The 114,567-nt window shown below is 63.5% G+C and carries 106 protein-coding genes and 1 tRNA gene (2 of these 107 only partly in view); 69 read left to right on the top strand and 38 right to left on the bottom strand.

The features are described 5' to 3' along the window. The 3 genes in view from dpdJ to U741_RS0116800 are tightly spaced (at most 3 nt apart) and all read left to right on the top strand, a layout consistent with a single transcriptional unit that may run on beyond the window. Positions 1-4,114, top strand: the 3' portion of a protein-coding gene (dpdJ, locus tag U741_RS0116810; protein WP_029891610.1) for a protein DpdJ. It extends 368 nt beyond the left edge of the window; only the last 4,114 of its 4,482 coding nucleotides appear in the window; its start codon lies beyond the left edge, outside the window; the stop codon is at positions 4,112-4,114. A gap of 3 nt (positions 4,115-4,117) precedes the next feature. Further along, a complete protein-coding gene (gene dpdK / locus U741_RS0116805) occupies positions 4,118-4,654 on the top strand; it encodes a phospholipase D-like domain-containing protein DpdK (protein WP_029891609.1) in 537 nt (178 codons plus the stop codon). Then, positions 4,651-6,654, top strand: coding sequence for a hypothetical protein (locus U741_RS0116800; protein ID WP_029891608.1), 2,004 nt, complete (start codon positions 4,651-4,653; stop codon positions 6,652-6,654). Before dpdK ends, U741_RS0116800 begins: the two co-directional genes overlap by 4 nt. Before the next feature lie 125 nt (positions 6,655-6,779). Here U741_RS0116800 and queE read toward each other — a convergent pair whose 3' ends face one another. The 11 genes from queE to U741_RS0116750 form a co-directional block, all read right to left on the bottom strand. Beyond that, on the bottom strand, positions 6,780-7,421 hold the full coding sequence (gene queE / locus U741_RS0116795) for a 7-carboxy-7-deazaguanine synthase (protein WP_029891607.1): 642 nt from the start codon (positions 7,419-7,421) through the stop codon (positions 6,780-6,782). A 3-nt stretch (positions 7,422-7,424) separates the two neighbouring features. After that, positions 7,425-8,534, bottom strand: coding sequence for a 6-carboxytetrahydropterin synthase (locus U741_RS0116790; RefSeq protein ID WP_029891606.1), 1,110 nt, complete (start codon positions 8,532-8,534; stop codon positions 7,425-7,427). Continuing rightward, complete coding sequence (gene queC, locus U741_RS0116785) at positions 8,531-9,235, bottom strand: 7-cyano-7-deazaguanine synthase QueC (protein WP_029891605.1); 705 nt, start codon at positions 9,233-9,235, stop codon at positions 8,531-8,533. The genes U741_RS0116790 and queC overlap by 4 nt, the downstream gene beginning before the upstream one ends. A 4-nt stretch (positions 9,236-9,239) precedes the next feature. Then, positions 9,240-10,319, bottom strand: coding sequence for a DGQHR domain-containing protein DpdB (gene dbpB, locus U741_RS0116780; RefSeq protein WP_029891604.1), 1,080 nt, complete (start codon positions 10,317-10,319; stop codon positions 9,240-9,242). Continuing rightward, positions 10,316-11,611 (bottom strand): tRNA-guanine transglycosylase DpdA, encoded by a 1,296-nt coding sequence (gene dpdA / locus U741_RS0116775; protein WP_043110322.1) that lies wholly within the window; start codon positions 11,609-11,611, stop codon positions 10,316-10,318. The genes dbpB (U741_RS0116780) and dpdA overlap by 4 nt, the downstream gene beginning before the upstream one ends. 1 nt (position 11,612) lies before the next feature. Continuing rightward, positions 11,613-12,770 (bottom strand): DGQHR domain-containing protein DpdB, encoded by a 1,158-nt coding sequence (gene dbpB / locus U741_RS0116770; protein WP_200872751.1) that lies wholly within the window; start codon positions 12,768-12,770, stop codon positions 11,613-11,615. Continuing rightward, positions 12,767-13,717: a hypothetical protein gene (locus U741_RS19350; RefSeq protein WP_152551653.1), complete on the bottom strand. Its 951-nt coding sequence runs from the start codon at positions 13,715-13,717 to the stop codon at positions 12,767-12,769. Before U741_RS19350 ends, dbpB (U741_RS0116770) begins: the two co-directional genes overlap by 4 nt. Positions 13,718-13,982: 265 nt before the next feature. Continuing rightward, positions 13,983-14,951, bottom strand: a complete 969-nt coding sequence (locus U741_RS0116765; protein ID WP_152551652.1) for a hypothetical protein — start codon at positions 14,949-14,951, stop codon at positions 13,983-13,985. Further along, positions 14,932-15,162, bottom strand: a complete 231-nt coding sequence (locus tag U741_RS19345; protein WP_152551651.1) for a hypothetical protein — start codon at positions 15,160-15,162, stop codon at positions 14,932-14,934. The genes U741_RS0116765 and U741_RS19345 overlap by 20 nt, the downstream gene beginning before the upstream one ends. Positions 15,163-15,319: 157 nt before the next feature. Further along, positions 15,320-16,627 (bottom strand): Arm DNA-binding domain-containing protein, encoded by a 1,308-nt coding sequence (locus U741_RS0116755; RefSeq protein WP_029891599.1) that lies wholly within the window; start codon positions 16,625-16,627, stop codon positions 15,320-15,322. Then, positions 16,620-16,859 (bottom strand): hypothetical protein, encoded by a 240-nt coding sequence (locus U741_RS0116750; protein ID WP_029891598.1) that lies wholly within the window; start codon positions 16,857-16,859, stop codon positions 16,620-16,622. The genes U741_RS0116755 and U741_RS0116750 overlap by 8 nt, the downstream gene beginning before the upstream one ends. Positions 16,860-16,986: 127 nt before the next feature. Between U741_RS0116750 and U741_RS0116745 the strand changes: the two genes are divergently transcribed. The 9 genes from U741_RS0116745 to pnp all read left to right on the top strand — a co-directional run bounded on the left by U741_RS0116745 (position 16,987) and on the right by pnp (position 26,357). Then, positions 16,987-17,226, top strand: a complete 240-nt coding sequence (locus U741_RS0116745) for a helix-turn-helix domain-containing protein (protein ID WP_029891597.1) — start codon at positions 16,987-16,989, stop codon at positions 17,224-17,226. Positions 17,227-17,508: 282 nt separating this feature from the next. Next, positions 17,509-17,585 (top strand) — tRNA-Met (locus U741_RS0116740). 73 nt (positions 17,586-17,658) lie between these two features. Next, entirely contained in the window at positions 17,659-18,129 is a 471-nt protein-coding gene (gene rimP, locus U741_RS0116735) for a ribosome maturation factor RimP (RefSeq protein WP_235200589.1), read from the top strand. Then, on the top strand, positions 18,126-19,613 hold the full coding sequence (gene nusA / locus U741_RS0116730) for a transcription termination factor NusA (protein WP_029891595.1): 1,488 nt from the start codon (positions 18,126-18,128) through the stop codon (positions 19,611-19,613). Before rimP ends, nusA begins: the two co-directional genes overlap by 4 nt. 32 nt (positions 19,614-19,645) lie before the next feature. Then, a complete protein-coding gene (gene infB, locus U741_RS0116725) occupies positions 19,646-22,348 on the top strand; it encodes a translation initiation factor IF-2 (protein WP_029891594.1) in 2,703 nt (900 codons plus the stop codon). A gap of 47 nt (positions 22,349-22,395) precedes the next feature. Continuing rightward, positions 22,396-22,818 carry a 30S ribosome-binding factor RbfA gene (gene rbfA / locus U741_RS0116720; protein ID WP_029891593.1) on the top strand — a complete coding sequence of 141 codons (423 nt, stop codon included), beginning with the start codon at positions 22,396-22,398 and terminating at the stop codon, positions 22,816-22,818. Beyond that, positions 22,815-23,756 (top strand): tRNA pseudouridine(55) synthase TruB, encoded by a 942-nt coding sequence (gene truB, locus U741_RS0116715; protein WP_029891592.1) that lies wholly within the window; start codon positions 22,815-22,817, stop codon positions 23,754-23,756. Before rbfA ends, truB begins: the two co-directional genes overlap by 4 nt. 108 nt (positions 23,757-23,864) lie before the next feature. Continuing rightward, a complete protein-coding gene (rpsO, locus tag U741_RS0116710; RefSeq protein ID WP_029891591.1) occupies positions 23,865-24,134 on the top strand; it encodes a 30S ribosomal protein S15 in 270 nt (89 codons plus the stop codon). A gap of 123 nt (positions 24,135-24,257) precedes the next feature. Continuing rightward, complete coding sequence (pnp, locus tag U741_RS0116705) at positions 24,258-26,357, top strand: polyribonucleotide nucleotidyltransferase (RefSeq protein WP_029891590.1); 2,100 nt, start codon at positions 24,258-24,260, stop codon at positions 26,355-26,357. A gap of 345 nt (positions 26,358-26,702) precedes the next feature. Here pnp and U741_RS19450 read toward each other — a convergent pair whose 3' ends face one another. Together U741_RS19450 and U741_RS0116700 are read right to left on the bottom strand one after the other, a co-directional pair. Continuing rightward, the gene (locus tag U741_RS19450) at positions 26,703-26,873 is read right to left on the bottom strand and encodes a hypothetical protein (protein ID WP_161776261.1); all 171 of its coding nucleotides are present in this window, start codon (positions 26,871-26,873) and stop codon (positions 26,703-26,705) included. A gap of 76 nt (positions 26,874-26,949) precedes the next feature. Then, entirely contained in the window at positions 26,950-28,152 is a 1,203-nt protein-coding gene (locus tag U741_RS0116700; protein WP_029891589.1) for an IS256 family transposase, read from the bottom strand. Positions 28,153-28,211: 59 nt separating this feature from the next. Between U741_RS0116700 and U741_RS19340 the strand changes: the two genes are divergently transcribed. Continuing rightward, a complete protein-coding gene (locus U741_RS19340) occupies positions 28,212-28,544 on the top strand; it encodes a hypothetical protein (RefSeq protein ID WP_152551650.1) in 333 nt (110 codons plus the stop codon). Positions 28,545-28,990: 446 nt separating this feature from the next. Here the strand turns inward: U741_RS19340 and phaR are convergent, their stop codons facing one another. Continuing rightward, complete coding sequence (gene phaR, locus U741_RS0116695; RefSeq protein ID WP_043110321.1) at positions 28,991-29,467, bottom strand: polyhydroxyalkanoate synthesis repressor PhaR; 477 nt, start codon at positions 29,465-29,467, stop codon at positions 28,991-28,993. 70 nt (positions 29,468-29,537) lie between these two features. Next, positions 29,538-30,392 (bottom strand): tRNA glutamyl-Q(34) synthetase GluQRS, encoded by an 855-nt coding sequence (gene gluQRS, locus U741_RS0116690; RefSeq protein WP_043110320.1) that lies wholly within the window; start codon positions 30,390-30,392, stop codon positions 29,538-29,540. Positions 30,393-30,476: 84 nt separating this feature from the next. Between gluQRS and U741_RS0116685 the strand changes: the two genes are divergently transcribed. Next, a complete protein-coding gene (locus tag U741_RS0116685) occupies positions 30,477-31,262 on the top strand; it encodes an HAD-IA family hydrolase (RefSeq protein WP_029891586.1) in 786 nt (261 codons plus the stop codon). Between the two features lie 11 nt (positions 31,263-31,273). On the opposite strand, the gene queF is transcribed toward U741_RS0116685, so the two are convergent. Continuing rightward, a complete protein-coding gene (gene queF / locus U741_RS0116680) occupies positions 31,274-31,702 on the bottom strand; it encodes a preQ(1) synthase (protein WP_029891585.1) in 429 nt (142 codons plus the stop codon). A 145-nt stretch (positions 31,703-31,847) separates the two neighbouring features. On the opposite strand from queF, the gene smc reads away from it, so the two are divergent. From smc to U741_RS0116660, 4 genes are all read left to right on the top strand, one after another. Next, positions 31,848-35,375: a chromosome segregation protein SMC gene (gene smc, locus U741_RS0116675; RefSeq protein WP_029891584.1), complete on the top strand. Its 3,528-nt coding sequence runs from the start codon at positions 31,848-31,850 to the stop codon at positions 35,373-35,375. A 76-nt stretch (positions 35,376-35,451) separates the two neighbouring features. Further along, the gene (locus tag U741_RS0116670; protein ID WP_029891583.1) at positions 35,452-36,396 is read left to right on the top strand and encodes a cell division protein ZipA C-terminal FtsZ-binding domain-containing protein; all 945 of its coding nucleotides are present in this window, start codon (positions 35,452-35,454) and stop codon (positions 36,394-36,396) included. Further along, on the top strand, positions 36,393-38,462 hold the full coding sequence (ligA, locus tag U741_RS0116665) for an NAD-dependent DNA ligase LigA (RefSeq protein WP_029891582.1): 2,070 nt from the start codon (positions 36,393-36,395) through the stop codon (positions 38,460-38,462). The genes U741_RS0116670 and ligA overlap by 4 nt, the downstream gene beginning before the upstream one ends. 102 nt (positions 38,463-38,564) lie before the next feature. Continuing rightward, positions 38,565-39,758: a GGDEF domain-containing protein gene (locus U741_RS0116660; RefSeq protein WP_152551649.1), complete on the top strand. Its 1,194-nt coding sequence runs from the start codon at positions 38,565-38,567 to the stop codon at positions 39,756-39,758. A 7-nt stretch (positions 39,759-39,765) separates the two neighbouring features. Here the strand turns inward: U741_RS0116660 and U741_RS0116655 are convergent, their stop codons facing one another. From U741_RS0116655 to ispZ, 3 genes are read right to left on the bottom strand one after another with little or no spacing between them, the layout of a single operon-like run. Continuing rightward, positions 39,766-40,035: a BolA family protein gene (locus tag U741_RS0116655; protein WP_029891580.1), complete on the bottom strand. Its 270-nt coding sequence runs from the start codon at positions 40,033-40,035 to the stop codon at positions 39,766-39,768. Beyond that, positions 40,032-40,334 (bottom strand): YciI family protein, encoded by a 303-nt coding sequence (locus U741_RS0116650; RefSeq protein ID WP_029891579.1) that lies wholly within the window; start codon positions 40,332-40,334, stop codon positions 40,032-40,034. Before U741_RS0116650 ends, U741_RS0116655 begins: the two co-directional genes overlap by 4 nt. Next, on the bottom strand, positions 40,334-40,879 hold the full coding sequence (ispZ, locus tag U741_RS0116645) for a septation protein IspZ (protein ID WP_029891578.1): 546 nt from the start codon (positions 40,877-40,879) through the stop codon (positions 40,334-40,336). Before ispZ ends, U741_RS0116650 begins: the two co-directional genes overlap by 1 nt. Positions 40,880-40,964: 85 nt before the next feature. Here ispZ and U741_RS0116640 point away from each other — a divergent pair, with 85 nt between their 5' ends. Further along, a complete protein-coding gene (locus U741_RS0116640; protein ID WP_029891577.1) occupies positions 40,965-41,987 on the top strand; it encodes a class I fructose-bisphosphate aldolase in 1,023 nt (340 codons plus the stop codon). 48 nt (positions 41,988-42,035) lie between these two features. Here the strand turns inward: U741_RS0116640 and U741_RS0116635 are convergent, their stop codons facing one another. Both U741_RS0116635 and U741_RS0116630 read right to left on the bottom strand, forming a co-directional pair. After that, positions 42,036-42,383 carry a gamma-glutamylcyclotransferase family protein gene (locus tag U741_RS0116635; protein ID WP_029891576.1) on the bottom strand — a complete coding sequence of 116 codons (348 nt, stop codon included), beginning with the start codon at positions 42,381-42,383 and terminating at the stop codon, positions 42,036-42,038. Then, positions 42,380-43,711, bottom strand: coding sequence for an MFS transporter (locus U741_RS0116630; RefSeq protein ID WP_200872749.1), 1,332 nt, complete (start codon positions 43,709-43,711; stop codon positions 42,380-42,382). The genes U741_RS0116635 and U741_RS0116630 overlap by 4 nt, the downstream gene beginning before the upstream one ends. Before the next feature lie 104 nt (positions 43,712-43,815). Here U741_RS0116630 and U741_RS0116625 point away from each other — a divergent pair, with 104 nt between their 5' ends. Next, positions 43,816-44,727, top strand: coding sequence for a 5'-nucleotidase (locus U741_RS0116625; protein WP_029891574.1), 912 nt, complete (start codon positions 43,816-43,818; stop codon positions 44,725-44,727). Between the two features lie 51 nt (positions 44,728-44,778). On the opposite strand, the gene dapE is transcribed toward U741_RS0116625, so the two are convergent. The 4 genes from dapE to map form a co-directional block, all read right to left on the bottom strand. Continuing rightward, positions 44,779-45,915, bottom strand: coding sequence for a succinyl-diaminopimelate desuccinylase (gene dapE, locus U741_RS0116620; protein ID WP_029891573.1), 1,137 nt, complete (start codon positions 45,913-45,915; stop codon positions 44,779-44,781). A gap of 208 nt (positions 45,916-46,123) precedes the next feature. Beyond that, the gene (gene dapD, locus U741_RS0116615) at positions 46,124-46,948 is read right to left on the bottom strand and encodes a 2,3,4,5-tetrahydropyridine-2,6-dicarboxylate N-succinyltransferase (RefSeq protein WP_029891572.1); all 825 of its coding nucleotides are present in this window, start codon (positions 46,946-46,948) and stop codon (positions 46,124-46,126) included. Between the two features lie 23 nt (positions 46,949-46,971). Next, positions 46,972-49,668 (bottom strand): [protein-PII] uridylyltransferase, encoded by a 2,697-nt coding sequence (gene glnD / locus U741_RS0116610; RefSeq protein WP_235200580.1) that lies wholly within the window; start codon positions 49,666-49,668, stop codon positions 46,972-46,974. Beyond that, complete coding sequence (gene map, locus U741_RS0116605) at positions 49,665-50,447, bottom strand: type I methionyl aminopeptidase (RefSeq protein ID WP_029891570.1); 783 nt, start codon at positions 50,445-50,447, stop codon at positions 49,665-49,667. Before map ends, glnD begins: the two co-directional genes overlap by 4 nt. A gap of 207 nt (positions 50,448-50,654) precedes the next feature. Here map and rpsB point away from each other — a divergent pair, with 207 nt between their 5' ends. From rpsB to tilS, 18 genes are all read left to right on the top strand, one after another. After that, positions 50,655-51,557 (top strand): 30S ribosomal protein S2, encoded by a 903-nt coding sequence (gene rpsB / locus U741_RS0116600; RefSeq protein ID WP_029891569.1) that lies wholly within the window; start codon positions 50,655-50,657, stop codon positions 51,555-51,557. 1 nt (position 51,558) lies between these two features. Next, positions 51,559-52,467 (top strand): translation elongation factor Ts, encoded by a 909-nt coding sequence (tsf, locus tag U741_RS0116595; protein ID WP_029891568.1) that lies wholly within the window; start codon positions 51,559-51,561, stop codon positions 52,465-52,467. Positions 52,468-52,546: 79 nt separating this feature from the next. Further along, the gene (pyrH, locus tag U741_RS0116590; RefSeq protein ID WP_029891567.1) at positions 52,547-53,269 is read left to right on the top strand and encodes a UMP kinase; all 723 of its coding nucleotides are present in this window, start codon (positions 52,547-52,549) and stop codon (positions 53,267-53,269) included. Between the two features lie 64 nt (positions 53,270-53,333). Further along, entirely contained in the window at positions 53,334-53,894 is a 561-nt protein-coding gene (frr, locus tag U741_RS0116585; protein ID WP_029891566.1) for a ribosome recycling factor, read from the top strand. An 11-nt stretch (positions 53,895-53,905) separates the two neighbouring features. Further along, positions 53,906-54,655, top strand: coding sequence for a polyprenyl diphosphate synthase (gene uppS, locus U741_RS0116580; RefSeq protein WP_052378926.1), 750 nt, complete (start codon positions 53,906-53,908; stop codon positions 54,653-54,655). Next, positions 54,655-55,479: a phosphatidate cytidylyltransferase gene (locus U741_RS0116575; protein ID WP_029891564.1), complete on the top strand. Its 825-nt coding sequence runs from the start codon at positions 54,655-54,657 to the stop codon at positions 55,477-55,479. The genes uppS and U741_RS0116575 overlap by 1 nt, the downstream gene beginning before the upstream one ends. Next, positions 55,476-56,654, top strand: coding sequence for a 1-deoxy-D-xylulose-5-phosphate reductoisomerase (dxr, locus tag U741_RS0116570; RefSeq protein ID WP_029891563.1), 1,179 nt, complete (start codon positions 55,476-55,478; stop codon positions 56,652-56,654). The genes U741_RS0116575 and dxr overlap by 4 nt, the downstream gene beginning before the upstream one ends. Beyond that, positions 56,651-57,994: an RIP metalloprotease RseP gene (gene rseP / locus U741_RS0116565; protein WP_029891562.1), complete on the top strand. Its 1,344-nt coding sequence runs from the start codon at positions 56,651-56,653 to the stop codon at positions 57,992-57,994. The genes dxr and rseP overlap by 4 nt, the downstream gene beginning before the upstream one ends. A gap of 44 nt (positions 57,995-58,038) precedes the next feature. After that, a complete protein-coding gene (gene bamA / locus U741_RS0116560; RefSeq protein WP_029891561.1) occupies positions 58,039-60,333 on the top strand; it encodes an outer membrane protein assembly factor BamA in 2,295 nt (764 codons plus the stop codon). Positions 60,334-60,388: 55 nt separating this feature from the next. Beyond that, on the top strand, positions 60,389-60,904 hold the full coding sequence (locus U741_RS0116555; RefSeq protein WP_029891560.1) for an OmpH/Skp family outer membrane protein: 516 nt from the start codon (positions 60,389-60,391) through the stop codon (positions 60,902-60,904). Positions 60,905-60,917: 13 nt separating this feature from the next. Further along, positions 60,918-61,970, top strand: coding sequence for a UDP-3-O-(3-hydroxymyristoyl)glucosamine N-acyltransferase (lpxD, locus tag U741_RS0116550; RefSeq protein WP_029891559.1), 1,053 nt, complete (start codon positions 60,918-60,920; stop codon positions 61,968-61,970). Continuing rightward, positions 61,967-62,422 carry a 3-hydroxyacyl-ACP dehydratase FabZ gene (gene fabZ, locus U741_RS0116545; protein WP_029891558.1) on the top strand — a complete coding sequence of 152 codons (456 nt, stop codon included), beginning with the start codon at positions 61,967-61,969 and terminating at the stop codon, positions 62,420-62,422. Before lpxD ends, fabZ begins: the two co-directional genes overlap by 4 nt. Further along, positions 62,422-63,222, top strand: a complete 801-nt coding sequence (gene lpxA, locus U741_RS0116540; protein ID WP_029891557.1) for an acyl-ACP--UDP-N-acetylglucosamine O-acyltransferase — start codon at positions 62,422-62,424, stop codon at positions 63,220-63,222. The genes fabZ and lpxA overlap by 1 nt, the downstream gene beginning before the upstream one ends. Further along, positions 63,222-64,367, top strand: a complete 1,146-nt coding sequence (gene lpxB / locus U741_RS0116535) for a lipid-A-disaccharide synthase (protein WP_029891556.1) — start codon at positions 63,222-63,224, stop codon at positions 64,365-64,367. The genes lpxA and lpxB overlap by 1 nt, the downstream gene beginning before the upstream one ends. Further along, entirely contained in the window at positions 64,364-64,939 is a 576-nt protein-coding gene (gene rnhB, locus U741_RS0116530) for a ribonuclease HII (RefSeq protein WP_029891555.1), read from the top strand. The genes lpxB and rnhB overlap by 4 nt, the downstream gene beginning before the upstream one ends. Continuing rightward, on the top strand, positions 64,939-68,532 hold the full coding sequence (dnaE, locus tag U741_RS0116525) for a DNA polymerase III subunit alpha (protein WP_029891554.1): 3,594 nt from the start codon (positions 64,939-64,941) through the stop codon (positions 68,530-68,532). Before rnhB ends, dnaE begins: the two co-directional genes overlap by 1 nt. A 7-nt stretch (positions 68,533-68,539) precedes the next feature. Further along, a complete protein-coding gene (locus tag U741_RS0116520; protein ID WP_029891553.1) occupies positions 68,540-69,505 on the top strand; it encodes an acetyl-CoA carboxylase carboxyltransferase subunit alpha in 966 nt (321 codons plus the stop codon). Positions 69,506-69,527: 22 nt separating this feature from the next. Then, entirely contained in the window at positions 69,528-70,778 is a 1,251-nt protein-coding gene (tilS, locus tag U741_RS0116515; RefSeq protein ID WP_052378924.1) for a tRNA lysidine(34) synthetase TilS, read from the top strand. A gap of 148 nt (positions 70,779-70,926) precedes the next feature. Here tilS and U741_RS0116510 read toward each other — a convergent pair whose 3' ends face one another. Further along, positions 70,927-71,472 (bottom strand): hypothetical protein, encoded by a 546-nt coding sequence (locus U741_RS0116510; RefSeq protein ID WP_029891551.1) that lies wholly within the window; start codon positions 71,470-71,472, stop codon positions 70,927-70,929. A 181-nt stretch (positions 71,473-71,653) separates the two neighbouring features. Here U741_RS0116510 and U741_RS0116505 point away from each other — a divergent pair, with 181 nt between their 5' ends. From U741_RS0116505 to ispF, 13 genes are all read left to right on the top strand, one after another. Beyond that, complete coding sequence (locus U741_RS0116505) at positions 71,654-73,432, top strand: ABC transporter substrate-binding protein (RefSeq protein ID WP_084154967.1); 1,779 nt, start codon at positions 71,654-71,656, stop codon at positions 73,430-73,432. Between the two features lie 3 nt (positions 73,433-73,435). Continuing rightward, positions 73,436-74,389 carry an ABC transporter permease gene (locus U741_RS0116500; RefSeq protein WP_029891549.1) on the top strand — a complete coding sequence of 318 codons (954 nt, stop codon included), beginning with the start codon at positions 73,436-73,438 and terminating at the stop codon, positions 74,387-74,389. After that, positions 74,386-75,249 (top strand): ABC transporter permease, encoded by an 864-nt coding sequence (locus U741_RS0116495; protein ID WP_052378923.1) that lies wholly within the window; start codon positions 74,386-74,388, stop codon positions 75,247-75,249. Before U741_RS0116500 ends, U741_RS0116495 begins: the two co-directional genes overlap by 4 nt. After that, positions 75,246-76,241 (top strand): ABC transporter ATP-binding protein, encoded by a 996-nt coding sequence (locus U741_RS0116490; protein WP_043110319.1) that lies wholly within the window; start codon positions 75,246-75,248, stop codon positions 76,239-76,241. The genes U741_RS0116495 and U741_RS0116490 overlap by 4 nt, the downstream gene beginning before the upstream one ends. Positions 76,242-76,335: 94 nt before the next feature. Beyond that, entirely contained in the window at positions 76,336-77,289 is a 954-nt protein-coding gene (locus U741_RS0116485) for an ABC transporter ATP-binding protein (RefSeq protein ID WP_029891546.1), read from the top strand. A gap of 211 nt (positions 77,290-77,500) precedes the next feature. Beyond that, positions 77,501-79,126 carry a 3-(methylthio)propionyl-CoA ligase gene (locus U741_RS0116480; RefSeq protein ID WP_029891545.1) on the top strand — a complete coding sequence of 542 codons (1,626 nt, stop codon included), beginning with the start codon at positions 77,501-77,503 and terminating at the stop codon, positions 79,124-79,126. 23 nt (positions 79,127-79,149) lie between these two features. Further along, positions 79,150-79,842, top strand: a complete 693-nt coding sequence (locus U741_RS0116475) for an SET domain-containing protein (RefSeq protein ID WP_029891544.1) — start codon at positions 79,150-79,152, stop codon at positions 79,840-79,842. Positions 79,843-79,982: 140 nt separating this feature from the next. Beyond that, complete coding sequence (pyrG, locus tag U741_RS0116470) at positions 79,983-81,653, top strand: CTP synthase (protein ID WP_029891543.1); 1,671 nt, start codon at positions 79,983-79,985, stop codon at positions 81,651-81,653. Next, on the top strand, positions 81,650-82,495 hold the full coding sequence (gene kdsA, locus U741_RS0116465; RefSeq protein WP_029891542.1) for a 3-deoxy-8-phosphooctulonate synthase: 846 nt from the start codon (positions 81,650-81,652) through the stop codon (positions 82,493-82,495). The genes pyrG and kdsA overlap by 4 nt, the downstream gene beginning before the upstream one ends. 129 nt (positions 82,496-82,624) lie before the next feature. Next, entirely contained in the window at positions 82,625-83,938 is a 1,314-nt protein-coding gene (gene eno, locus U741_RS0116460) for a phosphopyruvate hydratase (protein ID WP_029891541.1), read from the top strand. Positions 83,939-83,950: 12 nt separating this feature from the next. Further along, the gene (locus U741_RS0116455; protein WP_029891540.1) at positions 83,951-84,244 is read left to right on the top strand and encodes a septum formation initiator family protein; all 294 of its coding nucleotides are present in this window, start codon (positions 83,951-83,953) and stop codon (positions 84,242-84,244) included. Then, complete coding sequence (gene ispD / locus U741_RS0116450) at positions 84,241-84,948, top strand: 2-C-methyl-D-erythritol 4-phosphate cytidylyltransferase (RefSeq protein WP_029891539.1); 708 nt, start codon at positions 84,241-84,243, stop codon at positions 84,946-84,948. The genes U741_RS0116455 and ispD overlap by 4 nt, the downstream gene beginning before the upstream one ends. Beyond that, positions 84,945-85,442, top strand: coding sequence for a 2-C-methyl-D-erythritol 2,4-cyclodiphosphate synthase (gene ispF / locus U741_RS0116445; protein ID WP_029891538.1), 498 nt, complete (start codon positions 84,945-84,947; stop codon positions 85,440-85,442). Before ispD ends, ispF begins: the two co-directional genes overlap by 4 nt. On the opposite strand, the gene U741_RS0116440 is transcribed toward ispF, so the two are convergent. Further along, a complete protein-coding gene (locus U741_RS0116440; protein ID WP_029891537.1) occupies positions 85,439-85,975 on the bottom strand; it encodes a Smr/MutS family protein in 537 nt (178 codons plus the stop codon). The two genes, ispF and U741_RS0116440, sit on opposite strands and share 4 nt — an antisense overlap. Positions 85,976-86,070: 95 nt before the next feature. On the opposite strand from U741_RS0116440, the gene surE reads away from it, so the two are divergent. From surE to recJ, 10 genes are all read left to right on the top strand, one after another. Next, positions 86,071-86,820, top strand: coding sequence for a 5'/3'-nucleotidase SurE (gene surE, locus U741_RS0116435; protein ID WP_029891536.1), 750 nt, complete (start codon positions 86,071-86,073; stop codon positions 86,818-86,820). Next, positions 86,817-87,494 carry a protein-L-isoaspartate(D-aspartate) O-methyltransferase gene (locus tag U741_RS0116430; protein WP_029891535.1) on the top strand — a complete coding sequence of 226 codons (678 nt, stop codon included), beginning with the start codon at positions 86,817-86,819 and terminating at the stop codon, positions 87,492-87,494. Before surE ends, U741_RS0116430 begins: the two co-directional genes overlap by 4 nt. 4 nt (positions 87,495-87,498) lie before the next feature. After that, positions 87,499-88,074: a YqaA family protein gene (locus U741_RS0116425; protein ID WP_043110318.1), complete on the top strand. Its 576-nt coding sequence runs from the start codon at positions 87,499-87,501 to the stop codon at positions 88,072-88,074. A 2-nt stretch (positions 88,075-88,076) separates the two neighbouring features. After that, on the top strand, positions 88,077-88,985 hold the full coding sequence (locus tag U741_RS0116420) for a peptidoglycan DD-metalloendopeptidase family protein (protein ID WP_052378922.1): 909 nt from the start codon (positions 88,077-88,079) through the stop codon (positions 88,983-88,985). A 92-nt stretch (positions 88,986-89,077) separates the two neighbouring features. Beyond that, positions 89,078-90,322: an alanine transaminase gene (alaC, locus tag U741_RS0116415; RefSeq protein ID WP_029891532.1), complete on the top strand. Its 1,245-nt coding sequence runs from the start codon at positions 89,078-89,080 to the stop codon at positions 90,320-90,322. Positions 90,323-90,352: 30 nt separating this feature from the next. Continuing rightward, positions 90,353-91,657, top strand: a complete 1,305-nt coding sequence (locus tag U741_RS0116410; RefSeq protein ID WP_029891531.1) for a homoserine dehydrogenase — start codon at positions 90,353-90,355, stop codon at positions 91,655-91,657. Then, a complete protein-coding gene (locus U741_RS0116405; protein ID WP_029891530.1) occupies positions 91,654-92,007 on the top strand; it encodes an AbrB/MazE/SpoVT family DNA-binding domain-containing protein in 354 nt (117 codons plus the stop codon). The genes U741_RS0116410 and U741_RS0116405 overlap by 4 nt, the downstream gene beginning before the upstream one ends. After that, positions 92,004-92,429, top strand: a complete 426-nt coding sequence (locus U741_RS0116400) for a PIN domain-containing protein (protein WP_052378921.1) — start codon at positions 92,004-92,006, stop codon at positions 92,427-92,429. Before U741_RS0116405 ends, U741_RS0116400 begins: the two co-directional genes overlap by 4 nt. Positions 92,430-92,446: 17 nt before the next feature. Continuing rightward, on the top strand, positions 92,447-93,568 hold the full coding sequence (gene thrC / locus U741_RS0116395; RefSeq protein WP_029891528.1) for a threonine synthase: 1,122 nt from the start codon (positions 92,447-92,449) through the stop codon (positions 93,566-93,568). Continuing rightward, positions 93,568-95,256, top strand: a complete 1,689-nt coding sequence (gene recJ / locus U741_RS0116390) for a single-stranded-DNA-specific exonuclease RecJ (RefSeq protein ID WP_029891527.1) — start codon at positions 93,568-93,570, stop codon at positions 95,254-95,256. The genes thrC and recJ overlap by 1 nt, the downstream gene beginning before the upstream one ends. 44 nt (positions 95,257-95,300) lie before the next feature. On the opposite strand, the gene U741_RS0116385 is transcribed toward recJ, so the two are convergent. The 8 genes from U741_RS0116385 to U741_RS0116350 all read right to left on the bottom strand — a co-directional run bounded on the left by U741_RS0116385 (position 95,301) and on the right by U741_RS0116350 (position 104,056). After that, complete coding sequence (locus U741_RS0116385; RefSeq protein WP_029891526.1) at positions 95,301-98,402, bottom strand: EAL domain-containing protein; 3,102 nt, start codon at positions 98,400-98,402, stop codon at positions 95,301-95,303. A gap of 110 nt (positions 98,403-98,512) precedes the next feature. Continuing rightward, positions 98,513-99,718 carry an aminotransferase class V-fold PLP-dependent enzyme gene (locus tag U741_RS0116380; RefSeq protein ID WP_029891525.1) on the bottom strand — a complete coding sequence of 402 codons (1,206 nt, stop codon included), beginning with the start codon at positions 99,716-99,718 and terminating at the stop codon, positions 98,513-98,515. Further along, positions 99,715-100,740, bottom strand: a complete 1,026-nt coding sequence (locus U741_RS18745; RefSeq protein ID WP_029891524.1) for a SufD family Fe-S cluster assembly protein — start codon at positions 100,738-100,740, stop codon at positions 99,715-99,717. Before U741_RS18745 ends, U741_RS0116380 begins: the two co-directional genes overlap by 4 nt. Continuing rightward, positions 100,737-101,486, bottom strand: coding sequence for a Fe-S cluster assembly ATPase SufC (sufC, locus tag U741_RS0116370; RefSeq protein ID WP_029891523.1), 750 nt, complete (start codon positions 101,484-101,486; stop codon positions 100,737-100,739). The genes U741_RS18745 and sufC overlap by 4 nt, the downstream gene beginning before the upstream one ends. A gap of 6 nt (positions 101,487-101,492) precedes the next feature. Further along, entirely contained in the window at positions 101,493-101,780 is a 288-nt protein-coding gene (locus tag U741_RS0116365) for a type II toxin-antitoxin system RelE/ParE family toxin (RefSeq protein ID WP_029891522.1), read from the bottom strand. Continuing rightward, positions 101,777-102,061: a hypothetical protein gene (locus U741_RS0116360; protein WP_029891521.1), complete on the bottom strand. Its 285-nt coding sequence runs from the start codon at positions 102,059-102,061 to the stop codon at positions 101,777-101,779. Before U741_RS0116360 ends, U741_RS0116365 begins: the two co-directional genes overlap by 4 nt. 45 nt (positions 102,062-102,106) lie before the next feature. Further along, on the bottom strand, positions 102,107-103,570 hold the full coding sequence (gene sufB, locus U741_RS0116355; RefSeq protein WP_029891520.1) for a Fe-S cluster assembly protein SufB: 1,464 nt from the start codon (positions 103,568-103,570) through the stop codon (positions 102,107-102,109). Between the two features lie 15 nt (positions 103,571-103,585). Continuing rightward, positions 103,586-104,056: an SUF system Fe-S cluster assembly regulator gene (locus U741_RS0116350; RefSeq protein ID WP_235200570.1), complete on the bottom strand. Its 471-nt coding sequence runs from the start codon at positions 104,054-104,056 to the stop codon at positions 103,586-103,588. 63 nt (positions 104,057-104,119) lie between these two features. Between U741_RS0116350 and U741_RS0116345 the strand changes: the two genes are divergently transcribed. Beyond that, positions 104,120-104,569 (top strand): acyl-CoA thioesterase, encoded by a 450-nt coding sequence (locus U741_RS0116345; RefSeq protein WP_084154965.1) that lies wholly within the window; start codon positions 104,120-104,122, stop codon positions 104,567-104,569. 1 nt (position 104,570) lies between these two features. Here the strand turns inward: U741_RS0116345 and U741_RS0116340 are convergent, their stop codons facing one another. From U741_RS0116340 to U741_RS0116330, 3 genes are all read right to left on the bottom strand, one after another. Further along, on the bottom strand, positions 104,571-104,981 hold the full coding sequence (locus U741_RS0116340) for a DUF3293 domain-containing protein (RefSeq protein WP_029891517.1): 411 nt from the start codon (positions 104,979-104,981) through the stop codon (positions 104,571-104,573). Next, positions 104,978-106,027, bottom strand: a complete 1,050-nt coding sequence (locus U741_RS0116335) for an IS30 family transposase (protein ID WP_029891516.1) — start codon at positions 106,025-106,027, stop codon at positions 104,978-104,980. Before U741_RS0116335 ends, U741_RS0116340 begins: the two co-directional genes overlap by 4 nt. A gap of 92 nt (positions 106,028-106,119) precedes the next feature. Then, on the bottom strand, positions 106,120-106,644 hold the full coding sequence (locus tag U741_RS0116330; protein WP_029891515.1) for a YqiA/YcfP family alpha/beta fold hydrolase: 525 nt from the start codon (positions 106,642-106,644) through the stop codon (positions 106,120-106,122). 17 nt (positions 106,645-106,661) lie between these two features. Between U741_RS0116330 and U741_RS0116325 the strand changes: the two genes are divergently transcribed. From U741_RS0116325 to greA, 7 genes are all read left to right on the top strand, one after another. After that, positions 106,662-106,937, top strand: coding sequence for a hypothetical protein (locus U741_RS0116325; RefSeq protein WP_052378920.1), 276 nt, complete (start codon positions 106,662-106,664; stop codon positions 106,935-106,937). A gap of 18 nt (positions 106,938-106,955) precedes the next feature. Then, entirely contained in the window at positions 106,956-107,252 is a 297-nt protein-coding gene (locus U741_RS0116320) for a hypothetical protein (protein ID WP_029891513.1), read from the top strand. Then, complete coding sequence (locus U741_RS0116315) at positions 107,249-108,673, top strand: alpha/beta hydrolase family protein (protein ID WP_029891512.1); 1,425 nt, start codon at positions 107,249-107,251, stop codon at positions 108,671-108,673. The genes U741_RS0116320 and U741_RS0116315 overlap by 4 nt, the downstream gene beginning before the upstream one ends. Before the next feature lie 67 nt (positions 108,674-108,740). Further along, on the top strand, positions 108,741-109,859 hold the full coding sequence (locus tag U741_RS0116310) for a beta-ketoacyl-ACP synthase III (protein WP_029891511.1): 1,119 nt from the start codon (positions 108,741-108,743) through the stop codon (positions 109,857-109,859). Positions 109,860-110,003: 144 nt separating this feature from the next. Continuing rightward, complete coding sequence (carA, locus tag U741_RS0116305) at positions 110,004-111,149, top strand: glutamine-hydrolyzing carbamoyl-phosphate synthase small subunit (protein WP_043110316.1); 1,146 nt, start codon at positions 110,004-110,006, stop codon at positions 111,147-111,149. Between the two features lie 5 nt (positions 111,150-111,154). Then, complete coding sequence (gene carB / locus U741_RS0116300) at positions 111,155-114,379, top strand: carbamoyl-phosphate synthase large subunit (protein WP_029891509.1); 3,225 nt, start codon at positions 111,155-111,157, stop codon at positions 114,377-114,379. A 143-nt stretch (positions 114,380-114,522) separates the two neighbouring features. Then, on the top strand, positions 114,523-114,567 hold the start of the coding sequence (gene greA, locus U741_RS0116295; RefSeq protein WP_029891508.1) for a transcription elongation factor GreA. It continues 432 nt past the right edge of the window; 45 of the gene's 477 nt are visible here — the first part of the coding sequence; its start codon is at positions 114,523-114,525; its stop codon lies off the right edge, out of view.

Here is a 114,567-nt window from a genome sequence, read left to right as displayed (position 1 = left end):
CCGCGTTCCAAAGCGGGAGATCAGTCTCGAAAAGGTCTGGTTACAGATTGCCTCTGTCTGCTGGGATCGGGATCTCCAGAAGTCGGTTCTGGAGGCCCTGTGCGGAAAAGGCACCACCTCACAAACCTTGGCCGCTTTCCAGGTCCGAGCTATTGACCGCGTTCTTCGCCACTACCGAGGCAACGTGGACCCCACCGGCAGTGTGGTGACCGCGGGTACCGGCGGCGGAAAGACCAAAGCCTTCTACATACCCGCCCTGATGGGCATCGCTGCGGACGTCAAAGCCGATTCCAGGCCGGCCACCAAGGTGCTGTCAATCTATCCTCGTAATGTGCTGCTCACCGATCAGTTCTCCGAGGCTGCGTCTCAAGCCAATCGGGTGAACCAAGGGTTGGCGCACCAACTCGGGCGGCCGATTACCGTTGGTGCCCTGGTCGGAGATGTCCCCCTCAGCGCTGATTTTGAAGGTGATAGGCGAAATCACTCGTGGCTCAAGAATTGGCGGCGAAAGGCGGCCGCGAACGCCTGGATTCCGCCGCACATTCGGCATCCGGTGAGCGGGGACGAGTTACTTTGGTTGGATGAGGATCGACGCAACGGACGTAGCACCTTGCGGGAGAACACCTCCGCACAGACTGTCGTGTTTCCGGACGGTCTGGTGGTGCTAAGCCGAGAGCAACTGCGTCTTCGCCCGCCCGATATTTTCTTGACCTCGGTCGAGATGCTCAACAAGGAAATCTCGTCGGAGATCGGACGTGAGTTGCTCGGATTTGGTCGCCCGACCGAGTCCTTGCGATTGGTGCTGCTCGATGAAATTCACACCTACGAGGGGATCACGGGCGCTCAGGTACCATGGATCCTTCGGCGACTCGCTCATTGGACTAAAGTCTACGGGCGGCGAACTTCCCCGCACTACGTGGGCCTGTCCGCGACCTTGCACGACGCAGTGGGTCATTTGGCGACTCTGTGCGGCATCCACGAGAACGCGATGGTTGAGATTTCGCCTAGCGAAGCGGCGGAAGAGATCGCGATTTCGGGCAATGAGTACAACGTCGCCTTGAAATCACAGTCCGGCAATGGAACAAGCGTTCTGTCGACGTCGATTCAGGTCGCCATGCTCGGGGCGCGCCTGCTGACGCCCCATAGCGCAGGGTCGGGTGTTGTGGATGACAAGATCGGCCCCCAGTTTTTTGGCCGGAAGGTCTTTGGATTCACCGATAACCTCGATGTGGTGAATCGGTGGTTGCCGAACTTCATGGACGCGGAGGGCAAACTGGGCCTGGCTGGCCTGCGAGCGTCTACCCCCGGAGACGCGCCGGTTGATCATGCAGGGCAGACGTGGCGATTGTCCGAAAATCTTGGTCATCAACTCCGGACGCGACTCAAAGTTGCGCGCACCACCTCTCAGGATCAGGGTGTCGATGCCGGGGCGGACCTAGTCTTCGCCACCAGTTCCCTCGAAGTTGGGTTCGACGATCCCGACGTTGGCATGGTTTTGCAGCATAAGGCACCTCGATCGCCGGCCTCATTCCTTCAGAGAAAGGGTCGCGCTGGGCGCCGGCCGGGCGTGAGGCCGTGGTGCGTAGTGGTGCTCTCCGGGCATGGACGCGATCGTTGGGCCTTCCGCGACAGCGAGCGACTGTTCTCGCCCGTTCTGGATCGGTTGTCGCTACCAGCGTTCAATCCTTATGTGCTTCGAATCCAAGCTACGTGGTTTCTCGTGGACTGGATCGCCAAGCGCGTCGGCGAGGGATCACCGAATCTGTACCTCAGTCGCCAAACGCCGCAAGCTCGGCGGGCGAAGGAGGTGGTCGCCTCCCTGATCCACAGCGCCGAAGAGCGAGAGGCTTTCACCCGGGACATCCAGTACTGGCTCCGCAGTGGTACGACCGGGATGTCGGCGGCGGACGTCACGGCGCTCGTGCACGACATTTTGTGGAGCCCGCCTCGTTCCGTTCTGCGAAGCGTAGTCCCTGATCTTTTTAAGGAGTTGACTTACAATTTTTCGGTCAAAACGACCGAACGCCCCCGCTTGTTGCCGAAGTTCATCCCATCGAACACCTGGGACGTGTTGGACTCGCAAGAGGCCGAACTGATAACTCCGAACCAGGCCCCAATCTACATGGATGTGGGGAAAGCGCTAAATGAGGCAGTGCCGGGGCGCGCATCTCGGCGTTTTGTAGTCGATCCGAAGATGCCGTCGCGTTGGATTAAATGTTCCGAAGCATTACTCGCAGACCCGATCCCAGCGGCGCTCGACATTGTCGATCTGTTCACCAACTCGGAGCCAATCGATTCCGACTCCGACTTCAAAGTGGTTCAGCCGTTGGCGATGTCCATTGACGCATTGCCAGACAAGGTTAAGGCCAGCAGCAATGCCTTCTGGAAGTGGCGCGTAGAAGCGCGTCGGGTTGGTCAACCGGAAAAGGTGGATTACCACGGCGGCACGGTGCTCTCGACGCTGTGTGAGTCCTCAGCCCTCTGGTTACACCGGAACCAGGCGCATTTGCGTGTTCTGCGCCTAGCCTCCCAGTTTCGGTTCGATATTCAGACGGACCGGGGCGGGACCTGCCGAGGCACCGTGAGTTTGACCGCCGATGGTATCGGCGGCGCGTCGGTTCCCGCTGCAGTCGGGTATGCAAGGACCGTCGACGGACTCGAGTTGCGGCTCAAGTCGTCCGTTGTCGAAGCGGCCCCAGCGTTGCCAGAATCCGTCCTGAAGGATCTGCGGCCGCTCTTTTTTCGCATGCAAGCCGGACAGTCGAGCGCTTTGGCGCGATACACCTCGACCTTCGGGATCCAGTCACTGTGCGACAGCGCCATTGGAATGCTGGTGTCGACTGCGCTGAAGCATCGAGTGGGTTTGAAAGATGCCTGGGACTTGATCGAGGACAAACGAGACCTTGCGAGACAGGTGCTGCAGACCATTTCATCCGCTGACCAAGGTCAAGATGATCTGGATGAAGGTCGGCGTACAACTGATGTGCTCGACCTGTGGTTGCAGGACGAAATCGTCGTCGAGATGCAGCAACTGAGTTCGAGTCTGTGGGACGAGACCTCAGATGAATTTAGGGCCTGGCTCCAACAACTGCGCCTCGAAACAGCCCGGGCCACTGTCGAGGCCGCGGTCGCCGCTATCCTGCCCGAGACAGCCGATGGGGAGATGGCCGTCGAAGTCGTGGTACTCGACGGTGGGTACAGCATCCTCGTAACGGAAGTCGTGGCCGGCGGGGTGGGGGTCATCGAGCGCCTGCGCGCTGAAATTGAGGCCCAACCGGGAATTCTCGATTCGGCGATGCGGGATGCCCTGGTCAATTGTCGCAACGAACAACTCATCCTGAGCGTTACCGAGTCGGCGCGGGTTGCGTGCAACCCGAAATCGGATGTCGCGGTCGCCGTGGCCGATATCCGCGGGGCTGCGAGTTACACGGAGCATTTGGCAGCCAAGGACGCATTGATTCGCGAACTCGATGTCGCCGGTCTGCGCTACGACCGGGAGGCCATTGTCGCGTTGATGGGCAAGGTGATGATGCCGGGATCCACCGCCCTCAGCGACCGATGGGTCCACCTGCTCTGGCGCGCCCGAGAGCGAGTGAGTACCCGTTTGCGGATCAACATTGACGTCCGGCTCTTCTCCTATTGGTTGTTGTCTCGGCGTGGCGTCCGGCGTCGGATCGAGCAAGTGGTCGCCGCGATGGCGTACACCGCCCCCACGCCTGCCCAGTTGTTTAGCGCCCTCAATCGGCTGACCCTTGATCGTTGTCAGGACACCTGTTCGGAATGCCTCGGGAGTCCGAGAGAGATTGAAGGGAAAGCGGCGTCGCGGCGGGTCGCGCGCGCCTGGCTCAACTTTGAAAACACGGGACGAACCGTGGAGGTCGACGACAAGGAGGCGTGGATCGTGGAATTCGAAGACGCACTCCGGTCAGTGGGACGCATCACCCTGCGCTATCCGGTTCATCGGCGAACGACGGTCGCCGTGGCCTTAGCCAGGCGATTGGCCAATGAGGTTGATCGCGGGTTCATGACGGCCTCCTTTCAAATCGCCGGTGTTAAACGGACGAGCAATCGATGGGAAACCTTGATCAAGGTCGACTCCAATGAAGTGGGATAAGGCATGCCAACCTTAGATCTTTGGTCAAACGCCGCGAACTGGCAACTGCGAACGCTCTTTCGCTCTGCGCTCGGTTCATTGCTGATGGTTGACAACCCCACCAGTTCCAAGCCGGTCTATCTGTGCAGTCCTTGGATTTCTGACTTCGTGGTTTTTGACAATCGCTTCTGCGATTTCGATGTCTTGGTTCCAAGTTGTTCCGGGACGCCTCGCATTTGGCTCTCCGATTGTCTACGGCAGTTGGGCAAACTCCATGAGGTCAGAGTGGTGTCGCGCAATACCGAAGTGTCTCGACAATTCTTCGGACGACTGGGCCTCAGTAGCGGCGTCGAAACGCGCTACGCGGCGGACTCGCTGCACGAAAAAGGTTTCCTGACCCCGCATTTCTATTTCGAAGGCTCTATGAATGTCACCTACTCGGGCGTCCACATCAATGCCGAGAAGGTCGCCTATCACGCTGGAGATGATGCCGTGGTCGTTGAACGCATCGGACGGGCCTATCTCGAACTAAACCGTCGCTGGGGTCAGATGGCGTCATGACGACTGCGGTCGACGACCTTGTTAGCGAACTCGCAACGACGTGGCCGGCGGAATTCCGGCAGCCCGTCTCGTTGGCCGAGCGCAGAGCCCACGATGCCCTAGCGGCACTGGCGGACCGTCTTCAGCAAGGAATAATTGGGTCGCTGCCGTACTTCCGGGCAACCGACGGCACGATTTGGTGGATCACGCTGGGGGGGCGCAACGCCGAGTTGCGGCACTACGCCGACGATCTGCGATCTTGGGTTTTTCCGTACCAGGGGTCTGCCGATTCGATTACTTCCGTTGTCAATGCCGGTAGTGGTCGCCTCGGGCAACGAATCGCCGCGGTGACCTCGGAAGGCTATTTACGCTGGACGACTCCAGCAAAGAATGCATTGGAAGTGCTCGAGGTGCTTAGCACGATGCACGCGTATCTCGCGTCCGCGCCACCCCTCCAGCAGGGAAGTGCGCCGTCGCTCTCTAGTTTGCAGTTGCATTTTGCGATGGCACTGCGAATCGGTGATTGGGTGGCCGCTGCGGCGGCAGTGGACGAGATCGATCGCCGCCAACTGGATCAGGCGCATCGAACGATGCAGATGCGCATCCGCCTGCTCGATGCACGGGGGGCGACCGCCGACCTCGTGGCATATGTGGTGAAGCAAGAGGCCTGGATCTTCTCGAACCCTCGGCGGATCGTGTCGGCCATCTTGCGCGCCGTCTTCGACGTGGAGTTGGCGCCTCTGGAATCCACCGGGCACTTCCAAGATGCCCTGGCCAAGTTCGAGACTGAGTGGTATCGGCGACTGGCGCCATTGCTGGAGCAGGCGGAGGAGGCCTCTCACCTTCAGGCCTACGCGGCGATCATCGAGCAGGACTACGCGAAGGCAGCGTTGCTGGTCCCTAAGTTGTCGCCTGCCGCGGCGGCCTATGTTCAGGCACTGCTTCCGTCCGCACCGGCGGCGGTCCCGCCAGCGACGCCGATTTACGATCCGGCGCCGGAGATCGCACCTGCCCCCACGGCGGAGGTCCGCAACGGCGCATCGTTCTGGACCAGTCTGCACGGAGCAGTTCGGGACGGACAGCAAGCGCGAGCGCGCACGCTGATTGAAGAGATCGACTCTTCTTTACTCTCTGATATCGAGTTTGTCAGCGCGGCGCCCGACGCCCTACTGGAACTGTTATCCGACGACGAGATTGAATCGCGGAATGCACCGCGGATTCTGCGCCAAGAAGTGATGTCTTCGATCATCGACGTGATAGTTGGCTCCTCCGGATTTCCGTTACTGCAACACGTCGAAATCTACCTCGGCCTGGCTGACTGCTTGACGTATCTGCGCGGGACTTCGGCAAATGAGGCCGATGCTCAACTCCTTTTGGGCCTGATCTCGGGCGTTGTCTATCTGAATCCCACTCACGCTGATCGTTGCGCGGCGATCATTCGCGGTTGGTGGACTCAACGGGCCATCGTCGCCCGACTTCCGTGGTTGATTGCCGCATTGGATGCGGTGGCGCTGCTGCATCCCGACCCGACCTCATTGCAGGCGCTGTGGGGGGATGGCTTGACCCTGGCCGAGCGAAAAGGCTACCGCCTGACGCCGAGCGAGAGGAAGACGTGGCGTCGAGTGGGCGCCGCGATTGAGTACTCCGCGACCGACGTGGCCACGCTGCTCGATCCCGTGGCGGCTGTCGAATCGGATGAGACGATCGACACCCTGGCACAAGCCGGCTTGAAGCGAATTGCCATCGTGTCGCTGCAGGAAACCGGCGCCCGCGAGGCCGCAGCAGAACTGATAGCCCGGACCGGCGCCGAGGTCGTCCTTGTGAATGGCACGGTGCAGGGCGGGCAAACCCGCAGGGCCTCCGAAGCAGATCTAATCCTCTTCGTGTGGGCGGCGAGTTCTCACGCCGTCTACCGGGCGTTTGATGATTGTCGAGATCGATTGGTGTACGTCCAAGGTACCGGTGCCGTCAGCATCATCAGCGCTGCAGAAAAGTGGGCCACCGATGGTATGGCGCCATGAAACACAATCTGCGCGGGGCGGCGAAGTGCTGCGGTTACGACTCGATCATCATGGCGGACTCAACCACGCGAATCGTCAGCGCTGACAGCAGTAGTACCGAGCACCCCCCTAGGTGCCGAACCTTTCTAGCGGATTCCCAGCATCTTGTGTGTCTGCAACGATAGTCTCCACTGGGGGTGCGCCTGACAGTAGGCCACTGCTGCCGCCGTGTTGCGTGTAGCTTCTAGGCCATCCATCGGTTGCAGCAGGAGATGTTCGAATTGAAGTTCCGACCAGGGCAGTGCGTCAGGCATCAATCGCGGCTGCGGGAATACCAGTTTGAGTTCATGTCCCCGTCGCTGCACCCACTCGGCTCCCGCCTTGGGACTGACGCACAGCCAGTCAATCCCTCCGGGTGCCGCAATCGTTCCATTCGTCTCAATCGCAATCCGAAACTCCCGTGCATGCAGCGCATCGATCAGTGCAGGGTCGACCTGCAGCAGCGGTTCGCCGCCGGTTGCCACGACCAGCCGATGCCGCCTGTCGTCCTCAGGCCAAAGCGCCGCGATCTTATCGGCCAAGCGTTCGGCCGTCTGGAACTTGCCGCCCAGAGTCCCATCGGTCCCCACGAAGTCCGTGTCGCAGAAGCGGCAGACCGCTGACGCCCGATCCGCCTCGCGCCCCGTCCACAGGTTGCAGCCCGCAAAGCGGCAGAACACTGCCGGCATGCCCATCTGCAGACCTTCGCCCTGCAGCGTGTAGAAGATCTCCTTGACCGAGTACGTCATGTCCTACACCGGCAAGGCGGGTCCCGCCAAGTCCAAGCCCACCAGCGAGCCACAGCCTTCGGATTCGAACAGGTCGACCCGGATCAATTGGGGCAGTTCGCGACGGGTGCGCTCATTCAACCAGCGCGCAATCGTCGTCGTGTCGCCGTCGGCCAATTCCGCTTGTTCATGCAGTGGGTGGTGATCCAGAGACTTGAAGATTGGATCGAATACCGCTTTCACGTCTCCAAAGTCCAGCGTCCATCCCATGATTTGGTCCAGCGGCGCCCCGAGGTGAAGCCGCAAAGTGTAGGTATGCCCGTGGATCCGATGCCGCGGATCGTTGGCCGGTGCGTGGCGGAGTTGCACCGCGCTGTCGAGGGTGAAGTCCTTCCAGATCCGGTAGTTGGCACCGTCGTAGGTCGCGCCGCACGAGGCCGTCTCGTAGACCGTCACCCAAGACATCGCGGGCAGTTCAGGTTTCAAGCGCTCCCACAACCATGACGAGATCATCTCGCTGGTGGGATTGGAAAGGCCCGGGATCTCGTTCAGGCAGCGATAGTTGACCTGCGCCGCGATCGGCTCCCACAGGTCGTCCAGATGGTCATAGTCGATGCTCAGGTCGGCTCCCGCCAGATCCTGGTCGGCATGGACGATGACTTCGAAGCCATGACCATGCAGGCGTCCGCACTTGTGGCCCAGTGGCACATGCGGCAGGCGATGGGCCGCCTGGAACCGGTAGCGCCGCCACACATGCGCATGATCGCGGGCGTCGACCTCGACGCCCTGATTAGGGGTGCTTTGCACGGACACTCGATCAATGCCCGGGGCATCCAACCGGCCACGAATCCACCGCGCCAGGTTCTCGTCGGTCGGTTGGGCCAGTTTGTCGTTGAGCACCCCGTAGTTAAGCAGATCGGCGCAGCGATCGACCTGTCGCTGCAGGGCCGCCACCTCACCACCGGGGTAGGTCACCCAGTCCGCCGGCACGCGGGCATATGCTGTGGCCGTAAACCCATGACCGTGCAGGTTGCGGCATCGATGCCCGGCCGGCAGCATGTCGACCTGCCGAGCGGCCTCGAACCGGCAGCTGGCGGCATGCAGCACCGACAGCGAAAGAGGGGTGGTGCTCATGCGGCCTCCGCGGCGTTGAAGATTTCGTAGCCCTTGCGCCGCAGGTCGCAGGCAGGGCACTGCCCACAGCCATAGCCCCAGGCGTTCTGGGTTGTGTGGTCGCCAAGGTAGCAGGTGTGCGTTTCCGTGCGGATCAATTCCACAAGCGCAGCACCGCCCAGATCCTTCGCCATGCGCCAAGTGTGAGCCTTGTCCAGCCACATTAGCGGCGTCTCTACGACCATCGGGGCTTCGAGCCCCAGGCTGATCGCCACCTGCAGTGCCTTGAGCGTGTTGTCACGGCAGTCCGGATAGCCGGAGTAGTCGGTCTCGCACATCCCGCCCACCAGCACCGACAGACCACGCCTGTAGGCCACGGCGGCAGCGAACGTGAAGAACAGCATGTTGCGCCCAGGAACGAAGGTTGTTGGTAGACCGCAAGATGAGAATTCAATCTCGCGTTCATGAGTTAGGGCTGTATCGCTGACCTGACCTAGCGGTGCGAGGTCAAGCATGTGGTCGGCGCCCAAACGCGGCCCCCAGGCCGGGAACTCCGCCTTTAGCCGCTCCAGCATCACCTTGCGGCAATCGAGTTCCACCGCATGGCGCTGCCCATAGTCAAAACCGACCGTCTCTACGTAAGAGTATCGATCCAGCGCCCAGGCCAGGCAGGTAGCCGAGTCCTGACCTCCGGAAAACAGCACCAGCGCTTTGCGTTCCATGATGTTATCCATTGGCGATGCGACGCGGCTTCCGCAGCGCCTTCTTGAGAGAGCTAACGAGGTAGCGCGTCAGCAGATCGATGTCGCTCGGTGTGTTCTGGATGCCATTCCACGGGCGCGTATCCCATGCCTCTAGGGGCCACTGGCCACTGGTCCAGGCTGTATGCGGTGCCAGCAGTCGCAAGCCAGGTTCGAACTGGCCCCGCTCTTTCGCCCCTTCAAGGCTATGCAGGTGGTCCATGACGAAGCCCATGGCCACGATTCCGGCGCCGTGCCGTAGTCGCGAGAAGCGAGGTGCCATGCCATACCAGGCCGAGCCGTAGACCCTGGCCACGGCATGGAAGAACTCGCTAACCAACTGAAACGCCCGCTCCTCGCGGTCGTCGAACCGCATCAGGCTGCGAATCGCACCGTCAGAGGCCGAGTTCATGATCAGTCGCTGCATCGCGGTGTCGCTGATCATGCCCGTCGGATTAGTGTGCTGCCGTACCTCGCCGTGTAGAGAACTTCCACGCGTAAAGTTGAGCATGTCGACGATGCGGGCCGAGAACTTGCGCTGAGTGAATCGCTCGGGCAAGCCTTCAACATTGGGAAGCAATTCGTAGATTAGAGTTTTCGGCAGAGGACGCGTGTTGTTGATCAAGACGAACTGCTGACGTAGTTCGTTGTAGTCCTTGCAGATCACTGCCGACACGAATACTTGGAATTCAGGCTTATTGATTCCCGAAAGAGCGGTTAGCCTCTGCTGTCCGTCGACTACAAAACCGGGGCGGCTATCTTGAGTGACATCGATCTGGACTTGAACCAGTCCGTCGGACAGGTCTTTGACCGTCACGCCTTCAATAAAGGCAATAATCACTGCATTGGGGAGCAGGGCATCCTCTCGCGTCAGGTAGTCGCGGATGTCTCGGATGTGAGAGGCAACCTGATGCCGCTGGAAGCCCTTGAGTTGCCCATCATCGGTTCGTGCCACACGCTCGATTGCGGCGAATGACAGCACATCGGCAGGGTGGGCGGCAAATACAAAGACATCGTGACCTGGAGCCTGCTGTGCCCGGACTGCTGTGAATCGGTATGTGGTCACGCGGTCCCCTGAATGGTTTTGCTTAAGTGACGGTGGTAGACGCTAAGATTGTGCATTCCCCGTCGTTTATTGCGGTTGCTCGAGCGGAAGATGATCACTTCAACACCGATGTCGCGGCATACCGCACAGTCGCACTCTTTCCACGGCTGGTGTTTCAGCGTGCGCTGCACGAGCGCAGCGGTCTTGCGCAGCGCTTTGTCCTGCTGCGCGGCACCCGTTCCGTCGCCGCGCAGCAGGAACTGGTGATAGTCCATAACCGCGTCTAGCGTTGCCTCTGCCGACGAAGCCCCACGGTCATATGCCCGTACCTCAATCAATGCCCGCCGTTCTCGTAGCAACAGGTCTTCTGCGCTGAACTGACCCCGCTTAATGCCTTGCATCAGGCGTGCGTTCTCCGTGGCCTGAGGAATGCGGATAGCGGTGTAGTACTCCAGTCGACCGTCTGAGCCTTCCCTGTAGTAGTTCGCCTTCTCATCTTTGAATGCACGGATCAGCGGCGACGTCGAATCGAAACTTGTAATCCCAAAGCCCGTGAACTCGTGAATGCTGTCGGCTTTTGCAAAGCCAAGCAGATGAATCTCTGTCTCTGGACGAATTCGCTCTCGGATTGCTGTCAAGACGGCCTTGATGGCGTCGACCTTCAAGGGAACTAATCCCCCGATGGCCAGATATCGGTAGCCCATCCGCTCGAGTCGATGTGCTGCCTCGGCCATGCTCTTGGGTGACCACCCCTGCACGGGTCCGAGCGGCTCGAACGGCATTCCCTCGCGCTTTACAAGTCCCAGGAATACCTCAGCATTGGCCAGGGTAATGGCGAACCGCTGCCGTGTCGCGGCGTCGACCGCTTGCTCCGAAGGGTTGGTCAGGTCGCAGGCAAAGATGATGTGGTCCGGGGAGATGCCATGGGTAAACCCGGCTTCGGTATAGAACTCCACCACCTCCTCCGGAGCGTAGGCTGGGACCGGATGTTCCACGTAGGCAAAGGCGCCGCAGTCCCCCAGTAGCATTGTGTCCTTGAACCTCGGCCCACCATAGCGCAAGAACTGCCGAGCGCCATCTCGCAACAAGCGCTGCTCCTCCCTTGTGGAGTAGCGAACCTTGGAAGTGGCCACACCTGCGGCCTGCCGTACGGCACTCATCGAAACCAGCAACCCGTCATAAGGTGCTGGGTCCATGAACTCGTGGGCATAGACGTCGGACCAATAGCGCTCTCTGCCAGGACGGCAGCGGTCGTTCAGAAAGTCGTACCCTGGGTCGACATAGTCCTGCGTATCCGAGTACAAAAACTTCATGCTAGTTCGAGAAGTTCTTGCTGGCGGCGTAGGCACGCACTAACGTGTCTTGTAGTTTTTTTACGTGTGGCGGGGTGTTCTGCACTTCGTTCCAAGCAAGGCCTAACGTCTCCCAGGTTCCCTTGGTCCAACGGCACGACGGCGCGACCTTCTCGAGCTCGAGTTTTAGGGCGGCTACCTCCGAGTGGGGGGGGAGTCGCGCATAGATCGCATCCATCAGCAAACCCATGGCCATCAAGCCAGCGCTATGCATCAGTCGACTCTGCTTCGGGTTCTTGCCCCAAGCATCGGGAAACGCTGCCTTCACCGCCGACCAGTATGTCGTCAGGATGCGATACATCCCGGCTACATCACCGCCACCCTCCTGTCCGACAGACTTGAACTGCGCTAGGGCTCCCAGGGGATTTGACAGGCTGCTCCTAATTAAAGACAGCAAAGCTGTATCGGTTACGACCGCCTCGGACGACCCCCCATCCGACGCGCGCTTGATCAACCGGAAGAACGGCGAGGCAGGATCTTGGTTCAATGTGCTCACGAGCTCGGCAGGTATTTTTCGAGCCGCCAGATCTCGCGGCAGAACGAAGGACGCCGTTTCAGGCAACAATTCATTGATCAAGCCGGTTGGCAGGGGCTTGGCCTTGTTAACCAAGATGAACTGCTCGCGCTGCACCGAGAGCCTCTCAGACACGAAGCCGATCACGGGCACTGCCAATTCCTTGTGTTGCGCCTGTGACAGAGCAATTGACCGCTGCTGCCCGTCGACGATCCAGGCTGCGCGCCGGCCCTCTGCATAGATCGGCATGGTCAAGGTGCCACTCTCCGATATCCTCGCATCGCCTGCCGGCTTGCTACCTCGGGAAGCAACAAATTTGATGTCCGGTGCCAGTGCCAGAATAATTGCGTTGGGGAAGAGTACGTCGCCCTGATTTAGGTAGTCCACGATGCCCTTAACATGCTGGCGGATTTCCGGTCGCTGAAATCCCTTAAGGTCATTAGTCGCGTCACGTTCTATCCGCGAAATATCTGCCACATTGAGTATGTCGCTGCCCTTAATGAAGAACGCGTAAACGTCCAATCCCTCTCCCTGAGTGGTGTGCAGTGCGCGAACGACCAACTCTTTTCGATCGGTGACTGCGTTGTTGGCTTTTTTCATCATCATTTCCGCATCTTTGTGGCCAGGCCGCGCCAAAGTCGGCTGAATCTTCTTTGTTCGCAGGAGATTCCTGCTTCTTGTCGCAGATAGCGCAGCAATTTCGTGCTGCTGCCCGAGTGCCGAGTCCACTGCGCGCTTAATACTTGCAGAATCTCGTCATCAGTCATTCGTCGACCAAGTGATCGCTGTCTCCCGTGATGATCTGCCAAGCTTTCAGCCACCGCTGCCTGAGCTTCTTTTGCTGACCTGTCTGTCGCTTCTAGTACTTCGACGAAATGCCGCAAGGCGCGCTGAGCAAAGTCAGCTTGCGTTCCTGCATGGCCGGGAACCGACTCTAGTCTTCCGTCATAGGGCATCACATAGTTCAGAAGATGATTCGGCAAATACTTGGCACCTGCGGTAGACGTGAAGATCCGCAGGGATGTGGCTTGTGCAGCCGTAACCAGCGCCAGATCATCATGTACCAATTGCAGATAACTGCCGGGCAGCGCCAGCAGTGTCGGGCCTTTTCCTATCAACCTGGAAAGAGGATTTGATGAAACACCAGTCAACGCGCTCCACCACTGTGCAGGGTTGCTTCCCAAGGCTCTCAACCGGCGATCGAGATTCGTGCCTGCCGCGACTGTGCAGTCATAAGCTGGCACGAGTTGGCTGGCTTGGATAAGCCCTAAGCCGGCCGACACCACATACAAGGAAGCCCCCAAGGTCGCTGCGACTGCTGCCGAGTCCGCAATCGATCGCCCTTGGTAGAGGTTTCGAGCGGCGCTGTTGGCGCTGGCCTCGCCAACAGCGCGGCGCCAGTCCTGCGCCAAACCAAAAAGTGACGCGCTCTCTGGAAGTTGCCCGATGTCCACGCGATTGCTGCTAGCTTTCCGCTGAGTGCAACTTGTGACAACTGCGGCAGTAAAATTCACGACGTAAAGACCTATATCAGCAGTATTTTCGACCTTCATTAAGTATACACCATGCAGTTATTGTCGGCACGTTGAGGTCAGTACGGTGCCACTCAGTCGCCCCTTTTCGCTGAATCACTGCTCGTACAACAAGGTGATCTTTCTAGTGGGCTTCCCCCGGTACAATTGGCGCTCGGTGCCAATGCCCTAGCGGCTGGATGTCAACAGAAGCTCCGGAACTCCAACCTGCCCGACCGGGACCGTCTAGCGGAACGGTTTAAGCTGTTTGAAGTCGCGAACTGAACGAATCGAAGAGCCGCTATGCCTAGTTCGATTTCTCGCACAGAAAAGATATTTCGGGGCTGGACTTCATCTCGAACCCCACCCCCCTCTCCATCGCCGTCGACAACTGATCCACCATCCTCGCGATATCCGCCACGAGCGTCTGAGCAAACACCCCCGTCCGGCGCTCGGCCATGTGCCGGAACGCTGATCGCAGAACGGCTACTGCCTCTGGCATCAACGGCTCAAGCTCATCAAGGTGCAGCGCTAGCAACTGCCACGTGATCTGCTCGTGGGACTGATCAGCGAACGCAGGCTCGCGAATCGGTCGACCGCCCGAACCCTCTCCCACTGTCACGACTTTGCCCAGATCGTGAAACAGCAACGCTATCTGCGTGAGGGGGACCGCCAGCGGCTCATCCGGCATCAACCGCTGTGCCATTACCCCCGCCAGATCCATCAACTCCGTGCTGTGCACCAGCAGGCCGCCCCGGTAGGCATGGTGATAGTGCGCAGCCGCCTTGCATCGCAAAAAGGCCACACTCACCTTTGGATCCAGCAGGACCCGGCCCACGAACCACTGCAACGCATAGGGCAGGGCGCCTGCCCAGTTCTGTAATGCCTCGAATGCCCCCTGCGCCACCTCTGGACAAAACCGGCGAGGCAACAGCGCCACACCCCCCTCAATCCCCGATATCGGAACGGCTGACAGCGTCTCCACACTCAGTGCCCGATCACCACCATTCGTGAACACCCGGCCACTGACCTGAACTGGCGCCATCAGGCTCAGCCCCGCGGCCAGATGCACCCGCTCCGACCACAGCAGGCCGATCACCGTCCCACCGGCATGGTCCAGTACCAAACGCAGATACCGCTCCCCATCTTGCTTCACGCAGTGATGCACCTCCGTCAGCAGATACCGCTCGCTGACCAGACCCTTACAGTCCTCAAGCGCAGCATCCTCGACCGCCCGTATCCCAAGGCGCATGGCGCTATTCCCAGCGCTCGTCATTCGCAGCTTCCTGCCACAGACAGTGCCGCTCCAGACGCCCCAACAACTCCGTCACCTCACTCCCACTGCCGCAGGCCACCTCGAACATGGGATCCAACAACTCCCCCGCCACCCACAGCCTGAGTGCACTGCAGTTATCGCGAGCGGCTGTCTCCCGTATCCAGATCAACAGCTCCTTGCCTTCTTTCGACACCGTCAAGAGCGGTAGCAAGGACTCTGTCAGGCGCGCAGCACGACGACGAAGCGCAACCGCAGCCAGTTCGGATTCAACCTGCTCCAGAATGTTCGTCGCTGAAGTGACTGGCGCCGACTGTTCAGCAACACCGCCTGTGTTGCCGATTGCCGTCCTCGCGGCACCCCCTGATCGATTACGCCGCATCGGACACCCCCTGATTCATGGCGCCAGACTCCAGCTCCGGACCATTGGCCGGCACCATCGCCCCCGTGACCAGACGATCAAACGCTGATCCATCTCGCCGGGTCAGGTTCGGCACATACCGGCTGTAGGTCTTGAACAGCATCATCGTGTTCGCATGACCGAGTTGCCGAGCCACGAACTCAGGGTTCTCACCGGCTGCCAGCAACAAGGTCGCAAAGGTATGCCGCGTTTGATACGGACGCCGCTTCGTCAGACCCAAATGTCGGAGTAGGGGATACCAGACCCGGTTGGTGATGTTGTCCACATCAAGGGGCTCACCATTGCGGTTGGCGAACACGAACGTGTCCCCGCCGGGCTGGTAGGTCACCTCCCGCTGCGCCATCAGGGCATCAAACACCGGCTGACTCATTGCAATGTCCCGCATCGAGCCATCGGTCTTGGTCTCATCCAGCCGACCCCGCACCCAGGACTCCCGAACCAGAATCTGCCGTCGCTCGAAGTCCACTCGTGACCAGTGCAGCCCATGCAACTCACCGGTTCGCATGCCCGTAAAGAAGCGCACCACCAGATAGTTTCGGTAGTCCGGCCGCACCGTGTGGATCAGCAACTGCACCTCTTCCATTGAAAAGGGATGAATCTCCACCCGCGACTGCCGCAGGCGCTTCACCTTCTTCACCGGATTGACGAAATCAAAGCGATCCACCGCCTCATCCAGAATCTGACCCAACACCTGGATCACCCTATTGATCGTCTTCGCCGACAGGGTTGCATTTCCGCTGCGTCCGGAACGTTTCGCCAGTGCTGTTCTGAACTGCAGAACGTCGGCCTTGCTGATGAAGCCCACCGGCACTTCCCCAAAGGCCGGAATCAGATGACGATCCAGAGTCGACCGCACCGTCGCCCGATGCGAATCCCGCCAACCCAGACCACACTCCTGCACCCACAGCTCAGCAAAGTCACGGAACAGCGGGGTGGCCGCTGCCGCATCACCGACGGCAGCAACACCAGCTCCCTGCCTGCCCCCGCCGGACGTCACCAACGCAGCAGAGCTGGACGTCTCGCCAACGTCAGCGCTCTCCCGGCGCTGTGAGAGCTTGATGCCCGTCTTGCTGCCTGGGAAGGTGGCCAGATAGTTGAAGGTGCCGAGGGAGATTTCGGATTCGACGCGGGTGAGCAACTGTTGAAGCAGCTTGCGATTGGGTTTGGTGTCGGGGAGTAAGGTCTGCTCCCGGCATCGATGCCCTTCATATCTGAAGTCGATGAATAGCTTGTCGCCCCGCTTCCTTATGCTACCCATGGCAGACCGCTCCATTCGCCATCGGAATTCGGCTGACATCAGCTTGGCCAGCCATCTTGACCATGTCGCGCTCAATGGCTTCCCAGATGTAAAGAAGCTTCCGGCCACCGAAGGGCCGGATGTAATGCTGTCCTTCGAGTAGGACTGAGTCTTTAAGGCGCTCCCTGATCGTTCGGGCGTCGTAGTGGATGCGGCCTGCCAGTTGTTCCGTAGTTAGATAAGTCTGCTGCATGCTAATCTCCTGGTGCTGAGTGTGAGTGTCATGCGTCGTGCAAACACGACGCATGACACTAATAGACCACACCAAGAGTCGTGTGTCAACGACATATGACAAGTTAAAACGACATATGTGGATTGTGATGATCAGATTCAGGCTCAAGGAGCTGTTGGCCAACAAGGAATACCAGGACGGGCGTGTGATCACCCTGTCTGAGGTTTCAGCGGGCACGGGTATTCATCGGGCGACTTTGTCCAAGATCGCGAACGAGCGGGGCTACAACACGGGTACGGACAATCTTGACCGTCTCTGTGCGTTCTTCAGCTGCGAAATTCAGGAGCTTGTTCAGTACGTCCCGAATGGCACAAACGAGGAGAAGTGACCGACGGTCATTCTTCTCTCACTGCTTCGACTCGTGGGCACAGGGTGGGCGCAATGTGGGCACAAATTGGGCACAAAGGGATTTGGCGACATGACGATGTCGCTGGCTGAAGAGCGGCAGCGAACTCGCCTTGGACCCTGCTTCCAAGGTTCTCGGTGGTGACCGCTACGAAGAAATCTTCGGTTCTTCATATATTTGTGGTCACGCCCTTGCGGAAGCGCCGCCGCCTCCATACAATACGCGGCCTTCGAGGATGGCCTCGGAGGCATTTTGAAGGTCTGGTGCGGGGTGGAGCAGTCTGGCAGCTCGTCGGGCTCATAACCCGAAGGTCGTAGGTTCGAATCCTGCCCCCGCTACCAATTTGAGGCAAAAACGAGGCCCCTCTGAGGGCCTTTTTTATTGCGGTGCTGCAGGGGTTTAACCAGATTTATTGTGCTGAATCAAAAACTTACCAATCTGCTGGAGCCTTTGATCGAATCGCTCGGTTACGAGTTGGTGTTGATCGAATTTGCGGCCGGTTCTCACAGCGCCATGCTGCGGCTGTTCATTGATTCGCCGGGTGGGATCACGCTGGGCGACTGCGAGCGGGTCAGTCGTGAAGCAGCGGCGCTGTTGGATGTTGAAGACCCCATCAGCACGGCGTACCAGTTGGAAGTGTCGTCTCCCGGGATGGACCGTCCGCTGGTGAAGCCGGCACATTTTCAGCGGTTTGTGGGTGAGACGATCAAGTTGCAGTTGCACGTTGCGCGCGACAACCGGCGCCGCTTTTCGGGCGTGCTGGTGGCCGCTGATGCCAGTGGAATTGAGGTGTCGCTCCCCGAAATGCGGCTGCAGGTGGCGTACGAAGATATCGAGCGGGCCCGTCTGGTGCCCGATTTTGACCGTGAAATGGCCAAATCATGAATAAAAACATTCTGCTGATGGTTGACGTGCTTTCCAATGAGAAAGGCGTTGAGCATGAAATCATCTTCAAGGCGCTGGAGGCAGCGCTGGCATCGGCCACCAAGGAGCACCACGGCGACGAGGCCGATATTCGCGTGCAGATTGACCGCGAAACCGGCGAGTACCTGAGTTTTCGGCGTTGGACGGTGCTTGAGGACGATTCCGAAGAGTTTGAATTTCCCGAGCGGCAAATCAAGCTGACTTACGCGCAGAAGGATCACCCCGAGATTCAGCCGCTTGAGGCCATCGAGACCCCGGTGGACTCGGTGGACTTTGGCCGCATCGGTGCGCAGAAGGCCAAGCAGGTCATCATCCAGAAGATTCGCGAAGCCGAGCGGGCGATGGTGGTGGCGGCCTACACCAGCCGCGTTGGCGAGCTGTTGACGGGTATCGTCAAGCGCATGGAACGCGGCGCCATCATCATGGACCTGGGTAACAACGTCGAGGCGGTGATTCCGCGCGATCAGCAGATTCAGCGCGAACCGCTGCGCCCCGGTGACCGCGTCCGCGGCTTTATTTACGACGTTGGCGCGCAGATTCGCGGGCCGCAGATTTTTGTTTCACGCACCGACCCGCGCCTGCTGATGGAGCTGTTCAAGCTCGAAGTGCCGGAGATTGCCCAGGGCCTGATCGAGCTCAAGGGCGCCGCGCGCGATCCTGGCTTGCGCGCCAAGATTGCGGTGCAGGCCAAGGACAAGCGCATCGACCCGGTCGGGGCGTGCGTGGGCATGCGCGGCTCGCGCGTGCAGGCGGTCTCCAATGAGCTTGCCGGTGAGCGGGTCGATATCGTGTTGTGGGATGAAAACACCGCCCAATTCGTGATCAACGCCATGGCGCCGGCCGAGGTCGAAACCATCGTGGTTGATGAAGACGCCCACGCGATGACCATCGGCGTGTCCGAAGAAAAGCTCGCGCAGGCCATCGGCCGCGGGGGTCAAAACGTGCGCCTGGCCTCGGAGCTGACCGGTTGGACGCTGAACGTGATGACCGCTGCCGATGCCGAGGCGCGCAAGGAAACCGAAAACCAGGCGATCCAGCAGACCTTCATGGCGGACCTGGACGTTGACGCCGAGGTGGCGCTGATCCTGGTCCAGGAAGGCTTCACCACGCTCGAAGAAGTGGCCTACGTCGCCGACGAAGAGATGCTGGGCATCGAAGAATTTGACGACCAGATCGTCACCGAGCTGAAGAATCGAGCACAGGACGTGCTGCTGACCCGCGCCATCGCCAGCGCTGAATCGGCTGCCGATGGCAGCGACAAGGATGACCTTCTTGCGGTAGAGGGCGTTGATGCCCAGGTCGCCGAGGTGCTGAACGAGGCGGGTATTCACACCGCGACCGATCTCGCCGATCTGGCCACCGATGAGCTGCTGGAAAGCGTCGAGATGGACGAGGCTGACGCTTCAGAATTGATTATGGCGGCTCGCCGTCGCGTTTACGCCTGAGCGCTGCTCGGGCCGGAAACAACAGGATTTGCATGTCGACAGTTACCGTTCTTGAATTTGCCAACGAGCTGAACCGCCCCGTCACCGAGCTGCTGTCGCAGTTTCGGGAGGCGGGCGTGTCAGTGAAAGAAGAGTCTTCGTCGATCAGCGCGCAAGACAAGATTGCGCTGCTGACCTACCTGCGTCAGAAAACCGCGCGTGCCTCCGGGCAAGCGGCGGAAGCGACCGACTCGGGTGCGGAAGCAGGCGCCCGTCGCATCTCGCTCAAACGCAAGGAAACCAGCGAACTCAAGGTTTCGGGCGTGCGCGGTGCGCCAACCAAGACGGTCAGCATTGAGGTGCGCAAACGCCGCACCCTCGTGCCGACCGAGCTGCCCGAGCCAGTCGCAGCCCCGCAGCCTACCGAGGCGGAAATTGCAGCGCGTGAAGCCGAAGCCGCCGAACGCGCGCTTGAAGCCGAACGGGTCGCGGCGCGCAAGGCTGCCGAAGCCGAGGCCAAACGTGCTCAGGAAGACGCCGAGCGTAAGCTGGCCGAAGCCGAAGAGCAGGCTGTGCGCGATGCGGAGGAAAAGGCCAAGTCGGACAAGGTTGAGCATGAGCGGTTGCTCAAGGATGACCTGTTGTATCGCCAGCGTTGGGAGGCGTCACAGTCTCGCCGTCGTGCCGAAGAAAACCTGCGTCGTTCGGCCGAGATGCGCGCGGCCACGCCGCCCCCTGTGGCAGCGCCGGTGGCGCGAACCCCTGCAGGCGCTGCGGCACCTGCCGCGGCGGCTGCACCCGGGGCGGCAGCCGCCCCGGCGCGTCGCGGCGACCGTCGCGACGGCGACCGCAAAGGTCGCAAGGAACTGCACGTTGCCGAGGGCAAGTCCGGCAAGCGCGACAAGAAAAGCCGCAAGAGCAGTGGCGGTCGCGTGCAAATCGACAACCAGCATGCCTTCGAGCGCCCCACGGCGCCAGTGGTGCGTGACGTTGAAGTGCCCGAGATCATCACCGTCGGCGAGTTGGCCAACCGCATGGCGGTCAAGGCCACCGAGCTCATCAAGGTGATGATGAAGAATGGGCTGATGGCGACCATCAACCAGAGCCTCGACCAGGATACGGCGGCGCTGATGGTTGAAGAAATGGGCCACCGCGTGGTGCTGGTCAAGGCCACCGATGCCGAAGAATCGCTTGAACTGGCAGTGGTCGCTGAAATCAGCGACGCCGAGCGCGTCGCACGTCCGCCGGTGGTGACCATCATGGGCCATGTCGACCACGGCAAAACCAGCCTGCTCGACTACATCCGCAAGACCAAGGTTGCGGCGGGTGAGGCTGGCGGCATCACCCAGCACATCGGCGCCTACCACGTCGCGACCGACAAGGGCGTCATTAGCTTCCTCGACACCCCGGGCCACGCCGCCTTTACCCGCATGCGGGCCCGCGGCGCGCAAATCACCGATGTGGTGGTGCTGGTGGTGGCGGCCGATGACGGCGTCAAGCCGCAGACCAAAGAGGCCATCCAGCATGCCCGTGCGGCCGGTGCGCCGATGGTTGTGGCGATCACCAAAATCGACAAGCCGGAAGCGGATCTCGACAAGGTGCGTAACGACCTGTCGCAAGAGCAGGTGATTTCTGAAGAATGGGGTGGCGAATACCAGTTCATCGGGGTGTCGTCGCACACCGGCGAAGGCATTGACAAACTGCTCGACGCGATTCTGTTGCAGTCTGAAGTGCTTGAACTGACGTCTCAGATTGATGCCGATGCGCGTGGCACGGTGGTGGAATCGTCGCTGGAAAAGGGCCGCGGTCCCGTGGCCACCGTGCTGGTCCGCAGCGGCACGCTCAAGCAGGGTGACGTGATTCTGACCGGCCAGTATTTTGGCCGCGTGCGTGCCATGTTTGACGAAGCCGGGCGTCCGGTGAAGACCGCCGGGCCGTCGATTCCCGTGCAGGTACTGGGCCTCTCCGGCGTGCCGGAAGCGGGTGATGACGTGGTCGTGGTGTCTGACGAGAAGAAGGCGCGAGAGCTTGCCGACCTTCGCGAAGGCAAGGCCCGCGAGCATCGCCTCGCGCAGAATCAGGCCCTGCGCATGGACCAGATTCTGGCGCGCATGGGCGAGGGCGAGATCAAGCAGTTGAACCTGATGGTCAAGGCTGACGTGCAAGGCTCGGCCGAAGCGCTGTCCGAGGCGCTGCGCAACCTGCCGAGCGAAGAGGTTCGGGTCAACGTGCTGTCGGCCGGCATCGGCGGCATCAACGAATCCGACATCGATCTGGCGCTGGCCTCGAAGGCCATCGTCATCGGCTTCAACGTTCGCGCTGACTCCGGCGCGCGCAAGCGCATTCAGGACACCGGCGTCGATGTTCGTTATTACTCGATCATCTACAACGTGCTTGATGAAGTAAGCGACGCCATCTCGGGCCTGCTGGGCACCGAGACGCGCGAACAGATCGTCGGCACTGCGCAGGTTCGTGACGTGTTCCGCAGCGCCAAGCTCGGCAGTGTTGCCGGCTGTCTGGTGATGGAAGGCTCGGTGCAACGCGCCCTGCCGATTCGCGTGCTGCGCGACAACACGGTCATTTACGAAGGCACGCTGGAATCGCTGCGCCGCTTCAAGGACGACGTCAACAAGGTCGAGGCCGGCACCGAATGCGGTATCGGCGTCAAGGACTACAACGACGTCAAGGTGGGCGACCAGATCGAGTGCTTCCAGCGTTTTGAGGTCAAGCGTTCGGTCAAGAGCGCGGCGGCTTAATAGGCCCCGCCGCTCGATGACCGCCGCCTCACCCTGCCTGGCGCACCATGCCTAAAGAATTTTCCCGAACCTCGCGCATCAACCAGCAGCTTCAAGAAGTGTTGTCGGTGCTGATCCGTGACCTTCGCGATCCGCGGATTGGTGACATCACCGTCACCGCGGTGGATGCGGCCGCCGACATGCGCTCGGCCAACGTCAAGGTCAGCAGCTTTGCTGATGACGCGGCGCTGGCGCAGTCGGTCAAGGCGCTGAACCATGCCGGCGGCAAATTGCGCCGCGACCTGGGTCGGCAGTTGACGCTGCGCTACATTCCCGAGCTGCGCTTCCTCGCGGACCGCGGCCTTCGTGAGGGCGACCGCATGGCCGCGATCATTCGCGAGGCGCGTGCGGCAGATGATCGAATCGCTGCGGCGCGCCAGCAGGCCGATGAACCCGACGCCGATCATGGCGAGGTCCGCCGCGACGAATGAGCAAGCCGCGCCGTCCAAAACGCGCGGTGGACGGCATTCTGCTGCTCGACAAGCCGCAAGGCATTACCTCCAACGCGGCACTGATGGAGGTTCGGCGGCTATTCCAGGCCGACAAGGCAGGGCACACCGGCAGCCTTGATCCGATGGCGACCGGCCTGCTACCGATCTGTCTCGGCAATGCCACCAAGCTCAGTGGCCAGTTGTTGGCTTCTGACAAGGCCTATCGCGCGACCATCCGCCTCGGTACCAAAACCGACAGCGGCGATGCCGACGGTGCGGTCATTGCATCGGCCCCGGTCCCCGCGCATGACGCCGAGCGCCTGTCGGCGCTGTTGCAGGCCAGTTGCGGCCCGCAGCAGCAAGTACCGCCGATGGTGTCGGCGCTCAAGCACGAAGGTCAACGGCTTTACGCCCTGGCGCGCGAGGGCGTTGAGGTCGAACGCGCGCCGAGAGACATCACCATTCATCGACTGACGCTGGTCGACTGGCAGCCGCACCAATGGACCATTGACGTGCAGTGCTCCAAAGGCACCTACATCCGCGTATTGGCCGAAGATCTGGCCGCGAAGATCGGTGCGCTGGCGCATCTGGGCGCGCTGCACCGGCAGTGGGTGGCGCCGTTTGACGGGGTGCCCTATGCCCTGGACGCGCTACGCACCTTGGCGACCGATGGGGGATTTGCGGCGCTGGACCGCTGTCTCTTGCCGTTGTCGGCGGCTTTGGTGGGTTGGCCCAGTGTGGTTGTCTCGCCGGCCCAGGCCGGGCAACTTCGCGCCGGGCAACCGATTGAACCGCCGGCCGACAGGGGCGGCGAGTGCCAGGCCTCGGCGCCCGAGATGGCGGTATTCGACGTGCAGGGCGAGGTCCTCAGCCTGGCGCTGCTGCGTGACGATGGCTTGCTGTGGCCGAAGCGCTGGCTGGCACGCGACCGCATTTGAATAACCTGTGTTTGATTGGCCGAATCTGGTTGCGCCACCCTATGCAGGCTGACTACAATGTGCGGCTTGCTTAACGACTTATATGAACGCTGTTCTGGAGTAATCGAGATGACGATGTCTGTGGCCGAAAAGGCCGAAGTTGCAAACAAATTTGCGCGTGCCGCCAACGATACCGGGTCACCTGAAGTGCAGGTTGCCTTGCTCACCGCGCGTATCACCGGCCTGATGGGCCATTTTTCGGCGAACAAGAAAGATCACCACAGCCGCCGCGGCTTGCTGAAGATGGTCAACCGCCGTCGCAGCCTGCTCGATTATCTCAAGGGCAAGGACGAAGGTCGCTACCTGAAGCTGATCGGCGATCTTGGCCTGCGTCGCTAAGCGACCCGGTTCCTGGCGTCCCGTGGTGCTGGTCGACGTGTCGAGCAGCCGGTTACAAGTTGAATTCATGACGCCGCCGGAGTCTCTCCGGCGGCGCTTTATTTGTTTACGGAGAAATAATTAATGGCCATTTCCGCCACGCCGGCAACGGCAGTCAAGAAAAGCTTCCAGTTTGGTGACCAGACCGTCACGCTTGAAACCGGTGCCATTGCTCGGCAGGCGTGCAGCGTCATCGTGTCGATGGGCGAAACCGTGGTCATGGTGAACGTCGTTGCTCGCAAAGACGCCAAACCCGACCAGAGTTTTTTCCCGCTCACGGTCGATTACATGGAGCGCTTTTATGCAGGCGGCCGGATTCCCGGTGGCTTTTTCAAGCGTGAAGGCCGGATGACCGAGAAGGAAACGCTGACTTCGCGGCTGATCGACCGTCCGCTGCGCCCGCTCTTCCCCGATGGCTTTTTCAATGAAGTCCAGGTTGCTGCGACGGTGCTGTCGCTCAATCCTGAAATCAGCGGCGACATTCCCGCCATGATCGGTGCCTCGGCGGCCGTGGCGTTGACCGGCACGCCCTTCGCCGGCCCCATCGGCGCCGCACGCGTGGGTTTCAAGGACGGCAACTTCATTCTCAACCCGACCGAAAGCCAGCTCAAAACCTCCGAGCTCGATCTTGTTGTTGCCGGCACCAAGGATGCGGTGTTGATGGTCGAGTCCGAAGCCAAGATGTTGTCGGAGGAAATCATGCTGGGCGCCGTATTGTTCGGACATGAGCAGATGCAGGCCGCCATCGTTGCCATCAACGAACTGGTGGCTGAAGCGGGTTTGCCGAAGTGGGACTGGAAGGCGTCCGACACCACCGCCGTGACCGCATTCGCCGCAGCCTACGAAGGCCGCATTGCCGAGGCTTACACGCTGACCGACAAGAAAGTCCGCGTGGCGGCGATCAACGCCATCCGTGCCGACGCCGTTGCCGCCAAGCCAGAAACCCTGGGTGAGCGGGACGTCAAAGATGCGCTGCACGAACTCGAAGCCAAGGTGGTCCGTGGCCGTATTCTTGAGGGCCAGCCGCGTATAGATGGCCGTGACCGCACCACCGTTCGCCCGTTGTCGGTGGGCGCCGGTGTACTGCCGCGCACCCACGGCTCGGCACTGTTCACCCGTGGCGAGACCCAGGTTCTGGCGGTTGCCACCTTGGGCACCGGCAAGGACTACCAGATCATTGATGCAATCGAAGGCGAATGGCATGAGCGTTTCATGTTCCATTACAACTTCCCCCCGTACTGCGTCGGCGAAACCGGCCGCATGAACATGCCCAAGCGGCGTGAAATCGGCCATGGCCGTCTTGCCAAGCGCGGCGTGGCGGCGGTCATGCCCGACCTGGTTTCGGAGTTTCCGTACGTCGTGCGTGTGGTCTCCGAAGTCACCGAGTCCAACGGTTCGTCGTCAATGGCGTCGGTGTGCGGCGCCTGCCTGGCGTTGATGGATGCCGGGGTGCCGATCAAGGCGCCGGTGGCCGGCGTGGCCATGGGACTGATTCTGGAAGGCAGCCAGTGGGCCGTTTTGACCGACATTCTCGGTGACGAAGACCACCTGGGTGACATGGACTTCAAGGTTGCCGGGACGGCCAACGGCGTCACGGCGCTGCAGATGGACATCAAGATCGCCGGCATCACCGGCGAGATCATGCAGAAGGCACTGGAGCAAGCCAAGACCGCGCGTCTGCACATTCTCGATGCGATGAACGAAGTCATTTCTGCACCGCGCGCCGATGTCTCTGAGCACGCGCCGCGCATCACCACGATCAAGATTCATCCGGACAAGATTCGTGAAGTGATCGGCAAGGGCGGCGCGACCATCCAGGCCATTACCCGCGAAACCAACACCCAGATCGACATCAGCGACGACGGCACCATCAAAGTGGCCGCGACCAGCACCGAAGCGGCGCAAGCAGCGATCAACCGTATCGAGATGCTGACCAAGGACGTCGAAGTGGGCGCCATCTATGAAGGCAAAGTTGCCAAGATCATGGACTTTGGCGCGTTCGTGACCATTGCCCCCGGCAAAGACGGTCTGGTTCACATCTCACAGCTCGCCGACAAGCGGGTCGAGAAAGTCGAGGAAGTCGTCAAGGAGGGTCAGACCGTGCGCGTCAAGGTGCTCGAAGTGAGCCGCGATGGCAAGATCCGGCTCTCGATGAAGGCGCTGGACGAAGTGGCTGCCGCCTGACCGGCTTGCCGGACACAAAAAAACGGCCCGCTGGGCCGTTTTTTTGTTGTGGTTTCGAGTGCGCCGGAAGGGAAGGCTGCCGCCGGACCGATCATGTTGCATTAAGGTGCAGGGTGATCCACAATGGTGCGATAAGCGCTGAAGCATGGCGCAGGCGCGGCCAAACTAAGTATTTGGTCTCTGGAGGGGGATGAAAATATAAAAGAGCCCCCGGAGACCGGGGGCAAGGTGCGAGAAAGGCGCTTGGCCTTTCTGGAGGAGACCGTTTAAAGCCCGGCACCCGTGTCGGGTTTTTTTATTTCCGAGCTTTGTTGCAGTGCAGTATAAAGATGACCTTGGGCGTTGTCAATTAACTTGTTCAACTAAAAAATGATGCGTATCAGTCAGTTGAGAAGAACAATGTTGCGGCGCACCAAAAAGCCTTGCTGGCTTCGGGCCAACCCCGAAGCTTGAGCCGCGCAGCAGCATCAAGGCGCATTGCGCGCTGCGGATACCTGTTGGAGAATCCGGCCACATGAGCGGATCGTGTCCCTAGACGTGGTGTAGCTCTTTGATCTGACGGTGGGCTACTGGCTGGTCTGGGTTTCGGCTTTTAGGCTGCCATAGCCGGGAGGGTTATGGCAGGGGGTTCGATCATCATTTCGTTCATCGTCTCTCGGGTCATATAGCGGGCGCGCTGTACGGCCCACTCGTCGTTCTGTTCGAGCAGGATGGCGCCGACGAGCCGGGTGATGGCGGCCTCGTTCGGGAAGATGCCTACGACCTCCGTGCGTCGCTTGATCTCGCCATTGAGCCGCTCGAGCGGGTTGGTGCTGTGCAGTTTCGTGCGGTGCGCGGCCGGGAAGCTCATGTAGGCCAGCACGTCGGGCTCAGCCTGATCCATCAGCGCGGCCAGTTTCGGCACGCTGCTGCGGAGCTGATCGGCAACATGCCGCCATTGGGTTCGGGCAGCTTGCGCATCATTCTGGGCAAAGGCGGTGGCGATGAAGGCCGAGACGACGCGCCGGCCGCTCTTGCCGGCATGGGCCAGCACGTTACGCATGAAATGCACTCGGCAGCGCTGCCAGGTGGCGGTCAGCACCTTCGAGACGGCGGCCTTGATGCCCTCATGGCTGTCGGAGATCACCAGCTTGACGCCGCGCAGGCCGCGCCGGGCGAGCTTGCGCAGGAAGTCTTTCCAGAAGGTTTCGTGTTCGGACGGGCCGATGTCCATGCCCAGAATCTCGCGGCGACCGTCGGCGTTGACGCCGACGGCGATGATCACTGCTACCGACACGATCCGCCCGGCCTGACGGGTCTTCACATAGGTGGCGTCGATCCACAGGTAGGGCCAATCACCTTCAATGGGGCGATCCAGAAAAGCATGGACCCGCTCATCGATTTCCTCGCACAACCGGGACACTTGGCTCTTGGAGATCCCGCTGCCGCCCATGGCCTGCACCAGGTCATCAACTGAGCGCGTCGAGATACCCTGGATGTAGGCCTCCTGGATGACCGCTGTCAGAGCCTTCTCAGCCATGCGCCGGGGCTCGAGAAAGCCCGGGAAGTAGCTGCCCTTTCGCAGCTTGGGAATGCGCAGCTCGACAGTGCCAGCTCTCGTCTGCCAGTCCCGCTCTCGGTAGCCATTGCGCTGCGCCAGACGCTCGGTGTTCTTCTCGCCATAAGCGGCGCCAGTCAACGCGCCAACTTCCAGTTCCATCAGCCGCTGGCTGGCAAAGCCAATCATCTCCCGCAGCAGATCGGCGTCCGGACTCTTTTCCAACAGCGCCCGCAGGTTCATCATCTCATCGGTCATCGGTGGTTCCTTAAGTGAAGGTTGGTCGTCGAAACCCAAACCTAAACCAAGAGCCACCGGTGACCTTCAGAACCTACACCACATCGTGGGACACGACCCATGAGGCGCCGGTCAGCGGCCAAATGCCACGGCCGATTGTGAATGCTGCAGTCTCAATAAAAAGAGCCCCCGGAGACCGGGGGCAAGGTGCGAGAAAGGCGCTTGGCCTTTCTGGAGGAGACCGTTTAAAGCCCGGCACCCGTGTCGGGTTTTTTTATTTCCGAGCTTTGTTGCAGTGCAGTATAAAGCTGACTTTGGGCGTTGTCAACGAATGCATGGAACAAAAAATCTTTTTTTATCAGTGCGTTACAAGTATTGATGCTGCGTCGCACAATCAATCTTTCGTGATTTGACGGCACTTGCCATCTTCCGCAGCGTGCCGTCAGGCGCCTCCATCGCACTGGGTGCCACTCAAGTGGGTTGCAGGAAAATTGCACGCGGCCTGCACGGCGGCGCTTGGCCCATCCACTCGGCGATTTGTCGCGCCCAAAAAAGAGCCCCCGGAGACCGGGGGCAAGGTGCGAGAAAGGCGCGTGGCCTTTCTGGAGGAGACTGTTTAAAGCCCGGAACCCTTGTGAACCTTCAATTTTGAGCTTTGTTGCAGTGCAGTATAAGGACGACATTGCAACTTGTCAATCAGTGCTTGTTTAAATATTTATAACGTTATCAGCAAGATACATCTTTTAATGTTGCGATGCAGCAAGATAATGGGCTTGCATCCGGTCAGGCCTTTGCCGGTCGACGTCATGCCTGTTCTTCTGCGAATGAATCAGCAACGCCCGTGCCCAACAACCAGGCCTCACTTGGGCTTGATGGCCTTGGCGCGCTCGGACAGACTGCGCACGAACTCGCTGCGTACCGTGCGCCACAAAGGTCGTTGGCCGTCGGCCATTTCCTTGAGCAACTGCAACGGCTGCTGTGCCTGGCCCAGCATGTTGCGCAGCTGGTCGGTGAAATGCTGGTGCTGTTCGGAGTAGAGTTTCATCGACAGCTCCAGATAACGACTGATGCTGGTCTGCATTGGGTCGTCGTAGAAGCGAATGATGAATTGCAACAGGTCATCGGTGAAGATCGGCGTACCGTTTTCTTCGCGCTCGGCAATGACCTGCAACAGAATGCTTCGGGTGATATCGTCGCGCGTGCGCTTGTCTTCGACCTTAAAGTGCACGCCGCCGATCACCAGTTTGCGAATATCCTCCAGCGTGATGTAGCGACTGATGGCCGTGTCATACAGTCGGCGGTTCGGGTATTTCTTGATGATGCGGAGATCTGACATGGGCTCAGGCGATTTTTGTGCAGTGCATCAACGCATGATGCCAGATGCCGTCGCCGAAGGGCAAAACGGCTCACCCGTGCGGCGTCTGGCGCAGCGCCCAGTCGAGTAGCTGCTCTGGTGAGGCGCCTCGCAACATGTCGGGAAGGCCGTATCCGAGGCGTTCGAGCGCGCGCGCCAGGGTCGATGACCGTCCGGCGGGGTCATCGGCTAGCGGCGCGGCGTGATTCTGTTTGCTCATCTTGCGGCCTGCCGCGTCCATCACCAGCGGCAGGTGCCGATATTGCGGCAGCGCTTGGCCAAGCACCCGGCTGATATAGACCTGCGGCGCGGTTTCGGTGAGCAGATCTTCGCCGCGCACCACCTCCGTGATGCGCATTTGGCCCTCATCGACGGCGCAGGCCAGTGCGTAACCCGGGACGTTGTCGGCCCGCCAGATGACCGGGTCGCCAAGGCTATTGCGGCTTGGCCGCTGCGCCCCGTGCCGCTGGTCGTGCCAGTGCAGCGCAGCGTCGTCGAGGATGAGACGCAAGGCTGGCGCACGTGTTGGCGGATGCGGGTGGCGCCAGCAGTGCTGATCATAGGCGGCAGGCGCGCCCTTGAGACGACCCTGTCGTTGCGCGCGCGTGCAGTCGCAGGTGTAAATCAGGTCCGCGTGCTCAAGCTGCCGACGTGCTGCGCGATAGGCCGCAAGATGCTGCGACTGGTAGTGCGGCTGCCCGTCCCAGTGCAGTCCATAGGCGTCCAATTGCTGCAGGATGTGTGTACTTGCGCCGGGCGGACAGCGTGCAGCATCAAGGTCATCAATCCGCAGCAACCAGAGACCTTGCTGGCGCCGCGCGCTCAACCAGCTGGCCGTGGCCGTTTGCAGCGAGCCTTCGTGCAAGGGCCCGCTGGGCGTGGGCGCGAATCGACCGATGGTGATCATTCAGCAGAGTTTGATAGATTCCGCGCGTCCATTCATCTGTAATCGCCCCATGTTCCTGGTCACTTGCCGAGCTACGCTTGCGTCATGACGCTAGAAGCGATCCTGTTCGACGTCGATGGCACGTTGGCCGACACAGAAGGGCTGGGTCACCACCCCGCGTACAACCAGGCTTTCGACTCATTGGGCGTGCCCTTTCGCTGGGACCGCGATCTGTATCGCACGTTGCTGCAGCAGCCCGGTGGTCGCGAGCGGATTCGCCACTATCTCGATGCCTACGACCCCGAATTGGGCCCGGAATCGGCGGCGGTGGCGCGCGACCCGGATGAGTGGATCGCCAAGGTGCACCGCCTCAAGTCCGACTTCTTTCGCGATCGCGTAGCTGCCGGACAGATCCCGCTACGCGCCGGCGTTGCGCGCTTGATTTGCGAGGCTCGCGACGCCGGCATTCGTATGGCCATCGTTTCGAACGCATCGCGGCGGACGCTGGACCCGGTGCTCGAACACAGCCTGAGACCAGAGCTGCGATCCGCGATTGAGGTCATCGCCAGCGGCGAAGAGGTGATGCACAAAAAGCCCCACCCCATGCTCTACCAGTTGGCCCTGAAGCGACTCGGCCTCAAGCCTTCGCAGTGTGTCGCGGTGGAGGATTCAGCCATGGGGCTGGCCGCCGCCCGTGCGGCGGACCTGGCAGCGCTGGTGACCATCAACGAAGACACGCGTGATCAAAACTTCGCCGGTGCGGGCATGGTCGTCTCCAGCCTCGGCGAGCCCGGTGACCCCGTGTGGGTCTATCGCGGCGACATCGGCGACGCAAGGTGGGTCACGCCAAAGGTGCTGGCAAACCTGCTTGCACAATCGCAGTCCGGCTGATGGGCACGATGTCAAAAGCCCGGGGTTTGTCCGGCGCCCGTGGGGTCGATGTGCCACGCCGGCGGTGGCAGGCGCGGCACATAACCCGGCGCACAGTGTTCGGCTGTCACGTGGGTGTACACCCCGCCACGCACATTGAACACTGCGGTCAACCGCATGAATCGGGGTGTGGTTGCGGCCACCAGATCGTCGAGCATGCGGTTGGTTACGGCTTCGTGAAAACAGCCCTCATCGCGAAAGCTCCAGATGTACAGCTTCAGACTCTTCAGTTCGACGCAGCGCTGGTCGGCGATGTACTCAAGGTACAGGGTCGCGAAGTCGGGCTGACCGGTTTTGGGGCACAGGCAGGTGAACTCGGGCAGGCGCATGCGGATGGTGTAATCACGCGACGGTGCCGGGTTGGGAAAGGTTTCGAGCGACGTTGACGGTTGCGTGGTCATGGGCGACAGGTTCGGGGCGACGGGGCAGGGCGCGCTAAATTAAACTATTGCGTCAATTCGGCGCGGCTTTGCCGGTCTTTGCGGCCATCAGGCGTTCTCGATCGTCGGCGGGACGACCGTCGAGTCTTCAATTTACGGAAATCGCATGCGTCTGTCGGGGATCAAGCTCGCCGGCTTCAAATCATTCGTTGATCCTACCCAGCTTCTGCTGCCGTCCAACCTGACGAGCGTGGTGGGCCCCAACGGTTGCGGCAAATCGAACATCATCGACGCGGTGCGCTGGGTGTTGGGCGAGTCCAGCATGAAGAACCTGCGCGGTGCCGATGCCGAAGACGTGATCTTCAACGGGTCGCGCACGCGCAAACCCATTGGTCGTGCCAGCGTCGAGCTGCTGTTCGACAACAGCGATGGCCAGATCACCGGCACCTACGCCGCTTACAGCGAAATTTCGGTGCGTCGCGAACTCAGCCGTGAAGGCGGCTCGCAATACTTTCTGAACGGCCGAAAATGTCTCAAGCGTGACGTCACTGACCTGTTCCTGGGCACCGGTCTGGGCGGCAAAAATCAGTACGCCATCATCGAGCAGGGCATGGTCAGCCGCATGGTCGAAGCCAAGCCCGACGAATTGCGTCTTTGGCTCGAAGAAGCGGCCGGCATCAGCAAGTACAAGGACCGTCGCCGCGAGACCGAGAGCCGCATTCGCGCCACGCGCGAAAACCTTGACCGCCTCAACGACCTGCGCGGTGAAATTGACGGCCGCATCCAGGCGCTGACCAAACAGGCCGCCAACGCCGAGAAGTACACCGCCCTCAAGGCCGACGAACGCCGTCTGCGCGCCGAACTGCTCTACCTGCGCGTGCGCGCGGTGGCTGACGAGTCGGCCGAGATCGCCACGCAGATTGCTGCCCAGCAGGCCGCACAGGCCAGCGCCGTGCAGTCACTGGCCGCCGCCCGCGAGGCCCGCGAGCAGGCCGAACGTGCGCTGCGCGAGGCCGAGACCGCCATCAACGCCGAACAGGCACGGGTCTTCGAGGCCGAATCGGAACGCACCCAGGCGCAGCAGACCCTGGCGCATACGCAGGCGCTGCGCGACATGCAGACCCGCGAGCGTGAAGAGCTCGACCGACGCCGCAACGACACCCAGGGCCGACGCGACCGTGAGGCCGCCCGCCGTGCCGACGCCGACAAAGCGCTCGCCCTGCTGCTGCAGCGCCTTGCCGAAGCTGAAGCGCTTGAGGCCGAGGCGCGGCGCGATCTCGAACATCAGGAATTCGCGTTGGCCGAAGCGCAGCAGCTCTGGGAGCAGTTCTCGCAGAGTGCCGAAGCGCCGCTGGCCAAGACCGAATCCGAGCGGGTCCGTGTGCAGGCGCTGGAGCGCGCACGGCTGCAGTCCGAAGCGCGCCTCAAGCGGTTGACCGACGAGGCCGCGACGCTCGACATCGACGCCCTGCTGCAGGCGCTTACCGGCGCCGATCACGACGCCGAGACCCTGGCGGCAAGCCTGGCCGAAGGCCGCGCCCGGCTCGGCGCCATGGAGTCGCAGCTTTCCGTCCTGCGTGACGAACGCCGACAAGACGAGCAGACGCTGCATCACGCCCGTCAGCAACTGCAGGACATCAAGGGGCGCCAGGCGTCGCTCGAAACGCTGCAGGCGGCGGCCCTGCGTAACGACGAGACCGCGCTCAAGCAGTGGTGGGCCGATTGCGGGTTGGCCGATGCGCCCAAGCTCGCCGAGCGCATTGACGTCGATGCCGGCTGGGAAGCCGCCGTCGAGCACGTGCTGCAGGCGGTACTCGCCGCGCCGGTCGGCGATGTTGCCTCGGCGGGTCCGCCGCCCACGCAGGGGCCCGAACGCGGCGCCGTGATCCTCTTTGATCGTTCTGGCGCGACCGCGCCTGCGGCTGCAGCAGGTGCGCCGCTGGCTGCGCATGTGCGGGGTCCGGCCGTGCTTGGCGACTGGCTGCGCGACATTGAAGCGGTGCCCGACCTTGCCGCGCTCACATCCCGCCGGTCGCAACTCGCGGCAGGTCAGTCGTGCATTACCGCCGACGGCATCTGGGCGGGCCGTGACTGGGTGCGTTACCCGCAGCGCGGCCAAGGGCAGAGCGGCGTCATTGAACGACGTCGGCAGCTCAAGACTCTGGTTCAATCCCGAGGCGATGTCGAGGCTGATGTGGCGGCACTCGATGCGAGGGTCGGTGCCATCGCCGAGCAGATTCAGGCGCTGGAGGCCGAGCGGCGCGGTATCGCGCAGACCACCGAACAGGTGCAGTCACGACACGCACAGAAGCTGGCGCAGCAGCAGTCGCTCAAGGTGCGGCTGGAACAGACCCAGCAGCGCGCCGCGCGGTTGGCGCAGGAGCGGCAGGAGACCGAACAGCACTTCAACGAGGCCGAGGCCGAACTGGCTGACACCCGCGCCGGGCTGGCCGCGCTCGAAGCTGATGCACAGCGATTGCGCCAGACCCGAGGCGATCATCAGCAGGCGCTCGCCAAGGCCCGCGACGCTTTGCAGCGCAGCCGCGCCGCACACCAGTTGGCAGCGCAACAGGTGCAGCGGCTGGCGGTGGAGCGCGCCGGCGCCGAGTCGACCCTGGCGGCGCTGCTCGCCAGCCAGCAGGCGCTGACCGAACAATTGGCGCGGCTCGATGCGCAGGTGGGTGAGCGCGGCGCCCAGGCCGAGCAATGGACCGAGCCGTTGGCGGTGCAGACCGCCGCCGTCACCGCTGCAGAGACGACCCTGGCCGAACGCCGTGACGCGCTGCGCGGCAAGCGCGGGATCGCCGAAGCCGCCGAACATCAGTTGCAGGCTGCGCAGGTCGGGTTGCAGCAGGCCGAGCAGCAACGCGAGCACGAAAACGAGGCCGTGCAGGCGCTGCTGCTCAAGGCTGAAAGCAGCCGAACCCGCGGCGAAGCGCTGGAAGCACAGTTGGCCGAGAGCGGCTTCACCGCCGAGCAGGTCGCCGCCACGCTTGCCGAGGACCTCACACCGCCGGTCTGCGAAGAGCAACTGGCCAGCGTGCTGCGACGGATCGAGCGGCTTGGCGCCATCAACCTCGCAGCCATTCAGGAGCTTGAAGAGGCGCAGGCGCGCGCGCAGTACTTCGAAACCCAGCACGCCGACCTCAGCGGCGCGCTCGAAACCCTGGAGGCCGCGATGCAGAAGATCGACGGCGACACCAAGGCACTGTTCCGCGACACCTTTGACCGCGTCAATACCGTGTTCCGCGAGCGCTTCCCCAAGCTGTTTGGCGGCGGTGAAGCGACCCTGGAACTGATCGGCGACGACCTGCTCAATGCCGGCGTGCGCGTCATGGCGCGGCCACCAGGCAAGCGCAATGCCACCATTCAATTACTGTCAGGCGGCGAAAAAGCCATGACGGCCGTGGCGCTGCTGCTGGGGCTGTTCGAGCTCAACCCCGCGCCGTTCTGCCTGATGGACGAAGTTGACGCGCCGCTGGACGACGCCAACGTCAGCCGTTTTTGCGAAGTGGTTCGTGAAATGTCGCAGAACGTGCAATTCATTATCATCACGCACAACAAGATCACGATGGAACTCGCGCAGCAATTGCACGGCGTCACCATGCAGGAACCAGGGGTCTCGCGACTGGTCAGCGTCGATGTCGATCAGGCGGTTGCCCTGACCGAAACCGGCGAGGCGCAAGCCACATGACCGCGACACCGGCCCGACCGGGGGCTGATGCGCGCAGGCGAGATTTCGAGACCAACACGCTCCGGGGGCATTGACCATGAACATGCTGCAGCTGGCCCTGCTGATACTGGGAATCCTCATCATCGTGGGGGTGATCATCAACGCCCTGCGCGAGCGCAGGCGGGACTCGATGGGTGCCACCAAGTGGACGCCGCCTGGCCGCGGTCCCGGGGCTGGCAAGGGCCTACCGTTGGGCGACCAGATGGACATCTTCGGCAGCTCGGCTGGCGAGTTCGACGAATTCGGTGTCGGCCGTCCGCGCAAGGTGAAGGACGGCGAAGTCGCGGCGCCGGCAGCTGTCCGGTCGCCAGCCCGTCATGCGTCACCGCAGCCGGCCCAAGCGCCCGAGGCGCCTACGCCGACGCCATCTTCTGCCGCGCCTGAGGCGACAGCCCCCTCCAAGTCACGCAAGACGCCGACCCTGTCGGGCGAGCGTGACGAGCCCGCCACCCCTCCTGCCGCGCCACTGCCCCCCCTGAGCAGTGGCCTGCTGCGCACGCCCAGTGGCGACAAGCCGACGGCCGCCGAGAAGCCGACCGAAAAGGCGCCCGAGGCGCCGGCGTCCGCACCGTCCGCGCCTGATTGTGTGGTGGTGCTGTTCGTCGCCGAACGCCAGGGGCAGTCGCTGCCCGGCGCGCGCATTCATGCTGCCCTCAAAGCGCAAAGCCTGACGCCGACGCCCGAGAAGATTTATCAACGTGGCAGTGGCGACGACGTGTCGTTTTCGATTGCCAGCCTCGTTAAACCGGGCGCGCTGGACCCGGCCGAAGCCGCGCGCTTTGCGTCGCCGGGGCTGACGCTGTACCTCACCGTCCCCGGCCCGCGTGACCCGGTCGCGGCGCTCGAAGACCTGTTCATCACCAGCGACCGGCTGGCCGGTGCGCTCGACGCCGACGTGTTCGACCAGACGCGGCAGCCGTTGACGGCAGCAGCCCGCGCCAGCCTGCGGCAAAAGGTCGCGGCGGCCGCGCAAGCCGCTTGAGCGCAGGCGCGCCCGATGACGCCGCGACGGCGCGCGCGGCGGCGCTGCGGCGTCAGTTGACCGACGCTGAGCACGCCTACTACGTGCTCGACGATCCGCAGATCAGCGACGCCGAGTACGACGCCCTGCTGAGGCAACTGCAAGCGCTCGAAACCGAGTTCCCGGCGCTGCAGACGCCCGATTCGCCGACCCAGCGCGTCGGTGGCAGTGCGTCGTCAGCGTTCGCGCCGGTGCAGCACCGGCTGCCCATGCGCTCGCTCAACAATGCGTTTGACGAAGCCGAGTTTCTCGCCTTCGACCGCCGCGTTCGTGAAGGTCTGGACCGCGCGGCGGTGCCCTACATGGCCGAACCCAAGCTCGACGGGCTGGCGGTCAACCTGCGCTACGAGCACGGCCAGTTCGTCCAGGGCGCCACCCGTGGCGATGGCCAAACTGGCGAAGACATCACTGCCAACCTGCGGACCCTGCGCAGCCTGCCGCTGCGTCTGCGTGATGCGCCGCCGTCGATGATCGAGGTGCGCGGTGAAGTCTTCATGCCGCACGCCGGCTTCGCCCGGCTCAATGCAGAGCAGTCCGCGCGCGGCGAAAAGACCTTCGTCAATCCGCGCAACGCTGCAGCCGGGGCGTTGCGGCAGCTCGACCCGCGGCTCACCGCGCGAAGGCCCTTGCAGCTTTACGTTTATGCACTGGGCGCAGTCGACGGTTACGCCTTGCCGGCCACCCAGCAGGCGCTGCTGGATCAGTTCCGTCGCTGGGGCTTGCCGGTCAATCCGCTCAACGCCCGGGTCGAAGGCGTCGACGATGGGCTGGCCTACTACCAAAAGCTCATGGCGCAGCGCGCCGAACTGCCGTTCGACATCGACGGCGTGGTCTACAAAGTCGATGACCTTGCCGCCCGCGATGAATTGGGCGAGCTGGCACGCGCGCCGCGTTGGGCGATCGCCTTCAAGTTTCCCGCCGAAGAGGCGCAGACAAAATTGCTCGATGTTGAATTTCAGGTGGGTCGCACCGGCGCCATCACCCCGGTGGCGCGGCTTGTGCCGGTGTTCGTCGGCGGCGCAACGGTGTCGAATGCCACGTTGCACAACCTCGATGAAATTCGCCGCAAAGACATCCACATTGGCGACACGGTGATCGTGCGTCGCGCCGGTGACGTCATTCCCGAGGTCAAGGCAGTGGTCGTTGACCAGCGCCCGCCGGATGCCGGCGTCATTGACCTGCCGCAGCACTGCCCGGCTTGCCACGCCGAGGTGGAACGCAGTGACGACGCCGTCGTCGCCCGCTGTCCGGCAGGCCTCGGCTGCCCGGCACAGTTGCATGCGGCCTTGCTGCATTTCGTCTCACGACGGGCGCTGGATATCGAGGGCATCGGGGAAAAGCTCATTCAGCAACTGATTGACGAGGGTTTGGTGGCCGAGCCCGCCGACCTGTTCGCGGTGACCGCCGAGACCCTGATGCGACTGGAGCGGATGGGCGAAAAGTCGGCCGCCAATCGCATCACGGCACTCGCCAAGGCCAAGCACACCACACTGGCCCGGTTGCTTTACGGCCTCGGGATTCGTGATGTCGGCGAGCGCACGGCCGACACCCTGGCCCAGCACTTCGGTCGCCTGGAGGCGCTCCAGCGCGCGTGCGAAGCCGATGCGCAAACCGCCGATGCCGAAAAAGACAAGGACCGCTATCCGCAACTGCGTGCGGTCGCTGATGTTGGGCCAGAAGTCGCCAGGCGCGTTGTCGACTGGTTCAGCGATCCGCACAAGCAGGCCATGGTGGCGCGCCTGCAAACGGCCGGGGTGCACTGGCCTGACGTCGCGGTGGCCTCTGGCGACGGGCCGTTGAGTGGTCAGCGCTTTGTCATTACCGGCACGTTGCCCGAGTCTCGCGACGCGGTGGCGGCACGGATCACCGCAGCCGGCGGGCAGGTGGTCGGCAGTGTCTCGGCCAAAACCGACTATCTGGTGGCGGGCGAAGCGGCGGGCTCCAAACTGGCCAAGGCCGAGAAACTGGACGTACCCGTGCTCGATTGGGCGGCATTTCTCAAGTTGCTGGATGCGTCGTCACCATGAGTGACCGCGCCCGCTTGTCGGGTGGCTTCGGCCCCCCGCACCCTGGCGGCCCGCTTCGTGCATGCGGCGACGTATAACGGGCCGAGCACCAGAGACGACGCCATGAAACCAACGCCGGTCACCCACTCGCTACGCACGCTGCAACTGCTCAGCCAGCGGACCCAACGCTGGCCGCTGGCCTTTCCGCCGCTGCTGGAAGAGGCCTACGCCGCAGCGCGGCGTCGTCAGGGACGCCTCCTTCGTGCGCTGCTGATGTGCCTGCCGTTGCTGGCGCTTTGGGCGGTCAGCGGCCAACCCGCAGGGGATGCCGCCACGCAGGGCCCTGGGTGGCTGACCCTGCTCACCGGCACCAGCATCGGGCTAATGCTGCTGACCGCCGGGGTCGTCGCCCGTGCCCCGAGACTGGGTGAGCGCGCGGTGCGCTGGTTGCAGATCGCCGCCATCACGCTTGCCGTGACCTGGTTACTCGGCCTGCGGCTGTGGCTGATGGCGCGCGGCGGCGATGCCGACCTGATGGCGATCTGGCTGGCCACGGCGTGGATTCTGGTCAGCGCCTTCGGCCGCTATCGCTGGCATTTTCTGCTGCCGGGTATCGCCATCAGCGCGGTCATTCTGCTGTTGCAGGATGCGCTGATGAGTGCCGACATCGCCGGGCTGTGGCACCGCGAATCCTTGGTGACGCTGCTGCTGTTCGCCATCGCGGCGACACTGAGCGTGCACCAGGACCGGACCCAGCGGCTGATGTGGTTGATCGAGCAGTCGCAGAACCTGTTGAGCCGCCTCGACAGCCTCACCGGGCTGGCCCATCGCCATGAATGGAACATCCGCCTCGCCCAGGCCTGGGCCGAAGCGCGGCGCACATCGCAGCCATTGAGCATCGCCCTGATCGACATCAACCGCTTCAGCGCCTTCAACGCGCAGCACGGTCACGCCACCGGGGATCGCGCGTTGTGCGCCGTGGCAGAGCAGTTGCAGAAGCTGCAGCGCGAAGACCCGGCATGCAGTGGCGTCGCCCGCTACGGCGATGACCAGTTCGCCGTGCTGTGGACCGGCCTTGATGCCGCTGCGGCCCAGGCCGCCGTGGCGACCCTGCAGGCGCGGATCAGCGCGATCAACGTGGCCGACGGTTTGCAACGCTCGGCCACGGTGATCAGCCGCGTGGCGATGGCACACCTCGACACGGTGGCGGGTCGAACGCCGGACCAGGTCGAGGCCGACGTGCGTCGTCGCCTCGCCGAATCGCAGCCGGCTGCGGCCCGGGCGTCGCGCGAGACAGGGTGGGTGTTGCCGGCCTGACCTGCGCTCAGCCCTGCGGGGTTCGCAAGGTCATCGACAGCGCGTGAATGTCGGTGTCCATCATCGTGCCCAGTGCCGCATAGACGGCGCGATGGCGCGCGACCGGCGTCAGGCCGGTGAAGGCGGCGCTGGTCATCGTCAAATGAAAGTGCCCGCGACCGCTGCGTGCCCCGGCGTGACCGGCGTGCAGATGGCTGTCGTCGCGCACCTGCAGTTCGGTGGGCGCCAGCGCCGCCGTCAGGGCCGCCTCGATACGGGCGATGCGCTCGCTGCTCATGCCGGCAGCGCCTTGACGAATGCCTCGATCCGCACCTGTGCGAACAGGCCGGCCATCGCGTACGGATCGCCTGCGGCCCAGTGCTGCGCGGCCTCGAGACTGTCGAAATCGGCGACGATCAGGCTGCCCAGAATCGGGGTTTCGCTCAAGGGCTTGCCTGCCTCCAGCGGTCGCGGGCCGGCCAGCAGCAGGCGGTTGTCATCGACCAGCGCTTGCAGATACGCCAGATGCGCGGGGCGTTGCGCCTGGCGGATGGCGGCATTGCCGGGTGCGTCGTCCGCCAAAATCATGAACCACATCAGGGCTTGTCCTCTTCCTGTTGCGGCATGTAACGAGTCAGAAACGGCAACTGCGCCAGTAGGAACACGAAGGTGATGATCGAGTACCCGTAAGTGCGGAACTGCACCCACACCTCTTCGCTGAACTGGGTGGCGACAAACAGATTCACCCCGGCCAGCGCGTAGAAGAACACGGCCCACGCCGCATTGAGCCGCCGCCAGTTGACGTCGGGCATCACCACCATGGCCTGGGGAAGACGCTGCAGCAGCACCTTCTTGCCGATCACGTGCGAACCGAGCAGCACGGTCGCAAGCAGGCAGTACATCATCGTCGGCTTGAACTTGATGAAGGTCGGGTCGCGCACGTAAAGCGTCAGGCCACCGAACACCAGGGCCGCCAACGCGGCGGCGAGGTGCAGCTTGTGCACGCGGCGCTCGAGCAGCCAGTAGCCCGCCACGGTGACGAACAAGGCGATGATGACCGTCAGCGTCGCGGTGTAGATGTCGCCGAGGTAGTAGGCGACAAAAAAGGCCACGGCGGGCCCGAGATCAAGGACTTGTTTCATAGCCGAGCATTGTACGAGCGCCCTTCGGATGGCGCTGCGCATTCAGTACAATTGCCGCCCCCGACAATCCTGATGAGACCGCATGATGAATTTTGAAGCCCTGAACGCAATTGCCAAGGCCATGGTGGCCCCCGGTCGCGGCCTGCTTGCCGCCGACGAATCCACCGGCACCATCAAAAAGCGCTTCGATTCCATCGGCACCGAAAACACCGAAGCCAATCGCCAGACCTACCGCGACATGCTGTTCACCACCGAGGGCTTCGAGAAGCACACCTCGGGTGTGATTCTGTTTGAAGAAACCCTGTTCCAGAAGTCACTGACCGGCCCGTCGTTCGTCGAGCTGTTGCAGTCCAAGGGCGTGATTCCCGGCATCAAGGTCGACAAGGGCGCCCAGCCACTGGCCAACGCGCACCCTGACGAAACCGTGACCGAAGGTCTTGATGGCCTGCGTGGCCGGCTGGAGAAATATCATGCCGCCGGCGCCCGCTTCGCCAAGTGGCGCGCGGTGATCAACATCACCGAAGACGCCCCGTCGGACTACGCGATCCACGTGAATGCCCATGCACTGGCGCGCTATGCGGCGCTGTGTCAGGAAGCCGGTATCGTGCCCATCGTCGAGCCCGAAGTGCTGATGGACGGCGATCACCCGATCGACGTCTGCGAAGAAATCACCGATCTGGTGCTCGACGCCGTGTTTGCCGAACTCTCGGCCCAGGACGTTGCGCTGGAAGGCATGATCCTCAAGCCCAACATGGTGGTTTCCGGCAAGAAGTGCCCCGAGCAGGCCGGCGTGGCTGAAGTGGCCGAGCGCACCGTGAAGGTGCTCAAGCGGCGCGTGCCGGCGGCGGTGCCGGGTATCGCCTTCCTCTCGGGGGGACAGAGCGACGTCGATGCCACCGCGCACCTTGATGCCATGAACAAACTCGGCAACCTGCCGTGGGTGCTGACGTTCTCTTACGGGCGAGCCCTGCAGGCGGCGGCGCTCAAGGCCTGGGGAGGCAAGCCGGAAAACCTCGACAAGGCGCGCGCTGCCCATCTGCATCGCGCCAAGATGAATGGGCTGGCCGCGCGTGGACAGTGGAACAAGGGCCTCGAAAAAGGCGGCTGATCGCAGCCTTCAAAAACCCCGTCGGGCGACGAGCCCGGCGGGGTTTTTTCATTCGGGCTCGGCGAGGTAAACCCACGCCATCCGCCCTGATGCCAGCGCGACGCGCGTGCGGTGATAGCCGTCACCTTCGTAACGGTCGGCACGCGCCAGCGCCGGCCCGTCAAGCCACAGACAGTCACCGTCAACCGCCAACGTCCTGTCGGCCACCCGGCGCAGCGCCGGGTAGCCCCGTTGCCCGGTGAGGCGCACCAGATCGGGGTCGATGTCGTCAATCCAGTCGCAGACCGCACCCTCAAGCCGGTCGGGATCGCGCGGCAGCAGACGCCCGAACAGCCAGCGCTGCATGGCCGGGTCACGCAGGCTGCCGTAGGCGAACAACGCGACGGGTGTGCTCATGCGTCGTGCTGGGTTTCCGGCAGGCGCTGTGCCATCGCCACGCCGGCGAGCCCGAGCCCGGCGAGCACCAGCAGCAGCCCGGTGGTGCCGATCCACACCGTCAGAAGGCCTAGCAAACCGCTCAGCAGCAGCAATGCCCCGATCACCGTGTTGCTGACCGAGACGTAGGCGGTGCGCCGATTGCCACGGCCCAAATCAACCAGATAGGTCTTGCGCCCCAGCCGCACACCCGCGTGCGCCACGCTGAGCAGAAAGAACACCAGCGGATACCAGCCCGGCTGATCTGCAAGATCCGGGGCGCCCACCGCCACCGAAACCACCGCTAGGGTCAACAGGCTGGCGAAGCCACCCGCCCACTGCATCGTGCGACGCGCGGAGATATCGGCGAATCGGCCCCAGAACGGGCTGGACAGCAGATCGGCCAGACCGGCCGCGATGACGAAACTGCCCAGACCGGCCAGCAGCGTGCCGCCAGTGTCGGTTTCACGCGCCAGCACCAGGTAGTAGGGCGCGGCGAGCGCCGATACGAGTAACAGTGCGCGGCTGATCACGAAGTGGCGGAACGGTGGGTCGTCGACGATCAAGCGCAGGCTTTTCAATGCGGCTGCGATGCCATTGATGCCGCCGTCGGTCTCGCCCGGCGTTTCCTCGATGCGCGCGAATGCCGCTGCGGCCACCATCCATACCGCGCCGGCCAGGGCCACCAGTGACACGGTCATGGTCCGGTCGTCAGCCCCTGAGAGTCCCGCCAGCAGCACGCCGGCGCCCAGCGCGATACCGCCGGCGACCGACGACGAGATGCCGGTCACCCGACCGCGCCGCTGCTTGGCCATGGTCTTGCCCATCACGTCTTTGGCGGCCACCGAGCAGAACGCGCGCGCCAGGCTGAAAAGGGCCAGCCAACCGAGCACCGCCAGCCCCCCGCCGAGGCCGTCCATCCACAGAGCGGTGACGGCCATGCCGAACAGCGCCAGCCCTTGCGCGACCGAGCCCAAGGCCCAGACCTGCTTGCGCAGCGGCAGGCGCCGCACCCAGCCGCCGATCCACAACTGCGGCAGCATCGAGCCGGCCTCGCGGATCGGCACCAGCCAAGCCACCAGCGCCGCAGGCGCGCCGATACCGGTCAGCAGCCAGGTCAGCACCGTCTTTGGGCTGGCCAGGGCATCGGCAAGCTTGCTGGCGGCGTGGCCGGTGAGTAGCCGCCGGAAGTTGTGCGGCACCTCGCGGCAGGCGGCCTCGTCGATGTCGCGGCAGGCGCGCGCGTCTTCGTCGTTGAACAGCTTCTCGTAGAGCGAGTCGCGGTAGACGTGTTCGGGTATCTGCTTCAAGGGGCGTCAGGCCACGCGACCAAAAGTGGTGCGAGTCTGCCGTCCGTCAACGCCGCCGTCGAGCCTGTAGGCTTGCCGCTGGCAGGTTTCGCGCGGAGCAGGGGATGGGCGTCAGTCTGGACGGGCGGTTGGTGGTCGCGCTTTCGTCGCGTGCGCTGTTCGATTTCGAGGAAGAAAATCAGCTGTTCGAAGCGCAGGATGACCGCGCCTACATGAAGCTGCAGCTTGACCGCCTTGATGTTCCGGCGCGTCCGGGTATCGCGTTCCCGCTGGTGCAGAAGCTCTTGGCCTTCAATCGGGGCCAGACCCCGCGCGTCGAGGTGGTGCTGCTGTCGCGCAACGACCCGGTGTCGGGGCTGCGCGCGTTTCGCTCGGCGGCACATCACGGCCTGCAGTTGGAGCGCGGCATGTTCACCCGCGGCCGCCCACCGTTCGGGTATCTGGATGCGTTGCGGGCGCACCTGTTCCTGTCGATGAACGACGACGACGTGCGCGCGGCGCTGGAGGCCGGGTTCCCCGCCGCCAAGGTCATGCCGCTGTCGAAGCCGGCCAGTGGTTCCAAGGCCGACGAGATTCGGATCGCTTTTGACGGTGACGCGGTGCTGTTTTCCGATGAAGCCGAGCAGGTCTTCCAGCGCGAAGGCCTGCCCGCCTTCACCCGTCACGAAGTTGATGCCGTGGGACGACCCCTGCCGCCCGGGCCGTTCAAGCCTTTGTTGGCGGCGCTGCACCGACTGCAACGCGCGAGTGACGACGGACCGGTGAGGCTGCGCACGGCACTGGTCACCGCGCGCAGCGCTCCGGCGCATGAGCGTGCCATCCGCACCCTGATGGACTGGGGGCTGGAGGTCGACGAGGCGATGTTCCTCGGCGGGCTCGACAAAGGGCCGTTCTTGCGCGCCTTCGCCCCGGATTTTTTCTTTGATGACCAGACCCGCCACTGTGAATCTGCGGCCGAAGTGGCGCCCACCGGGCACGTGATGTCGGGCGTCAGCAATCCGGTCCGCAAGGGTTAACGGACGTCCACGCGGCCACTCGGAGGCATCGCCCGAACCACGGGCGCAGGTTCAGGTGCCGCGCGCCAGCAGCCGGGTGAGAATGCCCTGGTAAATACGTGACAGCGGCGCCAAATCGTCGATGCGCACGTGCTCGTCGAGCTTGTGGATGGATTCGTTGATCGGCCCAATCTCGACGGTCTGCGCGCCCCAGGGTGCGATGAAGCGGGCGTCGGAGGTGCCGCCGCCGGTGAAGCGCTCCGGCGTGAGCCCGGTTTCGGCCTCGATGGCCGCGCTGGCCGCCTCGGTGAGCGCCCCCTGGCGGGTCAGGAAAGGCTCGCCGGAGAGTTGCCAGTCCAGCGAATAGCGAACCTGCTCGGCGTCGAGCATGGCGTGCACCCGCGCCTTCAGCCCCGCGGCGGTGGACTCGGTGCAGTAGCGGAAGTTGAACACCACTTCGAGTGTGCCGGGCACCACGTTGGTGGCGCCGGTGCCGGCGTGAATGTTCGACACCTGGAATGAGGTGGGCGGGAAGTCGGCATTGCCCTCATCCCAGACCTCGGCCGCCAGCTTGGCCAACACCGGGCCGAAGCGCAGCACCGGGTTTTCGACCTTGTGCGGGTAGGCGACATGGCCCTGTTTGCCCAGCACCGTCAGTTTGCCGTTCAGCGAGCCGCGCCGCCCCACCATGATGCGGTCGCCCAGTGCGACATTGCTGGAGGCCTCGCCGACGATGGCGTAATCCGGGACCACGCCACGCGCCTTGAGCTGCGCAATGGCGTGTTGCGTGCCAAACGTGGCCGGGCCTTCTTCATCGCTGGTGATGAGAAACGCCAGGGTGCCGGCCCAGTCCGTGTCGGCAACGAAGCGCTCGACCGCCGTGACCATCGCCGAGATCCCCGATTTCATATCGGCCGCGCCGCGCCCGTAGAGCAGGCCATTGCGCTCGGTGGGGGTGAAGGGGTCGCTGGTCCATTGATCCAGTGGGCCGGTAGGCACCACGTCGGTATGACCGGCAAACACGAAAAGCGGCCCTTCGCCGCGCGTCAGCGTGGCCCACAGATTGGTGACGCCGCCCGCGTTGAAATATTCGGCTGAAAAGCCCAGCGGCGCGAGCCGCTGCATCAGCACCTCGCAGCAGCCGGCATCGTCCGGCGTGTTCGACGGCCGGGCGATCAGGGTTTTCAGCAGGTCCAGTGTCGGGTTCATGGCGAGCAGATTAGCGGCGAACGGGGGTGAGCGCCGCTTGTGCGGGTTTTGGAAAAGCGTCTAACGCAAAGGCGCAAAGGGATAAAGGCAAGGACGCAAAGGCTTTTTAAAATGGGCGCTGTGCCTTTTTTTGTCATTGCTTACCTTCGCGTCCTTTCTTTTCCTTTGCGCCTTTGCCTTGAATTGTTTCTCTCCGTCGACCGTGTGCTCAGCCCTGTTGCTGGGCCTCGCGCAGCAATTCGTTGATGCCGGTTTTCGCACGGGTTTTCTCGTCGACTTTCTTCACGATCACGGCGCAGTTGAGGTGATAGCGGCCGCCATTGCGCGGCAGGCTGCCGGCGACCACCACGCTGCCGGCGGGCACTTTGCCGTAGGTGGTTTCACCCGTTTCGCGGTCGTAGATCGGCGTGCTGGCGCCGATGAACACGCCCATCGACAGCACGCTGCCGCGCTTGATGATGACCCCCTCGACCACTTCGCTGCGGGCGCCGATGAAGCAGTCATCCTCGATGATGGTGGGGTTGGCCTGCAGCGGTTCGAGCACGCCGCCAATCCCGACGCCGCCGGACAAATGCACCCGTGCGCCGATTTGCGCACACGAGCCCACCGTGGCCCAGGTGTCGACCATGGAGCCTTCGCCCACATAGGCGCCGATGTTCACGTAACTGGGCATCAATACCGCGTTCTTCGCAATGAAACTGCCGCGGCGCACGGCGGCGGGCGGCACGACGCGGGCGCCCTGGCGGGTGAAGTCGGCGGCGGTCCAGCCCTCGAACTTGAGCGGCACCTTGTCATAACCGCGTAGCGCGCCCATCTCGACCGGCGCGTTGTCGGCGAGGCGAAACGACAGCAGCACGGCCTTCTTGAGCCACTGGTGCACGACCCAGCCGTCGGCGGTGGGCTCGGCCACGCGGGCTTCGCCGCCGTCGAGCAGGGCAATGGCCTGTTCAACCGGGCGGCGATGCTCGGGGTTGCGGGCATCAAATTGGGCGCGGGCGTCCCACAGGGTGTCGAGCTGGGCTTGCAGCGTCATGTCGGGGGCTAACTCCAAAGGGTTCAGGTTTCGGTTTCGGGGCGGTCAAGCGTGCGGGCAATGACTTCACGCAGGGCTTCAAGCGCCTTGGGGTCGGTGATGGGCTGGCCATCGCGATCCGACAGGTAAAAAACGTCTTCGGCGCGCTCGCCGATGGTCGCAATCTTGGCGGCATCGATTGAGATGCCACGTTTGGCAAAGATGCGGCCGATCAAGGACAACAGACCGGGTTGGTCGGCGGCCACCAGTTCGAGCACGGTGCGATTGCGCGATGCGTCCTGGCGGAACAGCACCCGGGTTGGGGTGCTGAAGTGCTTGAGCCGGTAGGGAATGCGCCGGTTGACCGCGACATTGCCGGACTCGGGATCACTGAGCGCCTGCTTCAGCTGGGTGGTGATTTCATTGAAGCGCATATGGGCTTCGACCGGCTGGTTGTCGGCCTCGGCAATCACGTAGGTGTCGAGCACGTAGCCGTCGCGGGTGGTGTGCAGACGGGCATCGAGAATGTTGAGGCCCATACGCGCCAGCACGCCGGTGGTGACCGCAAACAGACGCTCGCGGTCGCGCATGTAGATAAAGACGGTGGTGCCTCGGTCTGCGAGCGTTTCGACGCGGACCAGCGGCAGTTGACGGGCATCGTCGCTGAGCAGGGCCGGCACTTGCCAGACCAGTTCTTCGACGCTGTGGCGCAAAAAATAGTCGGCATCGAAACGCGCCCAAAGTGCGCTGACCGCGGCCATGTCGGCCCCTGCGTCCTGCAGCAGTTTGCCGGCGGCCTGCTGGGTGAGCTGGACCTCTTCCTCGTCGGTCAACGGGTTGCTCAGGCCACGCTGGAACGCACGCTTTGTGGTGCGGTAGAGCTCGGTGAGCAGGCTTTCGCGCCAGGCGTTCCACAGCGCCGGGTTGGTGGCGCGAATGTCGGCGCAGGTCAGCAGAAACAGATAATCCAGACGCTCGCGGCTGCTCACTCTGGCCGCAAAGGTGGCGATCACGGTGGGGTCACTGAGGTCTTGCTTCTGCGCGGTGAGCGACATCACCAGGTGGTTTTTCACCAGCCACGCGACCAGCTCGGCCTCGGAGTGGGCGAGGCCATGATCGAGGCAGAACTTTTCGGCCTCGATCGCGCCCAGCTCACTGTGATCGCCGCCACGGCCCTTGGCCAAGTCGTGGAACAGCGCCGCAAGGTGCAGCAGCTCCGGCGTGGGCAGGGTTTCCATCACCTTGTTGGCAATGGGCAGCTCGTCCCGGAAGCGATCCATCTGGAAACGCCGCGTGTTGCGCAACACGTGCAGCACGTGTTCGTCGACGGTCAGAGTATGGAACAGATCGAACTGCATCAGCCCGACGATGTGGCCGAAGCTCGGCAGGTACCGACCCAGCACGCCATAACGGTTCATCAGACGCAGGCTGCGGGTCAGTCCGTCGCCATGGCGAATCATGGTGATGAACAAGGTGCGGGCGCGCAGGTCGCTGCGCACCGCGGCGTCCATCAGTCGGCCGTCGCGCAGAATCATCCGCAGCGTCTCGGCGCGGATACCCTTGATGCCGGGCGCCACCTGCATCAGCCGAAAGATCTCGATCAGCGCCCACGGCGTGCGCTTGAAGACGTCGTCGTCCACCGCTTCGATGGTGTCGCCGCGCTGTTGAAAGCGGGCGTTGAGCGGCGTGATGCGCTCGCGCGCATCGTCTCGCAGGATGGCTTCGTCGAACAGTTGCAGCAGCAGGTCGTTGAGGCACGACAGCGTTTTGATCGTGCGGTAGTAAAGCTGCATGAACTGCTCGACGCCGCGATTGCGGTCGTCGTCAACAAAGCCGAACAGCTCGGCGACCCTGATCTGATGATGAAAAAGCAGCCGGTCTTCGCGGCGGCCGACGATCATGTGCAGGGCGAAGCGCACCCGCCAAAGAAAATCCTGGCCGGCAAACAGCTCACGCGCCTCCTGCTCGGTGAGAAAGCCCTCATCCTTGAGTGCCAGCAAGGTGCGATTGCCGAAATGGCGCTTGGCCACCCAGGCGATGGTGTGAATATCGCGCAGGCCGCCGGGGCCTTCCTTGACGTTGGGCTCCAGCTTGTAGGCGGTGTCGTCGAATTTGGCGTAGCGCGCCTGCTGCTCGGCCTTCTTGCCGGCGAAAAAGTCCGCCACCGGCCAGAGCTTGTCGGGCGAGAGCGCGGCATCGAGTCGGGCCGACAACTCGGTGTCACCGCACAGCGGGCGAGATTCGAGCAGGTTGGTGATGACGGTGATGTCTTTGCGGGACTCGTCGGCACATTCGGCCAGGGTGCGCACGCTCTGGCCCACTTCGAGGCCAATGTCCCAGCCAAAGGCCGTCAGCCGCTCGAGTTGGCCGCGGTGCCGCGCCAGCGCGTCGCCTTCCTGCAGCAGCAGAATGTCGATATCGGAATGCGGCAGCAATTCGCCGCGCCCGTATCCGCCGACCGCCAGCATCGCCAGCCCGGGGGTTGGCTCGGGAAAGTGCAGCTTCCACGCCGCACGCAGGCATTCGTCAACCAGGTGGGCGCGCGCATGCACCAGGGTCTCGGAACGCCCACCGTCGTCAAACATGGCGAACAGGCGTTCTCGGCCCCAGGTGAGCGTGTCGCGGAAGGCTGAAATGGCGTAATGACCGGCGGCAAGCCGGGCGCGGACTTTGGCGGCAGAGAACACCGCGTCGGATCCGTCGTCATCGTCGTCACGACGCGCGGCCGGGGCGTCGATCAAAGTGCGCCGTCCCGGAGTGAGAGCACTTCATGGCCGCTGGCGGTGACCAGCACAGTGTGCTCCCACTGCGCCGACAGACTGTGGTCCTTGGTCACCACGGTCCACTGGTCGGGCAGTTCTTTGACGGCCGAGCGGCCGGCGTTGAGCATGGGTTCGATGGTGAAGGTCATGCCTTCTTTCAGTTCAAATCCCGTGCCAGGCTTGCCGTAATGCACCACCTGCGGGTCTTCGTGAAACACCAGGCCAATGCCGTGGCCGCAGTATTCGCGAACCACCGAGTAGCCGGCGGCCTCGGAGAACGTCTGGATGGCGTGACCGATGTCACCCAGGCGTGCGCCGGGGGCGACCTGCTCGATGCCCTTGATCATCGCCTGATGGCAAGTCTCGACCAGCCGTCGTGCCAGCACCGTGGGCTCGCCAACGAAATACATCTTGCTGGTGTCGCCGTGATAGCCGTCCTTGATCACGGTGACATCGATATTGAGGATGTCGCCCTTCTTCAACACTTTGCTGCCCGGAATGCCGTGGCACACCACGTGATTGACCGACGTGCAGATGGCGCCGGTAAAGCCGGGGCGTGAACCGCCGGCGGTATAACCGATGGTGGCCGACACGCAGCCCAGCGGCCCTTCGATAAATTCGCGGCAGATGCGGTCCAGCTCGCCCGTGGTCACGCCGGGTTTGACGTGCGGCTCGATCATGATCAGCACCGAGGCGGCTGCCTGGCATGCGGCGCGCATCTTGTCTTGTGCTTCGGGGGTTTTGATCGTGACGGACATCGGGGGGTGGGGCTCCGCCCTCGCGCGAAAAGGCAGGAAGTTGTGACGCGAGGGGGCGCAATGGTATAAAGCGCGCCCCTTAAAGGCAACGAAGGTTGTTTTTGGGGCTAATCCATTCGCAGGTTTCAAGGGTGGCCCGGCGCTGACAAAGCAAAGAGTCCATGCCTGCGATTTGCCATCAACCCATTGAATGAAGGAATGAATCCCATGGCTGATATCACCATGCGGCAACTGCTGGAAGCGGGCGTCCACTTTGGTCACCGCACCCGTTACTGGAACCCCAAGATGGATGAATTCATCTTCGGCGACCGTAACCGTATTCACATCATCAACCTCGAACAGACGCTGCCGATGCTGCGCGATGCCTGCAATTATGCAGGTCAGCTCGCCGCCAACGGTGGTCGCATCCTGTTTGTCGGCACCAAGCGCGCTGCACGTGACGCCGTCGAAGAAGAGGCCCAGCGCTGCGGCATGCCTTACGTCAGCCAGCGCTGGCTGGGCGGCATGCTCACCAACTTCAAGACGGTGAAAGGCTCGGTCAAGCGCCTTATCGACATGGAAAAGCAGGTTGAAGACGGCACCATCGGCCGCCTCAACAAGAAAGAACAGCTGATGTTCCAGCGCGAACTGGAAAAGCTGCGCCGCTCGCTGGGGGGCATCAAGGCGATGCCGAGCCTGCCCGACGGTCTGTTCATCATCGACACCGGCTATGAAAAGAATGCCGTGCTCGAAGCCCGCAAGCTGGGCATTCCGGTCATCGCCGTGGTCGACACCAACAACGACCCCAGCGTCGTGGACCACGTGATTCCCGGCAACGACGACGCCACCCGCGCCGTCCGCGTGTATGCCCAGTGCATTGCTGACGCCATCATTTACGCCCGTGGCGCCAACCCGATCCCGTTCCGCGAAACGCCGGAGCCGGTGGCCGATGACCGCTCGCAGCGCCCGCGTCGCCCCGGTGGTGACAAGCGTCGTGACGGCGGTGGCAAGCCCTCCGGCGGCGCGCCGCGTGCAGCCCGCCCGGCACCTGCCGCCGAAGCCGCGCCCGCTACTGCTGCTGAAGCGGCCCCGGCCGTTGCTGACGCCAAGCCCGAAACCAACGAGGAATAAGATGACCCAAGTGACTGCATCGCTGGTCAAGGAACTTCGCGAGCGCACCGGCGCCGGGATGATTGACTGCAAGAAAGCACTCGAAGCCAACGATGGTGACATCGAAAAGGCGGTTGAAAAGCTGCGCATGGACGGCATGGCCAAGGCCGACAAGAAGGGTTCGCGGGTGGCCGCCGAAGGCGTGATCGGCAGCGCGATTGCCGACGACGCCGTGGCGCTGGTCGAGATCAACTCCGAAACCGACTTCGTCTCCAAGGGCGACGAGTTCAAGGCCTTTGCCGAAGAAGTGGCGGCCCTCGCCCTGGCGCAGCGGCCGGCTGACCTTGCGGCGCTGTTGGCGCTGGATGTCGGCGGCCGCACGCTGGAAGACAAGCGCCGCGCGATGATCGCCAAGATTGGCGAAAACATCAGCGTGCGTCGTTTCGCGGTTGTCGAGTCTGCCGGTGGCGCGCTGGCGCACTACCTCCACGGCTCGAAGATTGGCGTGGTGGTGGCACTCAAACAGGGCGATCTGGACGTTGCTCGCGACGTCGCCATGCACGTGGCGGCGTCCAGCCCGCGCTTTCTGTCGGCCGATGATGTCGATGCCGAGGTGCTGGCGTCCGAGCGCAAGATCATCGACGCGCAGATTGCCCAGGAACAGGCGCAGGACATCGAAGACGGCAAGAAGCCCAAGCCGGCCGAGATTCTCGCCAAGATGGCCGAAGGCAAGATCCGCAAAGTGGTGGGCGAAATCACCCTGCTCGGTCAGCCGTTCGTCAAGCAGCCTGACCAGACCGTGGGCCAGGTGCTGAACGCCAACAAGGCGGAGGTCGCGCGCTTCGTGCGTTTTGCAGTCGGCGAAGGGATTGAGAAGCAGGCCACTGATTTTGCTGCCGAAGTGGCGGCTCAGGCCGGTTTGTCAGCCTGATCTGGCGTTACACTTGCCAGACGTTTTCAAGGCCCCGGAAACGGGGCCTTGTCGTGTGTATCGCATGGAGAGTTGACCGATGAGAGCCAAGCCTGTTTACCCGCGCATTCTGCTGAAGCTCTCCGGCGAGGCCTTGTTGGGCCAACTGCCGTTCGGCATTGATGCCGATGTCACGACCTTCATTGCCACTGAGGTCAAGGCCGCCATCGACGCGGGCGTGCAGGTGGCGCTGGTGGTCGGCGGCGGCAATATCTTCCGCGGCGAAGGGCTGGCGAAATCGGGCATGGACCGCGTCACCGGTGATCACATGGGCATGCTGGCCACGGTGATCAACGCGCTGGCGCTGCAGGACGCAGTCGAGCGCGCCGGCATGGAAGCGCGGGTGATGAGCGCGCTCAAAATCAACCAAGTGTGCGAGGACTACATTCGTCGCAGGGCAATCCGGCATCTGGAAAAGGGTCGGGTGGTGATTTTTGCCTCCGGTACTGGCAACCCCTTCTTCACCACTGACTCGGCGGCGGCATTGCGCGCGGTGGAGGTCGGCGCCGACCTGCTGCTCAAGGCGACCCTGGTGGATGGCGTGTACAACGCCGACCCCAAGAAGGACCCGACCGCAACGCGCTACCACACCCTCACCTACGACGAGGCGCTCAACCGCCGTCTGGGCGTCATGGACCAGACCGCGCTGGTCATGGCGCGCGATCACCGCATGACGTTGTGCGTCTACGAGATGGCCCGTGCCGGCGCCTTGATGCAGATCCTCAACGGCGACGAAAACACCGGTACCTACGTGCGCGTGTGAACACTTTCGCGATCAATTCGCGGATGATGCCGACCCGAATGTTTGTGACGAAACCGAGATAAACATGGACCTCACCCAGATGAAGCGCGATATCGAAGCGCGCATGACCAAATCGATTGACACGCTGTCTTCGCAATTGCTGCGCCTGCGAACCGGTCGTGCCAGTGCCGCGTTGCTCGACCATGTTCGGGTGGACTACTACGGCTCCGACGTGCCGATTTCACAGGTGGCCAACGTGGTGGTTGAAGACGCTCGCACGCTGTCGATCACCCCTTGGGAGCGCACGATGATTGCCGTGATTGAAAAGGCCATCATGAAATCCGACCTGGGGATCACCCCGAACACCGCCGGCACGACGATGCGCATCAACATGCCGCCGCTGACCGAGGAGCGCCGCCGTGACCTGACCAAGGTCGTCAAGGCCGAGGTCGAGCAGACGCGCGTCACCATTCGCGGCATTCGGCGAGATGCCAATACGTCGATCAAGGACGCGGTCAAGGCCAAGACGCTGACCGAAGATGACGAGAAGCGCGCCGAGGCCGATATCCAGAAGCTGACGGATCTCTACATCAGCAAGGCGGACGAAGTTGGCGCCGCCAAAGAAAAAGAGCTGATGACGGTCTGAGTCCGCCCGTCATGCCCGATGTACCCACCCCCGCGACGCCGCGCCATGTGGCCATTGTCATGGATGGCAATGGCCGATGGGCGGCTGACCGCGGTCGAGTTCGGACGGTCGGCCACCGGGTCGGCGGCACCACGGTTCGAGCCGCAATCAAGTTCGCCAGACAACGCAATGTGCGGGTGCTGACGCTGTACGCCTTCTCGCAGGAAAACTGGTCGCGACCCGAGGCCGAGATTCAGGTGCTGATGCGTCTGTTCGCCCGCGCGTTTCGCCAGGAAGTGGCTGAGCTGCACCGTGAGCAGGTCCGCCTGCGGTTCATTGGCGCCCGTACGCGCCTGAGCGCGGCATTGCTGCAGACCATGGCCAGCGCCGAGGCGCTGACCGCCGCCAACACCGGCCTGGAGGTGATTATCGCCATCGACTACGGCGGCCAGTGGGACATCTGCCAGGCCGCGCAGCGGTGTGTGACCGACGGGCTGGCGGTGAGCCCCGAGGCAGTGACCGCCCGATTGAGTACCGCCGGCCTGCCGGATGTCGATCTGTTGATTCGCACCGGTGGTGAGCGGCGTCTAAGCAATTTTCTGCTCTGGCAGGCCGCCTATGCCGAGTTGTATTTCACCGACACCCTGTGGCCTGCGTTTGACGATGCCGCTTTCGATGACGCATTACAGTGGTTCGCCACCCGGCAGCGGCGCTTCGGGGCCGTGCCGTTAGGCCATGCGGTCACCCCGCAGTCTGTCCCGGCGCGGGCGGCGCGCAGCTGATGCTTTTGCAGCGTGTCCTCACTGCGGCGGTGCTGTTGCCGCTGCTGCTGGCGGTGATTTTTTGGGCACCGAGCCTGTGGATGGTCGCCGTGTTTGCCGCCGTCGGGGGCCTGGCTGCCCGCGAATGGGCGGCGCTGTCGCGCTGGGGCGCGTCCCGCGCTGTGCAATTGATCTATGCCGGCCTGTGTTTCGCGCTGGTGCTACTGGCGTGGCAAGCCCATCTTTTTGCGGCGTGGTGGCTGCCGACCCTGCTGGGTTTGGCGCTGCTGCACTGGCTGTGGGTGGGCTGGGCGCTCGCCGGGTATCCGCAGCGCGTCAGACCGTGCGTGCAATCGCGCTGGGGTATGGCGCAGGGGCTCTTGCTGGTGGTGCCGACCATTGTCGCCTGTGGCCATTTGCAGGCCCAGCCAGACGGCGCATGGTGGCTACTGTTCGCGTTTTTTCTGGTGTTCGCGGCCGATGTGGGTGCTTATTTCGCCGGGCGCCGCTTTGGTCGCCACAAGCTGGCGCTACAGATATCGCCTGGCAAGACCCGCGAAGGCGCCGTCGGCGGTCTGCTGCTGTGCACCTTCTGGGCGCTGATCGGCGTGGCGCTGTTTGGTTTGGCCGGCTTTCAGGCGCTGGGCTTTGTCGTGCTCTGCGCGGTGATCGGGGTTTTCTCGATTGTCGGCGACCTGTTCGAGAGCGCCTGCAAGCGCATCGCAAACGTCAAGGACAGCGGCAATATCCTGCCGGGCCACGGCGGCATGCTGGACCGAATTGACAGCGTCGTCGCCGCGATGCCCTTGTTCGTGCTGGGCCTGATGGCGCTGGGGCTGGCATGAAGCAACTGGTCGTCCTCGGCGCCACCGGCTCGGTAGGGCGTGCCACCCTCGACGTGGCGGGCCAGCACCCTGATCGGGTTCGCGTCCTGGCGCTGACCGCCCACACCGACGTGACCGCCATGGCGGCGCTGTGCCAGAAGCACCGGCCCCGGTACGCGGTGATGGCCGACGCCGCTGCCGCGCAGGCGCTCACCGATGCCCTGGGGGACCGGTCGGTTGAGGTCTTGTCTGGCATGGACGGCGTCAGCGTGATGGCGGTATTGCCCGAGGCCACCGACGTGATGTCGGCCATCGTTGGGGCCATCGGTCTGCGACCGACCCTGGCGGCGGTCTCTGCCGGCAAGAAGGTGATGATCGCCAACAAGGAGCCGCTGGTCATGGCCGGACCGATGATCATGGCGGCGGCGCGCAGCAGCGGCGCGGTGATCCTGCCCATCGATTCGGAGCACAACGCGCTGTTCCAGTGCCTGCCGCCGGGATATCGCTGCGGCACCCCCCCGCCGGGTGTCGCCCACTTGACGCTGACCGCCTCGGGCGGGCCGTTCCGCGACTGGTCGGCGTCCGCCCTGGCCTCAGTGACCCCGGCACAGGCCATCAAACACCCTAACTGGGTGATGGGCCGCAAGATCTCGGTGGACTCGGCCAGCATGATGAACAAGGGGCTGGAGCTGATCGAGGCCGCTGCCCTGTTTTCAGTCGGTGCCGGGCAATTGCGGGTGTTGGTCCATCCGCAAAGCACCCTTCACTCGATGGTGACCTACGTCGACGGCTCGACGCTGGCGCAACTCGGTAGCCCCGACATGCGCATCCCCATCGCCCATGCGCTGGCATGGCCCGAGCGCTGGGCGGTTGATGTGCCGCCGCTGGATCTGTTGGCGCTGTCGCGGCTCGACTTCGAGGCGCCTGACCGCAAGCGCTTTCCCTGCCTGGCACTGGCCGAGGCCGCGTTGGAGCAGGGCGGCGTTGCGCCATTGGTACTGAACGCAGCGAATGAAATCGCGGTCGAAGCGTTCTTGTCCGGGCGGCTGCCCTTCATGGGGATTCCAGCGGTGATCAGCGAGATGCTTGAAACTGTTGCGCCTGCCGAGGTCGCTGGCTTGGAAGCGGTGATGGCGTTCGACGCGGCAGTACGCGAGCGGGCCACCGTGTGTGTGCGGAACAGGAGTGGTGAATGATGGATGTCATGTGGTCAATTGCAGGGTTTCTGGTCGCCATCGGCGTGCTGGTGGCCTTTCATGAGTTTGGCCACTACTGGGTCGCCCGCCGCTGCGGCGTCAAGGTACTGCGTTTTTCCATCGGCTTCGGCAAGCCCCTGCTGACGCGCCGCGCCGCTGACGGTGTCGAATGGGTGGTCTCGGCGATTCCGCTGGGGGGCTACGTCAAGATGCTGGACAGCCGCGAAGCCGAGGTGGCCGAGCATGAGCGCCACCTGGCCTTTGACCAACAACCGGTTCGCAAGCGCGCGCTGATCGTGGCGGCTGGCCCCGTGTTCAATTTCATTCTCGCGGTATTTTTCTACTGGTTGATTTTTGTGGTGGGGGTTGAGGGCATGCGCCCGGTCATCGCCGCGCCCGCTGCCGACAGCATTGCCGCGCGGGCGCAACTGCAGGCGGGCGACGAGATCCTGCGCCTCGGCGGCAAGGACATCGCCACCTGGGAAGTGCTGCACACCGAACTGATCGACCAGGCCCTGAACGGCGAGTCGGTGATCGCCGACGTGCGCACCGCCGCCGGCGCCACCCGGCAGATCGAACTGGCGCTGCAAAACGCGCGCATCGATCCGGCCCACCTGTTTGACGACCTTGGCCTGCGTCCCTACGACCCACCCATCGCGCCGGTCCTTGAATCGGTGTTGCCGGGAGAAGCCGCCGAGCGCGCCGGTCTGCAGGCCGGTGACCGTCTGCTCAGCGTCGACGGCGAACCGATTGCGTCCTGGCAGGCCTGGGCGAGCTGGGTGCGGGAACGCGCCGGTGCAGTGGTCCAGCTCGAATTTGAGCGGCAGGGCCAGCGCCTGCAGCGCGAAGTGATTATTGGCGAGGTCGATTCGGTGGGGCGCTTCGGCGCCAGCGTGGCCGTGTCTGCCGAGATGTGGCAGGATTTGCGCGCTGAACATCGTCGCGGTCCGGTCGAATCAGTGCAGGCTGCCATGGCACGAACTTGGCAAATGTCGGCGCTGACCCTGAAGATGATGGGCCGTATGGTCACTGGCGACGTGTCGGTCAAGAACGTCAGCGGACCAATCCAGATTGCGCAAGTCGCGGGTTTCTCGGCACAGGTTGGGTTGGTGTCGTTCCTCGGCTTTCTGGCGATCGTCAGCATCAGCTTGGGCGTGTTGAACCTGTTGCCCGTGCCGATGCTCGACGGTGGTCATTTGTTGTTTTATGCGGTTGAGGCAGTGAAGGGGTCGCCGGTTTCCGATCAGACCATGGAGATGGGAGCGCGAGTGGGCCTGCTGATGTTGGCAGGGCTGATGAGTCTCGCGTTTTACAACGATATCGCCCGCTTGTTGTCCTGACGTTCGATCCACTCAATAAAAGCGAAGACCCGTCGATGGGGTTGATGAAAAATATTACGAACCGTGGCGCTGTTGCGCTGATCAGCCTGTTTTTTGCAGGGATGGCCCAAGCCTTTACGCCTTATGTCGTGCGCGATATCCGCGCCGAGGGGCTCGAACGTCTCGATGTCGGCACCTTGCTGACGTATCTGCCGTTGTCAGAGGGCGACGAGATCAACCCGGTTAGCGCCGGGCAGGCGATTCGTGCGCTTTACGCCACCGGCCTGTTCGAAGACGTGCAGCTCGACAAGGACGGCGACGTGCTGGTGATTCGCGTCACCGAGCGACCGGCCATCGTCAGCTTCGAGATCGAGGGCAACAGCAAGGTGGGCGGCGACGAGCTCGATAAATCGTTGACCGAGCTGGGCCTTGCCGAGGGCGAACTGTTCCGCCGCGAACTGCTCGACCAGGTGCAGCAGGAGCTTGAGCGGCAATACTTTTCCAACGGCTATTACGACGTCCAGATCGACACCACGCTCGATTACCAGCCCAACAATCGGGTCGCGATCAAGGTCGATGTCGTCGAGGGCAGTCAGGCGCGTATTCGTGGCATCAACCTGCTCGGCAATGAAGCCTTCAGCCGTGACGAGCTGCTCAACCAGTTCACCCTGAAGGCCACGCATGGCCGGTTGTTCCAGTCCTCTGACCGCTACTCGCGCCAGCAACTGGGCGGCGACCTTGAAACCCTGCAGTCCTACTACCAGGACCGCGGCTTTCTCACGGCCGACATCAGTTCGGTACAGGTGGCGTTGACGCCTGATCGCGACGCGATCTACATCACCGTCAATGTCGAAGAGGGCGAGATCTACACCATCAAGGAAGCGCGCTTCAGCGGCGAAACCATCATCAATACCCGCTTCCTCGAACGTCTGTTGTCGACCGACGCTGGCCAGCGCTTCTCACGTCGCGAGGCCACAGAAAGCGCCGAGCGTATCGAGGTGGCCCTGTCTGACATCGGCTACGCCTTTGCCGAGGTCAACCCGATTCCCGAAGTCGACGAAGAGAACCTGGAAGTCACCCTGAATTACATGGTTGAGCCCGGCAATCGCGCCTATGTGCGGCGCATCGAGTTCAGCGGCAACCTGTCGACCAACGACCGCACGCTGCGCCGCGAAATGCGCCAGCTTGAAGCGGCCCCATTTTCGAAGAGTGCCATCGAGCGCTCGCGCATCCGCCTGTCTCGCCTGCCGTTCCTGCAGTCGGTCGAAGTCGAGACCGTGCCGGTGCCCGGTAGCGAAGACCTGGTCGACATCGTTTTCAGTATGGAAGAACGCCCGCCCGGCTCGGTGCAGTTTGGCGTCGGTTTCTCCGGCTCTCAGGGCTTTTTGGTCACCGGCCAGGTCACTCACACCAACTTCCTCGGCACCGGCAACCGGATCGAAGTCGGCGTAGAGCAGAATGTGATCTCGAAGAGCGTCAGCGGCTCATGGACCGACCCGTATTTCACCCAGGACGGCATCAGTCAGACCATCTCGGCGTTTTACCGCGAGTCCGAGTCGGTCATTCGCTTCAGCTCGGGCTTCAACACCAATGTCATTGGGGCCGCCCTGACGTACGGCATTCCGCTTTCCGAGTACTCGGCGCTGCGCCTCGGTGCCGGCGTTGACCAGACCGCAATCGAGACCTTCCCGACCGCGTCCTCTGACGAGATCCTCCAGTTCGCCATCGAAAACGGCACGCAGTTTACCAACGTCGACTTGCGTACCGGCCTGACCTTCGACAGCCGTAACCGGACCTTCTTCGCCAACCGCGGTGCGTTGCACCAGTTGAATCTGGATGTGGTGATCCCCGGCAGCGATGTCGAGACCTACACCTTGAGCTATCGCGCGCAGCAGTACGTGCCGATTTTCCGCGGCGTGTTTCTCGAAATCAATGGCAGCGCGGCGGTCATCGACCGCTATACCGGCGACGGCCAGGTCCCGCCTTACAGCAACTTCTTTGCCGGCGGGCCGCGCACGGTGCGAGGCTTCCAGGACGGCTCTTTGGGGCCACGCGACACGCCGTTCAACAACCCGTTTGGCGGCACCATGCGCACCACCGTGCAGAACGAGCTCGTGATTCCGCTGCCGTTCGAGGCCGACGGCAAATCGACACGTTTTTCATTGTTCTACGATATTGGCAGCGTGTTTGCCGAGCCGGGTGACTTCGAGGCCGGTGAACTTCGCCAGTCGGCTGGCGTCGCTTTCCAGTGGTTTACCCCGTTCCTGGGTCTGCTGGACCTGTCGTACGCCTTCCCGTTGAACGACGAGGTGGGTGACGAGGTGGACCGTTTCCAAATCTCCTTCGGTTCAGGGTTCTGAGGTCAGAGTGGCCGCTTGCAACCCTTCATTACTTTTCATTAACGAGTACACGACCATGTTTCAGAAGACATTTACCGTTGCCATCCTGTTTGCCGCACTGGCGGCGGCTGCCCCTCTGAGTGTTCACGCGCAGGGCGATCTGAAGATTGGCGCCATCCGCACCGCCGACATCGTGCTGGAGTCGCCGCAGTTCAAAGCCGGCGCCGAGCGGATGAAGGCCGAATTCGAGCGCCGTCAGGCCGACTTGCAGGCCGGCGCCAAAAAATTCCAGGAAGACGCCGAAAAGTTCCAGCGCGAGGCCGACTTCATGGCCAATGACGCCCGTGCGACCCGTGAGAAGGACCTGAATTCACGACGGATCGATCTGGGTCTCCAGCAGCGCCAGCTTCAGGAAGACATGCAGAACCGTGACCGCGAACTGACCGAAGACATGCGCGAGCGCATCAACGCGGTCATCACCGAGGTTGCCGGCGAGCTCGGTTATGACCTGGTCGTGCAGGATCCCGCGTTTGCCAGCGAAGCCATGGACATCACCGACGAAGTGCTGCAACGCCTCAAAGCCAAGCCCTGAGGCTCGGCGAGCGATGGCGGTCTGGACAGCCGCGCAGCTTGCGCACCGATTCGAGCTGACGCTGCGCGGCGACGGTCAGACCGAAGTGACCGGGGTGTGCACACTCACCCCCGGTCACCCCGGACGCCTCAGCTTTCTCGCCAATCCCAAATACCGCAGTGCGCTGGCCGACACGGCGGCGTCGGTGGTGGTGGTCGGTGTGCGTGACGCCGAGACCGTGCGCGGTACGGCATTGGTGGCACGCGATCCGTATCTGGCGTTTGCCCGCATCTCCGCGCTGTTCGACGTGCAACCCGCGTGCGTGCCCGGCATCCATCCGACCGCCGTGGTCGATGCCACGGCCAGGGTCGATCCCGATGCCGAGATTGGCCCGTTGGTGGTGATCGATGCCGGTGCGACGATCGGCGCAGGCGCGCGCATCGCCGCGCACAGTCATGTGGGGCTCAACGTCGTCATCGGTGAGGGCACGCGGCTCGAAGGACGGAACTGGATCGGCCCGAACTGTATCGTCGGGGCGCGGTGCCGACTGAATGCCGGCTGCGTCATCGGTGCACGCGGTTTCGGGCTGGCGCCGACGCCGGATGGCTGGGAAGAAGTGCCGCAGCTCGGGCGCGTGGTCATCGGCGACGATGTCGAGATCGGCGCCAATGCTTGCGTTGACCGCGGGGCGATCGACGACACGGTGATCGAGTCGGGTGCCAAGCTCGATGACCTGGTGATGGTGGCGCACAACTGCCGTATCGGTGCACGAACCGCCATCGCCGCGCAGACCGGCATGGCGGGGTCCACCAATATCGGTGCGCGTTGCCTGATCGGCGGGGCAGTCGGTATTTCCGGACACCTCACCATCGGCGATGATGTGGTGCTGCTGGGACGCAGCATGGTCACGCATTCATTGCCCGAAAAGGGCACCTACGGCTCGGGATGGCCGGTGGTCCCCGCGCGTGAATGGCGCAAGCAGGTCGCACGCATGCGCCGGCTTGACCGCACGGAAGCAAAAATCAAAAGGCTGGAGGCCAGACTCGGTCTCGAATCCGCACCGGAACAAGAAGGGGAACCCACATGATCGAAGCGCGCAACATCATCAAAATGCTTCCGCATCGCTATCCATTTTTGCTGGTGGACCGCGTGCTCAGCCACACCGACGACGCATTGGTGGCGATCAAGAATGTCACCGTCAACGAGCCGTTCTTCCCGGGACATTTTCCTGGCGAACCGACCATGCCCGGCGTGCTCATGCTCGAAGGCATGGCCCAGGCCTGCGGTCTGCTGGCGGTGATCCGCAGCGGTGTCACCGCCGACTCGGGACTGATTCTGTATTTTGCCGGCATCGACAACGCGCGCTTCAAGCGCCCGGTCGTCCCCGGTGACCAGTTGCGTTTCGAGGTCAAATTGGTCAAGCAGAAGCGGGACCTCTGGAAATTCACCGCCGAGGCCCGTGTCGGCAGTGACCTGGCGTGCTGCGCCGACCTGATGTGCGTGTTGCGGCACCCGGACAAGATGCAGGACGGCACCTGATGGCGAAGATTCACCCGACGGCCATCGTCGACGGCAGCGCCGAGATTGATGCCTCGGTCGAGGTCCGCGCCTATGCCGTGATCGGCCCCCAGGTCGTCATCGGTGCCGACAGCATCATTCACAGTCATGCGGTGCTCGATGGTCCGATGACCTTGGGCGCGCGCAATGAGGTGTTTTCATTTGCCTCCATCGGCGCCTTGTCGCAGGACATTTCGGCCAAGCGCAGCGATCCCACCTCGACGGTGATCGGTGACGACAACGTGATTCGCGAATACGTGTCGATTCAGCGCGGCACGATGAAGGAGTGGGACACCAAGCAGGGCCAAACCCGCATTGGCTCGCGCAACCTGATCATGAATTACTGTCATGTCGCGCACGACTGCGTGCTGGGCAACGACATCATCATGGCGAACAATGCCAGTCTTGCCGGTCACGTCGAAATTGGCGACTTTGTCGGGCTGGGGGGGTACACCTTGGTCTATCAATTCTGTCGCATCGGTGCGTATGCCTTCACCGCGTTTTCGGCCGGCGTGGATGGCGATATCCCGCCGTTCATGCTCGCGCACGGCAACCCGGCGAAGGTGCGCACCGTCAACAAGACCGGCCTGAAGCGGCGCGGCTTTTCGGCTGAGCAGATCGAACGGGTTGAAGATGTCTTCAAGCGCATCTACCGCTCCGGCGCGCCGATGGCCGAGGTGCGTGCGCAAATTGCCGCCTTGGCGGTCGAGCAGAATGGCGATGACGTCCTCAGCCGTATGGCGCAATTCCTGGACGGCGGGAAGCGACCGCTGGCGCGCTGATGCGGCTGGTCTTTGTTGCAGGCGAACTTTCCGGCGATCAACTCGGCGGCGCCATCATCGAAGCGCTGCAGCGTGAGAACCCGCAGATCGATTGCGTTGGCCTGACCGGGCCGCGCATGGACGCGGCTGGTTGCCGCAGCCTCGGCAGTATCGAGCAACTGTCATTGATGGGGCTGGCCGAGATTCTGCCGGCCCTGCCGCGGCTGTTTCGGCTGCGCGCCGAGCTGATTGAACAAATCGTCGCCGAACGACCCGATGCGGTCGTCAGCATCGATGCCCCCGACTTCAACCTGGGCCTGCAGCAGCGCCTGCGCGACCGCGGTCTGCGCACCGTTCACGTGGTCAGCCCCACCATTTGGGCATGGCGCGCGGGTCGGATCAAAACCATTCGCAAGGCGGTGGAGCAGATGCTCTGCCTGTTTCCCTTCGAGCCCGCGTATTACGCGGGCAGCGGCGTGCGGGCCGACTTCATTGGCCACCCTTTGGCCGATGAAATTGTCGCCGTGCCAGACACCGCCACTGCGCGCGCGAGTCTGGGCCTTGCCGACCGCTACACCCTGGCCGTGCTGCCCGGCTCGCGAAGCGGCGAAGTGCGGCATCTGGCGCCGGTGTTCGCGCAGACGGTGGCCCGGCTGACCGAGACGCTGCCCGGCTTACAGGTCGTCACGCCGGTGGCCAAACCCGCGTTGCGCGAGGTTCTGGACGCGCAGATCCGCCAATGGGCCCCGGCGGCCGACTGGCATCGGGTCGACGGGCAGGCGCACATGGCCATGGCCGCCGCCGACGCCGTGCTGTTGGCGTCCGGCACCGCGACGCTGGAAACCCTGCTGGTGGGGCGTCCGATGGTGGTCGGCTACCGCACGGCACCGCTGACGGCGTGGCTGATGCTCAAGGCCGGCCTGTTGAAGGCCCGCCACGTCAGCCTGCCCAACCTGCTGAGCCGCGCGCCCACCGTGCCCGAGCGCCTGCAGGCGGCGTGTCACCCGCAACGGCTGAGTGCCGACCTGCTGCCGCTGCTCACCGACCCGGCCGCCCGGCAAGTCCAGCTCGACGCCTTCGCCGACGTGCGCAGCCAGCTCGCCATCAATGCAGCGACGCAGGCCGCGCGGGCAATTCTTGGCGGGCTGGCCGCCGCCAAAACATGACGTCGGTGCTGCGGGTGGCGGGGGTCGATGAAGCCGGGCGGGGCTGCCTGGCCGGACCCGTGGTGGCGGCGGTCGTGGTGCTGGCGCAGCCCATCGAGGGCCTGCGCGACTCCAAGCGCCTGAGCGTTGGCGCGCGCGCCCGCATGGCGGACCTGATCAAAGCCGAGGCGTTGGCTTGGGCCATCGGCGACGCCAGCGTGGCCGAGATCGACACACTCAACATTTTGCAGGCCAGCCTCTTGGCGATGCGCCGCGCGGTCGCCGCCTTGCCGTGGGTGCCCGACGCGGTCGAAGTCGACGGCAATCAGGACCCCAAGGGTGGCTGGCCCACCACCTGTTGGGTGGGCGGCGACGACTTGCGGCCGGCGATCATGGCCGCCAGTATCCTCGCCAAGACCACCCGGGATGCGTGGATGCTCACGCTGGATGCAGACCGTCCACAATACGGTTTTGCCCTGCACAAGGGCTATGGCACGGCGCGCCATCTGGCGGCGCTGGCGGACCATGGTCCCAGCGATCAGCACCGCATGAGCTTTGCCCCGTGCCAGCGTGCGCGGGCGATGTGGGCCTGATGACCAGCTTCGTCCACCTGCGGCTGCACACCGAGTACGCGCTGACCGACGGCACGGTTCGTGTGGAGCCACCCAAGCGCAAGGGCGGTGGACAGGGCGACACCCTGCTGACCAAGGCTGCGGCATTGGGCTTCGTGGCGGTCGCGGTCACCGATCCGAGCAATGTCTATGCCACCGTCAAGTTCTACAAGGGCGCCGAAGCGGTCGGCATCAAACCGGTGGTGGGCTGCGATCTGTGGCTTGCGCCGGAAGTGGCCAACGATGCGCCCGAGCGGCTGACCGTGCTGGTCCAGGACGATGCCGGGTTTACCAACCTGTCGGCGCTGCTCTCGGCCGCCCACATCGAGGGCCAGACGCGCGGCCGTGCCTGCGTCAGCCGTGCTCGGTTGGCGCAGCATCACGCCGGATTGATTGCACTCACCGGCCGTGATGGCGGGGTGTTTCGCGCCGCCGCCGCCGACCAGGTGGGCCCGGCGTTGGCGGCCCTCGATGAACTGCAGGCACTGTTTGGCGACCGGCTGTACCTCGACATCTGCCGCTGTGACCGGCCGGGCGATGAAGACTGGGTGCAGCAGGCGGTGGCGCTGTCGCGGCTGCGCAGCGTGCCGGTGGTGGCGACCAATGACGTTCGCTTTCTCACCCGAGACGATTTTGCATCACACGAGGCGCGCGTCTGCATCGCCGAGGGTCGCGTGCTCGCCGACCCGAAACGGCCGCGCCCCTTTACCGCCGAGCAGTACCTCAAGTCACCCGAGGAAATGGCCGAGCGTTTCGCCGACCTGCCGGAAGCGCTTGCCAACAGCGTGCACATCGCCCGGCGCTGCAACCTGACGTTGACGTTTGGCACCTACCACCTGCCCAATTTTCCGGTGCCGGACGGTCGGGCGCCCGACGCCTACCTGCGCAGCCAGGCCGAAGAAGGGCTGGCCGAACGTTTTCCCAATGGCTTGCCCGAAGGTCGCGAGGACGAGTACCGCCAACGGCTCGACTACGAGCTGGGCATCATCGAGAAAATGGGGTTTGCCGGCTACTTTCTGGTGGTGGCCGACTTCATCCAGTGGGCCAAGGACAACGGTTGCCCGGTGGGCCCAGGGCGCGGCTCGGGTGCCGGTTCGCTGGTCGCCTACGCGATTCGCATCACCGACCTTGATCCGTTGCCGTTCAACCTGCTGTTCGAGCGCTTCTTGAACCCCGAGCGTGTGTCGATGCCTGACTTCGACATCGACTTCTGCATGGACAACCGCGACCGGGTCATCCAGTACGTGGCCGAGCGCTACGGTCGTGACCGGGTCGGGCAGATCATCACTTACGCCACCATGGCCGCGCGTGGCGTGGTGCGTGACGTATGCCGCGTGCTGGGCCACGGCTATGGGTTTGGCGACCGACTGGCCAAGCTCATTCCCGGCACGCCGGGCGCGACGCTGGCGGACGCGCTCGACGAGGTGCCGGAGCTCAAGCAGGCTTACGCTCAGGACGACGAAACTCGGCAGGTGCTCGACCTCGCCCTGTCACTTGAGGGCGTGACCCGCGGTGTTGGCGTGCACGCCGGTGGTGTGGTGATTGCGCCCGAGCCGCTGACCCGCTACTGCCCGCTGTACTGCGAAGCCGGTGGCGGCGGCCTGCGCACCCAGTTCGACATGAAAGACCTGGAAACCATCGGGCTGGTCAAGTTCGACTTTCTGGGGCTGAAAACCCTCACCGTCATTGAAGAGGCCGTGCAAACCATTGCCCGCAACGGTCCGCAGCTCGACATGCTGCAGATTCCCATCGATGACGCCGAAACGTACACGCTCTACGCCAGTGGCGAGACTTCAGCGGTGTTTCAGATGGAATCGCCGGGCATGCAAAAGGCCGCGCGCGACCTCAAGCCGGACTGCTTCGAAGACATCGTCGCGCTGGTGTCGCTGTACCGGCCCGGACCCATGGACCTGATTCCCGAGTACTGCGCGCGCAAGCGCGGCGACTCGCCGGTGGAATATCTGCACCCCGAGATGGAGCCGGTACTCAATCCCACCTACGGCATCTTCGTTTACCAGGAACAGGTCATGCAGATGTCACAACGCATGGCCGGCTACACCCTGGGCGGCGCCGACCTGCTGCGGCGTGCCATGGGCAAGAAGAAGGCTGACGAAATGGCCACCCAGCGTGCGATCTTCGAGCAGGGTTCGGCGCAGCGCGGCATCCCGCCTGAAATCGCCACCGGCGTCTTCGATCTGATGGAAAAATTTGCCAACTACGGCTTCAACAAGTCGCACGCGGCGGCTTACGCGCTGGTCAGTTACCAGACCGCGTGGCTCAAGCAGCACTACCCGGCCGAGTTCATGGCGGCGGTGTTGTCCTGCGAAATGGCGCACACCGAAACCATCGTGCTGATGCGCGAAGAAGGGCTGCGCATGAAACTCGACATGCTGCCGCCCGACATCAACCGCAGCGAGATCCGCTTTTCGGTGCCCGGCCCGCGGCAGGTGCGCTACGGCCTCGGGGCCATTCGCGGCGTTGGTGAAGGGGCACTGGAGGCAATGCTTGCCGCGCGTGCCGAAGGCGGACCGTTCACCAACCTCTTCGACTTTTGTCGCCGTATCGATCTCAAGCGCGCCAACAAGCGGGTGCTCGAAGCACTGATTGGTAGCGGCAGTCTTGATGGCCTGGGCCTGAACCGCGCTTCGTTGCTGGCCACCTTGCCGGCGGCCATCGGCATGGCCGAGCAGGCCGCCGATGCCGCCGACAGCGGCCAGGTCGACCTGTTTGGCGGTGGTGATGCCGCCCACGTGCCGGTGGTCGCCGCCACCGAAGTCGACGACTTCAACGAGCGCCAGCGGCTTGAAAAAGAACGCGAAACCCTCGGCTTCTATCTGTCCGGTCACCCGATCGACGCGTATCGCAATCTGGTCGACAAGGTGTGCTCGGGCCGCCTGCGTGAGTTGCTTGACGCCCAGGGCGCGCCGCCAACGCCTGGCCCCGACGGCAAGACGGCATGGCAACCGCGGACCCGCGTCATGTTTGCCGCGTGGGTCACCGACCTGCGCTTCTTCAAGGGCGATGTCAGTGCCGATGGGCGGGGTGGGCGCGCCAGTTACAAGGTCACGCTCGATGATCAGGGCGCGCAGATCAGCGTCTGGGTCGATGCCGAACGTTGGCCGGCCTACCAGCACCGCGTCAAAGTCGACAAACTGGTTTTTACGGTTGCCGAGATTGGCCACTCACCGGCGCGGGAGGGTCGTGAGTCCGAGCCGCGGCTGTACAACCCCGAGTTCTTCACCCTTGACCAGATCTATGCCGATCATGCCCAGCGCCTGACCTTGCGCTGGCGCCGCGCCGCTGGCGAGGTGGTGGCGCTGCGGCGGGTGCTGAGCGACGCGCGCGATCCGGCCGGCGTGCCGCTGAGTGTCGAGGTCGACCTGCCGGTGGGGACGGCCACACTCGATCTGCCGCGCGAGTGGCATCTGCGCCTCACCGATGCGCTGATGCAGTCGCTGGTGTCGTGGCTGGGCGAAGACGCGGTCGAGATCAGTTACCGCGCCTATGTGGCGCCCGTGGTCGAGGGACGGCGGCAGCGCAATGCCAGCTTCGTCGCAGCCGATGATGAGGAATAATAGCCCAATGAAACCAACCTACCTCGACTTCGAACAGCCCATCGCCGAATTGGATCAGCGGATCGAGGATCTGCGCTTTTCGACCGCCGGTCGCGGCGTTGACCTCAACGAAGAGATCACCCGGCTGGAAGCCAAGAGCCGCGAACTGACGGTGCAGATCTTCGGTAACTTGACGCCTTGGCAGGTCGCTCAGGTCGCACGGCATCCGCAGCGTCCTTACTCGCTGGACTACCTGCAGCATCTGTTCACCGACTGGGAAGAACTACACGGCGACCGGCATTTTCGCGACGACCCCAGCATGATTTGCGGTGTCGCCCGCTTCGAGGGCCGCGCCTGTGTGGTGCTCGGTCAACAGAAGGGTCGCGATGCCAAGGAGCGTGTGTATCGCAATTTCGGCATGCCCAAGCCCGAGGGTTACCGCAAGGCGCTGCGCCTGATGCAGCTGGCCGAGCGTTTTCACTTGCCCATTTTCACGTTCATCGACACCCCGGGCGCTTACCCTGGCATCGGTGCCGAAGAGCGCAACCAGTCCGAGGCCATTGCCCGCAACCTGTTCGAGATGGCGCGTCTGCGCACGCCCATCATCGCTACCGTTATTGGCGAGGGCGGCTCCGGCGGTGCGCTGGCCATCGGCGTGGCCGATCACGTGATCATGCTCAGCAACAGTATCTACTCGGTGATCTCGCCCGAAGGCTGTGCGTCGATCCTGTTCAAGAGCGCGGCCCGCGCGCCCGAGGCCGCCGAGGCGATGAAGATCACCGCCCAAGATCTGCTGGGGCACAAACTCATTGACGAAATCGTGCCCGAGCCCCTGGGGGGCGCGCACCGCGACGTGCCGGCCACCATGGACGCGCTGCGCACGCGGATCAGCGCGGCCTTCGAAAGCCTGCGCGCCACGCCGATGACCCAGCTCGCCGAGCGGCGCCACCAGCGATTGATGAGCTTCGGCGCCTTCGAGCTGGTCCCGGCCTGACCGAGCCCCGTGCGGCCGGCCGGTGATCGACGTGCTGACCCAGGCGCTGCACGATCCGCCCGCCGAAAAGCTCATCCTGGCGCTGTCGGGCGGCCGCGACTCGGTGAGTTTGTTGCACGCCTTGCAGGTCCGGTATCCGGGTCGGATCAGCGCGGTGCACATCCACCATGGCCTGCAGGCGGCCGCCGACGATTTTGCCGCCCATTGCGCGCAACTTTGCGCCGCGTGGCAGGTGCCCTTGCAGTTGCAGCGGGTGCGCGTGCATCCCAGTGGGGCTGGCATGGAAGCCGATGCGCGCGGCGCACGCTATGCGGCGCTGGCCCAGGCGGTTCCCGAGGATACGGTGCTCGTCACGGCCCATCACGCCGGCGATCAGGCCGAAACCGTTTTGATGCGGGTGCTGCGTGGTACCGGACCCAACGGCCTGGCGGGCATGCGCCGCCACGGCAAAACGGTGTCGGGCACGCCGCTATGGCGGCCGTGGCTGTCCATCACCCCGCAGCAGATTGCCGACTATGCGACGGCTCACGCGTTGCGCTGGATTGACGATCCGCACAATGCAGATCCGACCTTCACGCGAGTCTGGCTGCGGCAACGATTGATGCCTGAAATCGAAAATCGCTATCCGGCCGCCCAAGCCGCACTGGGGCGATTGGCCGAGTTGATGGCCGAGCGCAAACCCCCGACCGTGACCCTGGTCGAACGTCAGACCGAATGGGGGCCGTGCTGGCCGTTGGACGCCGCCGCCCACCTTGTCGAGACCGACCGACATGATGCGCTGCGCAACTGGCTGCGCGAGCGTATCGGACAGGTGCCCTCGGCGGCGATGCTGACGCAGGTTGAACGTGAAGTGATGCATGCCGGGGAGGGGCGACACCCGGCTGTGCGTATTCACGGGGTCACCTTGCGGCGCCACCGGCAGGGCCTCTATGCCACTGATGAGCTGCTGCCCTTGGCAGAAGGTGTTTGGACTGCAACGACATCTATCGAGTTGTCCGGCTGGGGCCGGCTGACGGCCGATGTTGCGCCGCAGTCGCCGCTTATCGTGCGGGCGAGTGGCCTGGGCGAGCGCATCAAGCCGCGCGGCAGTGCACACCATCAACGCATCACCACCCTGTTGCAGGCGCGGGGGGTGCCGTCCTGGCTGCGTGCACGCGTCCCGGTATTGGTGCGCGGCGACGAGGTGGTGGCCTTGGCCGATTGGGTGGTCAGCAGTGACGCGCCGCCGGGTCTGCAATGGCAGCCTGCGCCGGGCTGGGCCGGTTCGCGCTAGGGAACCTCGGCGTAACGACTTCGCGCGTCATTTCGCATGCCGGCGGAACGCGAAACGCGTATCGCTCGCTACGATTTTCACAGGTTCCCCAGTCCAAAAAAACGCGGTGTCCGCCGTCGTCGAGGCGGGCACCGCTAGTCAGTCTGGCTTACAGGCAGTTGTTGTCGTCGTCAGCCGAGGTGCCCGCATTGAAGCGCACGCAACCGCATTCCACGTTGCCATCTTCCAGCGTGCGGATCACGGATGCCTGATATTCCACGCCATTTTCGAGCGGGTTTTCGTTGACCAGCGCGACTTCGGTGGGGAAGCCGCCGCCCAGGCTCGGGCTAGCGCCGTGCATCAATGGCGAGTCGACGTTATTGGGTAGCGTTTCGGGGTTCTCGGGGTTGGGCAGAGAACTGCGGCTGTAGGCCAGTTCACACATGGGGTCTGGCTCATTTGGCGGTACACAGGCCGTGGGGTTGGCGGCAATGAACTCGAGGTTTTCGGTCCGGGCCACGGTCAGGCTGCTCACTGCGCCATCGGTCCACGAATACATGGGCGACAGCTCGCCGGTAACCTGCATCGGGATCACAGCACTGCAGGTGGCGCCACCACCACCACCACCACCGGCATTTTTTGAGTCACTGTCGCATGCGGCAATGGCCAAGGCGGCCATCGGCGTGACGATGGCGATCAGATAAGTGCGTTTCATAGAGTGCTTCCCTTTTTTGTCTGTACGACTGCACGGTAACCAGCTCGCGAAACGCCGAATACCCCCTGATTCGGGGGTTTGGCGGCACGTTTTCTGAACTGGGTTGAGGTCGCCGCGACGCGGTTGGCACCATCCCTGCTACCTTTCCGTCACCGATGTTCCGAGCTTGAGCGAGGCCCGCATGAAGCTGCGCCCTGTAGTGGTCGTGACCGTGTCGTTTCTGCTGGCAGCCGTTGCCGCCTGTTCGCGTCCGGATGCGGGCAATGACGTCAAGCGCTACCGACATTCCGATGACGGTGTACCGACCAACATTGATCCGCTGCAGGCGGCCACCGTGTATTCCAACCAGATCGTGGTCAGCGTTTACGACACGCTGTATCGCTACAAATATCTTGCCCGGCCCTACGAGCTGGTTCCCAATCTTGCGGCGGCAATGCCGGAGATCAGCGAAGACGGTTTGACCTACACCATCGCCCTGAAACCGGGGGTGCGTTTTATCGACGATGACGCGTTCCCGGACGGAAAGGGCCGCGCAGTCACTGCCCATGACGTGGTGTACTCGCTCAAGCGCCACTTCGACCCCGAGCAGGTTTCCCAGGGGCGCTGGCTGTGGGACCGCAAGATCGAGGGGCTCAATGCCTGGATGGATGCCGGTGCCGACCCTGACGCGGCCGTGCCGGGCTTGCTGGCGGTCGATGACCTGACGGTACAGGTGCGACTGGTCAAGCCGTTTCCGCAGTTCGTCAACACGCTGGCGCAGGGCTTTTCGGCGGTGGTGCCGCACGAGGCGGTCACCGCCTACGGCGAGGGCCTGGGTACGCGCGCCGTCGGCTCGGGCCCTTGGAAGCTCGAGCGTTATTCGCGCGAGCAGGTGCGACTGGTGCGCAACCCGGATTTCCGCAAAGAGCCGCTGGATCTGGCCTATGAGGGCTATGAGGCTGCGCTGCACGGACACCTGGGCATCAACCACCTGGATGGCAAGCCCTCGCCGTTTGTCGACGAACTGTGGATCGACTTCATCCAGGAATCGGCAGCCCGCTGGGCGTCGTTTACCTCGGGGCGCGAAATTCAGATGTCCGGCCTGCCGGTCGAGCAGACCGACATCGTGCTGGCCTCGAAAGACCCGGTCACGCTCAAGCCCGAATTTGCCGAGCGCTATCACCTCGACACCGGGCCTGAAGCCGGGTTGGTGTTTTCGGTCTTCAATATGGCCGACCCGGAGATCGGCATCGTCGATGACCCGCAGCGCAACGCCATGAACCGCGAGCTGCGCTGTGCGATGCGCGATGCCTTCGACTGGGCGCAGCGCAATGAGCGCTTTTACTCGGGATTGGGCGAGGTGTTTCCGGGGGTGATCCCCCCGTTGCTCGCCGAGTTTGACGCCAGCCTGTCGCGTGACTCAGTCACCCACAATCCGGAGCGCGCGCGCGCGCGGCTCGCCGAGGCCGGCTGGACCGCCGATAACCTGCCGACGCTGGACTATGGCCTGGTGGCCTCGGTGCTGGGCCGCGAAATGGCCGAGGAATTCACCGGATACATGTCCGCTGTCGGCATTCCGCCGGAGAAGATCAACGTCGAGAGCTATGCCACCTTTGGCGACTACAACCGCGCGCTGCGCACCTCTGAGCTGCAGATCATGGGCTACGGCTGGGGGCTGGATTACCCGGATGCCGAGAACGTGCTGCAACTGTTTTACGGCCCCAATGCCGCACCGGGCAGCAACGCCTCGAACTACCGCAATCCCGAGTACGACGCGCTCTACGAGCAATCGGCGGTGATGCTGCCCAGTCAAAAGCGCAGCGAGATCTACCAGCAGATGAATCAGATGCTGATCGACGATTGCGTCGGCATCCTGTCGTTGTCACGCCAGCGTGTGGCGCTGTGGCACAAGGAGGTGCTCGGCCTGCCCGACCGGCAGATTCTGGGCGGATTCTGGCTTCGCTTCGTCGACGTGAAGTAGCCGATGGGCACACTGTGGTACTTGCTTCGACGCTTGGCGACCGGTATTCCGCTGATCCTGGGGGTGACCTTCATCAGCTTTCTGCTGATGGTCTACTTCGGGCCCGATCTGAGCTTCGAGTTGGTCGGCAAAAACCCGACGCCAGAGCATATCGCCGCTGCGCGGGCGCAGCTCGGTTACGACCAGCCGCTGATGCTGCGATATCTCGATTATCTACGCGAGATGGTGACGTTCGACTTTGGTCGCTCGATTTCCACCGGCCAACCCGTGGGCGAGCTGCTGGCCGACGCGGTGCCGGTGTCGCTGGCGCTGACGTTGCCGGGCTTTGTCATCGGCAACCTGCTCGGCATCGCACTGGCCCTGGCGGCGGCGTGGCATCGCGGCCGCTGGGTCGACCGCAGCATCATGGCGTTTTCGGTGATTGGCATGAGCATCAGCTTCCTGATCATCATCATCGTCTTCCAACTGCTGTTCTCGTCGCGTTACGGGCTCAATTTTTTCCCGGTACGCGGCTGGGACATGTCCAGCCTTGGCGCCTACCTTTACTACGTGACGGTGCCCACACTGGCCATCGTCTTTGTCAGCCTCGGCTACAACACGCGCTTTTACCGCGCGGTATTTGTCGAGGAGATGGGCCGAGATCACGTGCGAACGGCGCGCGCCTTTGGGGCGGGCTCGGGGGTGATTCTGTGGAAGTACGTGCTGAAGAACAGCCTGATTCCCATCATCACCCGGGTGATGTTTTCGATTCCGTCCATCGTGATTGCCGGGAGCCTGTTGATCGAGAGCTACTTCGGCATTCCCGGCGCCGGCAAGCTGGCCTATGACGCGGTCACCACCGGGGATCAACCGGTCCTCAAGGCGGTTGTGGGGCTGACGGCGCTGCTGTTCGTGGTCGTGCTGATCATCAACGACCTGTTGTATCGCGCCGTCGATCCGCGGGTGTCGCTGTCATGAGCGGCGTTCGTCCGCAGGGCTTGTGGTCGCGCGCCGGGCAGCGCTTTCTGCGCGACCGTGCCGGGCTGCTCGCGACCGCCGTCGTGCTGGTTTATCTGCTCGTCGCGCTGTCGGTGTGGCTGGGCCTCGCCGGCCAGGACTGGGGCGTGCTGGGCGCGCAGAGTTTTGCGCCGGTCTCGGGCGAGCACTGGTTTGGCACTACGCGCAACGGGCAGGACATCTTCGCCCGCGCGATTTATTCGACCCGTACCGCGTTCGAGATTGGCCTGGTGGTCGCGGTGTCGTCGGTGGTGCTGGGCGCGGTCTTCGGCGCGCTGTCGGGGTTTTTCGCCGGGTCGTGGCTCGATGAAACCATCCTCTGGCTCAAGGGCGTACTCGACGCAATCCCCTTTTTCCTGTTCGTGGTGGCGGTGGCCTACGCCATGCAGGGCCATCCGTTGGCCATGCACATCGCGATGATCACCACGTTCTGGACCACCACCGGCCGCTACGTACGCGGCGAGGTGATCAAGCTCAAGTCCATGGATTTTGTGGAAGCCGCACGCGCGGTGGGCGTGCCGCAGGTCGCCATCATCTTTCGTCACATCCTGCCCAACACCAGCCACATTCTGCTGGTGCAGGGCACCCTGGTGTTCGTCACCGCCATCAAGGCCGAGGTGATTCTGTCGTTCCTTGGACTGGGTGTGCAGGACGGGGTCAGTTGGGGGCTGATGATTTCGCAGTCCACCAACGAAGTGACGGCGGGGTTTTTCAACAACTTTATCGCCGCATCGCTGGCGATGTTCGTGCTGGTGATGGCCTTCAATTTCTTCTCCGATGCCCTTCAGGACGCACTGGACCCGCGCAAGGTGCAGGCATGAGCACGCCGCTGCTGGCCATCGACAACCTCGACCTGCGCTTTGCCAGTGATCGCGGTGAGTTGCACGCGCTGCACGGCGTCAGCCTGACGGTGAACGAGGGCGAGATTGTCGGACTGGTGGGGGAGTCCGGCTGCGGCAAAAGCATCACGGCGGCGGCGGTACTGGGCCTGCTGCCGATGCCCCCGGCGCGCATCGCGGGCGGGCGCATCGTCTACAAAGAACGCGACCTGCTGACGCTGAGTGATCGCGAAATGCGGCGCATCCGTGGCCCCGAGATCGCGATGATTTTTCAGGAGCCGATGACCGCGCTCAACCCGGTGTTCACCGTCGGCAGTCAGATGGCCGACGTGCTCTGCCGCCACCAGGACCTCAGCCGCCGTGCCGCGCGCGTCGCAGCCATCGACTGGCTGAATCGGGTGGGGATTGCCGATGCCGCTGGCCGCATCGACGCCTATCCGCATCAACTTTCGGGCGGCATGCGCCAGCGGGTGATGATTGCCATGGCGCTGTCGTGCCGCCCACGATTGTTGATTGCCGACGAGCCCACCACCGCGCTGGACGTGACCATCCAGGCGCAGGTGCTGGACCTGATGCGCACCCTGGTCCGCGAAGAAGGCGTGGCGATGCTGTTGATCACCCATGACATGGGCGTGGTCGCCGAAATCTGCGACCGCGTGCACGTCATGTACTGCGGGCGGGTGATTGAACAGGCCACGACACTCGAACTGTTCGCCGCGCCCCGGCACCCCTACACGCGCGGCTTGCTGAACTGCCTGCCGCGGATTGACGGCGTGACCGAGGGCGGACGGCTGGCGACCATTCCCGGCACCGTGCCCGAGCTGTCGAACCTGCCGCCCGGCTGCGCGTTTGCGCCGCGCTGCCCCAGGGCGCAGGCCGATTGCGAAACCGCGTCGCCAGCGCTGCGTGTGATGAGTGGCGCGCATGAGGCGGCGTGTTTGCATCCCGAATCGGCTGGAGCCGGGGGCCCATGACAATGTGCAAGCCAAGGTGGGCAGGTCGGCATTCATGCCGACGGCCGAGCGTGCGTGTCGGGTTGAAACCCGACCTACAGGGCAGGTGTGCGTCGTGAGCCTGCTCCGAGTTCAAGGCTTGAAGAAATACTTCGGCGGCAGCGGCTGGCCGTTGCGCAAGCCGCCGCTGAAGGCGGTGGATGGCGTCGATCTGGACCTGGCACGCGGCCAGACTCTGGCGCTGGTGGGCGAGTCGGGCTGCGGCAAGTCCACCCTGGCGCGCGCCATTCTCCGCTTGCACGAACCCACGGCGGGCGAGGTGTGGCTGGACGGCACGCCGGTCACCGGGATCGGCCGCGCGGCGCTGCGCGCGCGGCGGCGCGAGATGCAGATCATTTTTCAGGACCCCTACGCCTCGCTCAACCCGCGGCGCAGCATCGGCCAGACGCTGGACGAACCGCTGAGCGTGCACCGCTGGGGCGACCACATCACGCGCCAGGCGCGGGTCAACGAACTGCTGGACGTGGTCGGCCTGCGCCCGGCCATGGCCAATCGGTACCCGCATGAGTTCTCCGGCGGTCAGCGACAACGTATCGGCATTGCCCGGGCCTTGGCGCTGTCGCCCAAGCTGATCGTCGCCGACGAGGCGGTGTCGGCGCTGGATGTTTCGGTGCAGGCACAGATTCTCAATTTGTTGGACGACGTCGGTGCGCAGTTTGGCGTCAGCTACCTGTTCATTTCGCACGATCTGGCGGTGGTGCGGCATATCGCCGACCGGGTGGCGGTGATGTATCTGGGGCGCATTGTCGAAGAGGCTGAGACGGCCGCGCTGTTCGCCGCGCCCCAACATCCGTACACGCAGGCGCTGCTGTCGGCGGTGCCGGTGCCCGACCCAACGCGGCGCCACGGCCGCATCGTGCTGCCCGGCGACATGCCGTCACCCAGTGCGCCACCGCCGGGTTGCCCGTTTCATCCGCGTTGCCCGGTGGCCGTTGCGCGCTGTTCGGTCGAGGTGCCAGCGCTGCGTGAGCTGGCCGGGGGCGCCAGGGTGGCGTGTCATCTTGCGTGAGGCGTGAGGTGAGAAAAAGCGTTCAACGCAGAGGCACAGAGGACAAAGAGAGGACGCAGAGAAAAGGCAGGCGTGAACGCCGCGAGCACGGGACGGGCGCTGATGCTGGCGCAGGGTGGGTGTTCCTACCCATTCGTGGCTTGAGTGATGGGCCGAGTATCGGCGACCATCCGCAGCCAACCGTTCAATAAAACTCCAAGGAGAGTCATTCATGCTGGGTCAGATGATGGATATGCCGCTGTCGATTTCGATTCTGCTGGTGCACGCCGACCGCTTTCATGGCGACACCGAGATTGTCTCGCGCCGTGTTGAAGGCGACATTCATCGCTACACCTATCGCGACGCGCATCGCCGCAGCCGTCAAGCTGCGAGTGCACTGGAGACGATGAACATTGCTCGTGGCGGGCGGGTCGCCACGCTGGCATGGAATGGTTACCGGCACTTCGAGCTGTACTACGGCATTTCCGGCTCGGGCCGGGTGATGCACACCATCAACCCGCGCCTGCACCCCGAACAGATCGCCTGGATTGCCAACGACGCCGAAGACGAGGCGCTGTTCTTTGACCTGACGTTTGCCCCGCTGATCGACGCGGTGGCAGCGCATTGCCCCAAGATCAAGCACTGGATCGCGCTCTGCGATGAAGACAAGCTGCCGGCGTTGAAAACCGTCAAACCCATCGCGTATGAAACCTGGTTGGCCGGCGGCAGCGCCGATTACGCGTGGCCGGTGCTGGATGAGAATGCCGCCGCCTGCCTGTGCTACACCTCGGGGACCACCGGCAACCCCAAGGGCGTGCTGTATTCGCACCGCTCCACCGTGCTGCACGCGCTGGGCTCGATCATGCCCGACGTGATGGGCCTGAAGGCCAGCGACGTGGTGCTGCCGGTGGTGCCCATGTTCCACGTCAACGCCTGGGGTTTGGCGTATTCCTGCCCCATCGTCGGTGCCAAGCTGGTGCTCCCCGGCCCGGCGCTGGACGGCAAGAGCCTGATCGAGTTGTTCGAAGGCGAAAAGGTCACCTTCACCGCCGGCGTGCCTACCATCTGGCTGGGGTTGCTGCAGGAGCTGCAGAAAACCGGACAGAAGCTGAGCACCATCAATCGCATGGTGGTGGGCGGTTCGGCCTGCCCACCCGCGCTGATGAAAGCCTTCAAGGACGACTACGGCATCCACATTCACCACGCCTGGGGCATGACCGAAATGTCGCCGCTGGGCACCTTCAACGCGCTCAAGGGAAAGCACCTGAGCCTGAGCGAGGAGGAGCAGTTCAAGATTCACGTCAAGGCCGGTCGTCCGGTGTTCGGCGTCGACATCAAGATTGTCGACGACGCGGGCAAGGAATTGCCGTGGGACGGCAAGGCCTTTGGTGACTTGCTGGTGCAGGGCCCGTGGATTGTCGACAAGTACTACCGGCGCGACGAGTCGCCCTTGGTCAATGGCTGGTTTCCCACCGGCGATGTCGCCACCATCGACCCCGACGGCTACATCCAGATCACCGACCGCTCCAAGGACGTGATCAAGTCGGGCGGCGAGTGGATCAGCTCCATCGAGCTGGAGAACATCGCCGTCAGCCACCCGGCCGTGGCCGAGGCCGGGGTGATTGGCGTGTTTCACCCCAAGTGGGATGAGCGGCCGTTGCTGGTCGTGGTGCTCAAGGAAGGCAAAACGGCCACGCCGGAAGAATTGCTGGCCCACTACGACGGCAAGATCGCCAAGTGGATGCTGCCCGACGACGTGCAGTTCGTCGACGAGTTGCCCCACACCGCCACCGGCAAGATCAGCAAGCTCAAGCTGCGCGAGCAGTTCACCGAGTACAAGCTGCCCACCGCAGGTTGAGCCGGGCAACAACTGAGGCGTCCATGTCGGCCGTTGGTCTGCTGCATGCCCTGAAGGTCGATGTCGTCGATTGGCGGGGCGAAAAACAGTTGGTGGCCAATGTTGACCTGCGTGCCGGCGAACTGATTGTCGGTGAGCGGCCGGTCGCGTTCGCCGAAACCCGTCCCGGCGAAGAGGCGGTCGCGCCCTGGATACTGCTCGAGACCATTCTCTCGTCAGAGCCCATGGGCGCTGCCGTTGCCGCTGCCGATCTGAAACTGACGAAGTGGCCGCTGGCGCCGGAAGATGAGGCCACGCTTGATCACCTTGGGCGCAAATACAAGCGCAATCCGAAGAAGTTGGCCCAGCTTTATCACCGGGTGGCGGCGAACAACATTCACTATCGTCATGCCGGTGTGATGGGCTTCGGGATCTGGCCGGTGTTGAGCCGGTCGAACCACTCCTGCGACCCAAACGCCCGTCTGTGTGCGTCATCGCAACAGCCGCTGGTGGAGCTGTTGCTGGCCACGCGATTGATCGGGGCCGGCGACGCGGTGAGCTGGAATTATTTTTCCGATGCCGCCTTTCTGGAGCTGGGCTGGCTTGAGCGCAACCGCCGGCTGTATCGCGACTTCCAGTTTCTGTGTCGCTGTTCGCGCTGTGAGGCAGAGCGGCCCGAGGGGGCTGGTGGGCTCTCCAATGCCGACATCGCGGTGTTTTTGAAGGAGGGGAAGTGAGCCGCCGCTGCGACCATTCCGGCGCCGGACCGGCGTGCAGGGTGACGGGCGGATTTTAGGCGGGCGCTGCCTGAAGCCGGCGCGGCGTTCCGGTGCATGTCGCATGGTAAAATCACGAAACCCTGACGTCTCCCCCGCCCATGCCCGACGCGCCGCAGCAAACCCGTTTCATCTTCGTGACCGGGGGCGTTGTGTCCTCGCTGGGTAAGGGCATTGCTGCGGCCAGCCTTGCCGCCATCCTCGAATCGCGCGGCCTGCGCGTGCACATGATGAAGCTCGACCCGTATATCAACGTCGACGCGGGCACTATGAGTCCGTTTCAGCACGGTGAGGTCTACGTCACCGAAGACGGCGCCGAAACCGACCTTGACCTGGGGCACTACGAGCGCTACCTGCGTGGCAAGACCAGCCGGTTCTCGAACGTCACCACCGGCCAGATTTATCGCAACGTGCTCGACAAGGAACGGCGCGGAGACTACTTGGGCCGCACCGTCCAGGTGATTCCGCATATCACCGACGAGATTCTCGCCGCCATTCGCCGTTGTGCCGAAGGCGCCGGCATCTGCATGGTCGAAATCGGCGGCACGGTCGGTGACATCGAGTCGTTGCCGTTTCTTGAGGCCATCCGTCAGATGGGCGTCGAAATCGGCCGCGCCAATGCGCTGTACATGCACCTCACGCTGGTTCCGTTCGTGAAGGCCTCGGGCGAGCTCAAGACCAAGCCCACCCAGCATTCGGTCAAGGAATTGCGCGGCATCGGGATCCAGCCCGACGTGCTGCTCTGCCGCTCCGAGCGCAACCTGCCGGATGAAGAGCGCCGCAAGATCGGGCTGTTCACCAATGTCACGCAAAAAGCGGTGATCTCGGCCATCGACCTTGATGACATTTACAAGATCCCCGACTGGCTCAATCAGCAGGGGCTCGATGATCTGGTGATTGAGCACTTTGGCATCGACTGTCGCCGTGCCGACCTGAGCAGTTGGCAGCGGGTGGTCGACGCCCGCGGTGAACAGGACACCGAAGTCCAGCTCGCCATGGTCGGCAAATACATTGACCTGGCCGACGCCTACAAGAGCCTCAACGAGTCGCTGATTCACGCCGGCCTGCACACCAAAACGCGGGTCAAGGTGCGCTACATCGAGTCCGAATCGCTGGAGACCCAGGGCTTGCGTCCGCTGCAAGGCATGGACGCGATTCTAGTGCCGGGTGGCTTCGGTGAACGTGGCATCGAGGGCAAGATTCTCGCGGCGCGCTATGCCCGCGAGAACAACATTCCTTACCTGGGCATCTGCCTCGGCATGCAGGTCGCAGTGATCGAATATGCGCGCAATGTTTGCCATCTGGAGGGCGCGCATTCCACCGAGTTCAACCCCGCCACGCCGCATCCGGTGATTGGCTTGATCACCGAATGGCGCGACCGCGACGGCACCGTGCAGCAGCGCACCGACCGCGCCGACAAGGGCGGAACCATGCGCTTGGGCTCGCAGAGCTGCCGACTGAAGGCCGGCTCCAAAAGCCGCGCGTTGTACAACGCCGAGGTGATTGCCGAGCGCCATCGCCACCGCTATGAATTCAACAATTTCTACAAGGCGACATTGTCCGAAGGTGGCCTGGACCTGGTCGCCGAGTCGGCCGAAAACGAGCTGGTCGAGATGATCGAAATTCCGACGCATCCGTTCTTCATCGCCTGCCAGTTTCACCCCGAGTTCACCTCGACGCCGCGCGATGGCCATCCGCTGTTTGAAGGCTTTGTGCGTGCCGCGCGTGAACATCATCTGGCGCAGCAGCGCCCTGGCGAGGTGGCAGCATGAACTTTCTGGGTCGTCCCGCCGGGCTGGACGCGCCCCTGTTCTTGATTGCTGGCCCCGACACCCTGGAGTCCCTGGACCTGGCTCTGGAGGTGGCGGGTCACATCAAACCCATCGCCGAGCGGCTGGGTATCACCTATATTTTCAAGGGCAGCTTCGACAAGGCCAACCGTAGCAGCCACATCAGCTATCGCGGCCCCGGCCTCGACGATGGCCTGAAGATTATGCAGGCGGTCAAGGACCAGATTGGTGTGCCGGTGCTCACCGACGTGCACGAAGACACGCCGGTCGCGCCGATCGCCGAGGTGATCGACGTCGTCCAGACCCCGGCCTTCCTGTGCCGCCAGACCAACTTCATGCAAAAGTGGGCGCAGTGTGGCCGGCCGATCAACGTCAAGAAGGGCCAGTTCATGAGCCCCTGGGAAATGGGCAACGTCATCGCCAAGATGCGCGCCGTCGCCCCCGATGGGCAGTTCTTCTTGTGCGAACGCGGCTTCACCTTCGGCTACAACAATCTGGTCGCCGACATGCGCGGTCTGGCGCTGATGCGTGAATATGCCCCGGTGGTGTTCGATGCCACCCACACCGTGCAACTGCCCGGCGGGCAGGGCAACGCCAGCGGCGGCATGCGGGCGATGATTCCGGTGCTGGCCCGCGCGGCGGTCGGCGCGGGCATCAGCGGTATCTTCATGGAAACCCACCCGACGCCCGACAGTGCGCTGTGCGACGGCCCCAACTCGCTCCCCTTGTCCGAGATCGAAGGCCTGCTGGAAACCCTGGTGGCCATGGACCGCCTGGTAAAGCAGCACGGCTTCCTCGAAAACCGATTGAGCGATGGACGCTAAAGAGTACTTACACTGACAAAGGTTTAAAGCGTTCCTCTGCGTCCTCTCTTTGCTGTTCTTTGCGCCTCTGCGTTGAATGCTTTTGTTTTGTGCTTTTGATGTATTGATCATTTTTATTTTTGAGAACCCATGTCCCAAATCGTCGACATCTCCGCCCTCGAAATCATCGACTCGCGCGGCAACCCCACGGTTGAAGCCGAAGTGCTGCTGGATTCAGGCGCGCGTGGCCGCGCGGCGTCGCCCAGCGGCGCCTCGACCGGCAAGCGCGAAGCGGTGGAACTGCGTGACGGTGCATCCAAGGCCGTCAAGGGCAAAAAAGCCGAGCCAGGCCGTTATCTCGGCAAGGGCGTGCTTAAGGCGGTGGCCAACATCGAAGGTGAAATTGCCGACCGCGTGCTGGGCATGGACGCGCAAGACCAGGCCAAGCTCGACGCCGCGATGATTGAACTCGATGGCACCGAGAACAAGTCGCGCCTCGGCGCCAACGCGCTGCTGGCGGTGAGCCTCGCCGCCGCCAAGGCCGCCGCCGACGAAAACCTGATGCCGCTGTATCGTCATCTGGGCGGCATTTCCAGCGTGACCCTGCCGGTGCCGATGATGAACGTCATCAACGGCGGCGCGCATGCTGACAACAACGTCGACATCCAGGAATTCATGATTCTGCCGGTAGGCGCGGCCAGCTTCTCAGAAGCGCTGCGCTGCGGCGCCGAGATTTTCCACACGCTCAAGAAGGTATTGCACGCGCGCGGCCTGAACACGGCGGTGGGCGATGAAGGCGGCTTCGCACCCAATCTGGAGTCCAACGCCGCGGCGCTGGACTGCCTGTTGCAAGCCATCGACCAGGCCGGTTTCAAGGCCGGCAGGGATGTCTACCTGGGCCTCGACGTGGCCAGCTCGGAGTTCTACAAGAACGGCAAATACCACCTCAGCGGCGAAGGCAAGACATTCAGCGCCAAGCAGTTTGTGGCTTACCTGGAAGGGCTGTGCAGCCAGTACCCCATCATCTCGATTGAAGACGGCTGCGCCGAAGACGACTGGGCGGGCTGGAAGCTGCTCAGCGACGCGCTCGGCAAAAAGGTGCAGTTGGTGGGCGATGATCTGTTCGTCACCAACACCAAGATACTGGCCGAAGGCATTGCCAAGGGCATCGCCAATTCCATTCTCATCAAGCCGAATCAGATCGGCACGCTCACCGAGACTTTGCAGGCCATCCAGATGGCCAGCGATGCGGGCTACGCCAGCGTGGTCAGCCATCGCTCCGGCGAAACCGAAGACGCCACCATTGCCGACATCGCCGTCGGCACCACCGCCACGCAGATCAAGACCGGCTCGCTATGCCGCTCCGATCGCATGGCCAAGTACAACCAACTCCTGCGCATCGAGAAGCAGCTCGGCCGCCAGGCCCGCTATCCCGGTGCCGGGGCGTTTCCCGTCGGCCTGTAAGACCCGCACCCCATGCGCCACCCACGCCGCCTCGTCACGGTCGTCCTCGCGCTGATGCTGGTGGCATTGCAGTGGCGGCTGTGGGTGGCCGAGGGGGGTATCAGCCATACCTTGGCCTTGCAGACACAGGTCAAGGTCGTGGCCTCGGAGTTGGAGCAGTTGAGCCTGCGTAACGCGCAACTTGCCGCCGAAGTCCAAGACCTCGACACCGGCAGCCAGGCCATTGAAGGTCGGGCGCGCAACGCACTGGGCATGATCGCCAATGGCGAGACGTTTTATCTGGTGGTAGCCCCCGGCGCCGAATGAGCGCCGCCCCGCCGGTCTGGGCCGTGATTGTCGCGGCAGGTCGAGGCACCCGCTTCGGTGCCGGGCGGCCGAAGGTGCACCAACGACTGCTGCACAACACCGTGCTCGGCTGGAGCTGTGAGGCGTTTGTCGGTCATCCGCGTATCGATGCAGTGGTGCTGGTCCATGCCGCGGACGATCCGCAGATTGTCTCGATCTCCTGTCACGGTCATCCGAAGCTGACGTTGACCCTCGGCGGTGATGATCGGGCCTCATCGGTGCGCGCCGGGCTTGCCGCCGCGCGCGCGGCGGGTGCCCGTGACGACACGCTGATGCTGGTGCATGACGGCGCCCGCCCCTGCGTCAGTCCTGCGGAGATTGACGCGGTCATCGAAGCCGCCGTGGCCGCAGGAGATGATGGTGCGTTGCTGGCCCTGCCGGTCACCGACACCCTCAAGCGTCACCACTGGAAGCAAGTGCAACAGACCATGCCGCGGGATGAACTGGCGCGCGCGCTCACGCCGCAGGCCTTCCGCCTGGGACTGTTGGATGCTGCACTGGCCGCAGTCGATGGTGCCGCCGTGACTGACGAATCCAGCGCCATGGAACAGGCCGGTTATCAGCCCCGACTGGTCTGGGGGCAGGCGGCCAACCTCAAGATCACCTATGCCGAAGACTTGGCCCTGGCCGCTTTTTGGCTGCAGCAGCGGAGTAAGTCTGCATGAACAGCCTGCTCGATTTGCGCATTGGTCACGGCTTTGACCTGCACCGGCTGGAAGCCGGCGAGGGGGTCACCTTGGGCGGCGTGTTCATCCCCTGTGCCTACCGCGTCATTGCCCATTCCGATGGCGATGCCGCCATTCACGCCCTCTGCGACGCGCTGCTCGGCGCCATCGGTCGCGGCGACATCGGCGAATGGTTCCCCGACGACAATCCCAGCTTCGCTGGCGCGGACTCCCGCGAACTGCTGAAAACCATCATGCAGGCCGTCACCGATGCCGGATACGCCGTGGTCAACGTCGATCTGACGGTGATCGCCCAGACCCCCAAACTCGCGCCGCATAAAACCGCCATGGTGGCCGGGCTGGCGCCGCTGCTGGGCGTGTCAACCGACCGAGTCAACCTCAAGGCGACCACGCATGAGGGCGTTGATGCCATTGGCCGCAAGGAGGCGCTGAGTGCACACGCGGTGGTCTTGTTGGCACCCTTCAGGCCCTAAGTTCGCCCCCTCAGCAACACATAAACCGCCCCGGTGCCGCCGTCGTTCGGCGGCGCAGAGCAAAAGGCGACCACGTCTTTGCGACGTCGCAACCAGCTGTCGAGGTGGGCCTTGAGTACCGGGCCGGAGTTGGGGGAGCCGTTGCCTTTGCCGTGGACGATGCGCACGCAGCGCCGCATGCGGTCGTGGCACTCGGCGAGGAAATCGATCACGGCCAGGCGCGCTTGATGGCGGTTGTAGCCGTGCAGATCCAGATTGCCGTCGATGCGATAGTGACCCCGGCGCAGCCGGCGCAGCACACCCTCCTGCACGCCCTGCGCCCGGTAGCTGAGGGTGTCGCCGTGTTCGAGTTCTTCAATGTCGACCGGGCCGCTGAGCAACTCCAGCATTACCGCACGTTCGTCGGCTTCGGTGCTGCGGGCCACCGGCGCGGGCGGTACGCGTTTGACCGTGACCCGCTGGCGTGAGCGGTGCAGGCGCACGTCGCCCATGGCGGCGAGAAAAGCCAGTCGGTCTTCGTCGGAGGTGGACATGTGATGAAGGGCCAAACGGAGTTGTCGCGCTCCATCAAAACCGCGATGTCCCGCGCTTGCCGGTAAACTACGGTTCGCACCTCCTGCTGTCCACCATGCGTATTCTTTTATCCAACGACGACGGCTGCCAAGCCCCGGGCCTGAGCAGTCTGCGGGCCGCATTGACCGATGCCGGTCATACGCTGGATGTGGTGGCGCCAGACCGCAATCGCAGTGGCGCATCCAACTCGCTGACCCTGATGCGCCCCCTGCGCGCGCACCAGCACGATGATGGGCTCTGGTGTGTTGACGGCACGCCGAGCGACTGTGTGCATCTGGCGCTGGCCAAGCTGTTGCCGCAGCCGCCGGAGATTGTCGTGTCGGGCATCAATGCCGGCGCCAACCTCGGCGATGACACGCTGTATTCGGGCACCGTGGCGGCGGCGATGGAGGGTCGACACCTCGGTTGTGCCGCCATCGCCGTGTCGTGCGTGTCTTACGAGCCGCAGCACTACGCCACCGCTGCGGCCATCACCGTGCGCCTGGTGGCGCAGCTGGCGCAGGTGCCGCTACCGCCGGACATCATTCTTAACGTCAATGTGCCGGATGTACCGCTGGACGAAATCCGCGGCTTCGAGATCACCCGGCTCGGTGCGCGACAAAGGTCCGAGAACGTGACGCCCGCCAAGGACCCGCGCGGGCGGCCCATCTTCTGGCTGGGGGCAGCCGGTGCCGAGGTCGACTGTGACAAGGGCACCGATTTCCATGCCATCGTTCACCGTTACGTGTCGGTGACACCGCTGACCGTCGACCTGACCCACCACGGCCAGCGTGAGCGGCTGGGGCAATGGATACGCGGCGCATGAACCATCGCGCGCCCCTGAACGTGAGTGGCGTCAAAGCCGCAACCAGTCGCTCGCCGGCACAGCGGCTCGCTGACGAGTTGGCACGTCAGGGCATTACCCATCCCGATGTGTTGCGGGTCATGGGCCAGTTGGAACGTCACCGTTTCGTCGATGGCGCTTTTCATGCCCGCGCCTATGAGCCGCAGTCGGCCCTGCCGATTGGCTTCGCACAGACCATCTCGCAGCCGGCCGTGGTGGCGTTGATGACCCAGACCCTGCTCGAAGGCAAGCGCCATGCGCGGGTGTTGGAAGTCGGCACCGGCTCGGGCTACCAGACCGCCGTGCTGGCCCAGCTTTGCGACACGGTCTTCACCGTGGAGCGCGTTCGCGCGCTCAGCGAGCAGGCGCGCAGCCGGCTGTCGGGCATGGGCTTTCGCAACGTCCATTTCGGCTATGCCGACGGCTCACAGGGCTGGCTGCCGTACGCCCCCTACGACGGCATTCTGGTCACCGCCGCCGGTGCTGAAGTGCCCGAAGCGTTGCTCAAGCAGCTGGCGCCGCACGGGCGGCTGGTGATGCCGGTGGGCACACCGGGCCAGCAGGTGTTGCGGGTGGTGGACAAGCGCATCACGCGCTATTCGGTGCAGGACATTGCACAAGTGAGTTTCGTGCCGCTGCTGGGCGGAAAGGCGTGACCGGGTGAATTTTTTTCGCCGGTTGTACGACTGGACCCTCAACCTGTCACGGCATCCACGTGCGCCCTGGTGGCTGGGAGGACTGTCGGCGGCCGAGTCGGTGTTCTTCCCGATTCCGCCCGACATCATGCTGGCGCCGATGGTGCTGGTGCGGCCCCATCGTTGGTGGAAGCTGGCGCTGCTGACCACCGTCACCTCGGTGCTCGGCGGGCTGGTGGGCTACGCACTCGGGTACTGGCTGCTTGACCTTGCGCTGCCCATGATCGAGCGCATGGGCAAGTTGCACGCCTATGAAACGGCGTCGGCGTGGTTTGAGCGTTACGGTTTCTGGGCGATGTTTCTGGCCGGGCTGACACCGATCCCGTTCAAGGTGTTCACGGTGTCGGCCGGCGCTGCCCACCTGGCCCTGGTGCCATTCATGGTGGGTTCGGTCGTAGGCCGTGGAATGCGGTTCTTTCTGGTTGCCGGGCTCGCCCGCTTGCTGGGGCCAGCGTTTGAGCAACACCTGCTGCGCTACATTGACCTGATTGGCTGGGTGATGCTGGCGCTGGTCGCAATAGGACTGATATGGCTGATGTGAGAATGAACCTTGCCTGGGCACTGCTGATCGGCGTGCCGGTACTCGGAGGTTGTGCCAGTGCGCTGACCTGGGAACCCAAGCCGCAGCCGGAGCGCACCCGCGTCGAAGCCACCGAGCCACTGGCCCCCGAGCGTCGCCTCGCCGAGACCGAGTACCTGGTCCAGCCCGGTGACACCATGTACTCCATTGCCTTTCGCAAGCAGGTCGATTTTCGTGAGCTGGCGGAATGGAACGGCGTTGACGGCAGCTTTCTGATTCATCCCGGCCAAGTGCTGCGCCTGACGCCGCCCGACGACGCGGCGCCCGAGGCCCCGGTCAATGGCGAGACCGCCCGTGCCCCGTTGACGCCGCCGCCGTCGAGCAGTGGCAGTGGCCGCCCGGTGCCGCTGGCCGTCGGCCCGGTGGGCTCAGCGGTGGGCGCTGCACCATTGCCGAGTGGCGCCCCCGCCCCCGCCGCCACCCCGCCGCCGGTTGCGGCCGCACCGCCTGCCGCCGCCCCGGCCGCGGTTCATACGCCAGACAAGCCGCCGGTACTCAGCGAGCTTGGCTGGACCTGGCCAACCAAGGGGGCGATCGAGCGCGGCTACAACCCTGCCCAAGGCAGCAAAGGGCTGTTTTTTACCGGCAGCATCGGACAGCCGGTGATTGCCGCCGCGCCGGGCAAGGTGGTTTACAGCGGCAACGCGCTGCGCGGTTACGGTGAGTTGGTGATCATCAAGCACGACGAGATTCATCTGTCGGCTTATGGCCACAACAGCAAGCGCCTGGTCAAGGAAGGCGACACGGTCAAAGTCGGGCAACCCATTGCAGAAATGGGCGAAGGGCCAGAACGACGGCCCATGCTGCACTTCGAGATTCGTGAGCGCGGTCAGCCGGTCAACCCGGCGAAATTCCTGCCCACCAGCCGCTAGAGGCCCTTACGGGAACCTGAGTTTCCGGGTGATAATGTGCGGCTAAGTCGCCCGGGCACATCGGGCGGCGCGACCCACCCCGGCCAGACTTCGTGAACACCAACTTTCCCCGCATTCAGCGCCTTCCGCCCTACGTCTTCAACATCGTCGGTGATTTGAAGAAGGCGGCCCGAGCGCGCGGGGAAGACATCATCGACTTCGGCATGGGCAATCCCGATCAGCCGACGCCCAAGCACATCGTCGACAAGCTGGTGGAAGCCAGCGTGCGCGGCACCGAAAGCGACTACGTCAAGCCCGAACTGCACAACGAAGAGGGCGTGCACACGCATCGCTATTCGGTGTCGAAGGGTATTCCGCGACTGCGCCGGGCCATGAGCCGCTGGTACAAGCGCCGCTACGACATCGACCTCGACCCCGAGACCGAGGTGATTGCCACCATTGGCTCCAAGGAAGGCCTGGCGCATCTGGCCTTCGCCACCCTGGCGCAGGGCGACGTGGTGCTGGTGCCGAACCCGGCGTACCCGATTCACCCCTACGGCGTGGTGCTGGCGGGCGCGGATGTGCGCCACGTGAAGATGACGCCCGATGTCGATTTTTTCGAAGAGCTGGAGCGCGCGGTCAAGGAGAGCTGGCCGAAGCCGAAGATGCTCATCCTCAATTTTCCCGGCAATCCGACGACGCAGTGTGTCGATCTGGACTTCTTCGTCAAGGCGGTGGCGATTTGTCGTGAGCACCAGATGTGGCTGATTCACGATCTGGCCTACTCCGACATCGTGTTCGACGGCTACAAGGCGCCCAGCGTGCTCGAAGTGCCCGGCGCCAAGGATCTGGCGGTGGAGTTTTTTACCCTGTCGAAGAGCTACAACATGCCCGGCTGGCGGGTCGGCTTCATGGTCGGCAACCCCATTCTGGTGGCTGCCTTGGCGCGCATCAAAAGCTATCTCGACTACGGCATGTTCACGCCCATTCAGGTCGCCGCCATCGCCGCGCTGGAGGGCCCGCAGGACTGCGTGGCCGAAATCTGCGAGATGTACCGCGTGCGCCGCGACGTGCTCTGCGACGGCCTCAACAAGATCGGCTGGAAGGTCGAAAAGCCCAAGGCGACGATGTTTGTCTGGGCCGAAATTCCCGAGCCGTTCAAGGCCATGGGCTCCATCGAGTTCTCGAAGAAGTTGCTCGCCGAGGCGCATGTGGCGGTGTCGCCCGGCATCGGCTTTGGCGAGTACGGCGACACCCACGTGCGCTTTGCACTGATCGAGAATGAACATCGCACCCGCCAGGCGGTGCGCGGCATTCGCCGCATGCTGCTCAACGCGGGCGTCGGCACGACTGCCTGACACCCGCTTTAACCAAGAGTTTTCACGTTCATGACTGCACCCCTCAAGCTGGCCCTGGTTGGCCTTGGCACCGTTGGCCAGGGCGTTGTCGAATTGATTCAGCGCAACGGCGAGGTGATCGCCGCGCGGCTGGGACGCAGCGTGCGCATCACCGGCATCGCGGTGCGCGATTTGACCCGAGCGCGCGACGTGAACGTTGCGGACATTCCCGTCACCGACGACGCGATGGCCCTGGCACGTGATGGTGATTACGACGTGCTGGTGGAATTGATCGGCGGCGAGACGACGGCGCGCGCGGTGACTGAAATCGCCTTCTCGCGCGGCAAATCGGTGGTCAATGCCAACAAGGCGCTGATCGCACGCCACGGCAACGAATTGCTCGCGCAAGCCGAATCAGCGGGCGTGGGCATCGGCTTCGAAGCGGCCGTGGCGGGGGGCATTCCGGTGCTCAAAGCCCTGCGTGAAGGGCTGGTCGGCAATCAGGTGAGTGCGCTGGCCGGCATCATCAACGGCACGTCGAACTACATCCTCACGCAGATGGGCAGCAAGGGGCAGGCCTTTGCCGATGCACTCGCCGACGCGCAGCGCCTGGGCTATGCCGAGGCCGATCCCACCTTCGACATCGAAGGCATCGACGCGGCGCACAAGCTCACCATCCTCGCCAGTCTGGCATTCGGTATCCCGCTGGACTTCGATGCGCTGTCGATTGAAGGCATCAGCGCCATCACCCCGCAAGACATTCGCATCGCACGCGAGCTGGGCTACGCCATCAAGCATCTCGGCATTGCCAAGCGCGAAGCCGATGGCGGCGTGAGCCTGCGGGTGCACCCGACCTTGGTCCCGACTGAGCATCTGCTGGCCAAGGTGGATGGCGTGCTCAACGCCGTGCTGATGCGCGGCGACGGTGCCGGCCCGGTGTGCATGACCGGCGCGGGCGCCGGGCGTCTGGCCACCGCCTCGGCGGTACTCGCCGACATCATCGACCTGGGTCGCAGCGGCGCCGGCATCGCCCCGCCGTTGGGGCAGCCCGTCGTGGGGCTCAAGGCGGTAACCATTCACCCGGCGCAGGACGCCGCCAGCGCGTTCTACCTGCGGCTGCGGGTGGCTGACGCGCCCGGCGTGCTCAAGGGCATCACCTCGGTGTTTGCCGAACTGGACATCAGCATCGAGGCCATCCAGCAGCGCGAGCCGCGCGAGGGTGACGACGCCACCGTGGCGCTGATCACCTCCGAGACCACTGGCCAGCGCATCGCGGACGCCGTGGCGCGCATCGAAGTGCTGCCGTTCGTGCGCGAGCAGTTGGCGCGGATACGGGTGGAGCACTTTGAGGCTTGAGTGCGCTGATCGTTGACGATCATGCCTCCGAAGCCGAAAATGGCATTGTTGCTTCCACGAGATTTGCCATGAGAGATGCCACGATTTCAGCCATTTCCATGGACGCCAGCGGACGCTTGGTGCTGCCCAAGGCGCTGCGCGAGCGACTGAACCTCAAGGGCGGCGCTCGCTTCGCCGCTGAAATTGTCGCCGGTCGCATTGAGCTGACGCTGGCCGATGACGATTGCGAAGTCGTCGTGACGAAGGACGGCTTCAAGGCCATTCGGTTTCGGGGTGAAAGCCAGGTCGATGCTGCCGCTGCGGTTCAAGAAGATCGTGAGGAGCAAGCCCAGCGTGGGCTGCGCCGATGATGCTGGCGCTGGACACGTCGGTGCTGGTTGGCGCCCTGCTGAATGACGAGCCCCATCATCCAGCCTGCTGCAACCTGTTGACGCGTAAGTCGCTGACCGTCTGGACGCATGCGCTTGCCGAGACCTTTTCGTCGTTGACGGGCGGCCGTAAAAGCTGGCGCGCGCCGCCGTCGCTGGCGAGTCAGTTGATTGACGAGGTCGTCCGGCCACGGCTGCGTTTTACCGAACTGAGTGCCGATGAAGTCAACGCGGCGCTCCTGCAAGCCCACACCGCAGGCGTACGCGGCGGCGCGGTGTACGACTATCTGCACCTGGTGGCCGCCAAAAAGGCGGGCGCCAAGCGCTTTTACACGCTGAATGTTCGCCACTTTGCCGCCGCCGCCCGTCATGGCGACCCCGAAATTCTGTTGCCCGAATCCTGATTGCGAACCCTGACCTTATGAACTACACCGGCCTTGTTGACCATTACCGCGACCGCCTGCCGTTCGGCCCCGAGGTGCGCGCCATTTCGCTGGGCGAAGGGCGCACGCCGTTGATCCAGCTGCGTCACATTCCCGACGAAATCGGTTTTGAAGGCGAGATTTACGTCAAGTTCGAGGGCCTGAACCCCACCGGCTCGTTCAAGGACCGCGGCATGACGGCGGCGGTGACGCAGGCCGTACACGAAGGCGCCAAAGCCATCATCTGCGCGTCGACCGGCAACACCTCGGCGGCGGCAGCCGCTTATGCCGCGCGTGCCGGTATCACCGCTTTCGTGCTGATTCCCGAAGGCAAGATCGCCCTCGGCAAACTCGCCCAGGCGGTGGTGCACGGCGGGGTGGTGGTACAGATCAAGGGCAACTTTGACGATGGCATGCGCCTGGTCAAGGAAGTGGCCGAGACGGCGCCGGTGACCATCGTCAATTCCATCAACCCGTATCGCCTGCAGGGGCAGAAAACGGCTGCCTTCGAGATTGCCGAAAGCCTTGGTCGCGCGCCGGATTATCACGCGCTGCCGGTCGGCAACGCCGGCAACATCACGGCGCACTGGATCGGCTACACCGAACTGACCGGCGAGGGCACCCCTGCCTGCGCCTTCTGCGAGGGTCAGTGCAAGGTGAACCCCAAGGCAATCACGACAAGCCGTCCGGTGATGCTCGGGTACCAGGCAACCGGTGCGGCGCCATTCATTCAAGGTGGACCGGTCAAAGACCCTGAGACCGTGGCCACCGCCATCCGCATTGGTGACCCGCAAAGCTGGGACCGTGCCTGGGTTGTGCAGAAGGAATCTGGCGGCTGGTTTGACGCCTGTAGCGATGACGACATCCTTGCCACCCAGCGTCTGTTGGCCATGAAGGAAGGCGTGTTCTGCGAGCCCGCGTCGGCGGCGTCGCTGTGCGGCGTGATCGCCGATATCCGCGCCGGCAAGATCAAGCAGGGCAGCACCGTGGTCTGCACCCTCACCGGTAACGGCCTGAAAGACCCCGACATCATCATGAAAGATGGCCTGAAAGGCCTGATCCAGGTGCCGGCGGAACGCAGCGCCGTGGAGCGCGCGCTGCTGGCGCACATGAAAGGGTGATTCGCCGTCGGCCCGCGCCGGCCGCTGATGCGCTGGCGAATCTGCCCGACACCTTGCACCCGCTGGTGCGCCGGCTCTATGCCGCGCGCGGTGCGGTCACCGCCACCGATGCCGATCTGCCACTGGCGGCATTGCTGCCGCCCACACCGTTGCGCGGCATTGATTCGGCGGCCGATCTGCTGCTGGGCGCGGTCAAGGCGCAGCGGCGCATCGTGTTGGCGGGCGATTACGACTGCGATGGTGCCACTGGCGTGGCCGTGGGCGTGCGTGGTCTGCGGGCGCTTGGCGCGCGCCATGTCGATTACGTGGTGCCTGATCGCTTCCGCATGGGTTACGGGCTGTCGCCGCTGCTGGTGGATGCCGCAGCGGCGCTGGGTGCGGAGCTGATTGTCACGGTCGACAGCGGCATTTCCAGTGTCGCCGGCGTCGCCCACGCCGCAAGCCTCGGCATTCCGGTGCTGATCACCGATCACCATCTGCCCGGGCCGTCGCTGCCGGCTGCCGCCGCCATCGTCAATCCCAATCAGCCGGGCTGCGCATATCCGTCCAAACACCTGGCCGGCGTCGGCGTCATGTTCTACCTGCTGGCCGCCGTTCGCGCCCGGCTGCGTGACGAGGGCCACGCGGTGCCCAGTCTGTCGCCGTTGCTCGACCTTGTGGCGCTGGGCACGGTGGCCGATGTGGTGCGGCTGGACACCAACAACCGCGTGCTGGTCCAAGCTGGACTACGGCGGTTGCGCGCCGGGCAGGGGCACACCGGGGTGGTGGCGCTGCTCGACGTCGCCGGACGCGACCCGGCACATCTCAGTGCGCAGGATCTGGGCTTCGTGCTGGGCCCGCGCATCAATGCCGCGGGGCGGCTGGACGACATCCGCACGGGCATTGAATGTTTGTTGACCGATGATGCGGCCGAGGCGGCGGCATTGGCACGGCAACTCGACGGGATCAACCGTGATCGGCGTTCAGTCGAGGCCGATATGCGCGACACCGCGCTCGCGCTCAGCGCCGACAGCGCCGCGACCGGGATCTGTCTGTTCGAGCCGGAATGGCACGAAGGCATCGTCGGGCTGGTGGCGTCGCGCATCAAGGAGGTTCATCACCGGCCGGTGATTGCCGCCGCACGCGCACAGACGCCGGGCATGCTCAAGGCCAGCGGTCGCACCATCCCTGGGCTGCACCTGCGTGATGTGCTGGCCGAAATCGATGCCACCCATCCCGGTCTGATCGAACGCTTCGGTGGGCATGCCATGGCGGCCGGACTGAGCCTCGCCGAGGCCGACTGGCCGGCCTTTTGCACCGCTTTTGACCAAACCTGCGCGCGGCATCTTGACGCGGACACCTTGTTGAAAGTGACTGACAGTGACGGCGAGCTGCCGCCGGAATGGCTGACGCTGGATGCAGCGCTCGCGCTGGAAGCGGCCGGGCCGTGGGGGCAGGGCTTTCCCGAGCCTCAATTTGACGGCGTGTTCCGCGTCGCCGAGGTGCGCCTGATGGGCGCCGATCAGCAGCATGTGCGCTACGTCCTGGCGCACCCGGAGGGGGGCACCTTCGGCGCCGTTCACTTTGGCGCGGGCGAGCACGCCCTGGCGGTTGGCGGTCAAGCTCGCTTCGTTTACCGCCTGGGCGTTAACCGCTGGCGCGACCGGGTCACGCCGCAGTTGATGGTCGTGGCGGCTGTCGAGCGCTGAGTCGCGCGGCCAGAACGAATGAATTGTTGGAAGTGCCGCACTAGCTAGCGTGCGGTGCTGAACAGGATCGGCGTAGAGCGCGCCACCGTGACGCCTTCAAGGTAGTCGGCGCCCAGCAACTGCCAGGCTTTCAACAGGTCCGGGTCATGCAGGTGGCGCACCAGCAGCCGCTGTTTGCGGACATGTGCCAATTGCAGCGCCTGCTCGGCCATCAGCCGCTCGGCGGCGTCGGTCTGCAGGCCAGCGAGGATGCTCGCATCGAACACCAGCTCGTCCAGCTGCAGTTGACGCCAGCCGCTGCGCTCGGCGGCGGCCAGCATCAGAGGATGCGGGCCTGCCAGGTGACAGCCGATGGCACGCATCGCGTCGCAAAACGGCAATAGCGCCGACTGATGCCGTGCAATGTCGAGGATTGGCAGTTCGAAACAGATCTGCCCCGCAGGCACCCCATGGCGCTCGAAGGCGTCGACCAGAAACGTCAGCCACTCCGGGTCGACAACGGTGGCAGGCGAGAGGCGCAGGCGAACACGGCCGACGGTTTTTAGGCGTGAGGGGTTCTGGGCGAGGTGAATCAGGGTCTGGGTGACGATCCAGCGGTCGATCTGCGGGCTGAGTTGCAGTCGCTCGGCAACCGGCATGAACACTGACGGGTCAGCCCAGAAGCCCTCTTCGTCCTCGAGCGCAACCTGCATGTCGAACACGTCGCCTTCGGCGTCCAACGGCTTGGCGTTGGCGATGAATTGGGTGGTGAGGTGAAAGCGACCCTCCTCAAGTCCGGCGGTGATGCGCCGTGTCCAAAGGTGGCTGTCGATCAGGTTGTGCGCCTGTGACAACTCGGCGGTGAACACTGTGACGGTGTTGCCGCCGCGCAGCTTGGCGTCCTGAGTGGCCGCATCCAGCTCGGTGAGCAGGCGACTGGCTGGACGCTCGCTGTCAGCATGGATCTCGGCAATGCCGGCGCTGGCGGTGATGCTGAGCATTTTTGACGACCAGCGAAACTTGGCCTCGACGAGCTGTGCGCATACCGCGGCAACCAGCACCCGTGCGCGGTCGGCATCGAAGCCTTCCAGCACCACCAGAAACTCGTCGCCCTTGAGGTGGTAAACCGCACCGGCACCGCCAATCGCGGCCTCGAGGCGACGTGCCACGCGGTGCAGCAACTCATCCCCAGCCGACTGGCCGTGCTGGGTGTTGATGGCGTCGAAGCGATCCAGATTGATCAGGGCGCCCGCGTGCACCGTGTCGGGATTGCTGAGCAACAGGCGTTTGATGTGGCGCTCGGCGCTGCCCCGCCCATGCAGGCCGCTGACCGGGCTGAGGTCGTCATTGGCCTGCACGGCCGGGGTATCGCCGGCCAACCGCAGCAGCAGAACCACATGGCTGGCATGGCGTTGCAGCGCCGGCTTGACCGGGTGCAGATGGACGACCACCTGGGCATCCCCGCTGTTGCTGAGCCAGGTGCCAACACCGGGCAGTTCCAGCGGCTGGCCCCGCTCGAGCGCCTGCTGCAGCCAGTGCCCCAACGGCTTGTCGTAGCCCTGCAGGCTGATGACTTCATCGGCCAGGCGGTCGACCAGCTCGTTCCGACGGTGCCCCAGTCGCGCCTCCATGGCGGCGTTGACCTGTGTCAGACGGCCTTCGACGTCAAGCAGCGCCCAGGCGTCGTCGAGTGCGCCGAGGGTCGCAAGATGGATCGCCCGGACCCGCTCAAGTGCCCGCTCAAGGTCACGCCGGTGTGCCGATTCCAGCGACATCTGGGTTTTCATCGACAGCGCACCGTCCATCAACTCACGCAGGTGGCGCGTACGCTCGTTGTAGAGGCGGGCAATGACGCCGACTTCGTTACGACGCGACTCGTCGAGCACGATGTCCAGCGACGACTCGGCATCGGACTGCAGCGACAGGGTCTCGGCAATACGCTTGAGGGGGTTGATGATCAGTGCGCGCAGCGCCCCGGAAATGAGCAGCAGGGCAATCACCACGCCGCCGCCGGTCAGCACCAGTACCTGTTTGAACAGGTAGCCGGCACCCGAAAAGCCCTCTTGCGCGGCACGGACCTTGACCAGTGTCCAGCCGGTTTGTGGCATCTCGAACACCACGGCGTTGGCGTCGCTACCCACGATCGGGTCGCGCTTGATGCGGCTGATCACTGGCGCGGGCGCCTCGGCACCGGCGCCGAGGCGCGACCAGAGCTGGGCCGTGGCCTGCTCGGCATCGTTGCGGGTGAAGTCACGCGTTTCGGCGGCAAGCCGCGTGATGGCACTGGGATCGTAGGCGGGTGAACGGGTCACCACGGACAACTGTGCCTGACGTCGGTTGAACAGTTCGACCGCCAGCGGCGACAGGGCGGTGACACGCTGGCCCAGCTCGGCCATGTTGGCGACGGGCTGCGCACGCATCGCGGTAACCAGGCGTTCGGACGCCGCGATGACGCGGTGGTCACCATCGATGAGCAGGCTGTAACCGGGGGTGTCTTGCGAGGCCTCATCGAACAGTCGTTCCAGCGTCTTGACACTGATCGCAACGGTGACGACGCCCGTCATCCCTCCGCCGCGCATCAACGGCACGCTGCAGCTGATCAGCGCGCGATCGACCAGTGGCTCGCGGCGCACGGGCGACCAGTAGCAGCGATGAGGCGGGGTGAACCGAGTGGGTGTGAACCAGGCCGCCTCGGTAAAAGGGACGGTGCGCGGATCGTTGTAGTCGCCATGCGGCACCAGCTTGCCATCATCGTCGCGTAGCCAAAGCTGACTGCGGCGGGGCTGGCCTTTGGCCGTGATCGGCCAGATGCCGACGCCGGTGAACAGCTCTTCCGGGTCGGCGGCATTGACCATGTCGGGAATGGCCGGGGTGGGGTTGGCGGGGTCACCGGCCACCGCCGCCAACTCACTGATCATGGCCGCCAGGGTCTCAGCCTGATCGGCCAAGGCTGTGAGCCTGGTCTGCACGCGCCGCGCGCTTTCGGTTTCGTAGCGCAAGGACTCGGTTGAGAGTGTGTCGCGAATCAGCACCAGCCCCAGCCAGTAGGTGAGGCCGCCAAGTACGACCATCAGCACCAGAAACAGCAGCCAGAACTGGGTCTGGAGCCGTTGATACCAGGGAAGGCCAGAGCCTTCTGGAACCGGGGGCACTGAGGTTGACGACATGCGCGGGGGCAGTGTTTTAGAAGGGTTTGCAGACGATCATGTCATACGGTCGCCGCGATGGACGCGGGCTCATTCGGCCCGGTGCCCATTGCCCGATTAACGGCGGCGTGTCAGCCCAGCAGGCGCTGGGCCGTTTTCAGCCCACTGACCAGTTGATCGATGTCGTCGTGACCGTTGTAGACCGCCAGCGACGCTCGCGCCGTGGCTGGCACGCCGAAGCGCTGCCACAGTGGCATGGTGCAGTGGTGCCCGGTGCGCACGGCCACGCCCGATTCGCTGAGCAAGGTACCCAGATCGTGCGGGTGGGCGCCGTCCATCACCATCGAGAACACGCCGACCTTGCCCGGGGCCGTGCCGATCACCCGAATGCCCGGCAGGCCGGCAAGTTGCTCGGTGGCATAGGCGGTGAGGTCAACCTCGTGGGCGATGAGTGTGTCCAGACCGACGCCGTCAATCCAATCCAGCGCCGCGGCAAAGCCGATGGCCCCGGCCATGTCGGGCGTGCCGGCCTCGAACTTGTAGGGAATCTCGTTCCAGGTGCTGCCCTCGAAGGCCACGGTCTCGATCATGTCGCCGCCGCCGTGCCACGGCGGCATGGCCTCGAGGTGTTCGCGCTTGGCGTACAACATGCCGAAGCCGGTGGGGCCAAAGGCCTTGTGCGCCGAGGTGGTGAAGAAGTCGACGTCAAGCGCGTGCAGATCAAGCTTCAAATGCGCCAATGACTGCGCACCGTCGACCAGCACCGGCACGCCGGCGGCGTGTGCGATCTCAATCATCTCGGCGACCGGATTGACCGTGCCCAGTGCGTTCGATACCTGCACCACGGCCACGAGCCTGGTGCGCGGGTTGAGCATTGCCCGCCACGCGTCGAGATCCAGGCTGCCATCGTCGCGCACGGGGGCTGCCACGGTTTTGGCGCCCGCAAGCTGCCAGGGCACGATGTTGGAGTGGTGCTCCATGCCGGTGAGCAGCACTTCGTCGCCGGGCTGAAGCATGGGTTGCAGATAGCTGCGTGCGACGAGGTTGATGGCCTCGGTGGTGCCGCGGGTGAAGACGATCTCTTCACGGTCGGCGCCGACGAAGCTGGCGATGCGATCACGCGCCCCTTCATAGGCTTTGGTTGCACGTTCGGCCAGCAGGTGCACGGCGCGGTGTACGTTGGCGTTCTCGTGCCGGTAGTAGCGGTCGATGCGGTCCAGCACCGCCAGCGGTTTCTGCGTGGTCGCGGCGTTGTCCAGATATGCCAGACGTTTGCCGTGTACCGTCTCGGCGAGTATCGGGAACTGTGCGCGAATGGATGCAAGATCAAGGCTCATGGCGATGCCTCGTTGAGACGTTGCAACAGGGTCGTGGTGAGCTGCTCGCGCAGCGCCTCGTCGCCGATCTGGGCCAGCACCTGCTCGGCAAACGCCTGTGTGAGCATCCCGCGAGCGACCGTTTCATTGAGTCCCCGCGCACGAAGGTAAAACAGCGCGTCGTCGTTGAGCTGGCCGAAGCTGGACCCGTGGGCGCACTTGACGTCGTCGTTGTAAATCTCAAGGTCGGGCTTGGCATTGATCTCGGCCTTGGGCGACAGCAGCAGGCTGGCCATGTGCTGCTCGGAGTCGGTCTTGGTCGCGCCTTCGTACACCTTGATATGACCGTTGACGCTGCTGCGCGTGTTGGCCAGACCAATGGCCCGCAGGGTCAGGCGACTGATCGCCTGCGGCGCTTCGTGGTGCACCTTCACCGGCAGGTCGAAGGCACCCGCAGCCGGCAGGCTGAGCACGTGCAGGTGCGCAGCGCTGTGCGGGCCTTGCAGGTGAATGTCCAGCTCCAGCCGCGTGGTGGCGCGGCCCAGATGCACGACCACCAGATTCAGCGTGGCGCCCTCGGCGACGGTGACGGTCAGCCGCGACAGATCGTGGCCGTTGCCCTGTGGGTCACTGACCCAGACTCGGTGTGCGGTGGCGTCACGCGCCACGTCCAGCGTATGCCAATGGCTGCGCAGACCGTCGATCTGTCCTGCCCGGCGCAGCACCTGCGTATTGGTTTGACCTGCGGCAACGATGTCGCGGCCCTGGGTGTGAACCTGGGCATGTTCAGCGACTGCGTCGCCAGCCGCAGCGGTCGTCGCCAAGGCGCTGTTGAGCAGCGCGAAATGGTCGCGCGCATCCACGGCCAGGCTGCTGTCGTCAGCAGGCAGATCCGGCAGCGCCCAGTCGCGCTTGGCGAGGGGTGCCAGGTCGGTGTAGCGCCAGGCTTCCAGCTTGCGATGCGGCCAGCCCAGATCAAGAAACTGCTGTAACCGGGCGCTGCGCTGTGGCGGCAGTTGCGAGGGCAGGGTGGCGAAGCTCATGCTGCTGCCGTCTCCAGCCAGCCGTAACCTTTTTCTTCGAGTTCCAGCGCCAAATCCGCGCCGCCACTTTTGACGATGCGGCCGCCGGCCAGCACGTGAACCTGGTCGGGCTTCACATAGTCGAGCAGGCGCTGATAGTGGGTGACCAACAACACCGCGCGCTCTGGGCTGCGGATCAGGTTGATGCCATCGGACACCACCTTGAGCGCGTCGATATCGAGGCCGGAGTCGGTCTCATCCAGAATCATCAGCTTGGGTTCAAGAATCAACATCTGCAGAATTTCATTGCGCTTTTTCTCGCCGCCCGAGAAGCCTTCGTTGACGCCGCGCTGCAGCATTTTCACGTCCATGCCCATCTTCGCCACGCGGTCACGCACCCAGGCGAGAAAGTCGGTGGGCTCGATTTCACCCTGGCCCGCCGCCTTGCGGCGGGCATTGAGCGCCGCCTTGAGCAGCGTCAGGTTGGACACACCGGGGATTTCCACCGGGTACTGAAAACCAAGAAAAATACCGGCCACGGCGCGTTCTTCCGGCGCGAGTTCGAGCAGGTCGATGCCTTCGAACTCGATGCTGCCCTGGGTAACGACGTAATCATCGCGGCCGGCCAGCACGTTCGACAGCGTCGATTTGCCCGAGCCGTTGGGGCCCATGATGGCGTGTACTTCACCGGGCTTGATGGCGAGTGAAATGCCCTTGAGGATGGGCTTGTCGTCGATGGTGACGTGGAGGTTTTTGATGTCGAGCATGTTCATTTATCGGTGTTCGCGGCTGTGAAAGACGCGGAGGATGATGGGTTGGCCCTGCGGGCCGAGCCGGTAACGGAGGACATAAGCCCCGGCCCCAAAGGCCGCAAGGAATTCACGTTCAGACGGCTGAGATGTGTAGCGGCGCCCCAACTCGGGGAAGTCGGCCACTACATTGGCAGCCTTGTCGATGCGTGCCATGGCGGCATCGGCGGCATCCGGTGCTTCCCGCAGCAAGAAATCCTGCAGGCGTTCAAGGTCTTCGAGTGCTTCCTCTGCCCAGTGAACCGTGGTCATCGTGACTGAACGGGGTCGCGTTCCGCTGCCTGCGGGCTTCTCAGTGCATCACGCTGCGCTTTCAGGCGGGACATGACCTGTTCAGTGGTGAAGTGGTGGCCGGTCTCCACGTAGCGCTGATAGCGCCGCTCATCTTCGGCAAACGCCGTTTCAGAGTAAGGGTCGTCCTGCACCAGATCGATCAGCGCATGCGCCAGCACCTCATCGCGCTGTGCGGCGGGGTACTTGTCCTCGAAGGCCTTGAGCAGTTCGTCCGAGAGCGTGAGGGTCAGTGTGGCCATGGGGGTCGGTCCTTAGGGTTGATTCGCGTAACAGGCGCGCGTCGGCTAGCCGACGGCCCCTTCAAGCGACACCTGCAGCAGCTTCTGCGCTTCGACGGCGAACTCCATCGGCAGTTCCTTGAACACGTCCTTGCAGAAGCCGTTGACGATCATGCTGACCGCGTCTTCCTCCGACACGCCGCGCGCGCGGCAATAGAAGAGCTGGTCTTCGCTGATTTTTGAGGTGGACGCCTCGTGCTCCAGCACTGCCGTGGGGTTGCGCACCTCGGTGTAGGGGAAGGTGTGCGCGCCGCAGGTGTCGCCAATCAGCAGCGAGTCGCACTGCGTGTGGTTGCGCGCGCCCTTGGCGCCGGGCAGCACCCGCACCAAGCCGCGATAGGTTTGCTGGCCGTGACCGGCCGAGATGCCCTTGCTGACGATGGTGCTCTTGGTGCGCTGACCAATGTGAATCATCTTGGTGCCGGTGTCGGCCTGCTGGCGATGATGGGTCAGGGCGACCGAGTAAAACTCGCCCACCGAGTCGTCGCCGCGCAGCACGCAGCTTGGGTATTTCCAGGTGATCGCCGAGCCGGTTTCGACCTGGGTCCAGGAGATCTTGCTGCGCGCACCCCGGCAGTCGCCGCGCTTGGTGACGAAATTGTAGATGCCGCCGACGCCGTTCTCGTCACCGGGGTACCAGTTCTGCACGGTGGAGTATTTGATCTGCGCGTCGTCGAGCGCGACCAGCTCGACCACCGCCGCGTGCAACTGGTTTTCATCGCGCTGCGGGGCGGTGCAGCCTTCCAGATAACTGACGTGGCTGGCCTCTTCAGCGATGATCAAGGTGCGCTCGAACTGCCCGGAGTTGCGCTCGTTGATGCGGAAGTAGGTGGACAGCTCCATCGGGCAGCGCACGCCCTTGGGAATGAAAACGAAACTGCCGTCGGTGAACACCGCCGAGTTGAGCGCCGCGAAGTAGTTGTCGCCGGTCGGCACCACGGTACCCAGATATTTCTGCACCAGATCGGGGTGTTCGCGCACCGCCTCGGAGATCGAGCAGAAAATCACCCCGGCTTCGGCCAGCTTCTTCTTGAACGTGGTGCCGACTGACACCGAGTCGAACACCACGTCAACTGCTACCTGCCGCTCCTGCACGCCGGCCAGCAGCTCCTGCTCGTGCAGTGGAATGCCGAGCTTGTTGTAGGTCTCCAGCAGCTTGGGGTCGACGTCGTCCAGCGTCTTCGGGCCGTCGGCCATCGACTTGGGCGAGGTGTAGTACGAAATCGCCTGGTAGTCGATGGGCTCGATCTTGAGCTGTGCCCAGTCGGGCGGCGTCATCGTCTGCCACTTGGCGAAGGCTTTCAGTCGCCAGGCCAGCAGCCATTGCGGCTCGTCCTTCTTGGCCGAGATGAAGCGGATGGTGTCTTCAGTGAGGCCAGGGGCCACCGTGTCGGATTCGATGTCGGTGACAAAGCCCGCGCTGTAGACACGCTTCTTGACGAGTTCCTGGATTTCGGCAGTTGCGGTCATGACCGTATCCTCTGGTTATGAAGTGACCTGACGCGAGGCGCCAAGCGTGGTGAGCGTGGAGTGAAAGCGCAGCGGTATTTCGTTTTCGGCGCGAAGAATATCGGCAAGCGTCACCGACGCAAGCGCTTCGCGGACGGCGCTGTCGATCAGCCTGAAGGCCTTGCGCGAGCGGCAGCCGTCGGCGATCTCGCAGCCGCTGCCGTGAACCGCGCAGTCGGTAATGGCGATGGGACCTTCCAGCGCCTGCACCACATCGGCGACGGTGATGGCGTCAGGGGCGTGCGCGAGTTGATACCCGCCGTGCAGGCCGCGGCTGGAGGTCACCAGCCCGCCGCGGGTCAGGGCCTTGAGGACCTTGGCCACTGTCGGCGCCGGGATGTGCGTTTGCGCGCTCAACGCCTGACCGTTCAGCACCCGCGTGGGCGCCGTCGCCAAAGCGGTCAGCACCACCGTTGCATAATCGGCCAGCTTGTTGAGTTTCAACATGACGCCAATCCAATCAGGACTGAATGAGTCCTCATTTTAACCCCGTCGGGGTGTGACCGCAAAATGTCCGCTTCAATTGCCGCTTTGCCGTGGGTCAAGCCGCCTCAGGCCACCTTGGCCTGGACCGTCAGGGCTGAGGAGACCGATCACTTTGCCCACACCAACAATGCCGAGTACGTGCGCGCAATGGAGCGTTGTGCGTGGGTGCATACCGAAGCGCTGGGTTTGAGCTTCGCGGCTTATCAGCAGCTCGGTGCAGGCTGCGTGGTGCATCGCCACGAGATCGATTACCTCGCCACGACCCTGTTGGACGAGGCGCTGCTGATCGGCACCTGGGTCGATGCCAACGACGGGCGGCTGTCGATGCGCCGTGGCTTTCAGATCATTCGGTTGGCGGACCGCAAAACTGTGCTGCGGGCGATGACCACGTTTGTCTGCGTGGACCTGACCAGCGGCCGACCGCGACGCATGCCGCCGGAGTTTGTCGCGGCCTACCGACCGGTCGAGGCCTGATTCAGGGCAGCCAGATCAAGGCTGGAGGCTGTCCCAACGCGCCATAGACCAATGCGTTTTGGCCGAAGCGATGGCCCAGATCCATGATCCAGCCGATGTCAGGGTCGACGATAAAAAAGCCGGGTTCGTCAGGCCATTCGCCCCAGGGATCAACGTTGATCGCCTTGCCCCAGGCACCGCTATGGCGGTCAAGTGCCAAACGCAACTCGTCGAGATAAAAATTGTTGAGTTCCTCGCGAGATTGCACCGAGCGCGGGTTGCACGGCGTCAGAATCACCCAGTGGCGTTGTAGATCGAACGTCTCGCGCAGTCGCTGTTCGGCTTCGCGGTCGTGGTGACCGAGGGTCAGCGCCACCTCACCGTCCTCAAGCATCACTCGATAGCGGGCGCGGCGATAGCTGGGCAGTTTCAAAAATCAAGTGCAACGTTGGTTGATTTAGCGGTTCGATCAAAGCATCGGGTAAAGAAAACCTCGGCCGGTGTTTTGAAGCCGAGGGACTTCCGGGGCCGGGTATTGAGGCTCCAGGCGATTTGATCGAGGTCGCGCTGTGAGTATTGCGACAGTTCGGTGCCTTTGGGCAGGTACTGCCGCAGTAGTCCGTTGGTGTTCTCGTTGATGCCTCGCTGCCACGGACTGTGTGGATCGGCGAAGTAAATGGCCAATCCGGTGCTCTCGGCCAGTCGACGGTGTAGCGCCATTTCCTTGCCTTGGTCGTAAGTCAGCGTCTGCTTCAGGGCTGGATCGAGCGGTGCGAACGCCGTGCTGAAGCCGGTCAGGGCAGCCGTTGCGCTGCAGCCGTCCATTTTCGCCAGCATCACGAACAGCGAGTACCGGTCGACCAGCGTGCCGACGGCGGAATGATTACCGGCGCCCTTGATGAAGTCGCCTTCCCAGTGTCCCGGCAGCAGTCGATCATTTGCCGCCGGTGGTCGGATGTGGATGCTTAGGAAGTCGTGCATCCGTCCACGACGATCCTCGCCACGGCTACGGGGTCGTCGCCGTGCACGACCCTGGCGCAGCAACATGGTCAGCTCGCGACGTAGGGCGCCGCGAGGCATGGCGTAGATCGCGCTGTAGATCGTTTCGTGGGACACGCCGCCCAGTGTGGCGGCGATCTGCTCCGGTGACCATTGCCAGTGCAGGCGTTCCACCACCTGCTGCCAGAGCAGGCTCGACCGGCACAGCTTGCGCAAACGCCGGGGCTTAAGACGCAGTCGCCGAGCGCGATCACCCGCCCGCGTCGCGTCGTAACAACAAATATCGCCCGCCTTCCGTGCCTTGCTCAGCGCCGAACGGCCCGATGCGCTCCGATCACCATTGCGCCGCAGCTCTCGCGAGATCGTGCTCGCAGAACGGCCCAACTGCTCGGCCACCGCACGCACACTCGAACCGGCGCCACGCATCACCATGATCACCGCGCGCTCTTCCGCGCTCAGTTGCTCGTAATGCTTACCCATGCAACACCTCCTTATGAAAGTGTTGCACTTGATGTTTGAAACCGCGCTGGCTTCAAATTCTTGCTTGAGGCGTGCCAGCGGATCGGCGGCGCTCATGGGGTGGCGTGCCGACGTTGGAGTTGACGGGCAAACAGCGCCTCGATCGTGTCCATCGCAGCCGTCAGGCCATGGTCGGCATCCGCCACATGCAGCGCAGCGTGATGACGCGCGGCGAATCGCTGCACGTTGGCCAGCGGCACGACGTCGTCATGCCAGCCATGGACCACTTCGATATCAGCAGGCAGGCCCTCGGGCTCTTCGGTCCAGCCGTCGAAGTAAAGCGCCGGTGCCATCAGGAACAGGGCATCGGGCTTAAGCGCGCTGCAGGCCTGCGCAGCCACGTAGCCGCCCATGCTGGAGCCGACCAGCACCAGCGTTTGGGCGCGGGGCTGCACCTCGTCGACCAATTGATGAAGCCGCGAGTGCGGGTCGTGGGTGTGACTATAATCAGGTGAAATCACTGCGAATCCGCAGGCGCGGGCCACCGCAGCGAGTCGGCTGATCTTCGTGCCCCAGGGGCCGCTTTCTTTGCCGTGGTTGAAGCAGACGAGCCTGTCGGTCAGGGCATCAGAGGTCATCTTGAGGGCGGGTCATCATGGCGAAATCGATCATACCCAAAGGCCGTGACCGCAAGGCGGGGGACGCACCGCTTGAAGTGTTCCTCACGGTGCGTTTCCGGTTTGGCGAGGCGGCGGATGACCGCATCACCATGATTGACGCCCGCAAGGTGCCCATGGTCGACAGTGTCTTTGACAACCGGGATCGTATCCTTCGGCAGTTCCTCAAGCTGCTGGTGTTGGGCGGCATCAAGAGCCCGCGCGTGATGCGTGAATTGAACCCCCTGTCCGGCCGCAAGCGCCGTGCGAAGTAAGGCCTGAGACCTGCTCCAATGCCCGCGATTCGTATCCTGACGGCCGTCGCCCTTGCCCTGACCGTGACGCTTGCCGTGCTGATGGCCGTGGTCTGCCTGATGATGGGCATGCACCTCGATTTGCGGCCCAGCCTGCGCGATGAGTGGCCGACCCTGGTCAACATCACCGTCATCTTTTCGGTGTTGGCGGTGTTCTCGGCGGTGGCGTTTGTCAGCCTGCGGCGCGCCTGGACGGGCTGGTGGATTGCGCAGACGCTGATGTGGGTTGCTATCGTTTTCGCCAGTTTTTTGATCAGGGCCCTGTTACTCGGATGAAGAAAACCTACGACGTACCGCGTTCGACCCCGGTCCTACTGGCCGTGCCCCTGCTGACCGGCATCTACTGGCTGGTGGCCAGCGAGGGCGTCATCGGCTCGCTGCTGGCGTTTATCCCCGGCTTGCTGCTGGTGGGCGGCGCAATGATGGCCTGGTCCACGCCGGGGGCGCCTCGTGCCTATTCGCTGATCGGACTCGGCGCGCTGATTGGCCTGCTGTTGGGTGTGCCGTGGTTGTTACTCAGTGGTACCGAGGGGCTTTGGGCGCTGCTCGGCACCGCCGCCAGCGCGTTGATCAATGCGCGGCAGTCGGTGCAGATGATCGCCAAAACCGAGGGCGCCGCGCCGCCGCTGGAAAGTCTGAAGATGGACGTCAAGGTGGCACTCGACGAGGCCGTGCTGGGCTACTTCCTCGTCGGCGCGAAGATGCCCTCGGGCGTGCAGGCGGTCGAGGCGTGCGAGCAGGCGCGCGTGCTCGATGCGGCGCTCGCCGAGCGCGGCATTCACGATCATCCCGAGCGTCTGCACGCCGTGCCGCCCGCCCCCGAGCCCGACAGCGTCGACAGCACGCTCGAGAATCGCTGGGGCGTTCGTTACGAGGCCGTGCAGTTCCCCAGCGCGTTCCGCGCCGACGATTCGCTGCCCGGCGGCGCGGTTTGGAACCACCTCGACGCCAACCGCCATGTCCCGCTGCGCGTGGTGCGCCACAGCGAGCCGGGCCGGCCGTGGCTTTTGTGCGTGCACGGTTACCGCATGGGCACGCCGTGGCTGGATTTCTCCCTGTTCGGGCCCGGCCGGCTGGTCAACGACTTTGGCGTCAATGTGGTGATGCCGGTGTTGCCGCTGCACGGTCCGCGTCGGGTCGGCATGCGCAGTGGCGACTTTTACCTCGATGGCGATCCGCTGGACCTGTTCCATGCGCAGTGTCAGGCGCTCTCGGACTTACGGCAGAGCGTGGCGTGGATTCGCGGGCAGGACCCGCAGGCGCGCATCGGCGTCTACGGGGTGTCGCTGGGCGGTTACAACGCCGCCTTGCTGTCCAATTACGAGAAGGATCTGGATTTCGTGTTGTCGGCGATTCCGGTGGCCGACTTTGCCGAGACCCTTTGGCGGGTGATTCCGCCAGCGCACCAGGGCTACTTCGCCAACCAGGGCCTGGACGAAGCCTGCTACTCGCGATTGCTCAGTCCGGTGTCGCCGTTGTCACAGCCGACGCGGGTCGCGGCGGACCGTCGCTTCGTGTTGGCAGCGGCAGCTGACCGCGTGGTCCCGCCGGGGCAAGCCATGCAACTGGCGGCTCATTGGGGGGTCGAGCCGATCTGGTACCAGGGCTCACACTTGAGCATTCGCCGCGAGCCGCAAACCCTGGCGACGCTGGAGCAAGCGGTGGTGGCCGCCGGCTGGCGTTTGCCCCTTCGCTGAGACGACTTTGGTTACGCATCGCCGGCATTGATGCCGGTCTTCATCAATTTTCAAACGAAGGCTTCACATGCGGACAGCGATCACCGGCGTCGGACTCTTCACGCCCGAGCAATCCATCAGCAACGACGAGCTGGTCGAAAGCTTCAACCAGTACGTCGACGCGTTTAACGCCGAACACGCCGACGCCATCGCCCGCGGTGACGCCGTCGCGCTGGCGCATTCGTCGAGCGAGTTCATCTTCAAGGCCTCGGGCATCAAGAGCCGATACTGCGTCGACAAGGCGGGCGTGCTTGATCCAAAAGTCATGCATCCGTTGATTGCGCCGCGCGGCAACGACGAGCCCTCGCTGATGGTGGAGATGGGCTTGGCGGCAGCTCGCGAGGCCTTGGCGCGCGCCGGCCGCCAACCCGAGGACGTCGACATGGTGCTGGTGGCCTGCTCGAACATGCAGCGTCCGTACCCCGCCATGGCGGTGGAACTGCAGCAATACTTGGGCGCGCGGGGCTTCGCCTACGACATCAATGTGGCCTGCGCCTCGGCGGCGTTTGGCATTCAGGCTGCGGCCGATTCGGTGCGCCAAGGCAACGCCAAGTGTGCGCTGGTGGTCAGCCCCGAGATCTGTACCGGACACCTCAACTTTCGCAACCGAGACTGTCACTTCATCTTTGGCGACGCCGCCACTGCGGTGGTGGTTGAGCCCTTGGCCGGGGCATCGGGCAAAACCCCTTTCGAGGTACTGGGTACGCGGCTGGTGACCCAGTTCTCGAACAACATTCGCAATAATTTCGGCTTTCTGAACCGATCCGAGTCGCCGTCACGCCACTGGGCCGACGTATTGTTCACCCAGGAAGGCCGCAAAGTGTTCAAGGAAGTGGTGCCGCTGGTGTCGGAACTGATCGCAAACCACGTGAGCGATCTCGGCCTGTCGGTGACCGACGTGAAGCGTTTCTGGCTGCATCAGGCCAACCTGTCGATGAACCAGCTCATCGCCAAGCGCGTGCTGGGCCGCGACGCCACGACGGAAGAGGCCCCGGTGATTCTTGATCGCTACGCCAATACCAGCTCGGCGGGCTCGGTGATTGCTTTCAGCCTGCATCACGATGACCTGGCGGTGGGCGATGTGGCGGTGTTGTCGGCTTTTGGGGCCGGGTATTCGGCCGGCAGCGTGGTCATGCGCCGCACATAATCGGTCGATGGATGGACGCTGCACGGGCATAACCCGTATCATTCCGACTTAATCCTTGAACGGGGGCGCAATGCCTCCGTTTTCGTGTGAAGCACCCGCCACTGGCGGGTCGTACGGATTAAGACTGATCAGCAAAGCGCGCCGATGACTGCACTTCCCCCGGCTGTACTCGCCCTCGCTGATGGCTCCGTTTTTCCAGGTGTTTCGATCGGTGTGACGGGTGAAACCGTCGGCGAGGTCGTGTTCAACACTGCGATGACGGGCTATCAGGAGGTTCTCACCGACCCCTCATACCGGCAACAGATTGTCACCCTGACCTATCCCCATATCGGCAACGTCGGTGTAAACCCGGAAGATGCCGAATCGGACGATGTGCACATCGCCGGGCTGGTGATCCGCGAAGTGCCGCGCCCGGCCAGCAACTTCCGGTCCAAGCAGAATTTTCGTGACTATCTGATGGCCAATGGCGCGGTTGCCATTGCCCAGGTGGACACCCGTGCCCTGACCCGGCGTCTGCGCGACACCGGCGCCCAGAACGGCGCCATCGTCGCCGGTGAAGGGGTGACCGCTGAACGGGCGATTGAACTTGCCAAAGGCTTCGCCGGGCTCAAGGGCGCCGACCTGGCGCAGGTCGTGACGTGTGGCGCGGCGCACGCGTGGACCACCGGCAGCTGGCAGTTGGCCAGCAACGCTGAAACCACGCTGGGCGAGGCAAGGTTCCACGTGGTGGTGATGGACTTTGGCGTCAAGCGCAACATTCTGCGCATGCTGGTGGATCGCGGTTGCAGGCTGACGGTGGTGCCGGCCAAAACCTCGGCTGAGCAGATTCTGGCGCTCAAACCCGACGGCGTGCTGCTGTCCAACGGCCCCGGCGACCCCGAGCCCTGTACTTATGCGATCGCTGCCGCACGCGAGCTCATCGCCCGCAAGGTGCCCACGTTTGGCATCTGCCTTGGGCACCAGATCCTGGGCCTGGCCGCGGGCGCCAAGACCGTGAAGATGAAGTTTGGCCACCACGGCGCCAACCATCCCGTGCAGGACCTGGACAATGGCAAGGTGATGATCACCAGCCAGAATCACGGCTTCGCGGTGGATGATGCAACCCTGCCGGCCAACGTCCGCGCCACGCACCGTTCGCTGTTCGACGGCTCGCTGCAAGGCATTGCCCTCACCGATGCGCCGGCCTTCAGCTTCCAGGGCCACCCCGAAGCCAGCCCGGGTCCGCACGATGTGGCGGCCCTGTTTGACCGTTTCATCGACCTGATGACGAGCCGCTCCAGCGCAAACTGATCCTCATGCCCAAACGTACAGACATTAAGAGCATCCTCATCATCGGCGCGGGCCCGATCGTCATCGGCCAAGCTTGCGAGTTCGACTACTCCGGCGCCCAGGCCTGCAAGGCCTTGCGTGAAGAGGGCTATCGCGTCGTGTTGGTGAACTCCAACCCGGCGACGATCATGACCGACCCGGACATGGCCGATGCGACCTACATCGAGCCGATTCGCTGGCAGACCGTCGCCAAGATCATCGAGAAGGAGCGGCCCGACGCGCTGCTGCCGACCATGGGCGGTCAAACCGCGCTGAACTGCGCGCTCGATCTGGCGCGCGAAGGCGTGCTGGAGCAGTTTGGCGTGCAGATGATTGGGGCCAACGCCGAGGCCATTGACCTGGCCGAAGACCGACTCAAATTTCGCGATGCGATGACCGAGATCGGGCTCGAATCGGCCCGCTCCGGCGTCGCGCACAGCCTTGCCGAGGCGCGCGAGCTGCAGGCGGATATCGGCTTTCCGGTCATCATCCGGCCCAGTTTCACGATGGGCGGGTCGGGCGGTGGCATCGCTTACAACGTTGACGAGTTTGAAGAGATCGTCACCCGTGGGCTGGACCTGTCACCGACCACCGAAGTGCTGATTGAAGAATCGCTGCTCGGCTGGAAAGAGTTCGAGATGGAAGTGGTCCGCGACCGTGCGGACAACTGCATCATCATCTGCTCGATCGAGAATTTCGACCCGATGGGCATGCACACCGGTGACTCCATCACCGTGGCCCCGGCGCAGACGCTCACCGACAAGGAATACCAACTTCTGCGCAACGCCAGTCTGGCCGTGCTGCGGCGCGTGGGCGTGGAGACTGGCGGCTCGAACGTGCAGTTCGCCATCAACCCGGAAAATGGCCGGGTCATCATCATCGAGATGAATCCGCGTGTGTCGCGGTCCTCGGCGCTGGCGTCCAAGGCCACCGGCTTCCCCATCGCCAAGGTCGCTGCCAAGCTGGCGGTGGGGTACACGCTGGATGAGCTGAAGAACGAGATCACGGGTGGCGCCACGCCCGCGTCGTTCGAACCAAGCATCGACTACGTCGTCACCAAGATTCCGCGCTTCACCTTCGAGAAGTTTCCTCAGGCCGACTCGCGGCTGGGCACACAGATGAAGTCGGTGGGCGAGGTGATGGCCGTGGGCCGCAACTTCCAGGAGTCGTTGCACAAGGCACTGCGCGGCCTCGAAGTGGGTAGCGACGGCTTTGACAACGTCATCGACGTGGACCATGCCGACGCCGAGGCGAAGATTCGCTCCGAGCTCGCCATCCCGCGCGCGCAACGCATCTGGTTCGTCGGCGAAGCGTTCCGCAAAGGCCTGAGCGTTGACGAGGTGCACCGTGTGTCGCGTATCGACCCTTGGTTCCTCGAGCAGATTGAAGAACTGATCGCCACCGAAGCGCTGATTGGGCAGACCTCGCCCACCGCCATCGACGCCGCCACGCTGCGGAGCTTCAAGCGCCTGGGCTTCTCCGACCGGCGTCTGGCGACGCTGTGGAACACCCACGAACGCGATGTGCGCGCACGGCGGCTGGCGCTGGACGTGCGCCCCGTGTTCAAGCGCGTCGACACCTGCGCAGCCGAATTCCCGACCTCGACGGCCTATCTGTATTCCTCCTACGACCAGGAATGCGAAGCCGCGCCGACGACGCGCGACAAGATCATGATTCTGGGTGGCGGCCCCAACCGCATTGGCCAGGGCATCGAGTTCGATTACTGCTGTGTGCACGCCGCGCTGGCGCTGCGCGAGGACGGTTTCGAAACCTTGATGGTCAACTGCAACCCGGAGACCGTTTCCACTGACTTTGACACCTCCGATCGCCTGTACTTCGAGCCGCTGACCTTCGAAGACGTGATGGCCATCATCGACGTCGAGAAGCCCAAGGGTGTGATCGTGCAGTTCGGCGGGCAAACCCCGCTCAAGCTCGCGCGGCAGCTTGAAGCCGCCGGTGCGCCGATCATCGGTACTTCGCCCGATGCCATTGACCTCGCCGAAGACCGCGATCGTTTCCAGAAACTGGTCAAGCAGCTTGGCCTGCTGCAGCCCCCCAACGGCACGGCCACCTCACTGGAGCAGGCGCTGACCATCGCCGCTGACGTGGGCTATCCGCTGGTGGTGCGCCCCAGCTACGTGTTGGGCGGTCGGGCCATGGAAATCGTCCATGACGACGATGATCTCAAGCGCTACATGACCGAGGCGGTGCAGGTGTCCAACGACGCCCCGGTGCTGCTCGATCACTTCCTCAACGACGCCATCGAGGTCGATGTCGACGCCTTGGCCGACGGTGAAACCGTGGTCATCGGCGGCATCATGGAGCACATCGAAGAGGCTGGCGTGCACTCCGGAGACTCGTCCTGCGCGCTACCGGCGCACTCACTGCCGGCCGCCACGCTGGACGTGATCCGCACCCAGATCGATCAGTTGGCGCGCGCGCTCAAGGTGGTGGGGTTGATGAACGCCCAGTTCGCCGTGCAGGGCGATCAGGTGTTTCTGCTGGAAGTGAACCCGCGCGCCTCCCGGACCAGTCCATTCGTGTCCAAGGCCATCGGCCGGCCCCTGGCCAAGATCGCGGCGCGCGCGATGGCGGGTAAATCGCTAATCGCGCAGGGCGTTACGGAAGAAATCATCCCGCCTTACTGCTCGGTCAAGGAGGCGGTATTTCCGTTTGCCAAATTCCCGGGGGTTGACCCGTTGTTGGGGCCGGAAATGCGCTCCACCGGCGAGGTTATGGGGGTCGGCCAGCATTTCGGCGAAGCTTTCAACAAGGCCTTGCTGGCAGCAGGCATGGAAATGCCCTCCGGCGGTACGGCGCTGATCTCGGTGCGTCACCAGGACAAGCGCAAAGCCGTTGAACTGGGCCAGCTGCTGGTCCGTCACGGGTTTACCCTGGCCGCGACCCATGGCACGGCCACCGTGCTCAATGCGGCAGGGATTGCCTGTCAAAGTGTCAACAAGGTCAAGGAAGGCCGGCCGCACTGCGTCGACATGATCAAAAATGGCGAAGTGCAGTTCGTGGTCAATACCACCGAAGGCAAGCAGTCGATTGAAGAGTCGCGCTCGATTCGTGCGGCGTCGATCCAGAACAAGGTCTGTTACTTCACCACCATTGCCGGTGGATGGGCGGCCGCGCAGGCTTTGGCGCATCAGGATGCGATGGATGTCAATGCACTACAGGCGCTGCACGCCCTGACGCGGCCCGGCTGACCCTGCCGCATTGCCGCGTGGTACGATTTTTGATCATCGACGGCCCGTGTGGCCGTCGTTTTTTTGAGTCATCGTTTCCCGCTGGGGGCAAGTCCTGCTGGCGGAGTCACTGTGACCTCGCACGATGATGCGAAGGAGATTTCATGAACAAGAACCCCATGACGGCGCGTGGCGCCGACAAGCTGCGT

Source organism: Polycyclovorans algicola TG408 (assembly GCF_000711245.1).
Lineage (GTDB): Bacteria > Pseudomonadota > Gammaproteobacteria > Nevskiales > Nevskiaceae > Polycyclovorans > Polycyclovorans algicola.
This window is presented reverse-complemented; position numbering and strand designations above follow the sequence as displayed.

Bases quoted from the DNA above. Each gene is read 5' to 3' on its own strand.
- dpdK (WP_029891609.1), top strand. From the start codon at position 4,118: ATGCCAACCTTAGATCTTTGGTCAAACGCCGCGAACTGGCAACTGCGA.
- U741_RS0116800 (WP_029891608.1), top strand. From the start codon at position 4,651: ATGACGACTGCGGTCGACGACCTTGTTAGCGAACTCGCAACGACGTGG.
- queE (WP_029891607.1), bottom strand. From the start codon at position 7,421: ATGACGTACTCGGTCAAGGAGATCTTCTACACGCTGCAGGGCGAAGGT.
- U741_RS0116790 (WP_029891606.1), bottom strand. From the start codon at position 8,534: ATGAGCACCACCCCTCTTTCGCTGTCGGTGCTGCATGCCGCCAGCTGC.
- queC (WP_029891605.1), bottom strand. From the start codon at position 9,235: ATGGAACGCAAAGCGCTGGTGCTGTTTTCCGGAGGTCAGGACTCGGCT.
- dpdA (WP_043110322.1), bottom strand. From the start codon at position 11,611: ATGAAGTTTTTGTACTCGGATACGCAGGACTATGTCGACCCAGGGTAC.
- dbpB (WP_200872751.1), bottom strand. From the start codon at position 12,770: ATGATGATGAAAAAAGCCAACAACGCAGTCACCGATCGAAAAGAGTTG.
- U741_RS19350 (WP_152551653.1), bottom strand. From the start codon at position 13,717: ATGAAGGTCGAAAATACTGCTGATATAGGTCTTTACGTCGTGAATTTT.
- U741_RS0116765 (WP_152551652.1), bottom strand. From the start codon at position 14,951: ATGACGAGCGCTGGGAATAGCGCCATGCGCCTTGGGATACGGGCGGTC.
- U741_RS0116755 (WP_029891599.1), bottom strand. From the start codon at position 16,627: ATGGGTAGCATAAGGAAGCGGGGCGACAAGCTATTCATCGACTTCAGA.
- U741_RS0116750 (WP_029891598.1), bottom strand. From the start codon at position 16,859: ATGCAGCAGACTTATCTAACTACGGAACAACTGGCAGGCCGCATCCAC.
- U741_RS0116745 (WP_029891597.1), top strand. From the start codon at position 16,987: ATGATCAGATTCAGGCTCAAGGAGCTGTTGGCCAACAAGGAATACCAG.
- nusA (WP_029891595.1), top strand. From the start codon at position 18,126: ATGAATAAAAACATTCTGCTGATGGTTGACGTGCTTTCCAATGAGAAA.
- infB (WP_029891594.1), top strand. From the start codon at position 19,646: ATGTCGACAGTTACCGTTCTTGAATTTGCCAACGAGCTGAACCGCCCC.
- rbfA (WP_029891593.1), top strand. From the start codon at position 22,396: ATGCCTAAAGAATTTTCCCGAACCTCGCGCATCAACCAGCAGCTTCAA.
- truB (WP_029891592.1), top strand. From the start codon at position 22,815: ATGAGCAAGCCGCGCCGTCCAAAACGCGCGGTGGACGGCATTCTGCTG.
- rpsO (WP_029891591.1), top strand. From the start codon at position 23,865: ATGACGATGTCTGTGGCCGAAAAGGCCGAAGTTGCAAACAAATTTGCG.
- pnp (WP_029891590.1), top strand. From the start codon at position 24,258: ATGGCCATTTCCGCCACGCCGGCAACGGCAGTCAAGAAAAGCTTCCAG.
- U741_RS19450 (WP_161776261.1), bottom strand. From the start codon at position 26,873: ATGTGGCCGGATTCTCCAACAGGTATCCGCAGCGCGCAATGCGCCTTG.
- U741_RS0116700 (WP_029891589.1), bottom strand. From the start codon at position 28,152: ATGACCGATGAGATGATGAACCTGCGGGCGCTGTTGGAAAAGAGTCCG.
- phaR (WP_043110321.1), bottom strand. From the start codon at position 29,467: ATGTCAGATCTCCGCATCATCAAGAAATACCCGAACCGCCGACTGTAT.
- gluQRS (WP_043110320.1), bottom strand. From the start codon at position 30,392: ATGATCACCATCGGTCGATTCGCGCCCACGCCCAGCGGGCCCTTGCAC.
- U741_RS0116685 (WP_029891586.1), top strand. From the start codon at position 30,477: ATGACGCTAGAAGCGATCCTGTTCGACGTCGATGGCACGTTGGCCGAC.
- queF (WP_029891585.1), bottom strand. From the start codon at position 31,702: ATGACCACGCAACCGTCAACGTCGCTCGAAACCTTTCCCAACCCGGCA.
- smc (WP_029891584.1), top strand. From the start codon at position 31,848: ATGCGTCTGTCGGGGATCAAGCTCGCCGGCTTCAAATCATTCGTTGAT.
- U741_RS0116670 (WP_029891583.1), top strand. From the start codon at position 35,452: ATGAACATGCTGCAGCTGGCCCTGCTGATACTGGGAATCCTCATCATC.
- U741_RS0116660 (WP_152551649.1), top strand. From the start codon at position 38,565: ATGAAACCAACGCCGGTCACCCACTCGCTACGCACGCTGCAACTGCTC.
- U741_RS0116655 (WP_029891580.1), bottom strand. From the start codon at position 40,035: ATGAGCAGCGAGCGCATCGCCCGTATCGAGGCGGCCCTGACGGCGGCG.
- U741_RS0116650 (WP_029891579.1), bottom strand. From the start codon at position 40,334: ATGTGGTTCATGATTTTGGCGGACGACGCACCCGGCAATGCCGCCATC.
- ispZ (WP_029891578.1), bottom strand. From the start codon at position 40,879: ATGAAACAAGTCCTTGATCTCGGGCCCGCCGTGGCCTTTTTTGTCGCC.
- U741_RS0116640 (WP_029891577.1), top strand. From the start codon at position 40,965: ATGAATTTTGAAGCCCTGAACGCAATTGCCAAGGCCATGGTGGCCCCC.
- U741_RS0116635 (WP_029891576.1), bottom strand. From the start codon at position 42,383: ATGAGCACACCCGTCGCGTTGTTCGCCTACGGCAGCCTGCGTGACCCG.
- U741_RS0116625 (WP_029891574.1), top strand. From the start codon at position 43,816: ATGGGCGTCAGTCTGGACGGGCGGTTGGTGGTCGCGCTTTCGTCGCGT.
- dapE (WP_029891573.1), bottom strand. From the start codon at position 45,915: ATGAACCCGACACTGGACCTGCTGAAAACCCTGATCGCCCGGCCGTCG.
- dapD (WP_029891572.1), bottom strand. From the start codon at position 46,948: ATGACGCTGCAAGCCCAGCTCGACACCCTGTGGGACGCCCGCGCCCAA.
- map (WP_029891570.1), bottom strand. From the start codon at position 50,447: ATGTCCGTCACGATCAAAACCCCCGAAGCACAAGACAAGATGCGCGCC.
- rpsB (WP_029891569.1), top strand. From the start codon at position 50,655: ATGGCTGATATCACCATGCGGCAACTGCTGGAAGCGGGCGTCCACTTT.
- tsf (WP_029891568.1), top strand. From the start codon at position 51,559: ATGACCCAAGTGACTGCATCGCTGGTCAAGGAACTTCGCGAGCGCACC.
- pyrH (WP_029891567.1), top strand. From the start codon at position 52,547: ATGAGAGCCAAGCCTGTTTACCCGCGCATTCTGCTGAAGCTCTCCGGC.
- frr (WP_029891566.1), top strand. From the start codon at position 53,334: ATGGACCTCACCCAGATGAAGCGCGATATCGAAGCGCGCATGACCAAA.
- uppS (WP_052378926.1), top strand. From the start codon at position 53,906: ATGCCCGATGTACCCACCCCCGCGACGCCGCGCCATGTGGCCATTGTC.
- U741_RS0116575 (WP_029891564.1), top strand. From the start codon at position 54,655: ATGCTTTTGCAGCGTGTCCTCACTGCGGCGGTGCTGTTGCCGCTGCTG.
- dxr (WP_029891563.1), top strand. From the start codon at position 55,476: ATGAAGCAACTGGTCGTCCTCGGCGCCACCGGCTCGGTAGGGCGTGCC.
- rseP (WP_029891562.1), top strand. From the start codon at position 56,651: ATGATGGATGTCATGTGGTCAATTGCAGGGTTTCTGGTCGCCATCGGC.
- bamA (WP_029891561.1), top strand. From the start codon at position 58,039: ATGAAAAATATTACGAACCGTGGCGCTGTTGCGCTGATCAGCCTGTTT.
- U741_RS0116555 (WP_029891560.1), top strand. From the start codon at position 60,389: ATGTTTCAGAAGACATTTACCGTTGCCATCCTGTTTGCCGCACTGGCG.
- lpxD (WP_029891559.1), top strand. From the start codon at position 60,918: ATGGCGGTCTGGACAGCCGCGCAGCTTGCGCACCGATTCGAGCTGACG.
- fabZ (WP_029891558.1), top strand. From the start codon at position 61,967: ATGATCGAAGCGCGCAACATCATCAAAATGCTTCCGCATCGCTATCCA.
- lpxA (WP_029891557.1), top strand. From the start codon at position 62,422: ATGGCGAAGATTCACCCGACGGCCATCGTCGACGGCAGCGCCGAGATT.
- lpxB (WP_029891556.1), top strand. From the start codon at position 63,222: ATGCGGCTGGTCTTTGTTGCAGGCGAACTTTCCGGCGATCAACTCGGC.
- rnhB (WP_029891555.1), top strand. From the start codon at position 64,364: ATGACGTCGGTGCTGCGGGTGGCGGGGGTCGATGAAGCCGGGCGGGGC.
- dnaE (WP_029891554.1), top strand. From the start codon at position 64,939: ATGACCAGCTTCGTCCACCTGCGGCTGCACACCGAGTACGCGCTGACC.
- U741_RS0116520 (WP_029891553.1), top strand. From the start codon at position 68,540: ATGAAACCAACCTACCTCGACTTCGAACAGCCCATCGCCGAATTGGAT.
- U741_RS0116510 (WP_029891551.1), bottom strand. From the start codon at position 71,472: ATGAAACGCACTTATCTGATCGCCATCGTCACGCCGATGGCCGCCTTG.
- U741_RS0116505 (WP_084154967.1), top strand. From the start codon at position 71,654: ATGAAGCTGCGCCCTGTAGTGGTCGTGACCGTGTCGTTTCTGCTGGCA.
- U741_RS0116500 (WP_029891549.1), top strand. From the start codon at position 73,436: ATGGGCACACTGTGGTACTTGCTTCGACGCTTGGCGACCGGTATTCCG.
- U741_RS0116495 (WP_052378923.1), top strand. From the start codon at position 74,386: ATGAGCGGCGTTCGTCCGCAGGGCTTGTGGTCGCGCGCCGGGCAGCGC.
- U741_RS0116490 (WP_043110319.1), top strand. From the start codon at position 75,246: ATGAGCACGCCGCTGCTGGCCATCGACAACCTCGACCTGCGCTTTGCC.
- U741_RS0116480 (WP_029891545.1), top strand. From the start codon at position 77,501: ATGCTGGGTCAGATGATGGATATGCCGCTGTCGATTTCGATTCTGCTG.
- U741_RS0116475 (WP_029891544.1), top strand. From the start codon at position 79,150: ATGTCGGCCGTTGGTCTGCTGCATGCCCTGAAGGTCGATGTCGTCGAT.
- pyrG (WP_029891543.1), top strand. From the start codon at position 79,983: ATGCCCGACGCGCCGCAGCAAACCCGTTTCATCTTCGTGACCGGGGGC.
- kdsA (WP_029891542.1), top strand. From the start codon at position 81,650: ATGAACTTTCTGGGTCGTCCCGCCGGGCTGGACGCGCCCCTGTTCTTG.
- eno (WP_029891541.1), top strand. From the start codon at position 82,625: ATGTCCCAAATCGTCGACATCTCCGCCCTCGAAATCATCGACTCGCGC.
- U741_RS0116455 (WP_029891540.1), top strand. From the start codon at position 83,951: ATGCGCCACCCACGCCGCCTCGTCACGGTCGTCCTCGCGCTGATGCTG.
- ispD (WP_029891539.1), top strand. From the start codon at position 84,241: ATGAGCGCCGCCCCGCCGGTCTGGGCCGTGATTGTCGCGGCAGGTCGA.
- ispF (WP_029891538.1), top strand. From the start codon at position 84,945: ATGAACAGCCTGCTCGATTTGCGCATTGGTCACGGCTTTGACCTGCAC.
- U741_RS0116440 (WP_029891537.1), bottom strand. From the start codon at position 85,975: ATGTCCACCTCCGACGAAGACCGACTGGCTTTTCTCGCCGCCATGGGC.
- surE (WP_029891536.1), top strand. From the start codon at position 86,071: ATGCGTATTCTTTTATCCAACGACGACGGCTGCCAAGCCCCGGGCCTG.
- U741_RS0116430 (WP_029891535.1), top strand. From the start codon at position 86,817: ATGAACCATCGCGCGCCCCTGAACGTGAGTGGCGTCAAAGCCGCAACC.
- U741_RS0116420 (WP_052378922.1), top strand. From the start codon at position 88,077: ATGAACCTTGCCTGGGCACTGCTGATCGGCGTGCCGGTACTCGGAGGT.
- U741_RS0116410 (WP_029891531.1), top strand. From the start codon at position 90,353: ATGACTGCACCCCTCAAGCTGGCCCTGGTTGGCCTTGGCACCGTTGGC.
- U741_RS0116400 (WP_052378921.1), top strand. From the start codon at position 92,004: ATGATGCTGGCGCTGGACACGTCGGTGCTGGTTGGCGCCCTGCTGAAT.
- thrC (WP_029891528.1), top strand. From the start codon at position 92,447: ATGAACTACACCGGCCTTGTTGACCATTACCGCGACCGCCTGCCGTTC.
- U741_RS0116385 (WP_029891526.1), bottom strand. From the start codon at position 98,402: ATGTCGTCAACCTCAGTGCCCCCGGTTCCAGAAGGCTCTGGCCTTCCC.
- U741_RS0116380 (WP_029891525.1), bottom strand. From the start codon at position 99,718: ATGAGCCTTGATCTTGCATCCATTCGCGCACAGTTCCCGATACTCGCC.
- U741_RS18745 (WP_029891524.1), bottom strand. From the start codon at position 100,740: ATGAGCTTCGCCACCCTGCCCTCGCAACTGCCGCCACAGCGCAGCGCC.
- sufC (WP_029891523.1), bottom strand. From the start codon at position 101,486: ATGCTCGACATCAAAAACCTCCACGTCACCATCGACGACAAGCCCATC.
- U741_RS0116365 (WP_029891522.1), bottom strand. From the start codon at position 101,780: ATGACCACGGTTCACTGGGCAGAGGAAGCACTCGAAGACCTTGAACGC.
- U741_RS0116360 (WP_029891521.1), bottom strand. From the start codon at position 102,061: ATGGCCACACTGACCCTCACGCTCTCGGACGAACTGCTCAAGGCCTTC.
- sufB (WP_029891520.1), bottom strand. From the start codon at position 103,570: ATGACCGCAACTGCCGAAATCCAGGAACTCGTCAAGAAGCGTGTCTAC.
- U741_RS0116350 (WP_235200570.1), bottom strand. From the start codon at position 104,056: ATGTTGAAACTCAACAAGCTGGCCGATTATGCAACGGTGGTGCTGACC.
- U741_RS0116345 (WP_084154965.1), top strand. From the start codon at position 104,120: ATGTCCGCTTCAATTGCCGCTTTGCCGTGGGTCAAGCCGCCTCAGGCC.
- U741_RS0116335 (WP_029891516.1), bottom strand. From the start codon at position 106,027: ATGGGTAAGCATTACGAGCAACTGAGCGCGGAAGAGCGCGCGGTGATC.
- U741_RS0116330 (WP_029891515.1), bottom strand. From the start codon at position 106,644: ATGACCTCTGATGCCCTGACCGACAGGCTCGTCTGCTTCAACCACGGC.
- U741_RS0116325 (WP_052378920.1), top strand. From the start codon at position 106,662: ATGGCGAAATCGATCATACCCAAAGGCCGTGACCGCAAGGCGGGGGAC.
- U741_RS0116320 (WP_029891513.1), top strand. From the start codon at position 106,956: ATGCCCGCGATTCGTATCCTGACGGCCGTCGCCCTTGCCCTGACCGTG.
- U741_RS0116315 (WP_029891512.1), top strand. From the start codon at position 107,249: ATGAAGAAAACCTACGACGTACCGCGTTCGACCCCGGTCCTACTGGCC.
- U741_RS0116310 (WP_029891511.1), top strand. From the start codon at position 108,741: ATGCGGACAGCGATCACCGGCGTCGGACTCTTCACGCCCGAGCAATCC.
- carA (WP_043110316.1), top strand. From the start codon at position 110,004: ATGACTGCACTTCCCCCGGCTGTACTCGCCCTCGCTGATGGCTCCGTT.
- carB (WP_029891509.1), top strand. From the start codon at position 111,155: ATGCCCAAACGTACAGACATTAAGAGCATCCTCATCATCGGCGCGGGC.